The sequence below is a fragment of the Pyramidobacter porci genome (assembly GCF_009695745.1).
Lineage (GTDB): Bacteria > Synergistota > Synergistia > Synergistales > Dethiosulfovibrionaceae > Pyramidobacter > Pyramidobacter porci.
Map to the genome: position 1 here is coordinate 57,672 of NZ_VUNH01000005.1, position 115,343 is coordinate 173,014.

Here is a 115,343-nt window from a genome sequence, read left to right on the forward strand (position 1 = left end):
CCGACGGGCACCGACAGCGGCCCCAGCACGCACATCAGCGTCGTCATCACCGCGATCGCCGTCATGTTTCTGACATGATTCTTCTCCATTGTTATTGTTTTCACTCCGTCTTCGCGAAAATTTGCAGCGCCCCGATCATACGTCCGGCCGGATTAATTGTCAACTATAAATATATAATTAGTGACAATCAGCGAATAAGGCGCGCTCAATCTCTCGACGCGGACAAAACGCCTTGAGCGGAGGCGCAAAACGTGGCATAATTTGTCTCTGGGGAAGAAATCATTTTGATCGAAGAGGGTTTTTCCATGGACGAGATGAACGAACTGTACTACCGGCTCCCCTACGTGAAAGAATTCGACGCCGTCGTCACCGGATGCGAGCCCGGCAAAAACGGCTTCGAAGTGACGCTCTCGCAGACGGCCTTTTACCCCGAAGGCGGCGGTCAGCTCGCCGACAGCGGCGTCATCGGCGAGGCGGTCGTCGGCGACACGCGCCGCCGCGACGACGCCATCGTCCATTACGCCGACAGGCCGCTTCCGGTCGGCAGCGTTCAGCGCTGCGTCATCGACTGGCAGAAACGGTTCGACCACATGCAGGCCCATTCCGGCGAGCATATCGTCTCCGGCCTGGTCCACAGGCGTTTCGGCTACGACAACGTCGGCTTCCATATGGCCGCGGACAAAGTCACGGTTGATTTCAACGGACCGATCGGTGAAGAGCAGCTTGCCGAACTGGAACGCGAAGCCAACGCCTGCGTTTACGCCAACCTGCCTGTGCGCGTCGCGTTTCCTTCGCCGGAAGAGCTGGCGGCGCTCGATTACCGCAGCAAGAAGGAACTGAGCGGCGCCGTGCGCCTCGTCGAGTTTCCCGGCGTCGACCTCTGCGCCTGCTGCGGCACCCACGTGGAACGCACCGGCGAAATTGGCCTGATCAAGTTCGTCGCCATGGCCCGCTACAAGGGCGGCGTCAGGATCGAAATGCTCTGCGGCCGTCTCGCCATGCAGGACTACGCGCGCAAGAACGAGCAAGAGCGCGAGATCGGGCGCATCTTTTCCGCCAAGCCTTACGAGACCGTCGAAGCCGTGCGCCAGTACGTCGCCGCCGCCGAAGCGGCCGAAGCCCGCGCGGGCGATCTGGCACGCCGCTACTTCGAACTGCGCGCCGCGCAGCTCCCCGCCGGCGGCGGCTTGCTGATCGATTTCGAAGAAGGGTTCAAGCCCGCCGAGCTGCGCAAGTTCTGCGACGCCCTCGTCTGTAGCGGCAAGGCGAAGACGGCCGCCGTGCTCAGTCCTGCCGAAAGCGGCGGCAAAAAAGGATGGAACTACGTGATCTGCGCCCGCGATCCCGTGCTGCGCGACGCCGTCAAAACGCTCAATAAGGAACTGAACGGCCGCGGCGGCGGCGACCCGACGCTCGTGCAGGGGACTTTTTTCGCCGGGCGCGAGGCGATCGAGCGCGCGCTCGAAGCGGCTTTTCGATAACGATTTGCAGAAAAAAAATTTCGCGTAGAACGCTCCCGAAAAGGTCGGCGCGCAAAAACAAACAGAGAGCGCCTCCAATCCGAAAAAGATGGAGGCGCTCCCTGTTTTGCCGCGAAAAAGTTTCCGCCGCCCCCTTTTGGGGCAAGCGGCGACTCTTTCTAATGATGTCCGTGATGGCGCCCGTGGCCGTGCTCGTGCCCTTCGGCGCCGTCCGAGCAGCCGTCCTCGGCGTAGTTCTCATGCCCGCAGCCGCACTCGCCGCCTGTTTCCGGTATGTCGTCGTCCGCCCAATCGTACCCCAGCACCTCAGGCGGCAGTTCGAGCCAGTCGATCAGATCGACGTCGTCGGGATAGCGTCCGGCGATGACGATGACGCCGTCCACCAGCACCACGGGCAGACGCTCCGCTCCGAAGACTTTCAAGTACTGCGCGGCGGCGGGGTTCGCCTCGAACGCCTCCGGCTCCTTGCCCAGATCGTGGCGCTCCCATTCGACGCCCTGATGCGTGAGCACGTCCAGAGACTGGGCCAGATCGGCCAGCTCCCGTTCGTCGTCCCACCCGGCCGCGGCCTCGTAAATGGCAAGTCTGCGCATGATCGGTTCCTCCTTAAAAAATGATATTATCGGGAAAAGTTTAACGCCGAACAGCTGTATCTTAGCATAAAGCGGCGTTTCTCACGAACCGCAAGAGATCACTCCGCCGTTTCCCGTTTTAAAATCTCGATCGCCTCGCCGTAGTCGCGGACGCGGTAATCGGCGAGCGCGTCGATGCGGGCGCGGTCGGCGTCGGAGTAGCGGTCGTAGACGGCGGCAGTCTCGATGCCGGCGTTGCGGGCGGATTCCACGCCGATCAGCGAGTCCTCGAAGATCAGGCACTCGGCGGGCGTCGCGCCGAGTGCGCCGAGGATGCGGAAGTGCACTTCCGGGTCGGGCTTCATCGCGCGCACGTCTTCGCGCGCGTAGACGGGGCTGAAATACTCGTCGAGCGGCGCTTTGGCGAGCATGTTGCGGTTGACGGCGCGATAGATGTCGACGGTGCCACGGCGCGTCGTGGTAGCGATGGCGAGGCGGAATCCGCGGGCCTTCAGCGCCCTGACGAACTCGTCGGCGCGCGGCTTGTAGTCGACGACGTTCTCGAGGAAGTCGCGGGCGATGCGGTAGCGCCGGCGGTGGATCTCGTCCGCCGGCAGCGGCGAAGCGTACTTTTCCTTCAAATAGGCGCAGTAGTCGCCGTACGGGTCGGAGCTGGCGGCGCGCTCGCGCAGCAAAGTGTCGCGCCGTCTTTGCAGTTCGTCGCCGTCCCGTTCGCCGCCGCCGATCTGCTTCACCAGTTCCACGTCCACGGCGTTCCACACGCCCACCGAGTCGATCAGCGTGCCGTCCAGATCGAAGATGATCACTTTTTTCCTGTCGAACATTCCTGCCGCCTCCCCGAAGTTCTTCAAAAACCGCTCCGATTGTACCAGAAAAAACGTCCGCGTTTCGGCACGACGGCGTAAAAAACGAAGAGCCGCGGAGCATTTTCGCTCCGCGGCTCTTCGTTTTTTACCCGTTCCCGCCGCGACGCCGCAGCCGCGCGCAGGGGCAGACCATGGACATCAGCTCCTCGATGGCGCGGTGGAGCATCGCGGCCGTGTCGGAAGCGGCGGCTCTGTAATAGACTTCTTTGCCCTCGCGGCGGCTGACGATCAGCCCCGCGGCTTTGAGCAGGCGCAGATGGTGCGACACCGCCGGGCTGGACATCTCCATCAGCGCGGAAATGTTGATCACGCACTCTTCGCCGTGGCACAGCAGCCAAAACACGCGCATGCGCGTGGCGTCGCCGAGCTGTCTGAACACGTCGGCGACAGCCTGAAAATCCCGTACGGACGGCGCTCCGGCGCAGAATTCCTCGACGGGCTGGCCGTGCCGGTGCGGCAGATGGACTGGCGGCATGGAATCGCCTCCTTTTTTCTCATCCTATTTACCACAAAAAACCGCCGCTGAAAAGCTCCCGGCGAAAATTTTCCGCCCGCTCCGCCGCCTTCCGCCTCCCGCGTTTTTTCCGCCGGGATTGACAGGACCGCGCCGAGGCGATAAACTTTCATCAACAAATAAGCATTCGTTTAATCGTCTGCGTCGGATCATTCAAAAAGAAGGAGCTGCTGAGCATGAAAAAAAGCTACAAGATCGAAGTCGATTGCGCCAACTGCGCCAACAAGATGGAGCAGGCCGCCAAAGGCACGCCCGGCGTCAAGGACGCCGGCGTCAACTTCATGCTGCTGAAAATGAACGTGGAATTCGAGGACGGTCAGGATCCCCAGGCCGTCATGCCCGAAGTGCTGAAAAACTGCAAAAAAATCGAGGACGACTGCGAAATTTTCTTCTAGCCGTCCGCCGCCCCCTTCGCGCCGGAAAGCTGTTTTCCGCAAAGGGCGTTTTGGGGCCGCGCCGCGCATCAACGCGCGATATAAATCGAATCAGCTTTCCCGCGCTGTCCCGCGGCGAAAAGTTTTGCGGAGGAATATGCCATGAATGGAAAACAGCTTCGCACGCTGCTGCGCATCCTCGTCGCGGCGGCGATGATGGTCGCCCTGCGCTTCGCGCGCGTCGCCGGCACGACGCGCTTTCTGCTTTACCTCGTTCCCTATCTGACCGTCGGCTCCGACATCCTCGCCAAATCGATCAAAGGCGTCAAAAACCGCCAGATCTTCGACGAGAACTTTCTCATGACCGTGGCCACGCTCGGCGCCATGGCGCTGGCCGTTTACGAGGACGGCGACTACACCGAGGCCATCGCCGTCATGCTCTTTTACCAGACCGGCGAGCTGTTCCAAAGCTACGCCGTCGGCAAAAGCCGCCGCAGCATCGGCACCCTGATGGACATCCGTCCCGACTACGCCAACGTCGAACGGGAAGGCCGACTCGAGCGCGTCGATCCCGACGAGGTCGCCCCCGGCACGGTCATCGTCGTGCAGCCCGGCGAGAAGGTGCCCATCGACGGCGTCGTCGCCGCGGGAAGCTCGACGCTCGACACCGCCGCCCTCACCGGCGAGAGCGCGCCGCGCGAAATCGAACCCGGCGACGAGATCCTTTCCGGCTGCATCAACATGACCGCCCCCCTGAAAGTGAAAACCACGCGCGAGTTCGGCCAATCCACCGCCTCGAAGATCCTCGACCTGGTCGAGAACGCCAGCTCGCGCAAATCCAAATCCGAAGAGTTCATCAGCAAGTTCGCGCGCGTCTACACGCCCGCCGTCTGCGGCGGCGCGCTGGCGCTGGCCGTGCTGCCGCCGCTGGCGCGGATTTTCGCGATGGGGCTCTCCCCCGACTGGGGCGAGTGGCTCTACCGCGCCCTCACATTCCTCGTCATCAGCTGCCCCTGTGCGCTGGTGGTCAGCATCCCGCTGAGCTTCTTCGCCGGGCTGGGAGGCGCCAGCCGCGAAGGCGTGCTCGTCAAAGGCTCCAATTATCTCGAAACGCTGGCGAACACGAAGTGCGTCGTCTTCGACAAGACCGGCACGCTCACGCAAGGCGTCTTCGGAGTCAGCGACGTGCACCACTGCCCCATCGAGCGCAAACGTCTGCTCGAGTTCGCCGCGCTGGCCGAGAGCGCTTCGCCGCATCCGATCAGCAAATCGCTGCGCCTCGCCTATGGCAAACCGATCGACCGCGCCCGCGTCGCCGACGTCCGGGAGATCGGCGGCGAAGGAGTCACCGCCGTCGTGGACGGACTGCCCGTCGCCGCCGGCAACGTCAAGCTCATGGAGCGCCTCGGCATCCCCTGCATCCGCTGCCGCAGCGCCGGCTCGATCGTGCACATGGCCGTCAGCGGCGAGTACGCCGGTCACATCGTCATCTCCGACATGATCAAGCCCAACGCCAAGGAAGCCGTGAGGCGGCTCAAGGCTGTCGGCGTGAAAAAGACCGTCATGCTCACGGGAGACCGCCGCCTCGCCGCCGAACAGACCGCGCGGGAGCTTGGCGTCGACGAGTTCCACGCCGAGCTGCTGCCGGCCGATAAAGTCGCCAAGGTCGAGGAGCTCCTGGCATGCCAGCCCATCGGCGCAAAGCTGGCCTTCGTCGGCGACGGACTCAACGACGCACCCGTGCTCTCGCGCGCCGACATCGGCATCGCCATGGGCGCGATGGGCAGCGACGCCGCCATCGAGGCCGCCGACGTCGTGCTGATGGACGACGATCCCCTCAAGATCGCCAAAGCGATCCAAATCGCGCGCAAATGTTTGGGCATCGTCCGCCAGAACATCTGGTTCGCCATCGGCGTCAAGCTCGCCTGTCTGGCTCTGGGCGCGCTGGGGTTCGCCAACATGTGGCTGGCCGTCTTCGCCGACGTCGGCGTGATGGTGCTGGCCGTGCTCAACGCCATCCGCGCGCTGTTCGTCAAAAGCCTGTGAAGGCGAAACAAAAACGGGCGCGCCTTATAAGGACCTGTTTCACGGCGGAGGTACCAAGACACGGAGAAAAACCAAATTCCTTTCGGAAAGACCTGCCGCGATCCCAACATTTCGCGCCGCGCTTCAGGCCGCGGCGCGAAAACGGTCGGACGGCGTGAAGCGCCCGACAGCCGCCGGGCTGTCGGGCGCTTTTTTGTTCATAGCGAATTTTCGACGCGGAGCCCTCATGTCGGCACGGGGCGATTTCCGCCGTCGGAAGTCGGCAAATCTCATGAAGAATTCTTCGCCTGCGCGTGGAGCCGCTTCGGGAAAATCTTCCGAAGCGCGCTCAAAAATTCGCGGGCGTCGGGGAAATCGTGACACGCTCTTTACTCACCTTGACACAAATCGGCGTTATGATATTATTTTGTCGTAGCACGATGACGGAAACGTCATTTTCGGGTGGCGATTTCTCGCTTTCGGGTCACGGAACCGCCGCAATTCGACAAAATCTTTTTGGTTAAGGAGGAAACATTTCATGTCTCAGCGCAAAACGTTCTCCCTGTTCTCGGCGGCGCTTCTCGTCTCGGCCCTTTCCGGCGCGGCCATGGCCCACGAACTGACGCTGCGCGCCAACGGCGAGGTCACGGAAGGCGCGCCTCTGGCGGTGTCGGTGCATTCGGGACACAAGTTCATCGTCCCCGAAGAAGTGGAAAGTCTCGAACGCGTCAAGGCCGGTCCCTTCGTGGACGGCAAGCTGATGCCCCAGCCCCTGACCGGCAACGAGAAAGGACTGTGCATCGACTTCACGGTGCCGGAAGTCAAGGCCGGCGAGTCTTTGATCGTGGTCGCCGAAAAGGACGGCGGCGTCTGGAGCGTCACCAACGAGGGCGGCAAATCGGGGGCGCGCAAGGATCTCGAGGCTCAGGGGCTGAAGGTCAAGTCGGCGGTCAAGCACGACAAATACGCCAAGCTGATCCTCAACGCCTCCAAGGACGACAAGAACTTCGCCACCGCCGTCGGCCATCCGCTGGAAGTCATTCCCGTGACCAATCCGGCCGACGCCAAGGTGGGCGAGTTCTTCGAGGTGAAGGTCGTGCTCGAAGGTCAGCCTTATACGGGCCCCGTCTGGGCGACTTACGACGGCTTCGTCACCGAGTATGAGAACACCTATGCCTACTACACCGAAGCGGAGAGCGGCACGGCGTTCATCAAGATCACCGCGCCCGGCCTCTGGGGCGTCCGCGCCCGTCAGGACGGCCTGCCCGGCGTCGAAGGGACCTACGACAGCCGCACGGTGCGTTCCTTCCTGCTCTTCGAAGTCAAATAACGATCATGACGGCGCTTTCAATGTTTAAAAGAGCGGTCGCGACACTGCTGATGGGACTCGTGCTGACGGGTCCCATTGGTTGTTTGCGCGCTTCCGCCCATGGCGTGGGATACCGCCAGTCAGATCTGCCTTCGGTGCCGCTGGAATTCTTCTACTCCACCGGCGAAACGATGAGTTATCTTGATACCAAAGTCTTCTCGCCCGCCGACGAAAAGTTCGCCAACCAGTCGGGACGCACCGACGCCGCCGGACGCTTCGCGTTCGTTCCCGACGTGCCCGGCACATGGCGCGTGATCGTCAAGGACGACGAAGGGCATCAGTGCGCGGCGGAAATCGACGTAACGCAGGAATTCCTTGACGGCGGCTCCGAAAAGTCCTCCGCTCTCGCCGTCAAAGAACAGAGCGCAGTGCCTCAGGGCGTGGATCTGGCGATCCGCTGCGTCCTCGGCGTCAGCCTACTCTTCAACGTCGCCGCGTTCGTCCTGCTGGCGCGCCGCGGAAAGGCGGCCTGAGCATGCATATCAGCGAAGGCGTGCTTTCCACGGGCGCGCTGGCGGCCGGCTGGGCCATCACCGCGGCCGGCACGGCCGTGGGCCTGAAAAAGCTCAAGCCCGAGCGCATCGTGCGCGTGGCGCTGCTGTCGTCGGCGTTCTTCCTCGCGTCGCTGGTCAACGTCAAAATCGGCCCCAGCTCGACGCACCTTTCGCTCATCGCACCGATGGGGCTGGTGCTGGGCTGGTCAACCTTTCCCGCAGTGCTGGTGGCGCTGCTCTTGCAGGCGCTGCTGTTCCACTTCGGCGGGCTGGCGGTGCTCGGCCCCAACACGGTGGACGTGGCGCTGCCGGCGCTGTCGGTTTATCTGATTTTCGCACGGCCGATCCGCCGTCAGAGCGGCGCGGCCGCCGCGGTCTGGGCGTTCGCCGCCGGCACGCTGGCCGTGCTGCTGTGCGCCGTCGGCGTGGGACTGTTCCTCGGCGCCACGGATGAAAATTTTCTCGGCGTGGCGAAGGTAGTCTTTCTCGCTCACGTGCCGGTCGCGTTCGTCGAAGGCGCGATCACGGCGTTCATGGTGGCGTGGCTGAAAAAAGTTTCGCCGGAGTTCCTGTCGGGCGTCGACCGCTGACGAAAGGACGGCGGCTATGCGTCTCGATACGGGTGACCTGTTCGCGGAAAACGCGCGCGCTCCGCTTGATGTTTTCGACCCGCGCGCGCGGATCGTCTGCGCCGCTGCTTACGCAGTGACGCTGTCGGCGCTGGACCGGCCGGCGGCGCTGGCGTTCGCGGCGCTGCTGCCGGGCGCGCTGTTTTTCTGCGGCCCGCTTCGCCCCTTGCTGCGCTCGCTGCGCCAGCTCAATCTGGTCAGTCTGGTGATGACGTTTCTGCTGGCGCTGACCTGGCCGGGAGAAACGCTATGGGGGCCGTTCACGCGCGAAGGGATCCGTCAGGGGCTTCTGATCGCCGTCAGGCTGAATCTGATCTCGGTCGTGCTGCTGCGGCTGATCGCGGCCATGGGGCCGGCGCGCAGCGAAACGGCGCTCGCCCGCCTGGGCTGCCCGGAAAAGCTGCGCGTTCTGCTGCTGCTCACGCTGCGCGGCATTTATCTGCTTGCGGAGCGGATGGCCGCGGCCCTGCAGGCTGTCAATCTGCGCAGCGGCGCGCGCGGCGCGGGACGCTCGCCGCATTTGAAAGGGATGCTGCGCTGGCGCGTTTTCGCCTTCATGGCGGCATCGGCGCTGCTGCAGAGTTCCGACCGCTCCGAACGCATGATGCTGGCGCTGAACTGCCGCGGCGGGCTGGCGGGATTCGCCGCGGCGCAGCCGCTCCGCTGGCGAATCCGAGACACGGCGCTGGCCGTTTTCTGCGCGGTCGTGCTCGCAGCGGCGCAGGCGCTCGATTTTTCGGGAGGCTTTCAATGAATCCGGCCTCATCGGAAAAATCCGCCCGCCCGCTGGAAGTGCGCGCGCTTCATTACAGCTATCCCGACGGACACAAGGCGCTGAACGGCGTGTCGTTCAGCCTGCGCGAAAACGAGAAACTCGCGCTCGTCGGCCCCAACGGCTCCGGCAAGTCGACGCTGCTGCTTCATCTGGCCGGGGGCATCGCCGCCCGCCAGGGCGAGATCCGACTGTACGGACGGCCCGCCGGTACGGAAGACTTGCGCCGGGCCGTCGGCCTGATCTTTCAGGAGCCGGACGACCAGCTCTTCATGCCGCAGGTCGCCGACGACGTGGCCTTCGGTCTCGTCGCCCGCGGCGTGCCCGCCGCCGAGGCGCGGCTGAAAGCGCTCGCCATGCTTGAACGACTGGACGCGGCGCACCTGGCCGAACGCCCGCCGCACCGCCTTTCCGGCGGCGAAAAGCGTCTGGCCGCTTTGGCCGGCATTCTGGTCATGGAGCCGCAGGTGATCGTTCTCGACGAACCGACGTCGGCGCTCGACCCGCGCGCGCGGCGGCGCGTCATCGAGACGCTGCGCGCGCTGCGCCGGCCGCTGATCCTCACCACGCACGACCTCGACATGGCGCTCGACGTGTGCAGCCGCGCCGTGCTGCTCCATGACGGGGCCGTCGCCGCGGAAGGATCCCTGCCCGGTCTGTTCCGCGACAAAGAACTGCTGGAACGCAACGGCCTCGAACTGCCGCTGCGGTATTCCGCCACGTGATCTGACGTTCCGAAAGACATCGGGGTGTCCGCACGATGACCGTGCGAACACCCCGATGTCTTTTTGTCCGCGGAATGTTCCACGTGGAACATTCCGCTCGTTCACTCGTTGAACCACTTGTCGCGCAGGGCTTGAAGTTCGCCGTTTTTGTCCATCTCCTCGATGATCCGGCTCACGGCGGCCGTCAGTTCCACGTTTTCCTTGGAGATGGCGATCGCCTTGTCGGCGCCGGTGATCTGCTTGTTGAAGGCGATCGCGATTTTGCCGTCGAAATCCTTGGCCTTGACGTAGGCCTTGGCGGCGGGAATGTCCATGAAAGTCGCGTCGACGCGCCCGAGCGCCACTTCGCGCACGCACTCGTCGAACTTCTGGTATGTCTTGACTTCGACATTGCCAAGGGCGCGCGCAAAGGTCTCCTGCACGGTGCCGATCTGTACGGCGACGGTTTTGCCGGTCAGATCGTCGGTGCTCTTGGGCTGATAGTCGACGCGAGTGATGAAAGCGCTGTAGGAAATCTCGTAAGGCGACGAAAAGCTGACGCGCTTGGCGCGCTCCGGCGTCGCCGAAAGGCCGGCCGAGACCAGGTCGATCTTGTTGGCCATCAGCGACGGAAGCAGCGAATCGAAGATCATATCGAGCCACTGCAATTTTTTGCCCAGTTTTTTGGCGATGGCCTCGGTCATGTCGATATCAAACCCGACCAAGTCGCCGGACTGCCCGTGAAACTCATACGGCGGATAGGCGCCGGACGTGCCGACAATCAGCGTCTCCTTGTCCATTGCCGAAACGGCGAAAGCCGCCGTGGCGGCCAGGACGGACAAAACGGCCGCTACAGAAATACGTTTCCACATGCTGTTACCTCCTAAAAGTCAGTTTATTTTTATAGACGACTATAAACTAGCCTTGAAACGGATAATAATCCATCAAAGTTTATTTGTCAATAGATAATGAATAATTATTCGTTAACACGTCGAATCTCGGAAACTCCAGAGCAAAACCTTGAAAATTGCGACATGAAACGGGGTGTTCGCTCGCTGAAAAGCCGCTATTCTTTTGATATCCCGCTGCTACTGCGCATGAAACGCCGGCTGATAATAAATGCAAGTTCATTTATTTTATAATAAATGAAATTCGATATTGACCAAAAAATAAATTATGGTATAGTAACACACAACAATATCAACTCATGCTTTGAAACGTGCGGGATGCACGCAGCGCCCCATGTTCGGCAAAGAAAGGAGGCAGAACGGAATGACGCGTCTGCCGCGATGCGGGAGACCATCGCCCCGGGGCGATCCGAATGAACGGGGAGAAATCGGCGACTGTTTTCTGTCCAGGACGGCATGTTTGCGCGCCGCCCCAAAAACACACGGATACGGAGGAACAATCCATGAAGAAGGAAAACATCAAAAAAATCGTACTGGCGTACTCGGGCGGCCTCGACACTTCGATCATCATTCCCTGGCTGAAGGAGAACTACAATAATCCCGAGATCATCGCCGTTTCGGGCGACGTCGGGCAGGGCGACGAACTGGAAGGGTTGGAGGAAAAGGCCATCAAAACCGGCGCCGCCAAGTTGATCGTGGCCGACCTCGTCGACGAAATGGTGGACGGGATCATCATCCCGGCGCTGAAGATGGGGGCAAAATACGAAAAGTACCTGCTCGGCACCGCCTTCGCGCGCCCCGTGATCGGCAAGAAGCTCGCCGAAATCGCGCTGGCGGAGGGCGCCGACGCGATCTGCCACGGCGCGACGGGCAAAGGCAACGACCAGGTCCGCTTCGAGCTCGCCATCAAACGCTTCGCGCCGGACATGCCGATCATCGCGCCGTGGCGCGAATGGAACATAAAATCCCGCGACGAGGAGATCGACTACGCCGAGGCGCATCACGTGCCGCTGCGAATCTCGCGCGAGACGAACTACTCGAAGGACAAGAACCTGTGGCATCTGAGCCACGAGGGGCTCGATCTCGAAGATCCCGCCAACGAGCCGCAATACGACAAACCGGGTTTTCTCGAGATGAGCGTCTCGCCGATGCGGGCCCCGGACGCGCCGGAGTACGTCAGCGTCGACTTCGAGGCCGGCGCGCCGACGGCTTTCAACGGCAAAAAGATGAAGGCCTCGGACATCATCAGGAAGCTGAACGAGGCCGGAGGCAAGAACGGCATCGGCATTACCGACATCGTCGAGAACCGCCTGGTCGGCATGAAGGACCGCGGCATTTACGAGACGCCGGGGGGGAGCATTCTTTACTTTGCGCACGAGCAGCTGGAAATGATCACGGTGGACAAGGACACGCTGCACGTCAAGCAGAAGCTGGCCGTCGATTTCGCCGACCTCATTTACAACGGCAAGTGGTACACGCCGCTGCAGGAGGCGCTGACGGCGTTCGCCGACGAAGCGAACAAATACGTGACCGGCACGGTCAAACTCAAGCTGTACAAGGGCAACATCATCCCGGCCGGAACGACCTCGCCGTATTCGCTGTATTCCGAAAAACTGGTCACCTTCGGCGAAAGCGATTACGATCAGGCGCAGGCGGCCGGCTTCATCAACCTCTGGGGACTGCCCGTGAAGGTGCAGGCGCTGCGCGAGCTGGGCCGTCTGTAAGCGCTCCGGCGCCATTGTCCTCGGGCGCGGGGGCACGATCGGAGGAAACGCGGATCGGGCAGAAAAATTTTTCGGCGTCATGTGCCGCGGGCATAGCGAACGATTGAACAAAAGCATTCGACTTCTTCGAGTTGAAGCGTATGATCGACTCACGGGGCGGCAAGGCTCGAATTCAGTCAGCACAGGAGGCTCCAATGAAAAAACAAACCGCCGGGCGCGACGTCCTTGGCGCGATCGCACCCAAATTCGCCGAGCTCAACGACGACGTGCTCTTTGGACAAGTGTGGTCGCGGAGCGACCGGCTCTCGCTGCGCGACCGCTCCATCGTCACGGTCACGGCTCTGATTACGAAGGGAATTTTCGACAATTCGCTCAAATACCACCTCGCCAACGCCCGCAACAACGGCGTCACCGCCGTCGAAATGGCCGAGCTGCTCACGCACCTGGCCTTTTACGCCGGCTGGCCCAACGCCTGGGGCGCTTTCGCTCAGATGAAGGAAGTTTACGCCGGCGGCGAGCCGAACGACGGAAGCGACAAGGCGGCGTTCGACCGCGCCAACATCTTCGGTCAGGGACAGGAAAACACAGCTTACGCGCAGTACTTCGTCGGCACCTCGTGGCTCAATCCGCTCACGCCCAGAGGGACCGTGCCGTTCATGGCCAACGTCACCTTCGAGCCGGGCTGCCGCAACAACTGGCACGTGCACCGCGCGGCCCGGGGCGGCGGCCAGATCCTGCTCTGCGTCGCCGGGCGCGGCTGGTACCAGGAGGAAGGCAAAGACCCCGCCGAACTGACGCCCGGCCAAGTCGTCGTCATCCCCCCAAACGTCAGGCACTGGCACGGCGCGGCGCGGGACAGCTGGTTCTCCCACGTTTCCGTGGAGGTCCCCGGCGAAAAGACATCCAACGAATGGCTCGAACCGGTCGAGTCGGAACTGTATCGCTCACGATAATTTTTTCGCAGTCTGTCTTCGGGCAGGCTGCGTTTTTTTGCAAAAAAATCCGGGGCCGATTTCTCGGCTCCGGATCGGGGTTGTGCAAAACTTATTCGGCGGGGAACAGCGCGGCGGCGGTCATGTCAAGGTAGTTGAGGCCGTCGTACTGCGGAAAAGCCGCGATCGCGCCCTTTTTGAATTCTTCGCCGCTGCCGCTCGACGCGGCCAGCTCTTTGAGTTTTTCCACGTAGCGGATCTTCTCGCTGACGGCGTCCTGACCTTCGGGCGCGCTGTGGGCGGGCAGGATCATGGCGTACTGCGCCTCGCGGTAGCCGCGCAGCGTCTTCAGCATGGCGTCCATGTGGGCCGCGCCGCCGATGATGGAGTGCGTGTGTTTGCCCAGCATATGCGTGGAAACGGCGTTGATGGCGGGAATGACAATGTCGTAGGCATCGCCCTGTGCGACGAGGATGAACTCGACGCCGCCCAGTGTCACCGGCCCGGCGGCAAGGACTTTCGCGATCGAAACGGTGTCGCTGCCGCGAAACTCATCGCCGAACGCCTTGTGCAGCCCCTCGGTGATGGCCGCCGTCGAACCGCCGGCAATGGCGTTTTTCGCCGCCTCAGTGCCGTAAATCGTCATGCCTTCGGCGTAGCTGGCGCCGGCCGGGTGAGCGCTGACGAACAGATCTTTCATCGGTTTGTTCAAACCGCCGATGTAGCTCTTCCACGCCTCGAGGTTCGCGGTGAACGGGGGCAGCTCGATGCCCACGAGCGCGTCCGCTCCTTCCACGATATAAGCCTCGTCGGCCAGAGCGTCGCCCGTGGCGTAGGCGTGCAGCTTGACGTCGCCGTAATCGAACACGGTCATGACGCCGGCGGCAAGCGGCACTTCCTTCACCTTCGGCGCCGTGACGGCGGCCGAAGCGGCGGACGCTGCGCAAACGAACAGGGCGAAAGCGGAAAAAGCGGAACGGACGGATTTTTTCATTTTTCATGCCTCCAATGGATTTGATGATCAATTGCTGACGGTCCGAGTATAGAAACCCCGTTGTTTTCCTGCAAGAAGGCACAATAAAGTGGTCTGGTTACCGCCAGGTAACCGCTCCGGCCAGGCACCGCAAAAAAATTTTCCCGAAAATCTTTCCGATGGGTCGCTGGCCGGCAGTTTCATTATTCATCCCCGCTTTCGTTATGAAGGGCACAGATTCTTCGCCCTTTTTTTCAGAGCGCCGAAACAACGGCACGAAACCGCGTGCCGCGTGCTTTTTGCGGCACGGCCGCGCGCCGGCACGGCATTTTCAATGATGTTTTCTCATTGAAGATCAGTATCAAAAAAATCCGCCGCAGCTTCTTGACTCTACCATGATAAAGTGATAACATGCCATTCGTAAATTTTCTCGGAAAGGCGGAACGTTTTCCCATGACTCACCCCGGCTCAGAACTCATCGACCGACTCTATCGGGCGACTCTCGGCCTGAAAACGCCCGCGGAGTGCGCCGCGTTTTTCGAGGACCTCTGCACGATCACGGAGATCCAGAACATGGCGCAGCGCCTCCGCGGCTCGGGCGGGAAGAGCGGTGAAAGAATGAACATCGACTCGAACTCCCTCAAGTACGACGAGCGCGCCATTTTCGCGCTGCGCTCGCTTTACTCGAGATACGGCTACTCCTGCTACAAAATGAGCAAGTTCGAGGAATACGATCTGTACGTGCGCAACAAGGATTTCCTCGTCAGCGACAGCGTCATCACCTTTACGGACACGAACGGGCGCCTGATGGCCCTCAAGCCCGACGTGACGCTTTCCATCATCCGCCACATCAAAGACGAGCCCGGCGTCGTCCAGAAGCTCTTCTACAACGAGAACGTCTACCGTATCTCGCAGAAGACCCGCACGTTCAAGGAGATCATGCAGGTCGGCCTGGAGTGCGTGGGCGCCATCGACGCGTACTGCATCGGCGAAGTGCTGACGCTCGCCGCCGAAAGTCTGCGCTGCATCTCGCCGCGCTGCGTGCTCGATGTCGCCCATCTCGGCATCATCGCCGCCATCATCGACGACTTCTCCTTTTCCGAAAGCGTCCGCCGCGCCGTTCTCAAGTGCATCAACGAAAAAAACGTACACGAGCTGAGTCTGATCTGCGCTCAGTCCGGCGTCGAGGAGAACAAGTCCGCCGCCCTCCGCCAGCTGGTGTCGCTCTGCGACCGTCCGGCCGCGGCCATGCCGAAGCTTCGCGCCCTGCTGAGCCGTTCCGGCAGCGCGCGTCTTGCCGAGCAGATGGACAAGCTGGAACGCATCGTCGTCCAGTTCAAAGGAACGGATCTCGAGGACATGCTGCGCGTGGACTTTTCCGTCGCCAACGACCTCAATTATTACAACGGCATCGTTTTCCGCGGCTTCGTCGAAGGCGTGCCGACGGGCGTCCTTTCCGGCGGCCAGTACGATCGACTCATGCGCAAGATGAAGCACCAGTCGGGCGCCATCGGTTTCGCCATTTATCTGGATCTGCTCGAACGGCTCGACCACGCCGAACGAACCTACGACGTGGACACGGTCCTTCTCTACGACCGCCGCGACGATCCCCGCGCGCTGCGCGCCGCCGCGGCAAAGCTTATGGCCGGCGGACACAGCGTCATGGCCCAAAAGGAAGTGCCCGAAGGCATCAAGTTCAGGCAGCTGATGAGACTCGACGGAAACGAGGCGAAGTTCATTGAACATGCTTAACGTGGCGCTGCCCAAAGGGCGTCTGGGCGAGCGGGTCTACTCCATGTTCGCGCGGGCCGGGCTGGAATGCGGCGGCGTGCTCGAACCGGGGCGCCGTCTGATTTTCGAAAACCCGCGCAAGGGCGTGCGCTACTTCTGGGTCAAGCCCTCCGACGTCGCCATTTACGTGGAGCGGGGCGCCGCCGACCTCGGCGCAGCAGGCAAAGACATCCTGCTCGAAAACGAACCCGACGTTTACGAGCTGCTCGACCTCCATACCGGCGCCTGCCGCATGGCCGTCGCCGCGCGGGCAGACTTCCGCGACAATCCCGACCGCACGCTGCGCGTCGCCAGCAAGTTCGTGCACATCGCCCAGAACTATTACGCCGCCAAAGGACGCGACATCGACATCATCCGCATCAACGGCTCGGTGGAGCTGGCGCCGATCCTCGGCCTTTCCGACGTGATCGTCGACATCGTCGAAACGGGCACGACGCTGAAGGAAAACAATCTGCGCGTGCTCGACACGGTCGTCTCCATCAGCGCGCGGCTCATCGCCAACAAGGCGAGCTTCAAATTCAAAAACGGACAGATCTTGGAGATCATGCGGGCCATGACCGCCATGACGGAGGCAGAACAATGATCAGAATATTGAAATGCGGCGAGGTCGCCGACGAGGATATCCTCGCGCGCGCCATCCCGACGGCGGACGTCGGGAGCGTCGTGGCGGAAATCATCGCCGACGTGCGGAAAAACGGCGACGCGGCGCTGAAAAAATACGCCGAGAAATTCGACGGCGCCAGACTCGAAACGCTGACAGTGACACCGGCGGAGATCGAGGCCGCCATGGCGCAGGTCACGCCGGAGTTCATCGGCATCCTCGAGAAGGCGGCGGGGAACATCCGCGCCTTTCATTCGCGCCAAGTCAGGAACGGCTTCATCATCAACGACGAGCCAGGCGTCGTCATCGGCCAGAAGATCATCCCCATGGACCGCGCCGGCATTTACGTGCCCGGAGGCACGGCCGCCTACCCTTCGACGGTTTTGATGGACCTCATTCCCGCCAAGATCGCCGGCGTGCGCGAGATCATCATGACGACGCCGCCGCGCCGGGACGGTTCGATCGATCCCGCCATCCTCGCCGCCGCTCGCGTCGCCGGAGCCGACCGGATCTTCAAGAGCGGCGGCGCTCAGGCCATCGCCGCTTTGGCTTACGGAACGGAAAGCGTGCCGCGCGTGGACAAGATCGTCGGTCCCGGCAACGCGTTTGTCGCCGAGGCGAAGAAACAGGTCTTCGGCGCCGTCTCCATCGACATGATCGCCGGCCCCAGCGAGATCCTCGTCATCGCCGACGGCCGGACCAATCCGCGCTGGTGCGCCGCCGATCTGCTCTCGCAGGCCGAGCACGACACAATGGCCAGCGCCGTGCTGATCACGGATTCCATGGCGCTGGCCCAGGCCGTCCAGGCCGAGATCGAGCGCCAGCTCCCCAAACTGGAGCGGAGCGAGATCGCCCGCGCCGCCATCGAGAACAACGGCAAGATCATCGTCGCCGACACGCTGGCGAAAGCCGTCGAGATCGCCAACGCGATCGCGCCGGAACACCTGGAGCTGTGCGTCGACGCTCCGTTCGACTATCTTGACGGCATCCGTCACGCCGGTTCGGTGTTTCTCGGCCGCCACTGTCCCGAGGCGCTGGGCGATTATTTCGCCGGCCCCAACCACACCCTGCCCACCGGCGGCACGGCGCGTTTTTCAAGCCCGCTGTCGGTGGACGACTTCGTGAAGAAATCGCAGTACATCTATTACACGCGCGACGCTCTGCGCAAAGCGGCGCCGGACGTTGCCGGCTTCGCGCGCCAGGAGGGGCTGACGGGGCACGCCCGCAGCGTCCTGAGCCGAACGGAGGAAAAACAATGAGCCGCTTTTTCAGCAGCAAATACGCCGGGCTGGTTCCCTATGTGCCGGGCGAACAGCCGCGCAGCCAGGAGTTCATCAAGCTGAACACGAACGAATCGCCTTTTCCGCCCTCTTCGCAAGCCCTCCGCGCCGCCGCGGAGGCCGCGCGCCGGCTGAACCTCTACTCCGACCCCGAGTGCCGCGCCCTGAACGCGAAACTGGCCGAGGTCTACCATCTCGCGCCCGAAGAGATCCTGTGCACCAACGGTTCCGACGAGATCCTCAACTTTGCCTTCATGGCCTTCTGCGACGCTGACCATCCCGCCGCCTTCCCCAACGTCACCTACGGTTTTTACAAGGTCTTCGCGGCGCTGAACGGCGTGCCGTACGAGGAGATCCCGCTGCGCGAAGACTTTTCCGTGAACGTGAACGATTACGTCGGCCTGAACAAAACCATCTTCATCGCCAATCCCAACGCTCCCACGGGGCTGGCCCTGCCGCTCGCCGACGTCGAGCGCCTCGTCAAGGGCAATCCCGACAGCGTCGTCGTCGTCGACGAGGCCTACGTCGACTTCGGCGGCGAAAGCGCGCTGCCGCTGGTCCACAAGTACGACAATCTGCTCGTGACCATGACGTTTTCCAAGTCGCGCTCCATGGCCGGAGCCCGCCTCGGCTTCGGCGCCGCGTGCAAGGCGCTGATCGCCGACCTGAACGCGATCAAATACGCCACCAACCCCTACAACGTCAACGGCATGACCATGGCCGCCGGCATCGGCGCGCTGGAAGACGAGGAATACACGCGCGCCAACTGCCGCGCCGTCATGGAGACACGCGAAATCGTCACCGCCGCGCTGCGCGAAATGGGTTTTGAACTCGGCGACTCGAAGGCCAATTTCGTGTTTCCCCGCCACCCCAAAATCGACGGTCGCAAGCTCTACGAGGAATTGCGCGCCCGCGGCATCCTCGTGCGCCATTTCGACACGCCGCTGCTGGCCCGGCACAACCGCATCACCATCGGCAGCCGCGAGCAGATGAACCGTCTGCTGGACGCGCTGGAAAACATTTTGGAGGAATGCTGAATGCGTCATGCCGAAATCATCCGCCAGACCGCCGAGACCGACATCGTCCTGAGGCTGGAACTCGACGGCACGGGGCAAAGCGAGATCGACAGCGGCGTGGGTTTTCTGGACCACATGCTGACGCTGCTGGCGCGGCACGGCCGTTTCGATCTGAAGCTGACCTGCCGCGGCGACACGAGCGTGGACGACCATCACAGCGTCGAAGACATCGGCATCTGTCTCGGCCGGGCCTTCGCGCAGGCGCTTGGCGAAAAGCGCGGCATCTCGCGCTACGGGTTCTGTATCCTGCCCATGGACGAAGCTCTGATCCTCGCCGCCGTGGATTTTTCCGGGCGTGCGTGCCTCGGTTACAACCTGCCGATCCGTGCGCAAAAGGTCGGCACCTTCGACACCGAACTGGTACAGGAATTCTGGCAGGCTTTCGCGCGCTGCGCCGGCTGTTCCCTGCATCTGCGCCGGCTGGCCGGCGGCAACTCGCACCACATCATCGAGGGCGCGTTCAAGGCGGCGGCCCGCAGCCTGCGTCAGGCCGTCGCCATCGAAGCCGATTGCGCCGACGAGATCCCGTCCACCAAGGAGGTGCTCTGAAGTGATCGCCATCGTCGATTACGGCGTGGGCAACCTCTTTTCGCTGCGCAGCTCCTTCGCGGCTCTCGGCGCGGCGGTGACCGTCACCTCCGACGCGGCTGAACTGCGCCGCGCGGAGAAGATCATCCTGCCCGGCGTCGGAGCCTTCGGCGACGCGGCCGGCAAATTGCGCGCCTCGGGGCTCGACCGCCCTCTGCGGGACGAGGCCGCGGCCGGCAAGCCGCTTCTGGGCATCTGCCTGGGCATGCAGCTGCTGTTCGACACAGGTTTCGAGTACGGCAAACACGCCGGGCTCGGCCTGATTCCCGGCGAAGTACGCGCCATCGCCGAAGCGGTCCCGCCGGGACTGAAGATCCCCCACATCGGCTGGAACGCGCTGAGGTTCAGAAAACCGACGCCGCTGTTCAAGTACGTCACGGAAGGCGACTGCGTCTACTTCGTGCACTCGTTCGCCGCGCGAGGCTGCGACGATTACGTCACGGCCGAGACCGAATACGGCGCCTGGCTGACGGCGGCGGTCGCGCGGGACAACGTGTTCGGCTGCCAGTTCCACCCCGAAAAGAGCGGCTCCGTCGGCCTCGGCATCCTGCGCGCTTTCTGCGAGCTGGGGGGCTCCTCATGCTGATCTATCCGGCCATCGACCTTTACGCCGGCAAAGCGGTGCGGCTGCAGCGCGGCGATTACGCGCGGATGACCGTCTACAGCGACCGCCCCGAAGCCGTCGCTGCCGACTTCGCCGCCCAGGGGGCGAGACAGATCCATCTGGTCGACCTCGAAGGCGCCCGAAGCGGCGGCACGCCCAACCTCGAGACGATCGTCGCCGTCAAAAACGCTTCCGGCCTCTTCTGTCAGGTGGGCGGCGGCATCCGCAGCATGGACGCGATCGCCGCGTATCTGGACGCCGGCGTCGACCGCGTCATCCTCGGCACGGCCGCGGCGACCCAGGCGCATTTCGCGGCCCGGGCCGTCGCACGATACGGCGAGCGCATCGCCGTGGGCGTGGACATCAAAGACGGCTTCGCAGCCGTCAAAGGCTGGACGGAAAAATCGCCGCTGAAAGCGTTCGAGTTCTGCAGGCGCATGCAGTCCGACGGCGTTTCCACGCTGATCTGCACCGACATCTTCCGCGACGGCATGATGCAGGGGACGAACGTGGCGCTGTACAAAACTCTTTCGACCGAACTGAAAATGCGGATCATCGCCTCCGGCGGCGTCTCGTCGCTGGACGACGTCAAGCGGCTGGCCGCGCTGGGGCTGTACGGCGCGATCATCGGCAAGGCCTGTTACACGAAAGCGATTTCCATCGCGGCAGCGATCGAGGTGGCCAAATGATTACCAAACGGATCATCCCTTGTCTCGACGTCAAGGACGGGCGCGTCGTCAAGGGCGTCAACTTTGCGGGCCTTCACGACGTGTCGTCGCCGCCCGATCTGGCGCAATTCTACAGTTCCTGCGGCGCCGACGAGCTGGTGTTTTACGACATCACCGCGTCGTCGGAGGGGCGCAGGCTTTTCACGGAAATCCTGCGCGAGACGGCGCGCCGCGTTTTCATCCCGCTCACCGTCGGCGGCGGCATCAGTGACGTGGCCGACTTCGAACGCGTGCTCTCCTGCGGCGCCGACAAAGTCAGCGTCAACAGCGGCGCCATCGCGCGCCCGCAACTGATCCGCGAAGCGGCGGCACTGTACGGCGACCAGTGCGTCGTGCTCTCCGTCGACGTCAAACGCGTGGACGGCGCTTTTCACGTGTTCGCCCGCGGCGGGCGCGACGATACCGGCATGGACGCCATCGCATGGATCAAGCGCTGCGTCGGCGACGGCGCCGGCGAAGTGGTGGTCAACTCCATCGACACCGACGGCGTGAAAAAGGGATTCGATCTGGAAATGCTCGCCGCCGTCTGCGAAGCCGCATCGGTGCCCGTGATCGCTTCCGGCGGCGCCGGCAGCATCGGCGACTTCATCACGCTGTTCAAAACGCTGCCCAAGGTCGACGCCGGGCTGGCGGCCTCAATCTTTCATTTCGGCGAAGTGAAGATCGCCGACCTCAAGGCGGAAATGGCCCGAAACCGTATTCCCGTCAGGCTTTGACCGAGAAAAGGACGATTGCATGATTTCCATCGACGAACTGAAATTCGACGAAAAGGGACTGATCCCCGCCATCGTGGTCGATGCGGCCACAAAGCGCGTGCTCACGCTGGCCTACATGAACCGCGAGAGCCTGACGATCAGCATGGCCAAGGAACTGACCTGTTTCTGGAGCCGTTCGCGCCAGTGTCTGTGGCTCAAGGGCGAAAGCAGCGGCAACTACCAGCACATCGTCTCCATCGCGGCCGACTGCGACAAGGACGCGCTGCTCGTCATGGTCGATCCCGACGGGCCGGCGTGCCATCTCGGTACGACGTCGTGTTTCGCCAATCCCCTCTGGCGGAGCGAGAGCCGCGGCGAATTCTCGCTGGAAGAGCTGATGCGGCTCATTGCCTCCCGCAAAACCGAGAAGAAGGAAAATTCCTACACCACGTACCTGTTCGAGAAGGGGCTCGACAAGATCCTCAAGAAAGTCGGCGAGGAATCCACCGAGGTGATCATCGCCGCCAAAGCGGAGGACACGAAAGAGACCGTCTACGAGATCGCCGACCTCGCCTACCATGTGCTGGTGCTGATGATCCAGGCCGGGATTTCGCTCGACGACGTCATGCATGAGCTTGCCTCGCGGCATGTCATCGATCGCAAGGTAAAGCAGGAGAAAATGACCTCATGATCCGCGAGGACTTTCACGTCCATACGACGTTCTGCGACGGCGAAGACCGCGCCGAGGCCGTCGTTCAGGCCGCCATCGCCATGGGCATGACGCGGCTGGGATTCTCCGGCCACGCGCACACGCCCTGCGACGAATCGTACTGCATGTCTGCGGCGGGGACCGCCGCCTACAAGAGCGAGATCGCGGCGCTGCGCGAAAAGTACCGGCAGCGGCTGGTCATCTGCTGCGGCATCGAGCAGGATTATTTCGCCGATCTGCCCGCCGGCGACTACGACTATGTCATCGGCTCGGTGCACTATTTGAAGATCGGCGGCGATTATGTGCCCGTTGACGAGAATCCCGAAATTTTTCAGAAGGCCGCCCAAAAATATTTCGGCGGCGACTTTTACGCGATGGCCGAACTGTACTATCGGCAGGAAGCCGACGTGGTCAGCCGCACTCACGCCGATCTGATCGGCCATTTCGACCTGATCGGCAAGTTCAACGAGGGCGGAAGATTTTTCGACGAAAATCATCCGCGCTATATAAAGGCCGCCTACGCTGCGCTGGACGCTCTGCTGGAAACGGGGCGTCCTTTCGAGGTCAACAGCGGCGCCATCTCCCGCGGCTGGCGTACGACGCCTTATCCGTCGCCGCCGCTGCTGAAACGCATCGCCGCCAAAGGCGGCCGCATCGTTCTGTCCAGCGACAGTCACCGCGCCGCCACGCTGTGCTGCAAGTTCGACGAGTGCGAACGGCTCTGCGAATCCGTGGGACTGAAACCGGAGCGCTTCCGTCTTCGGCGGTGAACGGGAAAAAGTCGGCATCGGCCGGAAACGGCTCCTGGGCGCTCCGTACGCAAACGCCGGCGGTCAGACGACCGCCGGCGTTTTTCGTGGGATACTGTTCCACGTGGAACAATATCGTTCATCGAACGTCCTTTATTTTTTCCGCCGCTTCCTGCCGAAGCGAGGGCACTTTTGTTCCACTCCGCTTCTGGCAGCGCGGACAAAACACGCTGGAGCGGCCGCCGACGACGGCGCGCTGCAACGTCGCGCCGCAGACGGGGCAGGGATCGCCGTCGCGCCCGTAAACTTTCAGCAACGGCGTGTTGCGGTATTCCGTGCCGCGTCCGCGCAGAAACTCTTCCGCCGAAACGGCGATCTGCTCCACGTGAAAACGCATCACCTCTCGGACCGCCCGCGCCAGGCCTTCCCATTCGGGACGGCTCAGCGAGGACGCGGCGCGCGTCGGCCGGATCCGCGCGGCGAAAAGGATTTCGTCGCTGTAAATGTTGCCGATGCCGGCGACGACGCTCTGATCGAGCAGGCAGGTCTTGACGGCGCGGCGAGAGGCACCCAGCCGCTCTTTCAGCCAGACGGGCGTCAGCGCGGCGTCGAAGGGCTCCAGGCCGAGATCGTTCATGCCGGTACAGTCTTTCTCGCCCTTTCGCAGCAGCCAGAAGCGGCCGAAACGGCGCACGTCGGCAAAGCGCAGCTGCAGACGTCCGCTCAGCGAAAAAACGACATGCGTGTGCTTCTCCGCGGGAAATTCCGGCGGCACGGCCAGCAGCCGCCCCGTCATGCGCAGGTGCAACACCATCTCGGCGCCGTCGTCGAGGAAGAAGCGCAGGAATTTGCCGCGCCGTCCCATCCCCGTCACCGCGCGCCCCGTCGCGAGTCTGACGAAATCGTCCGGCGCCGGATGGGCGATCACGTCGCCACGGTTCAGCGCCACTCTTTCGATGCGGCGTCCGCAAATTTGCGGCGCCGTCACGTTCTTTACCGTTTCGACCTCCGGCAGTTCAGGCACGGTCAATCCTCCCGTCCTTCTCGTTCCGGGTTTGCCAAGGCCGCCGCGAGAACGCGCCTGCGCCCTTTCCGTCCCGTTCGAGAAATCGCTGAGATTTTAACACAGATTTGATTTACAATCACTCGTGCAAGTGTTTATAATACAAGTGGGAAATAATATCAATGCCGCACTTCAGGGCTCGGAGGAGGGAACAGACATGAACTTCGAATACAACAAAGCGATATGCCAGAACCTGCGTGAATCGCTGCGCCTGGAGTGGCTGGAAACCAACGGTCTGGGAGATTACGCCTCCAGCTCTATCGTTTCGTGCAACACGCGCCGTTATCACGGACTTTTCGTCGCCAATCTCGACCGTCCGGCAGGGCGTCACGTGCTGCTGTCGGCGCTGGAAGAATCGCTGCTGCTTGGCGGGCACGAGTTCTTCTTCTCCTGCCGCCAGCATCCCGGCAACTTTTTCCCCAAGGGGCACGAATATTTGCGCGAGGCCGAGATCGGCGCCTGGCCGTTGTTCCGCTACCGCATCGGCGATGTCGTGCTGACGCGCGAGATCGTCATGCCGCACGGCGAACACCGCGTGCTGATCCGCTATTCGCTGGAAGGCGGCGCCGCGCAGGCCAAGCTGAGAATCAAGCCGCTGCTCGCCTACCGGAATTTTCACGCGCTCACGCACGCCAACATGAATCTGCACGTGCGTACCTGGCCGGAGACAGCGGGCTTCAAGGTCGAGCCTTATGACGGGATGCCGCCGCTGTTCATGCAGACCGACGGACGTTTCACGTTTTTGCCGTCGCCCGATTGGTACTACAACGCCGAATACCTGATCGAGCGCGAGCGCGGCTTCCCCTACGCGGAAGACCTGTTTCAGCCCGGCCTGTTCGAGATCGAACTCGCGCCGCAGCGTCCCGTGATCCTCAGCGCCGCGCTGCAGCCAACCGGCAAAGCCGCACGGCTGGCGCGACTCTGGAACGACGAAACGCAGCGCCGCCTCCGCCGCAGCGACGACGAAAGCCTGACCGCCCATCTCGAGCGGGAGGGCGAAAAATTCCTCATCGACAGCCCGCGCAACGGAAAAATCGTGATCGCCGGCTATCCGTGGTTTGACGCCTGGGGGCGCGACACTTTCATCGCTCTGCCGGGGCTGACGTTCTGCGCCGGACGCAGCCAGGAGGGGGTGGACATCCTCGCGGGCGCGGGACGCGCCATAAAGAACGGCCTGATCCCCAACTGTTACGGAGCCGACGGCGTCCATCACAGTTACAATTCCGCCGACGCCTCGCTCTGGTACGTCTGGGCCGTTCAGCAGATGACCGAACAGGCCTCCAATGGGCTGCAGCTCGTCAAAAATCTGTGCTGGCAGCCTGTCAAGGAGATCATCGCCGCGTACGCGGACGGACGCGCCCCCCACACGCGCATGGATGAGTCAGGCTTGCTCCACGTCGGCGCTCCCGACACCCAGCTCACGTGGATGGACGCGTCGGTCGGCGGACGGCCGGTAACGCCGCGCTGGGGCTGCCCGGTGGAAATCAACGCGCTGTGGTACAACGCCCTCGTTTTTGCCGGCAAGACCGCCGCTGCCCTGGGCGAAACGCCGCCGTGGGATAAAAAGCGTCTTGCGGCGCTGAAAAAGGAATTCCAGCGCCGCTTCTGGAGCGAAGAGCGCGGTTACCTGGCCGACGTATGGCGCGCGGACGGCGCCGACTGGAGCTTCCGCCCCAACCAGCTTTTCGCAGCCTCACTGCCCGAACCGGTGCTCGACCGGCCGCTGGCGGCGGAGATGCTGGCCCGGGTGCGCACGCTGCTGCTCACGCCGTATGGACTGCGCACGCTGTCGCCCGCCGACGCCAACTACAGATCGCTTTACGAAGGTTCGCCGGAAGAACGGGATTCCGCCTATCACCAAGGCACCGTCTGGCCGTGGCTGCTGGGAGCCTACGGCGATACCCTGCTCTTCGCTTTGTGGGATCGGCCGGCGGCCGCCCGGCATCTGCTGGGGACGATCACGCCGCTGTGCACTGCCCATCTCCGCGAGTACGGCGTCGGTTCAGTGGCCGAAATCTTCGACGCCGCGCCGCCGTACCGCCCCAACGGCGCCGTCGCCCAGGCCTGGAGCGTGGCGGAACTGCTGCGCGTCCTGAAAAAAATGCGGCGCGCCGCCCCCGGCGTGTATCGTCGCTGGGAGGCGCACCTGCGAGAGGAGACGATGTAAATGCGCGTGCTCATGCTTGGCTGGGAGTTTCCGCCCGACAAAAGCGGAGGCCTTGGCACCGCTTGTTACGGCATCACGCAGGCGCTGCTGCGAAAAGGCACCGACGTGCTTTTCATCATGCCGCAGACTCGCTTGACCGAGCACCCCGAGTCGCACGTCAGGCTGCGTTCCGCTTCGGGAACGCTGATCCCCGTCGTCTCGCGGAGCGAACCGGAGGCGGGGCGCGCCATGGCCGCGCCGGACAGCCATTCCCAAAACGGTACAAGGCCGCGGCAAAACTGCAGCATCGCGGAGCTTCAGCAGTTTGCCGCGCGGATGGTCGTGCGCGGCATCAGGTCGAGCCTCCGCCCCTACGACAGCGCGGTACGTTACGAACAACGACTCGGCCAGCGCGGGGCAAACCGCCGAACCAAAAGCGCCGGCGGAAAAGGCGAAATCTTTCGCCGCCTCGGGCTGCCGCAGTTCGACGGGAGCATTCAACCCGCCGACGCCGCTGCGTCGCCCTCACAGCCGCAAGACGCGGCCGTCCGCTGGAAGCCAGTCGAAATCCACGGCGGTTATGGTCAAGATCTGATGTCCGAAGTATACCGCTACAGTCTCGCGGCCGCGCAGATCGCGCGCGAAGAAGATTTTGACGTGATCCACGTGCACGACTGGATGACTTACCCGGCGGGGATCCTCATCAAGCAGATCACCGGCAAGCCGCTGATCACTCACATCCACGCGCTGGAACACGACCGCAGCGGCGAAAACGTCAATCCCGAGATCGCCCACATCGAGTGGGCCGGCATGACCGCCGCCGACCGCGTGGTCGCCGTAAGCTATTACACCAAGAGCAAAGTGATGCGCCTTTACCAGATTCCCGACGAAAAAATCGAAGTCGTCCACAACGCCGTCAACCGCAACGAATCGCAGCTGGGCTGGCGAGGCATCCCGCCGCATCGGGAGAAGCGCGTGCTTTTCATGGGCCGCATTACCTACCAAAAAGGGCCCGACTACTTCGTCGAAGCCGCTCGGCTCGTGCATGAACGCATGCCCGACGTGCACTTCGTCATGGCCGGCAGCGGCGACATGTTCTACCGCATGGTGCGCCGCATCGCCCAGCTGGGCATGGGGACCGCGTTCCACTTTCCCGGCTTCCAGTCCGGCGTGAACGTGGAACGGATGTATGCCAGCTGCGACCTTTACGTCATGCCCAGCGTCTCCGAACCCTTCGGCATCGCCCCGCTGGAAGCCATGATCTGCGACACGCCGGTGATCCTTTCGCGGCAGTCCGGCGTCGCCGAAGTGGTGCGCAACGCGCTGAAGGTGGACTTTTGGGACGTTCAGGAGATGGCCAACAAAATCTGCGCCGTGCTCGCCTACCCGAAACTGGCCGAAGCGATGGTGAAGAACAGTCGCGAGGATCTGCGCCGCATCCGCTGGTCTGAAGCCGCCGATCGCCTGAACGCAATTTACCGTGACTGCATCCGGAGGAGTTGAGCGCTATGCCATCGATCTGTTTCTATTTCCAGGTTCATCAGCCGTATCGGCTGCGACACTACAGCTTCTTCGACATCGGGCAGGATCATTTCTACGAGGACGCCGAAGTCAACCGCACCATCCTCGATAAAGTGGCGCAGAAATGTTATCTGCCCATGAACGAACTGTTGCTGAAAATGATCCGTCGCTGGGAAGGGCGCTTCCGCGTCGCGTTTTCGCTCTCGGGCACAGCCATGGATCAGTTCGAAGAGTACCAGCCGGAAATTCTCGACAGCTTCCGCACGCTTGTCGACACGGGCTGCGTCGAACTGATCTCGGAGACCTACGCCCATTCGCTGGCCGCGTTGTACGATCCCGACGAGTTCCGCGCGCAAGTCGCGCTGCACGACAAGCTGATCAAAAAACACTTCGGCGCGACGCCGCGCGTGTTCCGCAACACCGAGCTGATCTACCGCAACGACATCGCGCGCATGGTCGAGGACATGGGCTACGAGGCGATCCTCACCGAAGGCGCCGACCACATCCTCGGCTGGCGCAGCCCCAACTACATGTACCAGCCGTCAAGCTGCACGAAGCTGAAGCTGCTGCTCAAGAACTACCGGCTGTCCGACGACATCGCCTTTCGCTTTTCCAACCGCGGCTGGGATCAATGGCCGCTCACCGCCGAAAAGTTCGCCGGCTGGGCGCACGCCGTCAACGGAGCCGGCGAACTGATCAACCTCTTCATGGACTACGAGACGTTCGGCGAACACCAATGGGCCGAAACGGGCATCTTCGACTTCATGGAGGCGCTGCCGGCTGCCATTTTCGCCGATCCGAACTTCGATTTCGTCACGCCCTCGCAGGCGGCCGAGCGTTACTCGCCCATCGCCCGCATCGACGTGCCCAACGCCATTTCCTGGGCCGACGTGGAACGTGACCTGACCGCCTGGATCGGCAACGACATGGAATGCGACGCCATCGAGACCGTTTACTCGCTCAAGGAAAAAGTTCTGGCCGACGGCGACGAAGGCATTTTGCGCACCTGGCGGCGGCTGCAGACGTCGGATCATTTCTACTACATGTGCACCAAATGGTTCTCCGACGGCGACGTGCACAAATACTTCAATCCCTACGGCACGCCCTACGACGCCTATATCAATTACATGAACGTGCTGTCCGACTTCAAAATGACGCTGGACGGCTAAAAATCACGAGAGATCCGAGCAAAGGGGTATTTCATGACGCATAAGGATTCGGCCCAGCTTCCCGCCACGCTCTTCGAAGTTTCATGGGAAGTGTGCAACAAAGTCGGCGGCATTTACACCGTGGTCGCCACCAAGGCCCGGCAGGCCGTGGAGCGCTTCGGACAGAACTATTTTCTGCTCGGTCCGGCGCGCGACAAGAACCCTGGATTCATCGAGGCTTCCTCCGAAGGCGAGGAAGGCCGCCTGTGGGAGACGTTCCGACGCGCCGCGGCGCTTCACAATCTGAAATGCCGCTTCGGGCGCTGGGACATCCCCGGTTCGCCCAAAGCGGTCCTGGTGGATTGGAAGGAACGCTACAATCAGAATCAGATCCTTTACGATCTGTGGCGCGACTTCGGCGTCGATTCGCTCACCGGCGCGTGGGACTACGTGGAACCGGTGATGTTCAGCATGGCCTGCGGCGAGGCGATCGCGGCGTTTTCGCAGGTCATCTCCGACGAGAACGAAGGCGAACGCGCCGTCACCGCCCATTTTCACGAGTGGATGTGCGGCGCCGGCCTGCTCTATTTGAAAAAGCACGCGCCTTCCATTTCCACGGTGTTCACCACTCACGCCACCGTACTGGGACGCTCCATGGCCGGGGCGGGACGCGACATCTACGCCGAGATGGATCAGATCAACGCGGCGCGCGAAGCCGACAACTTCAACATCACCGCCAAGTGTTCCATGGAAACGGCCGCCGCGCGCGAAGCCGACTGTTTCACGACGGTCAGCGCCCTCACGGCTCACGAGGCGGCGGCGTTTCTCGGCCGCCGTCCCGACCTGGTGACGCCGAACGGCCTGAGCCTGAGCTCCATTCCCGATTACAGCGGCGACCGTTCCGCGCCCGCCGCCAACAAGAAGAAAATTCTCGCCGCCGTCGGCCGACTGCTGTGCCGTCCGCTGCCGGAAAACAGCCGCCTGTTCCTGATCTCCGGACGTTACGAGTTCCGCAACAAAGGCATCGACCTGTTTCTCGACGCCGCGGCGGCACTGAACCGCTCGCGTTCCGCGGGCGAACCGCCCGTCATCGCCCTGTGCGCCGTCATGAACGGACACAACGGCATTGACGAGCGGGCGCTCTCGGGCGATCCCGTCCAGAAGCCCGACGACGCGCCTTTCTGGATCACCGCCCATCGAGTGTTCGACAAGGTCCACGACCCGATCCTGAACGCCTGCGCCCGCCTCGGCTTGGACAACCGTCCCGAAAACGCCGTGCAGGTGGTCCTCAACCCCGCCTTGCTGGACGGGCAGGACGGCCTCTTCGGCATGACCTACGACGATGTGCTGTCAGCCTGCGACGCGGGGATCTTCCCCTCGTGGTACGAGCCGTGGGGATACACGCCTCAGGAGGCCGCGGCCAATTCCGTGCCGACCGTCACCAGCGATCTGGCGGGCTTCGGCCTGTGGGCGCGCGAACAGGGCGAGAACGAGGGCATCGTCGTCATTGAACGCAGCCATACGCCTTACGAGGCGACGGTGAAAAAACTGGCCTCTTTGATGGGCGAGCTGGCTTCGCTGCCGGAGAAAGCGCTGACGGAACGCCGCGCCGCCGCCCGCGCGCTGGCCGAAAAGACCGATTGGTCCACCTTCTACCGGCACTACGATGACGCCTACGCCCTCGCCGCAAATCAAGCTCGCGAGCGCGTGGCCACGCGGCCGGTTTCGCGCATGGACGACGAGATCCTGACGCGCGTCTTCACCGGCACGCCGTCGGTGACGCCGCTGCTGCACGGTTTCACCAGTTCGGTCAAGCTCCCGGACAAGTTGAGCCGCCTCGACGAACTGGCGCACAATCTCTGGTGGACTTGGCATCCTGAATACGAGCCGCTGTTCCGCCGCGTCGATCCGGCCCTGTGGGACAAAATCGGTCACAACGCTGTCGAGCTGCTGGGGAAAACCGATCATGGCCGATTTGTCGAGCTGGCGCAGAACGAAGGATACGTGCAGCTTTACGGCCGCGCCCTGGAACGATTCGACGCCGACATGAAGGCGCCTTTCGACAAGTCGATTCCCGAATTGACGGCTACAACGCCCGTCGCCTACTTTTCGACCGAGTACGGTATTCACGAAAGTCTGCCCATTTACTCCGGCGGTCTCGGCGTGCTTTCCGGCGACCACCTCAAGTCGGCCAGCGACCTGCGCATCCCGCTGGTCGCCGTGGGGCTGCTCTACAAGTGCGGTTATTTCCAGCAGAAAATCGCTCCCGACGGGCACCAAACGGCGCTTTATCCCGAGAACAATTTCCGGCTGCTGCCCATCAGCCGCGTCAAAAACGAAAAGACCGGCGAACACCTTTACGTGTCGCTCGACCTGCCGGGGCGCACGCTTTTCGCCCGCGTCTGGAAAGTTCAGGTCGGGCGCGTGCCGCTCTATCTGCTCGACACCGACACGCCCAAGAACACCGAGGAAGACCGCCGCATCACCGAACGCCTCTACGTGGCCGACCGCGACACGCGCATCCGCCAGGAAATCCTGCTCGGCATGGGGGGACCGCGCGCGCTGGCGGCGCTGGGCTATCATCCGCGCGCCTACCACATGAACGAAGGGCATTCGGCCTTCATGGTCCTGGAACGCATCCGCCATCTCTGCCTGACCCGCGGCCTCAGCTTCGCCGCCGCCCGCGAAGTAGTGCGCGGCGACAGCGTCTTCACCACGCACACGCCCGTGGACGCCGGCAACGAACGCTTTTCCGCCGAGCTCATGCACCGCTATTTCGACGAGCTGGCGCGGCGCATCGGCGTCAGCCGCGACGAGCTGATGAACCTGGGCACCCGCCCGGGAACTTCCGGCGATTTCGAGATGACGCTGCTGGCGCTGAACCACGCCATGCGCAGCAACGGCGTCAGCCGCCTCCATGGCGGCGTGTCGCGCGCCATGTGGCAGTTCAACTGGAAAGGCGTGCCCACGGAAGAGATTCCCATCGGCTACATCACCAACGGCGTGCACCTGAACAGCTTTGCGGGCTCCCCCGCGGCGGCGCTGCTCGCAACGGCGGTGGGCGCGGACTGGAGCGCGCTGCCGCCGCAGTCGCCGCAATGGCGAAATGTAGAACAGATCGCCGACGCCGAAGTGTGGCAGGCCAAGCAGGAACAGAAAAAAGTCCTGCTGGATCTGCTCAAGAAGACGTCGCCCAAGGCGTTCCAAAAAGCCTCCTCCGAATGGAAACAAGCGCCGCTTGTGATCGGTTTCGCGCGCCGTTTCGCGCCCTACAAGCGCGCCACGCTCGTCCTCGCCGATCTGGCGCGGCTGACGAAGATCCTCTCGGACGCCCGGCGTCCCGTGATCCTCGTCTTTTCCGGCAAAGCCCATCCGGCCGACACGCAGGGCAACGACCTGATCCAGAAAATCGTGCTCGCCAGCCGAAACGAATTCTTCGGCAAATTCTTTTTCATCCCCAACTACAACCTCGACGTCGCCAGAATCATGGTGCAGGGCTGCGACGTGTGGCTGAACACGCCGCGCCGCCCCTACGAAGCCAGCGGCACCAGCGGCCAGAAAGCGGCCCCCAACGGTACGCTCAACCTGAGCGTGTCCGACGGCTGGTGGTGCGAAGGCGACAACGGCCTCAACGGCTGGACCATCGGCCCCCGCGTCACCTCCATTCACGACGCGCCCGCCGAGCAGAGCGATTACGCCGACGCCGAAAGCCTTTATGCGCTGCTGGAAGACGAAGTAGCGCCGCTCTACTTCGAACGCTCCGACGACGGCCTCCCCCACGGCTGGATCGCGCGCATGAAAAACAGTATTGCCACGCTGAGCCCGCAGTACAGCAGCGCACGCATGGTACGCCAGTACTTCGAAGAATGTTACCGCCCGGCTGCGCAGCGCCACGTGAAAATGCGCGCCCAAAACCGCCTGCTGCCCCGCACGCTCGCGGCATGGAAAGCCGACGCTGGAGCGCGCTTCGCCGGCGTACGCATCGACCAGATCCAAGTCCAGGGCCTCGTGCAGAACGCCGTGGCCTGCACCGATCCGCTCAGCGTCACCGCGTATGTCGTGCCCGGCGCCATGAAACCCGAAGAACTGCAGCTCCAGTTCGTGGCCGGACGCAGCGACGAGCGCAACTTCATCGAAAAACCCGACGTGCTCGCGCTCCCCTGCACCGGCAGCGACGATCAGGGACGCCTCGTCTATCAAGGCGCCTACACGCCCACCCACAACGGCCGCTACCTTTACGGCCTGCGCGTCCTCGCCTACAATCCCGACCTTGACAACCTGTTCGACACGGGCCTGATCCAGTGGGGCTAGCAGATCTCTAAAACCACAAAAGGACAACGGCTGTCTTCTCTTCCCATTTTTGGGAAGAGGAGACAGCCGTTGTTGTTGTGACATATCACGTTCTATGGGGTAATATGGCGTGTTTTATACTATTTCTCAATTAGAGCGTGTTCACGCTAAAACGCATCTACAATCATAGCAAAGTAGATGAATCCACAAAACAGCACGTCAAGTTTATCGTAACGGGTAAATATTCTCCGAAATCGCTTAAGACGCAGGAAATATCGCTCGATCTCGTTGCGTTGCTTATATCTCTCTTTATCATACTCCCATGGATCTCTGCGGTTCGATTTGGGAGGAACAACCGGAGAATACCCTTTCTCCATCGCTTTCTTCCGCATACTCTCTCCCTCGTAAGCTCTGTCCATCGGGATGTATTTTTGCTCTGGAACTCTTATGAGCTTGTCAAGCAGAGCCAGGCCTTCCGGCGAGTCATGGGCTTCTCCTCCGGAGAGCGCGAAGCTGACAGCCGATCTGTCAGTTGCGGTGACCATATGAATCTTCGTTGCGAGCCCGCCTCTCGATCTTCCAATGGTCTGTTTTCCTCTTTTTTTAAAGCGCCTGTTCCGTTGGGATGGACCTTTGCCGAAGTGCTGTCCAGGCAGACCGATTCGACTCTTATGCGAATAATGTTCTCCATTTGCAACGCTTCGAACAGGCGCTGTAAAACGTCGTTTTTGCTCCACCTGTTCATGCGTACATAAATCGTATGCCAGTTTCCATAGGATTTCGGCAATGCCCTCCATTTACAGCCGTTTTCGGTGACATACAGTATCGCATTGATCAGTTGGAGATTGCTCATGCTCACATTCCCGCGCTGACGGGGCAAGTGTTTTTCAATTCGCTCATATTGTCCTTGCGTAATTTCCATATGCACGTTATAGATTACTGTTGGGTAATTGTCTATTAGTGTGAACACGCTCTAATTCAACTAATAGAAAGGTAGCGACATTTATCTGCTGGAAAAATAATTTTAGTGAACATAATTGGTTTGTCTTTCTCTAGCCATGTACGGTATAACAGTAACGCTAGTGTTTGGGAAGGTAACTGTAGATATAAGGCTTCATCATCATTTATAGCTATTGGTCGTACTTCAGAGAGCAAGTGTTTCATTTCGTAATGATATCTCTCTTTAATCATCTTATAAATAGGTTGAGTAAAATCATATCCGCTAATACCATTCCAGATTTCCTGAGGCAAGTAAGTTTTTTCTAGTGACCCTGGTTCTTTAGAGTTAGAGAAAAGACGAATTCTATATATTTCAATAACCTTATCATCTGCCTTTAGCTTCAGTCGATTTATTATTGATAATGTTGGACTAATCGCGTTTATGCTAATAATTGAATGCTGTGATCCTAATTTCTCTGGAATCACAAATCTAATCAAATCCCCTACAAGAGCAGGCTGAGCTACGAACGTTCCTATGCCTTGACGTTTGACAATAAGACCTTCTTGAACTAGTCCGTTCAGAGCCTGTCTGATCGTAGCACGAGAAACGCCAAATTGCGAACATAAATCAGGTTCACTAGGAATCCTTGTTTCTGCGGACCACTCCCCACTTTCAATTTTTTCTCGAATGTATTCAATCACTTGATAATATAAAGCAACACCTGTTTTTTTCTGCACTCTTATGCCCTTCTTTAAATATATGAATGTCCGAACATCCAGATTAGGCAAAGAGATTATACCATACATTCGCGTTCAAATTTGAGTTTTTTCTCTCTTCAAAAGGATATAATTAAAACCAATGACAGTTGCACAACCAGTTAACCCTATGGCATCAGAAAGAAGCCCAGGGTACATTAATAAGAGAGAGAAAGCTATGAGAAAAATACTGGAGGTTTTACTCAGTCTCATCAGAGGAATGGCACACTGTTGTTGAAAACCATACGAAAGCGTTGAACATCCTAGCACTGCTGTTAGGGTGGCAAGTATAACTTGTCCAACACTCCCTTGTGCTAGCAGTGAAGGAGCATAACAAAACATATATGGCACAATAAAGGCAGAGACACCAATTTTGCATGAAGTAAAAGCAACTTTCATCGGGCTACTTTTAGAGATACTTGCTGCCGCATAAGCTGCCATCGCAACAGGAGGAGTAATAGCAGAGATGCAAGCAAAATAGAAAATAAACATATGCGTCTGTAAACTCGAGAGGCCAAGCTGAATCAACGCTGGTGCAGCAACAGCAGCACAGATAATATATGAGGCTGTTGTAGGTAACCCCATGCCAAGAATAATGCTTGTGATCATGGTCAAAAAAAGTGCGCATGCAAGAGAGTTACCCGCAATTGAAACAATCACACTGGCTAGTTTGACTCCAGCGCCAGTCATATTCAGAACTCCGATGATAATACCAGCTGTACAACAACTGGAAATCAGGGGACAAGCTGCGATAGCACCAGAACTAAGCGCACCAAAGACAGCCTTTAAGCTAAATTTCCTATTATTAACCACATAAACTACTACGCTTGAAAAGATACCATATAATGCGGCTTTGATGGGACTTGCTTGAATTACAGACAGTACATAAATAAGGACAATCAGTGGTAATAACATATACATATTCCTTAAGATCATAGATTTTTTCGGCAGCTTATCTACGGATAATCCAACAAGATTGTCTTTTATAGCTTCAAGGTCTACCATCACAAAAACAGTAAAAAAATATAATAGGGCAGGAATTAGTGATGCCAGCATAATCGTACGATATGGTACCCCAATCAACTGCGCCATAATAAATGCCGCAGAACCTAATATAGGTGGCATAATTTGACCACCGGTAGAGGCCGTAGCTTCGACAGCGCCAGCAAAATGGTTCCTATACCCAATTGACTTCATCATAGGAATCGTAAAAGCACCGGTAGACACAACATTAGCTACAGAATTGCCGGATACAGTGCCAAATAACGCACTAGAAATCACTGCCACCTTTGCTGGTCCGCCACGACGTGCGCCAGCGAAACTTAATGCCATATCAATAAAGTATGGGCCAGAACCAGACATGCTTAAAAACGCGCCAAACAGAATGAACAGGAAAACCATTGTTGCTGAAGCACTCAACGGCGTACTTAAAATAGCATCATAGCTTAGCATATAGCTCAATGTTTTCTGCCAGCGATATCCCTTATGCCCCAAGGCACCAGGGATATACTTTCCAAAGTATGAATAAAGGAGAAAAAAAACAGCAATAGTAGGAAGAATATTGCCGCTTGTCCTGCGGGTACACTCCAAAGCTAAGATAACGATTATCCCCGTAAATATCAGGTCCGGCACATTCGGGTTGGAGCCAATACGATAAGCCATTGCTTGCGCGTCTATACACATATAGACTGCAGAACTGACTGCTGCAATGATCAGCATAATATCATACCAAGGGACTGATTTTTTTACCGAGCAGTGTCTAGCACAATAAAGTGCAAGCGTCATTACCAAGCCGAACATAATATGAAATGTATAAAGATACCAGCGAGTCATTGGAGCTACAGCTAGGCCATAGATGTGAAAAAGAGACATGATGATACCCAATGTGTACATGACCAGTTTCCATGCCCCCTTCAATTTCCGCTTAGGTACCCCTTCAATAATTTCTTCAGCCTCATCTCGTTTTTTTATAAAAAGCATTTAGTTATCACCTAGATTTATTCTTAGATTTTAATTTCATAGAAGTTCCGATAAAAAATAGGCGAAGACTCCGAGATTCTCACTCCAGTGTTCCTCGCCTTAGATATAATACTATTTCTTAATTAAAGAGCCGAACACAAGGGCGCTGCGGAAGAGATTCACAAAGCGAGCTGCGCAGACCGCGCAGCGGTCGAGTATGTCCGAGCGACTGAACTCCCTCGCAGCGCCCAGAAAACTATGTTAATACTTTCTATCAAGAATTAGTATAACCTGTGAACATTATTATTTCAAGATCAACCATTCAGGAACTTTAACCCCTTTTTCTCTGTAGTACTTAAGCGCGCCGGGATGCAGCGGCATTGTCATTTTATCAATATTCTCAAATAAAATTGACTTAGCGTTTGGATCAATTGATACTAGATCCTCATGTAGATCGTATGTAGCTTTAGTTAAGCTATAAATCACATTTTCAGAAACACTTTTATCAGCAACAAGCATATTCCAGAAAGAAAGCACCGGCCAGTTGTAGTTCTGGTTTTTGTAGGTATTTGCCGGTACTTCAGCACGTCCCCAGAAAGGGTATTTCTCAAAAATTTTAACAAAGTCCTCATTTGTCAGAGAAATAAATTTCAGTTCTTTAGTGGTTTCAAGGTCGAGCAACCATGCTGCAGGAATTCCAGTGATGCCAAAGGCTGCGTCGATTGTACCATCTTTCAGTGCATCACACATGCCATTCGAACTCAAGCCGGCAACGCTCTGTGGTTGAATATTGAGAACACTTAGCAATGCTTTAACCGCATCACCACTTGTAGATCCCGGAGCGCCGCATGCAATTCGCTTGCCCTGCAGATCATAAATCGTATTGATGCTACTGTCTTTAGGAGCAAAAATATAAAGAACACTACAGTAAAGAGGAACTACACCAAGACAATTTTCATATTTAGTTCCGTTTGCCCACCCTATTCCCCGATAACCTTCGCCACCAAGCCATGTGGTAACCAAGCCGAGCTCCATATCTCCATTTTTCATGGACTGCATGTTCGTAATTGGACCAGGCGTTGCTTCGCTTGAGATTTCTACCCCATCGACATTTTTATTCATTAAGTTTGCCCAGCCTGTGCCAAGGATATAGTACGTTCCACCGATCGAAGAAGTGCCGAGGGCCATTCGTGTCGAGGAATGTGCCCCTGCTGTAGTGACAAAAGTAAATGTTAACAATGCCAGAGCGTAGACAGTTGTAAGGACAAAAATACGTTTCATCATTGTTACTCACCCCTTAATAGTAATTTAATAACAGTCACCCCATAATATATCTTTGAATCTCTTTTACCGACTTACCTTCGAACCCTAAATTTAAAAGTTTAGTTCCGTCTTTCCTGAAATCACGCTCTCTGATAATATTCGCAACATCAATAAGCAGGTCCGTTACAGGAGTAGGAACGTTAAACTTCTTGCCAATATCGGAGACCAGCGTCATATTCAGTGGTACATCTTCGTCGATAAAACGATCAGGAACTTGAGCAGCATTAGCTGAAATTCCTTTTTCCTGAGGAAGCGGTACGTAATGAACACCCTTATAAAACATTTTACTTGTTTCATCACCAGAGACAGGATGAAGCCCAAGAACATTCATAACAGACATACGTTCTTTGTCATAAAGTTCTTCGATTTTGATGGTTGATTTCGTACCCCAAGCATGGAAATCCTTGTCATTTTCAGTTGGTGCTTCTACTTTACCGAGATTGAACAGGTAGCTAGGTACGTGTCCCTTTGGATTGACGTTATTCATACCAACGCTGAGAGAATCCCGTTCTTGAATAATTTCTGGAATAACTGGCTTGATGATGTTAAAGAGTTCTTCATTTCTTTTTGCCGGAAGCGCAGCAATGGGAAGAACAGCTTTACGTGCTTTGATTCCAGCATGAGCAGGACCAATAAGCCTCGTCGCATATGGCATACTTCCACTTTCGCCAATGAGTGGAATTTCTTTAACTCCTGCTGCTTCAAGCGCACGGCGAAATAGAATGGAGCTCCCGGAATTACCGGGTATTAAGAGTATCGTATGTTCAGGCTTGATAAAGGGAGCCATCTGCTTTGCGAGTGCAGGATGAAAGTTACTGACAATCGTGACGAGAAAAACATTTCCTGCAGACATGGCTTCTCCAAGAGAATCTGTTGCAAATGCTACAGGCGCAAAGCCTTCAACAATAGGGCCGCTCATTTTAACCCCACCTATTTTTTTAATATCTTTAATAGGAACGGGGTTAATGTCATAAATAGCAGACAGTTTTAAACCACGAAGAATCATGTCACCTGCAAGTGATTGGCCTCCATTGCCTGCCCCAATTATTACATATTTTTTTTCCATCTAAACCCCTCCTAAAATGTTATAGTTCAAGATTCGTTACACTCAATCGTTACTGTTTAGCACGTCTTGTACTTTATCTAAGAGCATTCTGTATCTTTCTTTAACTTCAGTTTGTAATCTGTTATAGGCATCAATATCATTGTCAAGCTTTAAGCTCATTTGCTTTGTAAGCTTTTCCGTTTCTTCTGAACGAGGAGAACCTTCACTGATCCTGTTTTCTACCGAAGAAGTGGCATCCATTACTTTATCTATATGTTTCTTGGTCCATTTAAATGACCGCCCAGCAAAGTTCAAAGCAGCTTCATCAAGCTTTTTGCTGGTAATTCCTTGGCAGTTGAGACCTGCATCAACACATTTCATGACTACTTGTCCCACAATTTCATGGGCAACACGGAAAGAAATATGCTCTTCCCTCACCAGCTCATCTGCCAATTCAGTTGCGGTACAGAAATTCCCATTCACTCGAGCTTTCATATTCTTTTCGTTAACTTTTAGTTTATTCAAGACTTCTTCTGTTAAGACTGTCATAGCCTCTATCTCCATAAAGGCGTCCCACAGATGATGCGTCGTCTCCCCACCCAGATCTCTGCTATGAGCGAAAGGAATTCCTCTCATACAACAAAATGCATCTGCAAAAGCTGCCAATAAATGTGAACATTTTGCCTTTATATATTCAAGTACGGCCGGATTTTTCTTTTGTGGCATAATACTGCTTGTAACGCAGATTGAATCATCAAGTTCAATATATCTAAACTCATCAGCACACCAATAATATAGATCATGAGCCACCCGATTAATCGTGGAGGCAAGTATCGCAAGCGTGGCGATGATTTCTAATACATAATCCCGTGACGCAATTGCATCGAGAGTATTTACAATCGGCCCTTTAAATCCAAGTAGTTCAGCTGTAAAGCGTCTATCAATAGGAAAACTTGTACCAGCAAAGGCTCCTGCACCAAGTGTGGCATAATTAAGATGCTGATATGTAGCATAAATTCTGTCGAAGTCACGTTCTAATGCTTCGGCTACACCAGCAAAATAAAAACCTAGCGTGATCGGCTGTGCAGGTTGCATATGCGTGTAGCCTGTCATAACTACGTTTTTATATTCTTCTGATTTTATAATTAGCGTATTTCGTAAAGCATTAAGCTGGGGGAAAAAATTAAGGAGTCGATCCCTTATATCCATCCGTAATATTGTTGAATGGAGATCATTCCTACTTCTTGCTGTATGTAATTTTCCACCAATATCAATACCTATATCATTAATAATATACATCTCTACATTGTAATAATAATCTTCATATTTTGGATCAAGAGTAAGGACTGTATTACCTTTCTTCTCTAATGCTATGAGTGAACGAAGAATTATTTGCGCATCATGTCGGCTAATAATTCCTTGTCTATAGAGCATCAACGTATGTGCTTGATTTAAACGTGACATGTTATAGAAAGAACGTTCATTAGATGCCTTTAGAAAATTAGCACCTAAATATTTCTCTTGATTGAAACTCGGAGCTGCTTTTAGTCTTTCACGCATATTAGCCTCCTAATCATAGATACGTCATGTCGTCCGGACAACTTGACGTTATATTTAGTATAGGCTATTCGTTTATAAAGTCAATACGTGAATAAATTCCTTCTAAAATGTCAAAATATAAGTGATAATTAGATTAACATCATGTTCTAATCGAGAAACGATAATTCTTTAAAAGTAACAAGAAATAACGCAGAATTACAAACAACTTAAGGACTCCTCTAGTTTGTTCCAGTACAAAAACATTGAATAAGATTCTCCTTCATCTCTTTCATGAGAGAACTGTGACATCGTCACTGAAAGAAATCCGGCGGACGGTTAAAGTGGGACCACAGCGCCCAAACACCCTGCGTCCGAAGAACGCGCCGGCAGCGGCGAAACGGACGCAGGAAAATCCCCGAAGGAGGAACGGAAACATGTCTGAAAAAAAGGAAGCAGTACGCGCGGCAAAACTTTTGATCGTCGGCGGCGGCCCCGGCGGGCGCGTGTCGTACATCACGGCCCGCCGTTTCGGCGTGGAACCGGCGGTCATGGTGATGAACGAGGAACCTACGGTCATCTGCAGCCTGCCCTACGGCGTGGGACGCCGCCTGATCCCCGACGGACCGGAAGCGACGGTCGTCGATCTGTCGCGGGAGAAACGCCTGCCGCCCGACGCCATGAAAGACGTCGTTTTCGGCTCCGTGACGTCGATCGACGCGGCGGCAAAGACCGCGACGGTCGCAGGCCCCGCGGGCGAGACGAAGATCGCCTACGAGAACCTGATCCTCGCCCCCGGCGCCGTTCCCTGGCTGCCGCCGGCGGAAGGAATCTTAAAAGAAAAGGGGGACGCTTCCGGCCCGATGGTCGCCGTCGGCGACCGGCTCGTCGACCGCTCGCGCCTCGCCGACGGCGTTTACGTCCTCAGGGGCGCCGCCGACGCCCGCGCGCTGGACGAACTGGCCGCGCGCGCCCAAAAAGTGGCCGTCGTCGGCACGGGAGCCGTCGGCCTGGAAATCATCGAAGCCCTTTCCGACCGCGGCGTCGCCGTCGTCGCCGTGGAAGCGCTGCCGCACGCCGTCTCGGCGCTGGACGCGGACATGGCCGCGGCGGTGGAGCGCCGCCTGCGCGAACGCGGCGTCGAGCTTCGCCTGAACGACGCCGTCGCAAGCTGGTTCCCCGGCACGCTGACGCTGCGCAGCGGAGAACTCACCGCCGACGCGGTCGTCTTCGCCTCGGGAGTGAGGCCGCGCCTCGATCTGGCGCACGCCATGGGGCTGAAAATCGAACGCGGCATCGTCGTCGACGCCGCGCAGCGCACCTCGCTGCCCTCGGTCTGGGCCGTGGGAGACGCCGCGCAGATCGCCGACGCCGCGTCGGGCAAATCCGTCCTGCCGCTGATCGGCACGCTGGCGATGCGCCAGGCCATGACAGCCGTCATGGATATCGCCGGGCTGCCCGCGCAGCTTCCGCCGGCAACCCTCTGGGGCGTGAGCGAGATCTTCGGCCTGCACTGGGGTTCTGTGGGCTGGAGCGAAGAAGCGGCCCGGCGCGCCGGACTCAACGCGATCTCGCTTTCCTTGCCAGTGCGCAGCCGCGACCCTTTCATGCCCTCGGGCAAGGACGCCGTTTGGAAAGTCGTCCTCTCCGCGGGCGAGGACGAAGGTTTCAAGCCCGGCCAGATCCTCGGCTTCCAGATCGTCTCGGCAGGCGACAATCCCGTCCACCTCGCCGAACGCTTCGTGGATGTCGTCGCGCGGCGCGAGACCGTACAGGACCTCTTCGGACATTATTTCATCCACTCCCCCGCGCACAACGCCGTGGACGATCCTTTCCTCGCCCTCATCGCCCTGGCGCTGGAGAAAATGCCGCGCCGGTGAGGCGGAAATGTCCGTGCCGCTTCAGCGCCTTCGAATGAAAATCGATCGAACAAAAGGCACTTGACGGGGGAAAGAATTCTGTTATATACTTTCGACGTAAGAAAAGTATATGAATCCATAGCATACTAAGTAAAAAGCCAAAGTTTTTTTGCGCCGGTAAAAGTATCTGAGTAAGCAAGTAAAAACAGGCCATGAGGCTTGCTTTCACTTGCTTTTATTTTTTCATCGGATGAGGAGAGTGATGCCATGGTAACATGGGAGAATTTCATGATTCCCGACAACGAGGCCGATCTTTGTCGTTTGGCGATTCTCCTCGCCATGACGCCGAATCAGGACGTCGAAAAGGAAGTCATCGCGCAGTATCAAAAACTTGGCCTGCGCAGCGCCGCGACGATGATTTCGGGGTTCGGCATCGACAGCCAGACGAGCATCGTGCGAAGCGTGGTCAATCTCTGTCTGAACACGAACGTGATCGAACGCAAAAGGTCTCATGTTCATCCGGTCTGCCACTGCGTCCTCGAGACGGCGCAGAGTACCCGCGCTTCCGACGCCATCGGTCAGAACTTCTGCTTCAAGGCGGCCGTCGTGCGCCGCAGGGAAGAGTTCACGCTGTGCTTCTACGGCAACCTGGCCATGCACGAGCTGTCGGGACACAAATCCATCGGCGTCGGCTATCAGATCCTCGGCAATTGATTTTTGTACCGGCAATTAAATACAGTATCCAGTACGGCACCACGATAAACGGTTTCTCAGTAAGAGAGTAAAGCGCTGTTTCCGACGTTTCGGTCGGGGCAGAATGTTTTGCTCTCTTATTTTTTTACGCGCCCCGAGGGGTTCGCTGCATCGTCATGTTCTGAACAAATTCGAGAAGGAGGAACTGCTATGTCACACGAGAACTCTGCCGCCAAATCCGGAACTTTTGTCACCCGCATGGGCAACGTCATGCTGCGCTGGTCGCTGAAATACATGCCGGACGCCAGCATTTTCGCCGTTGTGCTGACTTTCATCGCGTTTATCCTCGGGATCACGCTGACCGATCAGGGACCGATGCAGATGATCCAAAACTGGTACAAGGGATTATGGGAACTGCTCGGCTTCTCCATGCAGATGTCGCTCATCGTCATCACCGGTTCCTGCGTCGCCAACGCCCCTCTCGTCAAGAGATGGATCGACGGGCTGGCGGGAATCCCCAACAGCGGACGTTCCGCCGCTTTTCTGGTCACGTTCGTCAGCGTCGTCGTCTCCTTTGTTCACTGGGGGCTGAGCCTGATCGTCGGCGCCATTCTTGCCAAGGAGTTGGCCCGCAATCTGCGGCTCAAGCGCATCCCCTTCGAGTACGGGCTTCTGGCCGCCGGGGCTTACGTGGGACAGATGACGTGGCAGGGGATGCTCAGTTCATCGGTCGGTCTGTTTATCGCCATGCCGGGACACGTTCTGGAAAAAACGATGGGCATCGTGCCCATGTCGCAGTTCATGCTCAACCCGATGAACATCGCCGTCACCGTCGCGCTGGCGATCTTTCCCGCCGTCTTTGCCGCCATGCTGCAGCCGAAGAATCCCGACGAGTTCATGCCCCTTGACGAAAACGCCGTTCGCGCCATTGAAAAAGAAGACTTGAAGGTCAAACGCCGTCCCGAGAATCCGACCGTCGGCGACGTTCTTAACTACAGCCCGCTGATTTCCCTCGCGCTCTGCGCCATGGGCTTCGTTTACATCTTCTGGGCTTTCAGCCGGAAGGGCTTGGGCGCCCTTGACTTCAACATGCTCAACGCGCTCTTCCTGTTTGTCGGCATTTTGCTCTACGGCAACATCGCCAACTACGTGCAGGCCGTCAAGGACACGACCGCCGGCGTAGCCGGCATCATCTTCCAGTTTCCGCTCTACGCCGGCATCATGGGCATCGTCAAGTACTCGGGGCTCGTGCTGATTCTCGCCAACGGCATCGCCGCTATCAGTACCAAGGGGACCTTCTACCTGTGGACGTTTCTTTCTTCATCGCTGGTCAACATGTTCGTGCCCTCCGGCGGCGGGCAGTGGGCCGTTCAGGGGCCTATCGCCATCGAGTCGGCCAAGCTGATGGGCGCCGATCTGGTCAAAACGAGCCTGATGGTCGGCTACGGCAACACATGGACCAACATGGCCCAACCCTTCTGGGCCATCGCCCTGCTGGGCATCACTGGGCTGGAAGCCAAGCACATCATGGGGTACAGCATGGCGATCATGCTGCTCAGCGGTTTCATCTTCGTGCTTGCCGCCGTTCTGCCCTTCTAAAGAGAGGTCATCCCCGTGACCGGTTTCGACTTCATGGAAGCGACCGTCGCCAAAGTCCACGCCGCCTATTTGGACGGTTCGCTGACCTGCCGCGCGCTGTGCGAATACTATTTGGCACGCATTGACTGTCTGGAATCGCGGATCAATTCCATCATCTGCGTCAATCCCAAGGCGCTGGAAGAAGCCGAGCGCTTCGACGCGTACGTGAAGGAAAGACGTCGGCTTTGCGGAGCGCTTCACGGCATCCCCGTGATGCTGAAAGACAACTTCAACACGACCGACATGCCCACGACGGCGGGAAGCGTCGCGCTGAAGGGCTGGGTGCCGCAAAAAGACGCCTTCGTCACCAAAAGGCTGCGCGAAAGCGGCGCGCTGATCCTCGCCAAGACCAACTTGCACGAGTTCGCCATCTGGGGCGAAACGGTCAGTTCCATCCTCGGGCAGTCGGTCAATCCGTACGATCCGACGCGCACCCCCGGCGGCTCTTCCGGCGGCACCGGCGCGACGATCGCCGCCAACATCGGCATCGTCGGCCTGGGCACCGACACGATCAACTCGGTACGTTCGCCCGCCTCGGCCAACAGCCTTGTCGGCATCCGCCCCACGATCGGCCTGGTCTCGAGGGCCGGCATCGTTCCTTACTCGCTGACGCAGGACACGGCCGGACCGATCTGCCGCACCGTGGAGGACGCGGCGCGGTGCCTCAGCGTCATCGCCGGCTACGATCCCGACGACGCGGAAACGGCGTGGGGCGTCGGGCACGTCGTGGAAGACTACGCAAAGTATCTCGACGAAAACGCGCTGCCGGGCAAACGCATCGGCGTGCTGGAAAGCCTTTTCGGCAAGGAAGACGTCAACCGCTCCACCAACGCCGTCATGAGCGAAGCGATGAAGGTATTCGAGGCCAACGGAGCCACACTGGTTCCCGTCAGGGACGACATTGACCAGTCATGGCTGAGCAGCGAGACGTCCGTTCATCTCGACGATTTCCGCCGCGATCTGGACGGCTATCTCAGGGAACTGCCCGCCGACTGGCCCGTTCACAGCATGAAGGAAATCCTCGACAAAGGGCTGTTCCACCCGTTCTCGGAAAGCAACATGCGCGACGCGATGAAGCTCGGGGTCAGTACTCCGCGTTACCTTGAAAAGATGTACAACAAAATCGAGCTCCGCACTCGCGTGTTGAAAATCATGGCCGATCTGCGGCTCGACGCGATGATCTACCCCCACCAGCAGCAGCTGGTCTGCAAATGCGGCGCCAGCCAGCGGCAGCGCAACGGCGTGCTCTGCTCGTCCACGGGGTTCCCTTCGGTCTGCGTGCCGGCGGGATTCGCTCCCGACGAAAACGCGCCGGTCGGCGTTCCCGTCGGCATGGAGATCATCGGCCGTCCATGGAGCGAAGCGCTCCTCATCTCCATCGCCTACGCCTTCGAGCAGCATTCGCATTTCCGCAAGCCGCCGGTATTGTAAAACAAGTCTAACGCCATAGAATAAAAGAGCTGTCAGATCCAAAAAGGGGATCTGGCAGCTCTTTTATGATCTCTATTTTTTCCTCTCAGAGGGGCATGGAACGCGATAGGCAATCGCAGTCAGGACGGGGATCACGATCAGCGTCAGCACCGTGCTGACCGTCAGTCCCGACATGATGGTCACCGCCATCGGGCCGAAGAGCCGGTCATGGATCAGCGGGATCATGCCGAGCACCGTGGTCAGCGCCGACATGGCGACGGGGCGCACGCGGCTGACGCCGTCCGCGACGATGGCTTCGTAACGGTCGCGCCCGGCGGCGAAATCCGCGCTGACCTGATCGAGCAGCACGATGGAATTTTTCGCCAGCATGCCGACCAAGCTCAGCACGCCGACGATGGCCACAAAGCTCAGATCCATGCCGGCAACGCTGATGCCGCCGGCGATGCCGGTTATGATCAGCGGCAGCGAGAAGAAGATGATCAGCGGCTGGCGGAAACCGTTGAACAGAAAGACCATGATGGTGAACATCACGACCAGCGCGGGGACGAAAGCCGTCGCCATGCCGCCGATGGCGTCGTCGAACATTTCTTTTTCGCCGCCCCATTCCAAGTGATAGCCCACAGGCAGCTCGATCGCTTCGATGGCAGGACGCACGCGCCGCAGCATGGCGTCGGCGTTGTCTCCCAGCTTCACTTCGCTGGCCACGGTGATCACGCGGCTGCGATCGCGGCGCACGACGATATCGTCCTCAAAGGTCACGTCCAGCGACGACACGACGGTCCCCAAAGGCACCGACGCCTGGGCGGCCGGAGCCCACAGGGGCAGCGCGCTGAGCATGTCGACGCGGTGGCGCTCCTCCGGCACGAGCGCGGCCAGAATGGGCAGAGAACGGTCGCCGTCGCGGAAAACGCCCACCGGAGCGCCAGTCGTCGCCACGAGAATGGCCTGATTGATCAGCGGGCGCGTCAAACCGAGATTCTGCATCTGATCCTTCAGCACCCGGGGACGGAACACCTCGACGGAATCGCGCCAATCGTGGCGGACGAAGTTTTGGCTGGGATCGTCCTCCATCACGGCGACGGCCTGCGCAGCCAGACGCCGCAGCACGGCGGGATCGTCGCCGTAGAAGCGGGCCTCGATTTTGGGAGTCATGCCGCTGCCGCGGGCAAAGTTGCGGCACGTCCCGCGGATGGAGGGCATATGATCGGCGATGTACCGTTCGGTTTTCAGCAGCACGGGGCGCGTCTGCTCCTCGTCCCTCACTTCCACGACCAGCTGCGAAAAAGCGTTGTTGGGATCGGGCGGCGAATAGGTGAGCATGAAGCGCAGGCTGCCGCCGCCGATAAAGCTGGAAACGTTTTTCACCTCCGGCTGAGAGCGCAGGTACCGTTCCAGTTCGGCGGTCGCCTGACTTTGAGCTTCCAGCGTCGAGCCCTGGGGGCCCCACAGGTCGGCCATGAAGTAAACCGTGTTGGAGTCGGGAAAGAACGACTGGTCGAGACTGGCAAACTGCGCCAGAGCCGCGGCGAACAGCGCCAGTGTCGCCCCTACGGTGACGGCGCGGTGACGCAGACACCACTCGAGCGCCGCGCGGTACGCCCGGAACAGTCCGCGGTCGTAAGGGTCGTTCTCCTGTTTCTTCGCCTTCAGCATCATCTGCCCGAATACCGGCGTCACCGTCAGCGCCGCCACCCAGCTGAGCATCATGGAGATCCCCACGACGGACAGCAGCGAGCCGCAGAACTCGCCCGTCATGTCGGGAGACAGCCCGATCGGGGCGAACGCCATGACAGCGATGAACGTGCCGCCCAGCATGGCCCATTTGGAGCTTTCGACCGCGTCGGAAGCGGCATCCTCTACCGCCACGCCGCGCTCCACGCCGACCAGCATTCCTTCGGTCACCACGATGGCGTTGTCCACCAGCGAGCCCAGCGCGATGATCAACGCCGCCAGCGAAACGATCTGCAAAAAGATCCCCGCTTGATTCATCACCGCCACGGTTCCCGCGACGGTGAGCAGCAGCACGACGCCGATCAGCAGTCCCGACCGCAGCCCCATGAAGATCAGCAGCACGCCGATGACGATGGCGAGAGACTCGCCAAGATTGACGATGAAGTCGTTGATCGACGCGGTCACCTGATCGGACTGCATATAGATCTCTTCCAGCTCCATACCGACGGGCCGGTGGATTTCCAGATCTTCGAGCCGCCGCGACACGGCGCGTCCCATTCTCACCACATTGCCTCCGGTCACCGTGGCGATGCCGACGCCCAGCGCGGGACGGCCGTTGAAGCGCATCATGAACGTCTGCGGATCGACGAAGTCCCGCCGCACCGAGGCCACTTCCTTGAGACGGATCAGCCGGCCGCCGGCCCCGCCGATGACCAGATCGCCGATGTCTCCCACGGAAAGAATGGCGCTGGTCGGCGAAATGCGCACGTAGCGGTCGCCCGTGATCGTGCTGCCGATGGCGGAAAGGCTGTTCTGCTGATTGAGCACGGCGAAGACCGAAGCCGGCGACAATCCCAGCGAAGCCATGCGGCTGGACGAAAACTCGACGTACACACCTTCCTTCTGTTCGCCGAGGATCTGTACGCTGGCGACCTCGGGCACGAGCACGAGCTGTTTTTTGAGAAAATCGGCGTAATCCCACAGATCCTTCATCGTGTAACCGTCGCCGATCAGCGCGTAAAACTGGCCGTAAACGTCGCCGAAGTCGTTGTTGATCAGGATCGCGCTGCCCGCCGGCATGTTCGGCTGCACGTCGTTCAGCTTCTGGCGCAGGATGTCCCATACCTGGGGCAGTTCCGATGAATCGTATTCGTCCTTGATGTCCACGTAAATGAGCGCCATGCCCGGCATGGAACGGGAGCGGATGTGCTTGACCTCGCCCATGGACTGCACGGCGTCTTCGATGCGGCTGGTCACCTCGCGCTCGGTTTCGTAGGCCGTCGAGCCGGGATAGACGGCCGTGACCACGGCCGTCTTGATCGTGAAAGCCGGATCTTCGAGCTTGCCGATCCGAAAATAAGCGACGATGCCCGCCACGGCGGTGAGAGCGCAGAGAAACAGCACCACCGCGCGGCGTCTGATGCTGGCGCGTGCGATATTCACTTTCCAACCCTCCGCTTTCATGGCCGGACTAGAGCCCCTCGTCCATCAGACGGACTTTCTGCCCGTCGTGAAGAAAATGAACGCCGTAGATCACGATCAGTTCGCCGCCGTGCAGCTGCGCAGAACTCACTTCAAGCGTGCCCTTAGGCCCGGGCTGACCGATCCGTACGGAGATCTTCCCGACCTGCCCGTCCTGGTAGCGCCACAGGAAAGCGCCCTCTTTCCCTTCGCTGACGACCGCCGTGGCGGGGACGCTGAACCAGCCATCCGGTTCAGCGCCGCCCAGATCGGCGGCGACCGTCACGCTCATGCCGGGCAGCGCCCTCACGTCTTCCGGCCGGGGCATCGTGACCGTGACGGCGTAAGTGCCGGTCTGCGGATCGGCCTGCGCGGAGAATTCCTTGAGCTGCACGGGGAAAGATCGACCGGGGACGGCGTCGAAACGGGCGGCCAGCCGAAAATCGCCGCTCAGACGAGCCAATTCCTTCGCATCGGCCGAAACGGGAATGGGAGCGCGCAGCACGTCCTTGTCCGGCACGTCGAAAACGATCTCCAGCGTCGAGAGATCCTGAAAGCTGACGATCGTCTGCTTGGCCGTCACGTCCTGAAAGTTTTCGACGAGACGGTCGGCGACGACTCCGTCGAAAGGAGCGCGCAGCTCCGTGTCTTTCAACGCGTCGCGCGCCGCCTCGGTCTGCGCCGTCGCGGCGTTCAGCGCGGCACGGGCCACGTTCAGCTGCGTCCGGTAGGCGTCGAACTGGGCGGAAGCGATCACTTTCTGCTGATAAAGCGCGCTGTAACGTTTGAAATTGGATTCGGCCTCGCCGTACTGAGCTCTCGCCTGCGCCTGACGGCTTTCGGCCTGCGCCAGCTGCGTTCTGAAATCGCGGGGATCGAGGCGGGCCAGCAGCGCGCCTTTTTCGACCGAGGCGCCTTTTTCAGCCGGCAGTTCCGCCAGCGTGCCGGGAACGCGAAACGACAGGTTGACGCGCTGGGCTCCCTGAATGAAGCCAAAATATTCGCTGCCGCTTCCGCCCTGCGCGCCGCCCAGGCGGACTGTCTTCACCGGACGGACGATTTCGGGCCGCGGCTCGGGATTTTCCCGCCGGCGGAACGTCTCCAGCCCCCAATACGCGCTTGAAAGCGCTGCTATCCCCGCGGCGATTTTCGCCAGCGCCACCAAAGAACTCTTCTTCATAAGATTTCACTCCCCGCTGAATCATAAAAACATCGACAGGAAACATTCTATCAGCAAGAACCGCGACATGTCTGAACAGAACGGAGACATTGCTCATCACGCCCCAACAAGAAAAGCCCCGAAAAAGCGCGCGTCCGCGTTTCTCCGGGGCCTTTCGGCGTGCACGTCGCTTTCGGCTCCCTGTATTCTCGCAAAAACGCCCCGCCGCCCGGACTGTCCGTTACCTGACGGGCAAGTTCAGCCGCGCTTCAATCAGCAGGCGGACCTCGCGAGCGACGAACTCGGGAGAAAAATCAGAGCCATCCGGTTCTTCCAGAATCATCCCGGCGATGCCATACGACAGGAGGCCGACCAGCAGCTCCCGCTGTTCCCGGGGCAGCGCGCCGCTCGTCGCGCAGCGCGACAGCAGCGGACGCAGATTGTCCTGGATGGCGCGGATGACGACGGCGACGGCCTGAGGGCGCATCTTCGTGGCGCTGAAAAGGCTCTTCAGTTCGGCGTAATAGCCCCTCATCGCGCGGATCATCAGCGCGAGAGAAGCCCCGGCGTCCTGCGACTGGGCGCCTCGCACGAGAAGCCTGGAGATTTCGCGGGAAACGGTCCACTCCAGCGCGTCCATGACATCCTGAAAATGGTAATAAAAGCCTCCGCGCGAGATGCCGCACCGCGTCGTCAATTCTCTGACCGTCACCTTGTCCCAGGACTTTTCCCGCACCAGCCCGATCAGCTCGCGGGCGATCCGTTCTTTCAAATCGTCGTCCATGAACGCGTCTCCGCCCTTCTGCAAAATTTTCCCCGCGCGAAACGAAACCCCAGCCCGACGGAAAGGGGCTCGCCGGTCGCTTCCGCCCCGGGAATCTCCCCGCAGTTTTCGGAATCGCCGCGCTGCCCGACACAAAAATTGTACCACTTATTTCATTTGCCGTTCCCAGAATGAGATGGCGTCATTGATCCATCCTTCCGCTATGGTTCCCGTGCCCAGACCGAATCCGTGTCCCAGACCTTCGTAGGCGTGAAATTCGGTGGCGATTCCCAGCGCGTTCAGTGCATCGATTCGCGCTCTCATTGTCCACCCTCTTCTCGACGAAGCGGGAAAAGAAGTCGCGGAGTTTTCGGGGATCATGTCCAACCCGACCTATGCCAAGGTTCAGGAGGGGGCCCGGCTGGCCCGCGAGAAAAAGGTCGATTTCATCCTCGCGGTAGGCGGCGGGCCGGTCAGCGACTGCTGCAAGATCGTTTCAGCTCAGGCCGGGCTGAACGAGGACATCTGGGAGTTCGAATACGCAAAACGCCGGCGGCCCACGGAATTCATCCCCATGGGCGTCGTCGTCACCGTAGGCGGCACGGGATCGGAACAGAACGACGGCGCCGTAATCACCCACGAAGCGAAAAAGATCAAGTCGGCGCTCTGGGGGGCCTCCGCCGATTTCGCCGTGCTCGACCCTGCCTATACGATGTCGGCGCCGCTCACCCAAGCGGTGTCCGGCGCTTTCGATACGCTCTCGCACTGCATGGAGACCTATTTTGGACAGCCGCACGACGATAACCTTTCCGACGATCTCTCCGAAGCGGTGATGCGCAGCGTCATCCGCAACGCGCGACGGCTCGTGCGGGAACCGCGCAATTTGTCGGTCCGCGGCGAGCTGCTCTGGGCCGCCGCCATGGGCGAGAACGGCCTGCTCAAGGCCGGCAAGACCACGGACTTTCAGGCCCATCAGATCGAACATCAGCTGGGCGCTTATACAAACTGCAACCACGGCATGGGACTGGCGGTGATCCATCCGGTGCTGTACCGCCACCTGTACGAAAGCGCGCCGGAGCGCTTCGCCCGTTTTGCCCGCAACGTCTGGAACGTTCCAGCCGGGAAGGACGACGAAGAGACGGCCCGCGCCGGGATTCGGGCGCTGGCGGATTTCATCGCCGAGATCGGCCTGCCCTCGAATTTCCGTCAGATGGGCATTGACGGCACGGACTTTTTCAAAGCCGTCGCCGAATCGACAAACATCTCCCAAGGCTGCTGTAAGCGGCTTACGGCCGGCGAGATCCTTCGGATTCTTCAGGAATGTCACTAGAGACTCGTTGAAACAACAAATCAAACAAGGAGAAAAACACGATGAAAAAACTGTTGATGCCGGTGTGCTGCGCGGCGCTTCTCGCCGCCGCGACGGCGGAGGCCAAAACGCTGGTGGCCTATTTTTCCGTGCCCGAAACGACCGCGGCGCCGGTGAACCGCGAAGAGGAGAACGGCGTCGTCACCGTCGGCGGCCAGGTGCTGGGCAACACCCAGTACGTGGCGCAGCTGATCGCCCGGGAAAGGCGCGGAGATCTGTTCCGCATCGAACCCCGGATCCCCTACACGACCGACCATGCCGAGCTCGTCGCGCAGGCCCGCGCCGAACAGCGCCGCCGCGTCCGTCCCGATCTGAAGCGCCGCGTGGACGACCTGAGTCGGTACGATACGGTTTTCATCGGCTATCCCATCTGGTGGAGCGATCTGCCCATGATCGTTTACAGTTTTCTCGAACAGCACGATCTGAAGGGCAAGACGGTGATCCCCTTCGTCACCCACGGCGGCAGCCATCTGGCCGGAACGCCCGCGACGATCGCAAAGCTTCTGCCCGGTTCTCGCGTCGTCGCCGACGCTCTCTGCCTCGACCGCGACGACGTGGAGCAGACGGCCACAGCCGAAGTCGCCGGCTGGCTGAAAGCTCTGGATTTAAAATAAGCCCGCGGCAAAATCTTATCCATCTCATCACATGAGGACACAGGAGAAAATATCGATGAGAAAAAAACTGTTCGCGCTGTTCGCCTTCGTCGTTTCCGCCGCCCTGTTCGCCGTCGGGGCTTCCGCCGCGCCGGCGGCGAAGGACAAGGACGAGCTCGATCTTTACGCTTATACCGTCGCCGACCTGAACGTCGTCAATCCTGAAACGGGCAGGACACTGCGCGGCCGGCTGTACCGCCCCGTGACCGCCGGGCGGACGCCGCTGGCGATCTGCGCCCACGAGCTGGGCAGCAATTACGCCCGCCGCTGGCCCCAGTACGGCAAAAGCCTGGCCTCTCACGGCGCGGCGGTCTACACGTTCGACTTCGCCGGCGGCGGCCCCAAGGAGCGAGCCGACGGCACGCCCGGCAGCCACAGCGACGGCGAGACGACCGAGATGTCGGTGATGACCGAAGTGAAAGATCTGGAAGCCGTGCTCGCCGCGGCCAAAACGTGGGATTTCGTCGACAGCGGGAGGATCGCGCTGATCGGCGGCTCTCAGGGCGGCGCGGTCTCCGTCGTCGCCGCGGCGCGCCATGCCGGCGACTTCAAAACGCTCGTGCTGCTTTATCCCGCCCTGCTCATCCGCGACGACCTGCACAAAAAGTTCGCTTCCGCCGACGCGTGCCCGCCCGTGTACAAGTACAACGGCTGGCTCGACGTCAGCCCCGTTTACGTGAAGGACATGTGGGATTACGACCTCTACGTCGACATGCCCAAATACGACGGCCCGGTGTTGATCCTCCACGGCGACAGGGACGAGATCGTCCCCATGAGCTATTCCGAACGGGCCGCCGCGGCGCGAAAAAACACAAAAAGCGGAGGCCGCCGCCGTTTCCCGTGTGGGAAGCGGCGAGGCGGCTTTCGCTTTTCTTTTGCGGTCAATCCGCTTCCCGCGCGGGCAGCGGCGAAATTCGCGTGACCAGATGATTTTTGGCGATGAAGCCCGACGGAGCGCGGCCGTCTTCGAAATATGCCCGCACCGCTTCCAGTACGCCGCGGACGATCTCGCGCCCCAGCGGCCCGACGCTGGCGGTCATGCGGCCGTCCGCGACGGCCCGAAGCGCTTCGGGGATCAGATCGACACCGCCAACGGGAAGTTCCAGTCCGCGCGGTGCCAAAACGTCGCAGACGCCGAGCGCCATCAGGTCGTTGGCGCAGAACACGGCGTCCGGCTGCCACGACAGCAGGCGTTCCATCGCGGCGCGCCCGCCAGCGCGGGTAAAATCGCTCTCCTCCACGCGCACCGCTTCAGCGCCGCAGGTCCGCGCTTCGTCCAGAGCCCCGGCAACGCGGCCGGCGCTCTGACGCGCCGCTTTGGGGCCGGACACGCAGGCGACGCGCCGCCATTTTTTTGCGGCGCGCGTCAGTTCGCGAGCGCAGAGCCGCCCCTGCTCTTCGAAGTCACAGACGGCCAGCGGCCGGTAACGGGCGATGCCAGACGCCAGCGCCGGATCGCTCTTCGGCCCGACGTCGAACAGCGGCGTATCGCCGGCTCCCGCCGCGGCGGAAGCCAGCGCCGCACCGTCAAGAGGATTGACGATCAGCGCGTCGAAGCCGCGCCCCATCAAAGTTGCGCACAGACGCGCCTGCGCGTCCGCGTCGCGCGGCGGGTCGGGAAAGAAAATCTGTGCTTCGAAGGGGAATCCGGGCAGAAACGTCCGGTACCAACGAAGCTGTTCCTGCCAGAAGGGGTTATCCTGATCGCCGAAGAGGATGCCGACGCGGCGCGGCACGCTATTTCCAGCCCTCGAAATTATTGATGTTCTCCGACGTGACCAGCGTGATGGGGATGCCGAGGCGCTCCGGCACGGCCAGCCCCTTGCTCAGCTTCAGCGTGTAGATCAGCGCGCCGCGCGTCCAGGCCGCCTGCGAGAACGTCGTCGAACCCGTCAGACGTCCGGCGGCGATCGCCTCTTTCGCCTGCGGGATGAAATCGGTGCCGTAGACCATCACGCCCTTGATTCCGGCCACTTCGAAGGCGTCGACGGCGGCGAGCGCCATCACGTCGTTGGCGCAGTACAGCCCCTTCAGTTCGGGATGCGCCTTGACCATGTTCGTGGCGATGTTGTAGGCCTCGTTGCGGTCCCAGTTGCCGGCCTGCACGGCGACGACTTTCATGCCCGCGGCTTCGAAGGCCGCGACCGCGCCCTCGCGGCGCAGGCGGCTCTGCATCGCGCCGGGCTTGCCCTCGATCATCGCTACGGCAGAACCGGCCGGCAGTTTTTTGCCCATGTCTTCGGCGCAGAGGCGTCCCTGCTCGAGAAAAGCGGCGGAGATCCAGCCGTCCATCTTCGCGCCGGCCTGGGCCAGCCCTTCGGCGCTCACGGCCGGGCCGGAGCAGACCACGGGAACCTTTTTCTCGTTGGCCTTGAGCACGCCCGGCACCAGATTCATGCCGTCCAGCGGCGTGACGATGACAGCGTCGTACTTGCGGGCGATCATCGCCTCGAACAGGTCGAGCTGCGCGCGCGGATCCTTGTCGGTCGCGGGAGCCATCACCTCGACGGCGACGCCCATCTTTTCGGCCCACTCGCCGTAGCGTTCCTTCATCGTCACCCAATAGGGATTGGAAAGAGACGTCATCAGCACGCCGACGCGCTCCTTGCCCGTCAGTTCGGGCAGCGGCGCGAGCTGCTCTTCCAGCTTGGCGATGGAAGACAGCACCATCGGGTTCTCCGCCGCGCTCAGGGGCGCGGCGAAAGCGCACAGACACAGAAGCGGAACGAGAAACTTTTTCATAACGGCACATCCTTCGAAAAAAAATATCACGGCGCCAGACGCCGGTAAAACACCGTTCGAAATCAGCCGCGGCGCGCCTCGGAAAGCACGATCGAGACGAGGATGATCACGCCCACCGCCAGCTCCTGATAATACGAAGAGACGCTCCACATCGTCAGCCCGTTTTTGACGAGCGCCAGCAGCACGCCCGCCAGCGCCGTGCCGAAAAGCGCCGCCCGGCCGCCCCGCGGCGCCGTTCCTCCCAGCACCGACGTGGCGATGGCGTCGAGGTTCATGGCCGCGCCCGCCAGCGGTTCGGCGCAGTTCAGGCGCGCCGTAATCAGAATCGAAGCCACAGCGGCGCAGAGACTGCATGCGCAGAACGTCCCGGTCCGCCAGCGCCGGTCGTTCACGCCGCAGCGCCGCAGCGCCTCGGCGTTGACGCCCAGCGTGCTGACGTACACGCCGCACCGCGTGCCGTAGTAGAGGACGAAGATCAGCGCGAACAGCGCCGCGCTGATCAGAACCGAGACCGGCACGCCGCCGATCCGCCCGCGCCCGATCCACGTGAAATCCGGCGGCAGCCCGTACACCGGCGACGCCTGCGTGATCACCAGCGCCAGACCGGAGAAAATCGACATCGACGTCAGCGTTCCCATAAAGGGATTGACGCCCACGCGCACGATGATCAGCGAATTCCACAGACCGACGCCCAACCCGCACAAAAGCGCCAGAACGCAGCCCGCCCACGCAGGCGCCCCGGCCTTCATCGCCAGCGCCGTCAGCACGCCCGTCAACGCCGCTGCGGAACCGACCGACAGATCGGTGACGCCGGACGTGAGGACCAGCGTCATGCCCAGGCCGGCGACGACGTTGACGGTGCTCTGGTCGAGGATGTTGCGCAGATTGTCGGCGTCCCAGAAATAGGGCGACGTGGCGCAAAACAGCGCGCAGAAAAGCAGGATCACGCCGGCCAGCGCGAACTGCTGCAGATGTTTTTTCACGAAGATCATGACAGCGCCCCCGACATCCAGCCGGCCAGCTTCAGCGGATCCAGCCCGCGCGCCGGCTCTTCGCGGACCGTGACGCCGCGGCGGAGCACCGTGACGCGGTCGGCGACCTGCAAAATCTGCGGCAGATTGTGACTGATGCACAGCAGCGTCAGTCCCCGGTCGCGCAGCTGCGACATGATCTCCAGCAGATGGGACGATTCGCGCAGCCCCATGGCGGCGGTCGGCTCGTCCATGATCAGGATGCGCCCGCCCTGCGCGATGGCCCGCACGGCGGCCACGGCCTGACGCTGACCGCCGGAGAGTGCTCCCACCGGCACGCCGCATGCGGTGAGGCGGATGGAGAGGCGCGCCAGCAGCTTTTCCGCGTCGGCGACCATGCGCGCGCGGTCGAGAAAAACGCCCCATTTCAGGGGTTCCGCGCCCAGCCAGATGTTGGCGGCCACGTCCAGATGGTCGGCCAGCGCCAGATCCTGATAGACCACGGCCACGCCGAGGGCGCGCGCCTGAGGCACCGTCAGCCGCTCATAGCGTTTGCCGCCGGTTTCGATCGCACCGGCGTCGGGCGTCAGCACGCCGGCAAGACATTTGATCAGCGTCGATTTTCCCGCGCCGTTGTCGCCCACCAGCGCCATGATCTCGCCGCGGCGCAGTTTCAGCGAGCCGCCCGCGAGAGCTCGCACGCGCCCGAACGACTTTTCCAGTCCCGCTGCCTGCAGAACGATGTCTTCCACGGCGGCCGCCTCCTTTCTGTCGTTGATCGTTCATAAATTATATGAAAAATTTTGATGATGCGTGTCCGTTGATGCGAATAATTTTTATCACGAAAAGCGCAACCAATGCATCCTTATCGAGCAAGAGTCAGCAAAATGCGGCCGATTTCCGCCGACAGAGGGAAAGCACGTCTCTCGCCACGAAGACGCGGCGAAAAAAAGAAAACGGTGAGCGGCCGGCGATGTTCCACGTGGAACACAGCTTACGAAAAAAGCCTGGCGATCGTTCGACCGTCAGGCTTTCCGCGTTGTTCGGCTTGAAGTTCCGCGCGTTCTTCCAGCTTTTTTCGTCTGCTTCGCGCGGCCTCCCTGATGCGCTCATTTCAGCGTCCAGCAGCCGTTACGGTCCGGCGCGGCCAGTCCGCGGGCGGCCGCGAGGGCCAGTCCGGCGGCCGCGGCGTTTCGCGCGGAGACTCCGGCGCGGGGGTAGCCGAGTTTTTTCGCCGTCTCGCACAGCAGGTCTTCTTCGGGCAGGGCGATCTGTTCGCGCAGCGCTTCGCAAAGGGCATTGGCCGCCTCCTGCGCGGGCACGTCGGCGGCGTCGCGTTTGGCGGCGCCGTCGCCGCTGACGCGGAACCCCTCGTAACCGTCGGGATCCTGACCGTCGTGCCAGTACCAGGTCATATCCTCGCGTTCGGTCGTTTTCAGCGCCATCGACGCCAGCAGCCCGTTGAGATATTTCTGCGCGCGCGGCCCCAGACGGGTCATGCCGAGGCTTTGCAGCAGGCGGCGCGTCAGCAGTTTGGCGGAAATGGGCGCTTCGGTGCGCACGATGAGTTCGACGCGACCGCGCAATAATTTTTCGTTGCGCGGCTCGGCGAATTCGGCCGCCGTGAGTTTTTTCTCGGGCAACAGCGCGGGGCGGTACATCCGGCCGGCCGTTCGGGGCGTAGTCATCGTTTTTTCGGCAGCGACATCTGCCTGCGGCGCAGGATCCGCCCGCTCTGCGCGTTCCGGCTCGCCGCCATCGGCCGCGGCGGCATTGCCGCGTTCTGCGGGGATCGCCGAGTCTCCTCCGTTTTCCGCGGCGGCCGCCGTTTCGTCTTCAGCGACGCGGCGCGCGGCCGCTGCGGCTTCGGCTTTCGCGGCTTCTTCCGCGGCGCGGCGTTCGGCCTCGCGCTCCTCGCGGCGGGCGGCGCGGCGCGCTTCGATGCGGCGCAGCAGGCGGCCGAGCTCGCGTTTCTTGTTGTCCCACCAGTCCATGGTCCAGACGCGTTCGATCGTCCAGCCCAGCCCCTTCAGCACGCCGATCTGGGAGATCTCGCGCTCGCGCACCATGCGGGCGTCGCGGTACGCGCCGCCGTCGAGCAGAACGCCCAGCAGGTATTCGCCGGGCTGATCGGGATCGACGACGCCGATGTCGACGCGGAATTTCGAATGTCCGACCTGGCGCGCCGTCTCGTAGCCGCGTTCAGCCAGCCGCGCGCAGATCTCGGCGGCGACGCCGTCGGGCTCGTGCGGGGCGTCTGTCCCGGCGGCGGACGCTTTCATCGGCAGATAGCCGCTCCGGGCGTACTGCAAAAACGCTTTCAGCGCCGCCACGCCTTCCGAAGCGGTTCGGGTCAGGTCGATCTGTTCGGGTTCCAGCGACGAAAAGACCATCATCTCGGCGCGCGAGCGCGACACGGCGACGTTGAGCCGCCGCCAGCCGCCGGCCTGGTTGACGGGGCCGAAGTTCATGCTCACGCGCCCTTCGCGGTCGGCGCCGAAGCCGATCGAGAACAGGATCACGTCGCGTTCGTCGCCCTGCACGTTCTCGAGGTTTTTAATGAACAGCGGCTCTTCGGATTCCTGGTACCACTTTTCCAGTTCGGGGTCTTGCCCGCGGGCTTCTTCGAACAGGTCGTCGACGAGATTCTGCTGGGAGATGTTGAAGGTCACGACGCCGACGCTCTCGCCGCGCCGCGCCGGATCTTTGGCGCGGCGGATCACTTCGGCCACGACGGCTTCGGCCTCGGCGCGGTTGGTCCTGGCGCCGCCGCGGTCGAACGTGCCGTCGATCTTGACGAAGCTCACCTTCGAAACGCGGTCGTTCGCCGACGGGAACGTGTAGAGCTTGTTCTCGTAAAACTGATTGTTGCTGAAGGCGATCAGGCTTTCATGGCGGCTTCGGTAGTGCCAGAGCAGGTGCGTCTCCGGCATGCCGAGCGCCAGGCAGTCGTCGAGGATGCTGGTGAGGTCGGCCACTTCGGGGTCTTCCTCGCGGTCGTCGAGATTGGTCATGAAAAAGCTCGTCGGCGGCATCTGCTTGGGATCGCCGACGATCACGGCGTTCTTTCCGCGGGCCAGCGCGCCGACGGCCTTGCTGGTGGTGAGCTGCGACGCTTCGTCGAAGACGACGAGGTCGAACATCTCGCGCCGCGGGTCGAGATACTGCGCGGCGGAGATCGGGCTCATGAGCATACAGGGGCAAAGCCGCGGCAGCAGATTGGGCAGCTGTTCGAAGAGGCGGCGGATGCTGAGGTTGCGCCCGCCGGAGCGGATGGCGCGCTGCAAGATGCCCAGTTCGGAGTTCTGCGACGCCTCGCGCGTGAAATCCGGCGCTTTGGCGGCCAGACTGTAAAAAGCCTCGGCGCTGGCCAGACGCGCCAGCTCGTCGATCAGCCCCTTGATCTGGGCGATCTTTTCATCGAAAACCGCGCCGGAGAAGCGGTTCAGCACGGGATCGCCGTCGACGGCGTCCTCGATGAGATTGCGCAGGCAGGCCTTGCGGTACGCCGGCAGCGCCTTGTCATGCTCCAGCCCGTTCCGGCAGGCCGATACGACCGGTCCCAACCCGACGGCTTCCGCTTCCGCGCACAAGCTGTTCCAGAGGATCCAGTCGCGCAACGCTTCGGCGTTGTCGAGCAGCGCGGCGCAGAGATCTTTCTGCGCCGCCGCCCAGTCCTCGCCGGCCGCCGGTTCTTCGGTGCGCAGCAGCGCGTTCAGCTCGCGGCGCGAAGCCCCCAGATCCAGACAGAGCGTCAGCAGCTCCGCGGCCGCCCGCTGCGATTCGGGATCGGCGGCGTGCCACCGCCGAAGCTCCGTTCCGCCGCCCAGTTCGTCAAGACGGGACGCGCTTTGCACGGCACTCCGGACCAGTTCGAGCACACGCCCCCAATCCGTCTCGCGGCCGCGATCGAGCGACTCAAGGCCGGGGCCGTACTCCCGCAAAAGCTGCCGGGCACGCGCCAGCTCGGCGCGATAGGCGTTCAGCCGGTCGAGATCGCCGGGCGCGTCCTCTTTGCCGCGCGGCGCCAGCGCGTAGGACGAAAGTTTTCTCACGAACCCCGACTCGGCCAACAGACGCGGCAGCAGCCACTTTCGCTCGATCCCGTCCCACTCGCCGCGCAGGGCCGCGCCGTCCTGTTCGAGAAACGCCGGGCGGTACGCTTTCAGCAATTCGCCGCCGATTTCCGCGGCGGCACGGTAATGCTCCGCCATTTCCAGCACGCCGCGCAGATACGTTCCGGCGTCGTCTTCCGCCGCCCAGCGGCGCGGCGTTTCCCGCCACCGGACCAGCTCAACGGCGATGTCGCGAAGCTGGTCGTATTCCTTTTTCAAACGCGGCGCGCCCAATCCCAGCCGTGCCGCGAAGGCCCGCGCCGCGCGTTCCGAAGCGTCGAGGCGCGCCCGATAATCTTCGGCCAGCGCCGGCAGTTGGCTGCGCAAGCGCTGCGAGTACTCCGTTTCCGTCACAAGCCGCAGCGGATGGCCGCAGGGGCGCCCAACCGCCCGCGCCGCCGCGGCAAGGCGGCCGAGCAGCGACTCGTTGCGTTCCAAATCGGCCGCCGTCCAGGCGGCGGTGCGCGAATATTCGAGGCGGATGCCGGCGTCGTCGGCTTCGGCCAGCGGTTCGTAAGCGTTGATCATCTCGTAAACGGAAAGGCCCGACGCGCGTTTTTCATGCAGGCGGTGCGGATATTCCGCCAGCTCGGCGCGCAGCCGCGCGGCTTGTTCGGCTTTCTGCGCGTAGATCGGCGTTTTCTGCGCGCGTCCGGCTTCGGCGGCGGCGCGCAGCTGCTCGAGCACGTCTTTTTTGCGGGCTTTGTTGGAATGGAGTTCGAGGCAGAACGGATCGAGCCCCAGCTTGCGCAGGCGTTTCTGCACGACCGACAGCGCCGCCATCTTCTCGGCGACGAAGAGTACGGTCTTGCCCTGCGCCAGCGCGTTGACGATCAGCCCCGTGATGGTCTGCGACTTGCCGGTGCCGGGCGGCCCGTGCAGCACGAAGGTTTCACCCGCCACGGCCGTCTTGACGGCGTAAAGCTGCGACGAGTCCACCGGCAGCGGCAGCAGCAATCCGGTTTCGTCAAGCTCCCGCGGCGGCTCCATGGGTTCGGCTTCCCAGCTCAGCTTGCCGTCCATCAAACTTCGCACGACTTTGTTCTTTTCGAGGTCCGCCATGCGGTTGCGAATGTCGTTCCACATCACGAAGCGCGAGAACGAAAAGATGCCCACGAAGGCCGACTCGATCACGTCCCAGCGTTTCTGCTGCATCACGGCGCGGCGCACGGCGGTGAAGACGCGCACGACGTCGGCGCCGTGTCCGTCGGACGGCAGCGGATCGAGGCCGTCGATGACGATGCCGAAATTCTGCTTGAGCATCTCCAGCAGCGTCACGTTCATGACCGGTTCCTCGTCGCGCAGGCGCAGCCCGTATCCCTTGTTGGCGGCCTTGCGTACCAGCTCCGCCGGCAGCAGGACCAGCGGCGCGTAGCGCGCGCGTTCGCTGCGGTCGCTCTCGTACCAGCGCAGCAGCCCCAGCGACAGATACAGGCTGTTGGCGCCGTTTTCCTCGAGCGAGACTTTGGCGGCGCGATACAGTTCCTTGACGGCGCGCTGCAGCTCGGCTTCGCTCATCAGCGAGCGCAACCGGCCGTTCTGGCACTCCGAGGGCAGCAGCTCTTTGGAAACGGACAGGCCGGACGGCGGCTCCAAACTGCGTGCCGCGCCCTCGGGAAGACGCCATTCCTGCGGCCGCGGGGCAACGGTAAACTGCCGCCCGTCGGCGAGCGCGTCCTCGAGCTGCGGCAGCGACGGAGCCAGCACGGGGATCAGATTCTTCGAAGCGCGCAGGTTGAGCAGCGCGTTGCGCAGCCCCAGGTCGAGCAGCTTGCGCTCCCATTGCAAAATTTTCTTCCCGCGCGCGTCCAGCGGCTTTTGCCCCGTCCTCGCGCCTTCGGAAACGCGCGACGCCATTCCTTCGGGCGCATCCGTGAGTTCTGCCGAAGGACGCGCCTCGGATTCGATGCGCCAGCCGTGGTCGTCCTGCACGCGCAGCGGCAGCGGGCGGACCCCCGCCAGACGGGCGCGGTGCACGTCCACGACGAGACGCACGGGATCTTCGCCGCCCATTTCGGCCGCAGCCGCGGCGCGGGCCTCATCGAACGTCATCCGCCGTCCGGCGGCCATGCCCGTGCACTCCACCGCGGCGATCTCGCCGATACCGTCGGCCATGCGCTTACTCACCAGCGACGGGTCGTCCTTCACCGCGTCCTGGAACGTCATCTCTTCCAGCCAGACGCCGGCGAAAATGTGATCGTTCTTGAGCAGAAGCAGCGGATACAGCCCCGCCGCTTCGAGGCAGGCCGCGTAGAGCAGCGTCAGGTCAAGGCAGGTACCCAGGCGCGCTCCTGTCACCGCGTCGCAGAGGCGCACGCGCTGCCCCGCCGCTTCGAAACTGGCCGGCGGCACGGCGTAGACGACGTCCAGCTCCTGAATCGCCCCGTACAGGGCGGCCGCCTGCTGGAGCACGCGATTGGGGTTCTGCGTCTGATAGGCGTCGAACGAGGGACTGCCCGTCCACTCTTTCAGCAGCTTCGAAGCGCGCTTCATCAGTTTGGCGATCTCGGGATGATTGGGTGTGACGAAAGCCGCCAGCAGCTCGGGATAGTAACCGCTTCCCTGCCACTCGTCGAAGGCCAGGAAGGTCACTTCCTTCACGGCCGAAGCCAGACGGTTCTCTCCCTGCCAGACTTCCGCCGTCACCGTCGCGACGACGCGCTCCGTCAGCTGCGCAAGGCGTTCGGGCCGGAGCGCGAGTTTGAGGTCGCCGATCTCCGCGGTTTCCCCCGCCGGAAGCCGGGAGATGCCGAACTTCGCCGGCTCGACAAAATCTTCCGCCGCGAAAAGGCGCACTTCCAGGTCTTCCAGATCCGCCGCGCCGGAATTGCTCACGGCGACGCGGCGCGCCAGAGGCAGGCCGTTCTGCTGCTGCGCATAGTTGACGACGGGCGTCACCTGCATGTCCAGTGTGATTGCCGCGGTTCGTTCGTCCATGACATTTCCCTCGCTCGTCGATGAGATGAAAAACTTTCTCTCCTCTTATAAACAAAAAGCGCCAAAAAGGCAAGCGCCGCCGAGCGATTCCCCCGCCCGCCGCCGAATTTTTCAGCGATGGCCGCCGGCGTCCATAAAACAAAAGAGACCGGCACGAACCGGTCTCTTTTGTTTTACTTACGCCACTTTTCGTACGCCGCTTCGTGGTAGGGCACGGGCACGCCCGTTTCGCGGCCCAGTTGCACCATGCGGCCGATGATGTGATCCAGTTCGGTGCGGGCGGGATCTTTGCCGGCGCGCAGATCGCGGTACAGCGACGTGACCGTGTCGGCCGGCATTTTTTCAAAGGCGTCGATCAACTTGTCGGACAGCGACGCCGGCAGTTCCACCCCTTGGGCGGCCGCGACCGCCGTCATCTCGTCGATGACGGCGCGGATCACCTTTTTATGACCGGGGTCGGCCAGGACCTTGCCGGCCGGGCCGTCGTACCAGCAGAACACACAGCTGTTGCTGCCCATGGTCACGTACTTGTTCCAGCTGGCGCGCACGATGTGATCGGTCACTTTCGTCTCGATGCCCGCCCGGTTCAGCAGCTCCGCCGCCGCGTCGAGCGCGGCCGGACGCGATCCGTCCCTCATGCCGACGACGACGCTGCACTGCCCCGCCGTCTGAACCACCGCGCCGGGCGCTTCCAAATGGCTGAACACGCGGATCGTGCCGTCGGCCAGCAGGCACGGCGGCAAAAACGGCTCCATCTGCTCGGAAACGACGACGCCGTTGAGCAGAGGGATCACCAGCGTCTGCGCCCCGACCATCGGGCTCATGGCCGCACAGGAAGCTTCCAGGTCGTAGCCCTTGCAGGCGACGATCAGCGCATCCATCACACCCAGCGCCGCCGCGTCGTCCGAAAGGGCGGCCGGACGCGCGGTAAAGCGCCCCAGTTTGACTGAATCCACCCTCAATCCGCCGCGGCGGATCGCTTCGAGATTTTCGCCGCGGGCGCAGAAATACGTTTCTCCGTGGACGCGCGCCAGCGCGCCGCCCACAAAACCGCCGATACCGCCAATTCCGAACACGCCGACTTTCATCTTCCAGCCTCCTTCATTTCGTAAGACGGGGCGCTCAAGCCGTCCCGCCGTTCTCCCCGGAAGAGCGCCGCAAAAAAACGCTGCACCCAGTACGTCTCCGTTCATTATCTCAATTTTTTTCGCTGACTGTCTTGATTTTCTCCCAAACAACCTGTAGAGTATTTAATTGAAATACGCCCGACGAAGAGGCGTCGCTGTTTACCAAATCCGAAGGAGATGAAGCGACAATGATCATTTCAGAACGAATCAGCAGCCTGTCCGCGTCCCCCATCAGAAAACTGAATCCCTACGCTGCCGCGGCAAAGGCCGCAGGCAAGAAAGTCTATCATCTGAACATCGGTCAGCCCGACATCGAAACGCCCGCCGGCTTCCTCGACGCGATCCACCGCTTCGACAAAAAAGTCATCGCCTACGGCGACTCGCACGGCAATCCGCGCCTGCTCGAAGCGATCCGCGCCTATTATCAAAGCTGGAACATGGATTACGGCACCGAACAGATCACCATCACCAACGGCGGCTCGGAAGCGCTGCTGATCGCCATGATGGCGCTCTGCGATCCCGGCGACGAAATCCTCGTTTTCGAACCCTTTTACGCCAATTACAACGCGCTGGCGCGAGCGCTCAACATCACCGTCCGCGCCATTGCGACGCATGCCGAAAACGGCTATGCGCTGCCGGACGAGGCGCACGTGGAGCGCGGCATCACGCCGCGCACCAAAGCCATACTGCTGACCAATCCCGGCAACCCCACGGGGCGCGTCTATACGCCCGCGGAGATGGAACTGATCTCGCGCGTCGTACGCCGTCACAACCTGGCGCTGATCGCCGACGAAGTGTACCGCGAGTTCGTCTACGGAGCTTCGTATCGCAGCTTCGGCGCCATGCCGGAACTGGACGAGCATCTCGTGCTCGTCGATTCGCTCTCCAAGCGCTACAGCGCCTGCGGCGCGCGGATCGGCGCGCTGCTGAGCCGCAACAAAGAGTTCTGCGTCCAGATCATGAAATACTGCCAGGCCCGCCTGTGCTGCCCCGAGCTGGAACAGATCGGCGCCGCCGCGCTTTACGCCACGCCGAAGAGCTATCTCGACGGCGTCAACGCCGAGTACCGCCGGCGGCGCGACACGCTTCAGCGCGAACTCGCCAAAATCCCCGGCGTCGCCTGTTCGTCGCCGCAGGGCGCTTTCTACGTGATGATCAAAATGCCCATCGACGACGCCGAAAAGTTCGCGATCTGGCTGCTGGAACACTTCGACAGCCACGGCGAGACCGTCATGTTCGCGCCCGGCAGCGGCTTTTACGCCACGCCCGGCCTCGGCAGGGACGAAGCGCGCCTGGCCTACGTACTCAACTGCGCCGATCTCACCCGCGCCATCGAGATTCTCGGCGAAGGGTTGAAGGCCTATCCCGGCACGAAACTGCTGGCGTAAAACACCCCCGCGAAAAGCCGCGCCGGAATCCTGTCACACTTCCATAGAGTAACGCTCCTCCCACAACGGACGCCCGAGCGTGATTTGCTGCGCGCGCCCGTCACGGACAAAGCCGTTCTTTTCGTAGAATCGCCTTGCTCGGATGTTGTCGCACAGCACCCATATCGTGAGGCGCGAATAGCCAAGGGACTTCAGCCTCTTGATGCAGAATTCCAGTCCGGCCTGGGTGGCCGGAGTTCCCCAGAAATCGGGATGAAAGTAGATCGAGTATATCTCTCCGACGCAGTCAGGTTCGCCATCCTCGTGACTTCGGTACAGGGAAGCGACACCGGCGGGACGGCCGTCGACCGTGAACAGATAATATTCTTCCCGCCGGGCGGCAATCGCACGGGCAAATCTCTCCGCCTGCTTGTCCGCGGTAAACGCCGCGACGATTTCGTCGGGGACGATTCCTTTGTACGCCGTCCGCCATGAGCGCGAATGGATCTTTCCCATGGTGAAAGCGTCTTCCGTTTTCGCCATGACGGCCCCGAACTTCATGCGCCTCGCCTCCATTTCGTCCTTTCGTTGCGGCCATGCAAGAGGCGGCCCGCCGACGTGTTCCGGCGGGCCGCCTCTTTGACGTTCGGCATCGAACGTTTCACGCGGGACTTCTCGTAAGAAAAACGTCCTGCGAGCTTTCTCTTCGATTCTCTTTCCGCTTTCGCGGCGTCTCTCGCTTTATCTCCTAGCGCGCCGCTTCGGTCAGGAAATCCGCCGCGAACTGGGCCATCACGGCACTGCCGCGCTTGAGGATGCTCTCGTCCACGTCGTACTTCTCCTGATGGTTCGTGTAAACGTAGCCTTTTTCCTCGTTGCGGCTGCCGATGAAGCCGAAGATGTAGCGGCATTTTTCGCCGAACCACGAGAAATCTTCGCTGCCCATGATCGCGGGCATGTGCCCGACGCCTTCCTCGCCGTACAGTTTAACTACGGCGTCATGGGCAATGCGGTTCAGCTGTTCGTCCTCGTTGATCACGGGCAGGGTCAGATACTTGTATTCGAGCGTGCCCGCAGCGCCGAAGGCCGAGGCGGTGTCGGCGATAACGCGGCGCATGGCCTCCTCCACCGAGGTATCGGCTTTGAAGGTGCGCACCGTGCCCTCCATTTCCACCTCGCGGGGCACGCAGTTCCAACGGTCGCCGCCGTGGATCGTGCCGACGGTGAGCACGAGGGGATTGAGCGGGTCGTTCATGCGCGACACGCACTGCTGCAAGTTGTTGACGATCGCCGCCGAAACGGCGATGGCGTCGATGCCCAGATGCGGAGCCGAGCCGTGAGCCGACACGCCCGTGACGGTAATTTTAAACTGATGGCAGCAGGCCATGCGGTTGCCCGGCGTCACGTCGATCAGCCCGCTCTCCAGCACGCCCCAGATGTGAGCGCCGTAAATGGCCTCGACGCCGTCCAGCGCGCCCTCGGCAAGCATGGCTTTGGCGCCGGTAGCCACCTCTTCGGCGGGCTGGATGATGAGGCGCACGTCGCCGTGCAGCTCGTCCTTCACCTCGTTGAGGATACGTGCCGCGCCCAGCAGCATGGCCATATGATTGTCGTGGCCGCACGCATGCATTTTGCCCTCGTTTTTCGAGGCGAACGGCAGACCGGTCTGCTCCTTTACGGGCAACGCATCGATGTCGCTGCGCAGCGCCACCGTTTTGCCGGGATGGCCGCCGTGGATCGTGGCCGTCAGACCGCAACAGTTTTCCAGCTCTCTGATGTCGGTGACGCCCATGGCCTCGAGGTCGCGGCGAAGCTGCGCGCGCGTCTCCTTCTCCTCGCCCGACAGTTCCGGGCAGGAATGGTAATAGCGGCGGCGTTCGATGATATAGGATTCGTACTTGTCGGCAAGAGCTTTGATGTCCATAATGCATTTCTCCTTTCAATCGCTTCCGACGCGGAAAGCTGTCAGGCTATGGCTTTCCGCGCACCTATTGCACTCCGTTTAGAACAGCTTCTCGAAGATTCCAGCCACGAAGACGGACGTAATCGTGACGGTAACGAAGCCGCCGACGATCATGGCCGGCATGAGGATGCCCGACAGGTAATCGTGCTCTTCGTCGTTTTCGGCCAGAGCCCTGCAGATCGACTCGGTGATGACGGCATTGGGCGGAAAGCCGTACAGGGCGGTCAGCGAAACGGAGAACGCCAGCGGAATGGAAAGTTTGACGACCTTCGCCGCGATGAAGGCAAACAGCAGCTGGCCGGAAACGCCGGTAACGATCAGCTGCGCCAGGGGCAGGATGATGGACTTGAGCATCTCGGGGGTGCAGTCTTTCAGCCCGTCGAAAATGTACATCATCAGCGCGAACATGACGATGCCGAAGGAGTTGCATTTCGTCAGCGAATTTTCGTCAAGGAAGCCGATCGACGTGAACAGCACGCCGAGCAGCAGGCACCAGATCGCGCCGCTGATCTTGCCGATGGGACCGAAGGAGACGCCGCCCATGACCGTGGCGAGATAGCCGACGATCCCCAGTTTGAGCAGCACCACCACCGCCGAATCAAATTTCTTCGGCACGGGAGGAAGCAGCTTGCGGCGCACCGCGGCAGCGGCCAGGACGGCCTGCTCTTCCGTGACGCCGTTGGCGTCGGATTTGCCGGCGCGGAAGTTCCTGATCAAGCGGCGCCCTTCGTTCTGGAGGAAGATCGCCGTCAGAGGATAGCCCGCGAAACCCTGTACGCAGTACATGGCGATGGCGAACACGCCGACGGCCGTCATCCCCTTGGCGATGGCCGCCTGCTGCATGATCGAAGCGGCGACGATACCGCCCGTCAGAGGCGGCAGGCCGGCGATGACGAAGCTGCGATCCATGAACAGCGGGCAGACGAAGTAACCGGCAAGGCACATGCCGGCCAGACCGGCCAGCGCCACAACGACGACCTTCCACTGCTCCATCAGCTGTTTGAAACTGATAATCGTGCCCATGTGCACCAGCAACAGGAAAATGCCCGTGCTCGCGCCGAAGGGGATCAGCACCGAATTGCTGACCAGATCGTGAGGCACGCCGTGCCAGTATCCCAGCAGCATCAGGCAGGCCGTGACAAAAACCGAGGGAACCCAGGCTTTCGTGATCGTGGAAACCCATTCGCCGATGACGTACATCAGACCGCAGATGGCAAACGCCGCCATGAAATTGTACTTAAAAAACTCAAGCATAATCTCTTCTCGCTCCTTCTCGACACACAAGATTTTGCCGAAAAAACTTTCCGTCCCCCGGAACAAAAGTTTCTTCGGAACACATCGCAACAGCCGGCCCAAACGGGCCGATTGCCTGCGGATGGAAGTAAGTATACCGTCCGCGAAGAAATTTTGCAAATTTTTTCTGCGCTGTCCGTTTTTTAGCAAAACAAACTTTCTATTCCCCCGCAGAATCATAACCACCGGCAGTGCCGGTGGTTTTCGTTTTACAAAAAAACTCCCGGCAGAAAACCTGCCGGGAGACGTTCGTTACGTCGCCGATTTAAGTGAGGTTCATCCTCGTTTTCGTTAAAACGGGCAAAGAGTCTTCGCCCTCTTCAGAGCGCCAAAGGCGCGTCGAAAACTGCATGAAATCGCGCGCCGCATGCTTTTTGCGGCGCGGCCGCGCGCCGGCGCGGCATTTTCAACGATGCTTTCTCATTAAAAAATCAGTATCAGTTCGCGCCGCCAAGGATCGCTCCGAGCAGCAACATGGCGCCGCCCACAACGAACAGATCGTCGCGGTCACGGTGACGATGGTATCTTGGAGGGGGCGGCGGAGGCGGGCGGTGTCCATACGAAGGCGGCGGAGGCGCGGGATGGAACCCCGGGCCGCCGGGGCCGCCCGGACGAGGCGGAGGCGCGGGGCGGAACCCCGGACCGCCGGGACCGCCCGGACGAGGCGGCGGCACGGGGCGGAACCCCGGACCGCCGGGACCGCCCGGACGAGGCGGAGGCGCGGGGCGGAATCTCGGACCGCTTGGACCGCCCGGTCCAGGGGTGCCGCGCAGAGCGGCAATTTGGTTCACGGTGACTTTCTTTGAAGCGGCGTCCGCTGTTCCCGCCACGTTCAGAACGGCAACAGCCGCAACGACAAGAACGATGCCAGCCAGTTTTTTCTTATGCATGGAAAAACCTTCTTGTCTGCAACAGTTCAGTGTCCGCAGGACACTGAAAAATTAGATTTTGGGAAGTTTCAGTCGCCGCTGTTGGCGGCCGCGCCGACCAGCACTCCGAGAAGGAGCATGGCGCCGCCGATTTTCAGCGCGTCGTGGTCGTCGTGATGACGATCACGACGGGGCGGAGAGGGAGGAGGATTATAACCCCCGGGCGCGGGAGGCTGAGGTGCAGGCCGTCCTGGCATCGAACGGTCCGGGCCGGGGTGGTTCGGAGCGGGAGCAGGACGGTTGGAGTCCGGACGATTCGATTCAGGCCGCGGACGGTCGGGCCCCTGTCGGTCAGGCGCAGGCATCGGACGAGGCGGTGCCGGACGATCAGCGCCGCTCCGCGGCGACATGTTTTCTGCCGCGACATTGCCGCGGACGGCTGCAAAAGTCGCCGCCGGATACGAGAGGACAAAAGATCCCAAAAGCAGCGACGCAAACAGAGCGCGTGTAACTTTCATCAGAACTCATTCCCTTCTTCAGGCGAAGAAAACGGACGGATTCTCCGCCTTTCCGTCATCAAAATCCGGCATCGTGAAAAGTTGCCTACTTGGCCGCCGGAGCTTCGACGGCGGTGGACGTCTCGGGCGCACCCTGCTGGGGAGCTGGAGGCACCATCATGCAGGGGCAGCGGTACATCGGCGCCACGAAATAAGGCATCATCGGCATCATATACGGGCCGTGCGGGCCGAATCCGGGCGCGGCAGGAGCGGGGCGTTCCTCGGGACCGTGCGGACCGGGGCCGCTGCGATGCTGGCGGTCGTCGGGCTTGGGAGCATTGCCCTCAAGAATCTGCTTCACTTCCCACTCACGCACCTTGGCGTGCAGTTCTTCGGACTTCTTCAGCATCTCCAGCGCTTTGGCCGCGTCGGGTTTGTCCTTGCCCAGCTCGAGACGAAGATCCTTTTCCAGGCTTTTCATTTCCGCGAAAGCGTTTTTGATTTCCTCAGGCGCTTTCTCAGAAAGGCGCTTGTCTTCTTCCCAGCGCTGCATCCGCGGAGGCGGTGGGGGCATGCCGGGGCCGCCGTGAATTCCCTGACCGGGACGAGTCGGAACGGCCCATGCCGCTGTGCTGCCGAGAATTGCGATCGCCAAACCGCCAAGGACAAGGCGTGTCTTTTTCATTTTACATGACCTCCATATGATTGTTTTTCATGAAGATTGCGTCGCAGGAGAGCTTCTCTCGCGTTCTCCCTCGAACGTGCTCCAAGTATAATTGAAAAGCCCCCGCCGCACATTGAAGAATTCACCAATCAGCCGTCTGCGGATTTTCACAGGAAAATTTTTACGCCTTGTCCCTGACTGTCCAACCCCGCCATCGCGAAAGATTGTACAGATTTCCATTCCCAATCCGATTTTTCGGCGATACAATAAGCACGGTACCGGATAGCGACTCCATTTATAAAACAGGAGGTTCTTTCATAATGATTTCAATCGTTCTGGCCGATGACCATCCGCTCACCCGCGCCGGACTGGCCGCTCTCATCAACGAAGAAGAAGGACTTAACCTGCTCGGCGAAGCGTCCGACGGCAAACAGGCCTGGGAAATGATCGAAAAGCTCAGGCCCGACGTGGCCCTGCTCGACATCCGCATGCCGGAAATGGACGGCATCACCGTGGCCCGCAAAGTCAAGGACGCCAAGCTGCCGACGAAGGTCATCATGCTCACGGCCTACAACGCCCAGCCGTATATCGTGGCGGCGCTTTCGGCCGGCGCGCGCGGCTTCATCGTCAAGACGTCGGCGGTCATGGAGCTGACGCAGGCCCTGCAATCGGTGATCGGCGGCGGCATCTATCTCGATTCCGCCATCGCCAACTCCGTTGACTCTGCGTCGAACGAATTGGAACAGCTCTCGCCGCGCGAACGCGAAGTGCTGCTGCTTTCGTCCCAGGGTTTTCCCGTCAAAGAAGTGGCGGCGAAGCTGTTCATCACCGAACGCACTGTTCAGGCCCATCTCTCCTCCGTCTACGCCAAGTTCGGCGCCAAGAACAAGACCGAAGCCCTGATCATCGCCCTGAAAAACGGCGTGATCCTCGTCGACGAACTGCTCGAAGGGGAACTTCCCTCATGAGCAGACGCCGCTGGCTGCTCCCCGCCATTCTCATGATGATCCTCGTGCCGACGCTGTCCGCCCTGATTTTTTCGGGCTTTGGCCTCTACCAGCAGCAGCGGGCCATGGCCGGAATGGCGTCGCGCTACGCCCAAAGCCTGGCGCGCAGCATCGTCCGCGAGGAGAGCGGTGCGAGCAACGAATCGCCGCTGCAGCGCCACCGGCGCATGGGGCTGTTCCTGAAAATGCTCACGCTCGGACCGCCCGTGCCCGGCTGGATCGCCACGGTCGGACCGGGCGGCATCAAGCTGCAGGGATCGCCCGGCAGCAAGATCACGCCCGAACTGGGGCTCGCCGTCAACCGCGCCTTCGCCAGCGGCGAGATGCAGCTTCTCTCAGTGCAGATCGATCCGCATCCGCCCTCGGCCGCGGCCGTCTATCCTTATCCCGATGGCGTCCGCGCCGTCGTCGTCGTCATCTCCAAGTTTCTCGTGCCCGGGCCGATGCGCGATCTCGTTTTCCTGCAGCAGTTCATGACTATCGGCGTCAGCGCCATCGCCCTGATCGGCATCTGGCTTTTATGGCGCTGGTGCGTGACGCCGCTGCGCCGTCTCGCCGCGCAGGTGGAGACGCTGCACTGGGGCCGGGACGTGCTGCTCGCCGAAGCCGCGCCGCCGCTGCCCGAGCTGCAGAACATGCAGGAGGCGCTGTCGGAACTCTCGGTCAGCGCCGTCGACCGCGAGACTTTAAAGAAGAACTACGTCGGCGACATCGTGCGCACCCAGGAAGAAGAGCGCACCCGCCTCGCCCGCGAGATCCACGACAGCCCGCTGCAGACTGTGGCGTCCCTGATCCAACGCATTCAGCTGGCACAGCGCGGCCTGGGCAGGCCCGAGATCGACCGCGAACGCGTCGGCGGACACCTTGCCGCCGCGCAGGAAGCCGCCCTCACCGCCGTGCAGGAAATGCGCGACGTCTGCGACCGGCTCTCGCCGCCGTGGCTCAGTCTCGGCGCCGTGCGCGCCCTGGAGGAGATCTCCAACCGTCTCAGCCGCATCCACAACGTCGCCGTCACGGCTGCCGTCGAAGGCTGCGCCGATGCGCTCAGCGAAAAGGATGTGCTGGCGCTGTGCCGCATCGTCCAGGAAGCGGTCGCCAATTCCGCCCGGCACGGCCACGCCGCGGCCGTCGAAGTCAAGCTGGCCTGCGGCGACGGCTACCGCCTTACGATCGCCGACGACGGCTCCGGCATCGACCGCGAATTCGATCCCGAGGTCCTGCGCGTGCAGGGGCACCGCGGCATCGCCAGCATGACCGAACGCGCTACGCTGATCGGCGCATCGTTCTCCATCTGTCGCCGCCCCGAGGGCGGCACGCTGATCGCCGTCGACATCCCCGCCGGGCGATGAGCGCGCCTTCGACAAAAGCCGCCACGGAGAAGCGGCGAAGCGGAGAAAAAAATTCAAAAGAGATATGATATGGAGCGCCCCAGAACCATCCATATGCAGAAAGCCTGCCGATCAAGCGATCGGCAGGCTTTCTGCATTACATTCATCGGAATTTTTCGGTTCCTTCGTGACCGATCTTCGGGTTCTCCGCTTCGCCGCGGTATCCGTTGTTTTCCGCCGCTCACGAGCGTTTCTTTTTCGGTTCGAGCACGTTCAGCGGCACCTGCAAGTTGCCTTCGACCACGTAGTCGGAGCGGAAGATCCGCATCGAGCCTTCGCGCATCTTGCGGCGACGGACTTCGCCGGGAAATTCGCTGCGCGTCCCCGAATCGTCCTGGCTGACCAGTTCCACGATCACCTCGCAACTGCGTTCGCGTGTTTGCAGCTCGTACAGTAGCTGCTCGAACGACGACAAACGGCGATCGGTCACCGCCGGCTCGTTATCCGCATCGTCCGTCGGTGCGGGATTCCCTTGCCGCAGCGCAACCGTGTAGCCGCCCGCCGCATCCTCGGGGACCTTCAGCGTGAAGCTGCGGATCACCGGCTGACGGCGCCACGGACGCAGCGTCGCCGTCACCGTCACCGTGTCGCCCGGAGCTACCTCGCTGCGATCGACGCTGATGCCTTCGACAATCAGCTTGCGAATCTGCGACGACGCCGACAGCTTGATCTTCAGTCCCACGGGACTGACACTCCGATAAGGATTGCCGACCACGTTCGACACCAGCGCCGCGATCGGCGATACGGCGTCGCTCATCACGTCCTCGTCGGCAACCACCACGTCGTTCACGCTCCAGTCGTCGGGCATGCCGTCGCCCGTGACGGTGACGTCATAACGCACCGTGCCCCCCGACTCGCGCGCCAGCTCGCGGTCCGCCAGTCCCGCAAGCAGCTCCGGCAAGAGCGAAACCACGGCATGCTCGTCGTTGATCATCTGAAAACGGCGCACCACCGTACGGCGGCTGTCGAGATCCTCGATCTCCACCCGCACCGAGACCGCCGGCGGGAAGCGTCCCAGCCAGCCGGCGATGCCCTCCGGCCGATCCTGCGTCACCGTGCCGACGAGGCGCTGCGACGCGGTCAGCTTGAACGGCGATTCGTAGCTGCCGATGACGCCGTAGACTTCGCTTTTCGCCAACGGGTAGGCTACGGCGCCCCAGTTCTTGAAGCTGTGGCCGAAGGCGATAAAACGCCCGTCGCGATCCACGGCCGTCAGCGTGCCGCTGACGTCGAGCGCCACGTCGCCCCAGGCCAGCATCGCCGAAACGGCGTCGCCCGGCTTGAGCGGCTTGGCCTTTTCCGACGCCGCCGTATTGTCGCCCGAGCCACCCTCGACCACGCGCATGCCGAGCCGATCGCCGAGCTTCTTCAGCGCGCGGCGGCTGAGCCCATCCGCCGTCACGTACATTTTCGCCGCGGTGTCGGCGACCGCCGGCTCCTTATGGGTCAGTTCTTCGGCTTCCGCGGCGGCGATATCCTGCGGCAGCGAGAACTCGAAATCGGGGATCGACTTTCCCTTCGCCGCCCGACGCTCCGGCGTCGGCGCCAAAACGCCGTCCGCTTTCTTCGCGGCGTTTTGCGCGTACTGGTCGTACAGCTCGCTGAACCGCCGTTCCAGCTCGGTATCTCTCTTTTTCGAGAGCAGCGGCCTCACGCTCGCAAGCTTTTGAGCGCGGCCCGGATAATCGAAAAGCTCCATCATCTGCTCGATCGGCGTCACCAGCCCCATTTTCGGATCGCCGAAATCCCAGCCGAAGGAAAAGGCGCCGATCAGCCGCCCGTTCACGTACACCGGCGAACCGCTCATGCCCGAGGCCATGCCGCCCGCCCTGTCGATGTCCGGACCGGAGGCGCGGATCAGGATCAGCTTCGAGGGACGGTCTTTCTTGCTGACGACGCCCAGCACTTCGACCGGGAACGATTTGACCTTGCTGCCGGAAAAAACCGTTTTCGCGTACCCCTTCATGCCGGCCCGCACCTGCGCCAGCGGCATGATCGGCTCCGTCGGCACAAAAGGCTGCCCCGCAGCCGGAACGCACAGCGCCAGCGCCGCGCACGCAGCCGCCAAAAAACGTTTCATCGTGCCCACCTCAAATACGCTAAGATAAACGGATCCAGCCCGCCGTCAAGCACGCCGCCGACGTTGCCCGTCTCCTCGCCGGTGCGGTGATCTTTGACCAGCGTGTAGGGCTGAAGTACATACGATCGGATCTGGCTGCCCCAGGTGCTTTCCTTCTTTTCGCCGGCAAGCGCGTTCATCTCCGCCTGCCGCTGTTCAAGCTCCCGCTGATAAAGTTTCGACTTCAGCACCGACATGGCCGTGGCTTTGTTCATGTGCTGGCTGCGCTCGTTCTGGCAGCTGACGACGATGCCCGTGGGCAAATGCGTGACGCGCACCGCCGAGTCCGTCATGTTGACGTGCTGGCCGCCTGCGCCGCTGGAACGATAGGTGTCGATGCGCAGATCCTCCGGCGCGATCGCCACGTCCACGTCGTCGGGCAGCTGCGGCGACACGTCCACCGACGCAAAGCTCGTGTGCCGCCGCTTGTTGGTATCGAACGGCGAGATGCGCACGAGGCGGTGCACGCCGATCTCGGAGCGCAGATAACCGTAGGCCGTCTCGCCCTGGATCAGCAGCGTCGCGCTCTTGATGCCGGCTTCTTCGTCGTGCTGGTAATCGAGCAGCTTCGTCTTGAAACGTCGTTCTTCGCACCAGCGCAGGTACATGCGGTACAGCATCTCCGCCCAGTCCTGCGAGTCCAGCCCGCCCGAACCGGCGTGCACGCTCAAAATGGCGCTGCAATGGTCGTACGGCCCCGACAGCAGCAGCGCCATCTGCTCGTCCTCGATCTGGCGGCGGAACGCCGCGCTGCGCTCGCCGAACTCCTGGAGCAGTTCGGCGTCTTCGCCGTCGCCCAGCAGCTCGGCCATCGTCTGCAGATCGGCGAATTCCCGTTCGATTTTTTCCCAGCGGGCCAGATCGGCCTCGTGCCGCGACAGCTGGGCCGAAATTTTCTGCGCGTCGGCCCCCGACCAGAAGCCGGGCGCGGCCGTTTTGGCGCGCAGTTCTTCACAGTCCTTCCTTATCGAAGGCAGGTCAAAGGCTTTCCTGCAGCTCGGCCTTCAGCGCCTGCAGTTCCTCCATAACCGTGGTGATCGGCATCAATGCCATCGGTTTCATTCCTCCCGAAAAACGGATTTGCCATTTATTATAGCATCCTGCGCCTCGATGCAGAACCTGTTACCTCATCTTTTGTCTGCATTCTTTACGTCTCTCCTCGCCGCGGCGCTTGCCCTTTTGCGCCGGCATGGTATAAATAAAACGACGGAGATTCTTTTGCCGCCGCCGGCTCATTTATGCCGCGCCGCCCCGGCGGACGCGCCCCGCTTCGAAACGCGGCACTTTCAATGATCCCATCCAATCGAAAACAAGGATTCCATGGAAAGGAATGAAATCATGGTTCACGACATCGGCAAAACCATCATGATCATCGCTCTCGTGCTGTTCGCCGTCGGCGCCGTCGTCCACTTCGGCGGGCGCTTTCTGCCCTTCGGCCGCCTGCCCGGAGACTTTGTCTGGCAGGGCAAGAACTGGTCGATTCATTTTCCGCTCGCCAGCTCGATCGTCGTCAGCGTCGTCCTCACCGTCCTCGTCAACATCTTCTTTCGCCGCTGAGCCGCCGGGCGACTTTTTGCCGCCGCCGCGGTATAATGGTTATAAAGAAGTTTTACGACAGGAGCGAAACGAAAATGAGCCTTGACCAACGACTGACCCAACTTTCCCACAGCAGCGGCTGAGCCGCCAAAATAGGTCCGGAGGACCTGGCAAAAGTTTTGGCGGATCTCCCCCGGCCCCGCGACGGGCGCATCATCACCGACTGGGAAGGCGGCGAGGACGCCGCGCTGTGGAAGATCACCGAAGAGCGCGTCGGCATCCTCACGCTCGATTTCATCACGCCGGTCGTCGACGATCCTTACGTGTGGGGACAGATCGCCGCGGCCAACTCGATCAGCGACGTCTTCGCCATGGGCGGCTCGCCGCTCGTGGCCCTCAACATCGTCGCCTTCCCGCTCAACTGCCTGCCGCTGGACATGCTCAAGCGCCTCATGGAAGGCGGCGCTTCGAAAGTGTCCGAGAGCGGTGCGTTCCTGATGGGCGGACACAGCGTCGAAGACCAGGAGCCCAAGTACGGGCTCTGCGTCTTCGGCGAGGTGGAGCGCGACGCCATGTGGCGCACCACCGGCGCGCACCCCGGAGATGCGCTCGTCCTCACCAAACCGCTCGGCACGGGCATCATGGCCACCGCCATCAAGGCGGAAATGGCCGACCCCGCTCAGGCGGCGGAAGCCGTGCGCTGGATGACAGCGCTCAACGACCTGCCCCGCCGCATGACGCCGGAGCAGCGCCGCCGCGTCCACGCCGCCACCGACGTCACCGGTTTCGGCCTGGCCGGACACGCGCTCGACATGCTCTCGGACCATCGCGTCGACCTCGAACTGAGCGTCGAGGCTCTGCCGCTGCTCGACGGCGCGGCCGACCTCGCCCAGATGGGACTGTTCCCCGCCGGCGGCTACCGCAACGAAAAGCTCTACGCGCCGCAGATCGACCATCTCGAAAAAGTATCGCGCACGTGCCGCGACTTCCTCTTCGACACGCAAACTTCCGGCGGCCTGATGATGGCCTGCCCGCCGGAAGACGCCGAAGAAATCGTGGCGCTGGCGAAAAGCCGAGGTTTCGACCGCGCCGGCGTGATCGGCCGCTTCAAACCCGGCACGGGGCGCATCGTCTGCGTCTGACCGTGGGACAAAGGCAACCGCGGAGAAGCGGCACAAAAATGGAGAAAAAGAGACATCGAAAACCGCGAGGGCGGACGACCGGATTTGAATCGGTCATCCGCCCTCGCGGTTTTCGATTTTCGCCGCAAAGCGGCGGCTCCATTTTTCTCTTTGCTTTTCCTCGTGTCTCCGCGGCGGCCTTTGCCCCGCCTCTCCGTTCAGCGGCGGCTGAGGCGGGAACCGACGTCGAGGAGGACGCGGTGCATGAAAAACAGGATGTCCTCGTTCTTCGGCGGCGCGATGTAAACGGCCCCGAGGTGAGCGATTAAAGCACGGCGAAGCTGGGGATCGGTATCATGAGCGACGACGACGAGGCGCCCCTCCGCCAACCCGGCGGCCAGGTTTCCGATGTATTTCGGACTGGAGGCCTGGCTGATCTGGCGGATACGCCGCATTTCCTCTTCGGTCGGAACGCTGACGATGCTGCCGAAAGCGGCGAAGAAGGGGCGGTACCGCTCGCTCAGACAGAGCACCTTCGTGCCCGTCATGAGGCGGCGCCCGGTGATCAGCACAGAACGGAGGCGCGCGTTGAACTCGCCGAGGCGGCGCTGGAAGTAGGCGTAGCGCTCGGGGACAAGTTCGCTGAGGGCGTTCGCAACCTGCTGCGCGGTGAACGGCATGTTGGCGGGGTCGCCGTAAAAGGCGTCGACGTCGCCGCGTTTCACGCCGTCGGGGTAAAGATAGTGCAGGTTGGCACGGTTTTGTTCGGCAGCGGTCAGATTCTTGCCGCGGCGGCCGGCCGCCATGAACTCGCGATACTGCGCCGGGTCGAGCGCGTAAAGCGGCAGCGAAGCGTTCGCGCCCCCCATGACGGCGGCACGGCTGATGCGCAGGCGGCCGTTGTCGTCCCAGCTCGCGCCGGATGCGGTGCTCACATAAGGGCCGCCGATAAACTGAAACAGCAGTTCGGTCATCGGATCAAGCGCGAGCACGCGCGTTTTTTCCGCGGCGGCGGCTGACAGCGCGCCCAGCAGCAGCGCCGCGGCGCAGAGGACGATTCGGCAGCGCATGGCTACGCTTTGGCGCAGATCACGGCGATATCCTCGCCGTCCAGCTCTTTCACGCGCACGTCCACGATCTCCTGCGACGAAGTGGGGACAGCTCGGCCGAGATAATCGGGCTGGATCGGCAGCTCGCGGTGGCCGCGGTCGATGAGGACCAGCAGCTGCACGCAGGCGGGACGGCCGATGTCGCCGATGGCTTCCAGCGCGGCACGGATCGTGCGCCCCGTATAAAGCACGTCGTCGACGAGAACGATGCGGCGGCCGTTGACGTCGACGGGAATGGACGTGCTGTGAACAACGGGCTGGTCGCTGAGCAGCGTGATGTCGTCACGGTACAGCGTGATGTCCAGCTCGCCCAGCGGCAGCTTGACGCCTTCGGAGGCGCGCAGAAATTCGCGCAGCCGTCCGGCCAGATAGACGCCGCGGCGCTGGATGCCGATGACGACAAGGTCGCCGGCGCCGCGGTTGCGTTCGACGATCTCGTTGCCCATGCGGCGCAGGGCGCGCTCCATGTCTTCGGCCGTCATCACGACGGCTTTTTCTTTCAGTTTCAACGCCGCGTCGCCTCCAGTCGTAAAAGGATCGTTGTTCTATTTCGCTCCGGGACGGCTGCCGGGCTTGACGGGCGGCGTGCCCAGTTCGCGGCACAGCGGGCAGTCGTCGGCTTCCCAGGTGGGAAAAGAGACTTTGAAGAGCGAAACCAGATCGGGGCCGAGCTGCTGCGCGCCGCCGGAACGGTCGACGATGCAGGCCGAGCCGGCCCAGACGCAGCCGCCCGCGACCATGTGCTCGGCCGTCTCCTTGACGGAACCGCCAGTCGTCACTACGTCTTCGACGGCGACGAATCGTTTGCCGACCGGCATCGGGAAGCGGCGCAGCTTCATCCTGCCGTCCTCGCGCTCACAGAACAAAAAGGGCACGTTCAGCGCGCGCGCCACCTCGTGGCCGATGATCAGGCCGCCCAAAGCCGGCGAGACGATGAAGTCGGGCCTGAGCGCGGCGATCCGTTTGGCGATCTCGCCGCCGGCGAAGGCCGCGTACTTGGGGAAGCGCAGCAGCATGGCGCACTGCATGTAATTGCCGCTGTGCCGCCCCGAGGTGAGCTTGAAATGGCCCTCGAGCCAGGCCCTGCTCTCGACGAGCATTTCTCTGAGCTTTTCCTGGATCTGAGAATCCGACATCACTTCCGGCATGACAATCCCTCCTCGATGGATCGGGCGATCTCCGCGACCGCTTTGCGGACGTCGGGCGCTTTGTAAATCGGGCGCCCCATGACGATGTAGTCGGCGCCGTTGCGGAACGCGTCCGCGGGCGTAGCGACACGGCTCTGGTCGTCGCCGCCGGCGACGAGGCGCACGCCGGGCACGACTTTGAGCAGCGTCGGCGGCGTCACGGCGCGCACCTCGGGCAGATCAAGCGGCGAGCACACCAGCCCGTCCATGCCGCAGTCGCCGCACAGCCAGGCGCGTTTTTTGATGGCAACGTCCATCGGGCAGCCGGGGGCGACTTCGTCCCAGCTTTTTTCGTCGAAGCTGGTCAGCACGGTGATGCCGAGCAGCTTCATGGTCGAGCCGAGACGGTCGCGGGCGGCGACGGACTCCTCCATCATGCGGCGGCCGCCGGCGGTCTGCAGCGTCAGACAGAAAATGCCCAGGTCGGCCAGCGTTTCCACGGCCAAACGCACGGTGTTGGGAATGTCGTGCAGCTTCAGGTCAAGGAAGAGCTTGAAGCCATGGTCGACGATCTCTTTCAGAAACGGCGCGCCGCCCTGAGCGTAGAGGCGCGGCCCAATCTTGATGGCGTCCACCGCTCCCGAAAGGACGTCCATGGTGCGCCTCGCCTCGCGCAGCGTGTCGAGGTCGAGCGCGGCAAACAGCGGCAAAGATGTGTGTTCGGTCATAAAAGCACTCCTCACGTTAATAGGATCGATCCCGTTTTTTTCGACAAAATTTTTGCGTACTCACGCGCGGCGAGCACGGCCGATCAGTTCGGCCAAGGAAGCGACGTTCCAGCGCGCCGCGGCGGCGAGCAGTCCTTCGTGGATATTTTCAAGCACTTTGAAATCGCCGAACAGCGCCGCGCCGACTTCCACGGCGCTGGCTCCGGCCATGATCATGGCCAGCGCCGAATCGGGGCCGTCCACGCCGCCGCAGCCGATCACGGGGATCTTCACCGCGCCGGCCGCGTCCCAAACGACGCGCAGCGCCAGCGGAAAGACGGCCGGGCCGGAAAGTCCCGCCACGCGGCGGCTGAAAACGGGAAGGCCGCGTGCGGTGTCGATCGCCATGCCCAGCCAGGTATTGGCAGCCACGATCGCGCTGGCCCCGGCCGACTCGGCGGCCTTCGCCACCGCGGGGATGTCGGGAGCCTGCGGCGTCAGCTTCACCCAGAGCGGACCGTCCCAGCGCCGGCGCGCCATCTCCGTGGCCTGGGCCGTCAGCGCCGGGGCGACGCCCCAACTCATGCAGCCGTGGTCGGTGTTCGGGCAGGAAACGTTCAGCTCCACGCCGTCGACCATGTCTCCAACTTCGGCAATGCGATCCATCATGTAAGCCAGATCTTCGGCGCTCTGCATGCAGACGTTGAGCACCACCGGCACGCCGCGTTTTTTCAGGTCGGGCAGGCGGCAGTCGATGAAGCGGTCGATACCCTCGTTCTGCAATCCGATGCTGTTGAGAACGCCCGAGGGGGTCTCCCAGATGCGGCAGCCGGGATTGCCGGGGCAGGGATCCTTGGTGATGGCTTTGGAGCAAATCGCGCCGACGTGGCGCGTCAGGTCGTCCATCCACAGTCCGGCTTCGTAAGGCCACGTGCCCGACGCAATCACGACGGGGACTTTCAGTTTCACGCCGCCGACGTCGAACGCGAGCCGATCAGGGATGCAGCTCATCCCACTTCACCTCCCTAGCCTGAAACACGGGGCCGTCGATGCAGACGCGCCGCCGTCCCGTCGTGGTGTCGACCACGCAGCCGAAGCAGCCGCCCATGCCACAGCCCATGCGGCGCTCAAGGCTGACCTGGATGTCGTCGCACTGCGAGCCGTACTGTTCGTACAGCGCTTTCATCATCGGATTTGGACCGCAGCAGGCCAGAGACACGCCGCTCAGATCCTGCCCTTCCAGTCCGGCGATGGAAAATCCCTTGCGTCCGATGGAGCCGTCGTCGCTGTACAAAACCATCTCCGGCGCGCGGGCCCGCACCCAATCGGCAAAGCTGCGCCACAAGGCGTTGCCGACGCCGAGAAACAGACGGTCGAAAGCGTTCAGCCGGCGGCGCAGGAACAGCAGCGGCGCGATGCCCAGCGTGCCGGCCACAGCCCAGACTTTTTCGTGCCTGAACGGGCCGAACTGCCCGCCCACGGGCCCGCGCACAGAAAGCGACGTTTCCGGCGCGGCTTGGGCCAGCAGCGCCGTGCCTTGACCGACGACACGGAAGAGCGTCTCGATCGTCCCCTTTTCGGGATCGGCGTCGAGGATGCCGAGCGGACGGCGCAGCAGCGGCGCCGAACCGGATGCCGTTTTCAGCAGCACGAAATTGCCCGGGCGGGCGTTTTCAGCGATCTCTGGACACGCGAAGGTCAAATGCCAGATGTCCGGCGCGACCTGTTCCTTTGCAAGCAGCCGCGAATCGTAATCGCGAATCAATCGGAATTCCCCCTCGTTCATGCGACCGCCGCGCCTTCGCGCGCGGGCGGCCGTTTTTCCTTCCCCCTGCGGAGCGCGCGGAAACGGCCGCGTTCATCGAACTCATTTTATCGCGGCGTTCCGTTTTATACAACCGATTGCGCGAAATCTCGCCGGTCACAGACGATCCGCCCGCCCAGCACGGTCATCAAGACCGTGCCGCTCAGCGTCCAGCCGTTGAACGGGCAGTTGCGCGCTTTCGACTTGAACTTCGCGGCGTCCACGCGCCAGCGGCGTTCGGGATCGAACAGCATCAGATCGGCCGGCGAACCGGGGCGCAGATGCACGGGCGGCAGCTCGAAGATACGCCGCGGCGCGGCGCTCATGCGCTCCACCAGCGCGGAAAGCGAAAAGCCGCGCTCGCGGCACAGGCCGTCGAGGCACAGCCCCAGCGACGTTTCCAAACCGATGATGCCGTTCGGAGCCTTGGCGATGCCGAGGGCTTTTTCGGCCGGCGTGTGCGGCGCGTGATCGGTGGCGACCACGTCGAGCACGCCGCTTATCAGCGCCTCGCGCACGGCCGCCGCGTCGTCGGCTGTGCGCAGCGGCGGGCTCATTTTGGCGTTGGCGCCGCATTCGAGGACCGTCGTCTCGTCGAGGAACATGTGATGCGGCGTGGCCTCGCCGGTGACGCGCACGCCGCGGGCTTTCGCCGCTGCGATGATCTCGACGCCGCGGCGCGAGCTGACGTGCTGCACATGCACGCGCGCGCCCGTCTTCTCGGCGAAGAACACGTCGCGCATGATCATCAGTTCCTCGGCCAGCGCCGGCGCGCCGACGAGGCCGAGTTTTTTGGAGATCTCGCCGCGGTTCATGGAGCGGTCGCCTTCGAAGCCCGGGGCCTCGCAGTGCACGCTCACGGGCAGGCCGACGGCGGCCGCCTTCTCCATGGCCTCGTAGAACAGCGGCCCGCTGCCGACGGTAAGACCGTCGTCGGTCAAGCAGACCGCGCCGGCTTCCTTCAGCGCCGCAAAGTCGGTCAGCTCTTTGCCGCCCAGCCCCTTGGTGACCGCCCCCGCGGGATAGATGCGGCAGTCCATGGTCCGGTTGCGCTCGATGCAGCGACGGATCAGCTCGGGCGAATCGACGACCGGCTTGGTGTTGGCCATCGTCACCACGGCCGTGAAGCCGCCGTTGGCCGCGGCGGCGCAGCCCGTTTCCAACGTTTCCTTCTCGGTCTGGCCGGGGTCGCGGAAATGTACGTGCAGGTCGACCAGCCCGGGCGCCAGCACCGCGCCGCCGCAGTCGATCTTTTCGGCGTCCGCGGCCGGCGGCAGCTCGGCCCCGACGGCGGAAACGACGCCGTTTTCGACCAGCAGATCGCCCGCCATGTCCATTTTCAGGTCGGGGTCGATCAGGCGCGCTCTTTGAAACAGGATCGGTTTCATGAACAGCCTCCTTATGAAAATATCCGTGGGATTCCGAAGCCTTCGTAAAAAAATTACCGAACGATATCCTTCACCGTCTGGAGCAGCACCTCATAGCCGGAACGCACGCGCCGCCAGTCCACCGCTTCGGCCGGGTTGTGGCTGACGCCGTCCTTGCACGGCACGAAAATCAACGCCGAAGGGATCAGCGTGGCCATGTACATGGCGTCGTGTCCCGCGCCGCTGGGCATGCGCCGGTATTTGACCTTCAAGTCTTTGCAGACGTTTTCGATGCGGCGCGCCAGCAGACCGTCCATGGCGACGGGCTTGTCCGCCGAATAGAGCGTGAAGTTCACCCTCACGCCGCGTTCGGCGCAGACGCTCTCGACGCGCGCCTTAATCTCGTCACAGGCGCGGCGGATGCTTTTTTCGACGATGCCGCGCACGTCCACTTTCAGCACGACCCGTCCGGGCACCACGTTCATGGCGCCGGGGAAACACTCGCACACGCCCACGGTCGCCACCGTGCCGAACTCGCTTTCCGCGCGGCCGGCGCGCTCGACGGCGAGGACGATCTCCGCCGCAGCCGCCATGGCGTCGCGACGCATGTTCATCGGGCAGGCGCCGGAATGGGCTTGTTCTCCGACCACTTCGAGCATGAAACGCGTCGGCGCGGCGATCGCCTCGACGATGCCCACGTCCTCGCCGTTCCAGTCGAGTACAGGCCCCTGCTCGATGTGCAGCTCGAAATAGGAATGATATGACGCCGGCGCCAGACAGTCGCGCGGAATCTGCTCTGGACGCCCGCCGAAATCGCGCAGCGCGTCGAGCAGCGTCACGCCCTGCCTGTCTCTAAAGCGCAGCGTGTCCATCAGCGACAGATTGCCCGTCGCCGCCTTGCTGCCGATCGTCGCCAGCGAGAAGCGGCTCGATTCTTCCGCGGTGAAGACCACCACCGACAGCGAACGCCGCGGGGGCGGATTTTCCGCGAGGATGTCGCGCGTCGCGCCCAGCCCGCAGGCCACGCCGAGCGCTCCGTCGTAGCGTCCTCCCTCGGGCACGGAATCCAGATGTGAACCGATCACCACGCCGGGGCGATCCGAGCTTCCCTCGAAACGCCCCCACAGATTGCAGCAGGCGTCGGTCGTCACCGACATGCCCAGGGCCTTCATTTCCTCGACGACAATATCGCGCGCCTGGCGATCCGCATCGGTCAGGGCGAGGCGGGAAACGCCCCGCTCGCCGCGGCCGGTCTGAGAAATCGTCGCGATCAGCTCTTGAACGCGTTCGAAACCCGACATTCCCTGCGCTCCCTAACGGCCGTACACCAGCGCCGGCAGGAACGTGGACAGCGACGGCACGTAGGAGATGACCAACAGGCCGACGATCGAGACGACGATGAACTTCGTCACCGCGCCGATGATCTTCGACATCGGCAGCCCCGTCACGCCCGCGGCCACGAACAGGTTCAGCCCGAACGGCGGCGTGAAGTTGCCCAGCGCCAGATTGGAGACCATGACGATGCCCAGGTGCAGCGGGTCGATGCCCATCTGCTGCGCGATCGGGAAGAACAGCGGCGCGAGGATGACGATAGCGGCGATGCCTTCCATGAACATGCCCACGACCAGCAGAATGACGTTGACCATGGCGATGAACGCCCAGGGCGTTTTGACGTTTTCGATAATCGCCGCCGTGACCATCTGCGGGATACGCGCCACGGTGAGGAACCAGGCGAAGCTCGTGGCCGCCGCGACGAGGATCATCACCTGCGCGCAGGTCACGGCCGAACGCAGACACACATCGAACAGCTTTGCCCAGGTGATCTCGCGGTAGACCGCCACGCCGACGAACAGCGCGTAAACGGCGGAAATCCCCGCGGCCTCGGTGGGCGTGAACACGCCGCAGTAAATGCCGCCGAGGATGATCACCGGAACCATCAGCGACCAGCCGGCTTCCAGCGTGTTGCGGACGATCTCGCCGCGGCTGGAGGGTGCCGAGACTCTAAGATCGTGATGGCGCGCGAAGTACCAGATGTAGACGACTGTCGCCAGCCCGTAGACGATCCCGGCGCTGACGCCCGACATGAACAGCGAGCCCACCGACACCCCCGTGGCCGCCGCGTACATGATCAGCGTCACGCTGGGGGGGATGATCAGCGCCACGGATCCCGACGACGTGATCAGACCGGCGGAAAAATCCTGCGGATAGCCGCTTTCGATCAGCTCGGGATAGAGCACGCGCCCCATGGCGACCACCGTCGCCGGGCTGGAGCCGCAGAGCGCGCCGAAGATCATGCAGGTGCACTGCGTCGTGTAGGCTAGTCCGCCCTTGCGCGCCCCCACGAGACTGCGCGTCCACTTGAGGATGCGCTTGGAGAGTCCGCCCGTGTCCATCAGATTGGCGGCAAAAATGAAGAACGGCATCGACATCAGCGAGAACTTGTCGAGCCCGCCGAACATACGCTGCGCCAGCACCATCGGATCGAGTCCCGTGAAAAGCAGCATCGAAGCCAGCACGGCCGCCGCCAGAGCGACGAAGATCGGCACGCTGCCGAAAAGCAGCGCCAGCAGCGCGCACATCAGAAAGACCGTCATTCAGGCGTCCTCCTTCCCGCACGCGGCCCGAACGAAGCGCAGCGTCATCAGCGCCGAGCCCAGCGGCATGGCCAGATAGGGAATCCACATGGGAATTCCCATCGCCGGCGAAGTCTGTTCGAGTTCCACGGTGAACCGCACCAGCTGATAGCTGTACCGGAACAGCGCCGCGCAGAATCCCGCCGCGATCAGATAGACCAGCCGCGTCAGCGCGCCGGCGACCTTTTCGGGCAGCATGCCGAGCAGAAAATCCATGCGGATATGAGCGCCCTTCCGAACGCAAACGCTCCCGCCGATAAAAGTGATCCAGATCATCAGATAGCGGATCAGCTCTTCGGCCCAGCTCGTGCTGGCGCTGAAAACATAGCGCAGCACCACGTTGACGAACAGCACAAAAGCCGTTATCAGCAGAGCGGACGCGCAGAAAATCTCCTCAATCTTCCCGAGGAACCTGAGCATTTTTCAATCTCCTCTCGATATTCTCATACTCGCGGCAAACGCAAAAAAACGAAAGGGGCGAACCTCCTGCAGGAGCCGCCCCTTCTTTTCGCCGCCCGGAAAACTCCTTTCGCCCCATCCGTCCCCAAAAAGCTTCAGGCGGGGCGGAGTTTTCCGCCGGCCGCTCAGCGCGCTTCCTTGGCCGCGTAAACCGCCTTCAGCAATTCCGTTTTGGTCGCGGAACCGTCCACGAACTTGTCGTGCAACGGTTTGCTGACTTCGATGAACTTGGCGCGGTTCTCGTCCGTCAGCTCGCCGACGGCGATCTTGGACTGCTTGATCTGCTCGAGGAACTTGGCCTCGCCCTCCGACTGGGCCGCGCGCTCCGCTTCGCGGGCGCCGCGTTCGCACTCGACGATCAGGTTCCGCACGTCCTCGCTCTGCTTTTCGAACCAGCGGCTGTTGACGATGAACAGATAACCGAGGAAGCCGTGATCGGAGATCGTCAGATAATCCTGCACCTCGTACAGCTTGGCCATGGCGATGGTCTGCAGAGGGTTCTCCTGACCGTCGACGATGTTCTGCTGCAGCGCGTTGTACAGCTCGGCGTACTCGATCGGGATCGGGTTGGCCCCCCACGATTTGTACTGCTCCACCAGCTGCGGGCTGGGCATGACGCGGATCTTCATGCCTTTGAGATCCTCGGGCGCGTTCACGGGCCTGCCCCTGGTCGTCATCTGTTTAAAGCCCGAAGCCCACAGCCCCAGCGTCTTGAAGCCTTTCTTCTCGCAGAAGGCGTAGAATTTCCCGCCGACTTCGCCGTCCATGATGCGGTACAGCTCGTCCTTGTCGGTCCACAGAAACGGGAAATCGATGACGCTCAGTTCCTCGACGAAGGGCGTCAGCACGGAAGTGGGCTGCACGGACATCTCCAGCGTGCCCATCTGCACCATCTCGGCCTGCTCGCGCATCGAGCCGAGCTGCATCTGCGGGAACACGTCCACGGTGATCCTGCCGCCGGATTTTTCTTCCATCAACTTCTTGAACGTCTGGGCGCCGACGTCCTCCGGACTGCCGACGGGCTGGTTGTGGCTGAGACGGACGTTCATCGACGGATACTCCGCCGCGGCCGCCAGCGACGCCGAAGCGGCCATCGAAACGGCGAGAAACAGACTTGCGAACTTCTTCACGTGCGATCCACTCCTTCGAAGGATAAAAACTTTTTCGCCGCCAACCGTTTACGACGGCACGGCTCATTATAACAAGGCGGGGAAATCCGTACAATCGGTTTCACACGACGCGACAACGCACAAAATTTACTTTTCATCCCGCCGAGAACAGGCGCTCCCGCGCGCCGCGTTCGTCATCAGCTCGCAAAAGTCCGCAACGGGGATCGCGCCGCGGCACATGCTCCCCCACAGAGATTCGTTCTGAGCGTTGCGCACGGCGAAGACCTTCATGCCGGCGGCGCGGGCGCTTTCGAGGCAGGCCGGCACGTCCTCGAAGACGGCGCAGTCCGCCGGCGTGACACCGAGACGGCGGGCCGCCAGCAGATAGACCGCGGGGTGTTCCTTGCCGCACGGCGTTTCGTCGGCCGACGTGAAAGCGTCGAAGAGGGCGTAGACGCCGTTGTTTTTCAGCGCCGCTTCGGCCAGCGAGTGCGGCAGCCCCGTCACCGTGCCGAGCTTCACGCCGCGTGCCTTAAGCCAGCGCAGATATTCGCCGGCATGAGGGCGCAGGAAAACGCCGCTGCCGTACTCCCGGCGGGCCATTTCCAGCCATTCCGCCGCCAGGGCTTCCGCCGTCTCGTCGAGGCCGAACCGCGCGATCGTGTACACAGCCGCTTCGCTGAACTTCTTCGAGCTGACGGCGCACATGTAATCGTCAGGCACGGCCAGCCCGCGCCGGCGCAGAAATTCCGCGTCGATGCGCGCCCACACGTCCGCCGAATCGATCAGCGTGCCGTCAAGGTCGAACAGCGCTCCCGCAAACTCCATCGCCGCGATTCCTCCCTTTGTCCGCGTTTGTTCTTCATGATACCATGCGCCCGCCGCTCTTGGAAAATTTTTTCCCGCGCGGTACAATCACCTCATGAAACATCATTTTCGAATCTCAAAGGAGGCCGCCGCCATGGCGCACATGCCCGACAACCGACTCGTCGCCGCCGGCGCCGAGTCGCTGACGTTGATTCGCCTGCCGCTGGCTGGACAGGCGGGGTTTGAGGAGTTCCTCGGCTCGTGGCTGCTGCGCTCCCCCGCCGAAACGGCGCTGGTCGACTGCGGCGTGACGGGCTCCTACGCGCATCTGAAAAAAGCGCTCGACGAGCTGGAAGCCGCGCCCGACTGGCTGCTGCTCACCCACATCCACCTCGACCACGCCGGCGCGGCCGGACGTCTGTGCCGCGACTATCCGCGGCTGAAAGTGTTCTGCTGCGAGCGCGCCGCCGCGCACCTGATCGCGCCCGAAAAGCTCTGGCAGGCGACAGCCGCCACGCTGGGCGAGGCGATGGCCGCCGCCTATCAGCCGCCGCTGCCCGTACCCGCTTCCGCTCTCGTCGCGCGCGAACAGCTGCCCCCCGCGTGGCGCGTCATCGACACGCCAGGGCACGCCGCGCACCACGTCTCGTTCCTGCGCCGCTTGGCGGGACGGCGCCTCTGCTTCGGCGGCGAAGCGCTCGGCGTCATCCCCGGCGACGGCGTCGCGAGCTGGTTCGCCGACGGCCGCTGGCAGGGCGGCATCCGTCCCGCCACGCCGCCCCGCTACGTGCCGGAAATCGGCCGCGAGAGCATGAAAAAACTCGCCGCGGCGGATTGGGACCTGTTCTGCGCCGGGCACTTCGGCGCCTCGTCCGACCGCACGCTGCCTGAACGGGCGCTGAAGCAGAACCTTTTCTGGGAAGAAACGATCGCCCAGGCCCTGCAAGACGGCCTGAGCGAAGACGAAACGGTTGAATTGCTGCGGCGCGAAGACCCCGAGCTGGCCAACATCGCCCGCTACGCCGCGGGTGCGCAGAGCCGCGAAGCGTACTTCCTCGGCAACAGCGTGCGCGGCTTCGCGCGCTTTCTGGGGCGGAACGTCTGACGGCCGGTGCATCCGCCGCGCCCGAGGAAACGCGCCTTGCTTCGCCAAACGCAAAAACAGGACGACACGCAAAAAATCCCCGGCGGCCGAAAAAAATGGCCGCCGGGGATTTTTCGTGTGCCGTATGCCCTGCGCAAAACGCAGACGTACGGTTCATGCCGGCGCGGTCTTCTTCGCGTTTTGGCGCCGGGGCGCCCGCCTTTTCGCGGTCACCGCCCGCCGGTCGGCTCCGGGGCTTTGAACGTGCCTTCGGAACGGGAGACAATCAGCGCCGTGGCCGCGTCGCCGACAATGTTCGGAATCACGCGGGCCATGTTGAGGATGCGGTCGATGCCGGCCAGCAGCCCGATCGCTTCCATGGGAAGATGCACCGAAGTCAGCACGATCGTCAGCATCACCAGCCCGGAGCCGGGCACGCCGGCCGTGCCGATGGAAGCCAGCGTGGCGGTGAGCATGATCATGACCTGATCGGCGACGGTCAGCGGCACGCCGAAGATCTGGGCCGTGAAGACCACGGCGATGGCCTCGTAAATGGCGGTGCCGTTCATGTTCATGACGGCGCCGAAAGGGATCACGAAGTTGGCCGTCTCCTCGTCGACGCCGAGTTTTTTCGTGCATTCGAGGTTAAGCGGAATCGTGGCGACGCTGGAGCAGGTGGCGAAGACGAAGGTCATCGCTTCCTTCATCGTTTTCAGGAAACGAAGCGGGCCGACGCGGCCGATCAGCCCCGCCATCACTCCGGCCTGGACGACGACCAGATAGAGGAACGAGGCGATGTACATGGCCGCGATCGCCTTGATGTAAGGGATGAGGATATCCGGGCCGTTGGCTCCCACGACCTGCGCCATCAGGCCGAAAACGCCGTAAGGCGTGAACTCGAGCACGATGGTGGTGATCTTTTTCATCGCTTCCTGACCGGCGCGGAACATGTCCAGCAAGGCTTGCCCCGAGGGGCCGATCTTCATCAGCGCGAAGCCCAGCAGCAGCGCAAAGAAAATGATCTGCAGCAGATTCTGCTTCGACAACGCTTCGAAAGGATTCTTGGGAATGATGCTGATCAGCGTGTCGAGCATGGAGATCTGCTTGGCCGTCGTCTTCGCCGATTCCTTGGCGATCTCGATGCTGACGCCCGTGCCGACCTGCATAAGATTGGCGAAAATCAGTCCGATCACGATGGCACACGCGGTGCTGGCAAGAAAAATGATCACCGTCTTCACGCCCATGCGCCCCAGCTTCTTGCCGTCGCCCACGTCGGCGGCCGCGCAGACCAGCAGGCAGAGCACCAGCGGCGCTACCACCATCGTCAGCAGATTGGTGAGGATCGTTCCCAGCGGTTTCAGCACCGCGGCCTGTTTGCCGAAGACCAGCCCCGCGGCGACACCCAGCGCGAAGCCGATCATGATGCGCGTAAACAGACTCAGCTTGTTCCACGTTTTGAAGATGAATCCCATTTCTCTTCCCCCTTAATGAAAAATCAGACAAAGCGACACACGTGATCGATCGCGACGTCGGAAAAACCGTAAATTTCGGCCTTGGTCATCTTGCCGTTGCAGACGTCTCCGATGACCGCGAGCAGTTCCCTGCCGCTTTCCCGATACGTCGTCGTGCCCTTGACAATGCCGCTCAGATCGACGTCCATGTTGTCGTCCATCATCTGATACGTGCGGGCGTTGGCCGTCACCTTGAGCACGGGCACGATGGCGTTGCCCGTCGGCGTGCCGCGCCCCGTGGTGAAGATCACGGCGTTGCAGCCGCCGGCCACCATGGAAGTGACGGAGGAGATGTCGTAGCCTGCCGTGTCCATGACGATGGCGCCGTGCTTCGTGGGGCGTTCGGCCTGTTCCAGCACTTCGACGATGGGACGCGTGCCGCCCTTGCGGATGCAGCCGAGACTCTTCTCGTCGAGCGTGGAAAGGCCGCCCGCCTTGTTGCCGGGCGTGGGCTGGCCGGCGCGGCAGTCCTGCCCCGCCGCCTTGAGGTGCTCTTCGTAATCCCGGCAGATTTCGATGATTTTGTTGTGAAGCTCCGGCGTCGCCGCGCGCCGGGCGACAACGTGTTCGGCGCCGATCCATTCGATGGACTCGCTCATGATCGTCGAAGCGCCGAGATCCACGAGCAGGTCGCTGAGCTCGCCGACGGCGGGATTGCTGGCGATGCCCGAGGTGGCGTCGGAACCGCCGCACTCGATGCCCAGCAGAAGATTCGACATGTCGCACAGTTCCTTGTGCTGCATGGCGGCTTCGGCGGCCATGTCGCGCGCGGCGCGCACCGCCTTTTCGATGGTTCTGAGCGTGCCGCCTTCCTCCTGAATGCCAAAGGACGCCACCGGCTTGCCGGTCATCTTCCGAATCTTTTCGCGCAGCTGCGCGTGCCCCACCGTCTCGCAGCCGAGACCGACGATGACGACGCCGAAAACGTTGGGATTGCAGGCGAAGCCCGTCAGCACTTTCTGCGACATGGCCGTGTTCGCCGCCACGTCGGAACAGCCGGTGTTGAAGACGATGTTCACGGCGCCGCGCACTTGCGACGCGACGATGCGCGCGCTCTCGCTGCCGCAGGCGCACGTGGGCAGGATCAGCACGTGATTGCGGATGCCCGCGCGCCCCTCTTGGCGCTTGTACCCCCAGAACTGCATTCTCTCTCCTCCTTAAAGCATTTCGCTGGCATAATCCCGCGGCACGCTGAAAATATTCTCGTGCGAGACCCAGTGTCCCTTCGCGATCGGTGCCGAGGTGCGGCCGATCAGCTCGCCGTACTTGATCACTTCGTCCCCCTCGTTCAGCGAGACCAGCGCGACCTTGTGGCAATAGGGAATCGTCTCCTCCGCCGTGAGCGTGCAGAGCTCGCCGCCGCGGCGATAGACGACCGGGGCGCCGGCCGGGATTTCTTCGACGCAAGTGACCACGTTGTCCTTTTCGTCCATGAGCAAGGCGTTGATGTTCACGTTCACTCCCCCCTTGAATGTCGAATATCTTGCTTGACCTCATCATAAAACGGCGATAACATAAATTCAATTTAGAAATTTTTACTCTATCATAAGCGGTGATTATGTTATGCAGCAGGAACTCGAATACATTTACGAAGTCTACAAAAGCGGCAGTCTCTCGAAGGCGGCGGAGAAACTCTACGTCACGCAGCCGGCGCTGAGCATGGCGATCAAAAAGATCGAGTCGTCCATCGGCATGACGCTGTTCGACCGCAGGGTGCGTCCCTTTCAGCTCACCGAAGCCGGCTGGCTTTACATCAACGCGATCACGCGCATCAAAAAAATCGAGGCGGAATTGACGCAGCGGATTGGCGACATCAACGACCTCCACACCGGACGCGTGCGCATCGGCGGTTCCCACTACATCAACGGTTACATCCTGCCGCCGGTGCTGGCGCGCTACAGCCGGCTTTATCCGGGCATCGCCCTGGAGCTGGTCGAGCACAGTTCGGCCGTCCTCGCCAAGATGCTGGAGGAACGCGCCGTAGACCTGACATTCAGCTGCAACGAACTTTTCATGAAGGACTTCGAGCGCTATCCCATGTTCAGCGATCGCATTTTGATGGCCGTGCCCCGCGCTCATCCGTTCAACCGCCGATACCGCGCCTTCGCCCTGCCGCCGCGCGGCGTCATGAACGGCCGTCACCTGCATGGGGATTGCCCCGTGCTGCCCGCCGAGCGCTGCGGAGAGCTTGAGTTCATCTCGCTGATGCCCGGCAACAATCTTCACGACCGTATGCTGCAAATTTTCGCCGCCGCCGACGTCAAACCGCGCCTCAAGATCGAGCTGAGTCAGCTTGCCACGGCCTATCATCTGGCGGCAGGCGGTTTCGCCGCCGCGTTCGTGAGCGACCGCATGGTTACGAACGCGGGCGCGCCGCTGTGTTTCTACAAAATCGATTCGCCGCTGGCGACGCGGCCGTTTTACGCGCTCCTGCCCAACCGCGACTACACGGCCAAAGCAGTGCGGCGCTTTATCCAGCTCGTCGGCGAAGTTCTGCGGCCGAAAGCGCGGGCGTAGGGGCAAAGGCGCGCTCGCTTTCGAACGGCGGAGCACTCTCAGCGGCCTTTTTCCGTGGAGGAATGTTCCACGTGGAACATTTTCCGCCTCTCTCCCGGCGGCGATCGCCCGAAAGCGGAGCGAGCGTCAATTCCGACGGTTCTTATTGACTAACACGCCGCGGTCATGACACAATGGCCGCGGCGTTTTTCCTGCGGGAAAAACGCATCTTCCGTTGTCCCGCCAACGAACATTTCACCTAAAATATGATAGAGTAAAAACGGGAACGGAGAGGGGCTTCGCGCCTCCGCCCCGGATCCGGGGAACAAAAACGAAGGGGGTTGCCAGCCATGCTGGAATTGAAAAATATTTCCTTCAGCGTCGCCGAGGAGGGGGCGCGGAAGGAGATTATCCACGACCTGAGCCTGAAAGTGGACAACAGAAAATTCGTCGTCGTCACGGGACCGAACGGCGGCGGCAAGTCGACGCTGGCGCGCCTCATCGCCGGCATCGAAAAGCCCACGAGCGGCCGCATTCTTCTCGACGGCGAAGACGTCACCGATAAAAGCGTCACCGAGCGCGCCCGCCGGGGCATCGGTTTCGCCTTTCAGCAGCCGGTGCGCTTCAAGGGACTGGAAGTCATCGATCTGCTGCGTCTGGCCGTCGGCAAAGATCTGCTCGTCAGCGAAGCCTGCGAGTATTTGGCCGAGGTGGGGCTGTGCGCGCGCGATTATATCAACCGCGAGGTAAACGCTTCCCTCTCGGGCGGCGAGCTGAAGCGCATCGAGATCGCCACGGTGCTGGCCCGCCGCGCCAAGCTCTCCGTCTTCGACGAGCCGGAAGCCGGCATCGACTTGTGGAGCTTCCAGAATCTGATCCGCATCTTCAAGAAGATGCGCGAGGACATCAAGGACAGCTCGATCGTCATCATCTCGCATCAGGAGCGTATCCTCAGCATCGCCGACGAGATCGTCGTGCTGGCGGAGGGACGCATCGAGAAGCAGGGGCCGCGCGCGGAAATTTTCCCCGCGCTGGTCGGCACAGAGTCGGCCGTCGACGTGTGCCACAAGCTGAAACAGGGGGAGGCTTAACCATGGTGCAGCTGGACGCGATCCAAAAACGCATTCTGGCGGAAGTGGCCGATCTTCACGAGGTCCCGGCGGGGGCGTACAACTTTCGCGCCAACGGCCAGCTGGCCGGGCGCAACAGCACGGCCCACATCGAGATCAGCTCCAAGGCCGACGGCACGGGCATCGACATCCGCATCGCGCCGGGCACCAAAAACGAGAGCGTGCACATTCCCGTCGTCGTCAGCGCCAGCGGCCTGAAGGAAACGGTCTACAACGACTTTTACGTCGGCGACGGCAGCGACGTGCTCATCGTCGCCGGCTGCGGCATCGACAACTGCGGCCGCCAGGACGCCGAACACGACGGCGTGCACCGCTTTTACGTGGGCAAAAACGCCAAAGTCCGCTACGTGGAAAAGCACTACGGTTCCGGCAGTGGCGGCGGCAAGCGCATCCTCAACCCGCAGACGGAAGTGTACATGGAGGACGGCAGCTCCATGGAGATGGAAATGGTGCAGATCAAGGGCGTCGATTCGACGCAGCGCATGACGATCGCCGAGCTGAAAAAGGACGCCCGTCTCGTGGTGCGCGAGCGCCTGATGACGCACGGCGACCAGCAGGCTGTCAGCGGCTACCGCGTCTCGCTGAACGGCGAAGGTTCGAGCGCCGACGTGGTGTCGCGCTCGGTGGCGCGCGACGCGTCGTTTCAGAAGTTCGACGCCTGCATCGTCGGCAACGCGCCGTGCAGCGGCCATACGGAGTGCGACTCGATCATCATGGACCGGGGCAAGATCCTCGCCGTGCCATCGCTGGAAGCTAACAACGTCGACGCGCAGCTGGTCCATGAGGCCGCCATCGGCAAGATCGCCGGCGACCAGATCGTCAAGCTGATGACGCTGGGCCTGAGCGAACAGCAGGCGGAAGAGCAGATCATCAACGGTTTCTTGAAGTAAAACGACTCGTTTGTCTTGACTAACACGAGGCGGCGGTGTCACAATACGTTCCGTGAGGGAGTAGCACGCGCTCGGCACGGAGCGCAGCACGTCAACATGCTGGCCGCAAAGGTCTGGCGTGCTTTAAACTGCGAGACTCATGTATAACTGTCAGGCTATACATGAGGACGATCGAAAAAACGACATCCGGGTATAGCCGAGGCTATGCCCGGATTTTTCGTTTCCGCGGGGGACGGGCGACCATTCGGAATGGGGTGGCTGAAATGGGATTGAGTTTCATGTTTGTGCTGAACTGCGCGCTGCTGGGCGTGGGGCTGTCGATGGATGCCTTTTCGGTGTCGATGGTCAACGGACTGAATGAGCCGCATATGAGCGTCCGCCGCGGCTGCGCGGTCGCCGGCGTATACGCGTTCTTCCAGGCGCTGATGCCGATGGCGGGCTGGGTCTGCGTGCGCACGATCGTCGAGGTTTTCTGTCCCTTCCGGCAGATTGTGCCGTGGATCGCGCTGATCCTGCTGCTTGGCATCGGCAGCAAAATGGTGTTGGAAGGGCTGCGCGGCGGACGTGAGGATTGCGCCGCGCTTCGGCTGACGCCCGGCGTGCTGTTTTTGCAGGGGGTCGCCACGTCCATCGACGCGCTCTCGGTCGGCTTCACGATCTCCGCATACGATTGCGCCGCGGCGCTGGCCGCCTCGCTGATCATCTCCGCCGTCACGTTCGCGGTCTGCGCGGCGGGACTGCTGATCGGCAAAAAGATCGGTGCGGTCCTGTCCGGCCGGGCGACGATCCTCGGCGGCGTGATCCTGATCGGCATCGGCCTCGAGATCTTCGCCGACAGCGTGTTCTAGCGCCGGGATACGGGGATAAAAAATGCCGGAAGCTCAAGCGCGAGCTTCCGGCATTTTTTACGGCTGAATTTTACAGCGCGCGGTACTCCACTGTGCCGTCGATCATGGTCATGACGGGGTGACAGCGGGTGTCGAGCGGGTTGCCGTTCCACAGCACGAGGTCGGCGTCCTTGCCGGCGTCGATGGAGCCGACGCGGTCTTCGATGCCGAGGTGCTCGGCGCTGGACAGCGTGACGCAGCGCAGGGCTTCGGCTTCGGTCAGTCCGGCGCGGGCGGCCAGCGAGGCGGAGACGATCTGTCCGTAAAGCGGGATCACGGGGTGGTCGGTGAGGATGCAGATGTGCACGCCGGCGTCGCGCAGGGCGAGCAGAGTCTCCCAGCCCTGATGGCGCAGCTCGGGCTTGACGGGTACGCCGAAGGTGGGGCCGACGGCGGCCTTGACGCGGTGCGCAGCCAGCCACGGGGCGATGAACTGCCCTTCGGTGCAATGCTCGATGGTGAAATCGAGGCCGAACTCCTCGGCGATGCGCACGGCGGTGCAGATGTCGTCGGCGCGGTGGCTGTGGACGCTGAGCTTGATCTTGCGGTCGAGCACGAGGGCCAACGCTTCCATGTCGAGGCTGGTCTCGAAGGCTTCGCCGTCTTTGCGGCACTTTTTCTTTTCCAGATAGTTGCGGGCGTCCTGCAGGGCCTTGCGCATGATGTAGGCGTTGCCCATGCGGGTCGTGGGCGTGCGGTGGCCGTTGTCCTTGTAGACGCGGATCGGGTTCTCGCCGAGGGCCGCTTTCATGCAGGAAGGCGACTTGACGAGCATTTCCTCGACGACGCTGGCCTGTTTGAGCTTGATGATGGCGCCGGTGCCGCCGATGACGTTGGCGCTGCCGGGCAAAGTCTGCACGCAGGTGACACCGCCTTTTTCGCGCGATTCGGCCACGTTCTTGTCGCGCACGTAGATGGAGTCGAGGATGCTCAGCCCGGGCGTGACGGGATTGGTCATCTCGTTGATGTCGCTCATGCCGTACAGTTCCGTTTCCTCGGACGTGGTGATGTGGGTATGGGCGTCGACCAGGCCGGGCGTCAGCGTCAGGCCGCGGGCATCGATGATCTCCGTGCCCTCGGGGGCACCGAGGTGTTCGCCGACGCCGGCGATCTTCGTTCCGTCCACGAGCACCGCGCCGTTCTCGATCGGCGCGGCGGAAACGGGCAGCACGCGCGCATTGACAATCAGTTTCATACAAGGACCTCCCCTGAAATTTATAATGCGCGTCCCCTAGAGATTCCCCCAGGGAACGTTCGTCACTACGATCTGCGTCTCGTCGTCGCCGGGATGGAACGTGTCCGGCTCTTCGGCGTAGTACTCGAAAATGAATTCGCCCGCGTCCCAGCGAGGGAGCACCGACCATTCTTCGGTGCGGAACGCGATGGTTTCGTCGTCGATGCCGCGCAGCGCCGGCGTCATCTCCGCCAGCAAAAAGGCGAAGCGTTCCTTGAATTGGCTCCATTCGATCGTCTCTGTCTGAAGCATGGCGTCTCATTCCTCCCTGCCGGGTCGATCGTGATCCGTTAAAAGGATAGCAGATTTATACACCTTTGCAAGTGAATAAATTCGGCTATAATAGGCGATGCTGCACAAACATTTTGTGCGCCTCGCGCACAGGAAGCGATTTCAAGGAGGAATTTTTCAGATGAAAAAGTTGTTTGCCGCCGCGGCGGCGCTCTCGGTTCTTCTGGCCGGTTCGGCGCTCGCGGCCGACCAAAACGCCGACAAAAAGGTGCTGGCCACCGTCGGCGGCGAAACGATCACGCAGGCCGACCTCGACCAGGCCATGAGCGGCTTCGACCCGCAGCAGCGCGCGGCCTATGCTTCGCCGCAGGGGCAGGCGCAGTTGTTGGACAACCTGATCGACTTCAAGGTCTTTTCACGCTCGGGGCGCGAGCAGAAGCTGCAGAACACGCCCAAGTACAAGGAGGCTATGGCCAACCTCGAGCAGCGCCTGCTCTTCACGCTGGCCACGGAGAAGATTCTTGACGAAGCCGGCAAGACGCCCGCGACCGACAAGGACGCGCAGAAGTATTACGACGAGCACAAGGAGATCTTTCAGGTTCCCGCGGCGATCCGCGCCTCGCACATTCTGATCCGCGCCGACAGGAACATGCCCGCCAAGGACCAGAAGGCCGCGCAGGAAAAGGCTGCCGATCTGATCCGCGACATCAAGGCCGGCAAGATCACGTTCGAGGACGCCGCCAAGAACAACTCGGCCGACGGTACGCGCAGCCGCGGCGGCGACCTGGGCTATTTCAGCAAGGGACAGATGGTGCCTGAGTTCGAAAAGGCCGCCTTCGCCCTGAAAAAGGGCGAGATGACCGCCAAGCCGGTCAAGACCGATTTCGGCTACCACATCATCAAAGCCACCGACAGCCGCGACGCCTCGATCCGTCCGTTCGCCGAGGTGAAGGAAGACATCAAGGCCGACCTCGTGCGCCAGAAGCAGGTCAAGGCCATCCAGGACGAACGCGACGCCCTGCGCGCCCGTTACGGCGTGAAGATCGCCGCGCCCGAGGCGCCTGCCTCCGCCGACAAAAATCCCGCCAAGTAACCCCGCCGAAAAAAATAAAGAGAGACTCCGCGGAGTCTCTCTTTATTTTTTCGGCGGCACGTTGAGATTTTCGAAGGGGCAGAGTAGAATGGATCAGTTTCCGTATAAAAACACGCTTCGGCCGCTGCGGCCGAAATCGAACGCAGGAAGGGGAGTTTTCTCATGAAGTACGATTTCACGAGCATCATCGACCGCCACGACCGCGACGCCCTCGCCGTGGACAATCTCGGAGCCGGCATGGCCCCCAATCCGCCCAAACCGGGATTCGACTCGATCCCGATGTGGATCGCCGACATGAACTTCGCCACCGTGCCCACCGTGCCCGAAGCGATGATCGAGCGCGCGAAACACCCGCTCTACGGCTATTTCGCGCCCAGAAAGGAATATTATCGGTCCATCATCGACTGGCAGACGAAGCGCAACGGCGTCGCCGGGCTCGAAGCGAAGCACATCGGCTACGAGAACGGCGTGCTCGGCGGCGTGGCCAGCGCGCTGAACGTGATCTGCTCGCGGGGCGGCAACGTGCTGCTCCACTCCCCCACTTACATCGGCTTCACCAACACGCTGAACAACAACGGCTGGCACATCGTCCATTCGCCGCTGTACCGCGACGCGCAGGGCGTGTGGCGCATGGATTACGCCGACATGGAAAAAAAGATCGCGGAGAACAAGATCCATGCCGCCATTTTCTGCTCGCCCCACAATCCCTGCGGCCGCGTCTGGGAGCGCGAAGAGATCGAAAAAGCCATGGAGATCTACCGCAAACACGACGTGTTCGTGATCTCCGACGAGATCTGGTCCGATCTGACGCTCGACGGTTATAAGCACATCCCCACGCAGAGCGTCGGCGACGACGCGCGAAACCGCACCGTGGCGCTCTATGCCCCCAGCAAGACGTTCAACCTTGCCGGGCTGATCGGCAGCTACCACATCATCTACAACGACTGGCTGCGCGAGCGCATCGAAAAGGAATCGTCGCTGTCGCACTACAACAGCATGAACGTGCTTTCCATGCACGCGCTGATCGGCGCCTACAAGCCCGAGGGCTACGAGTGGGTGGACGAACTGCGCCAGGTGCTGACGGGAAACGTGAACTACGCTTACGATTACATCAAAGAGCATTTCGACGGCGTCGATCTGGCCAAACCGCAGGGCACCTACATGCTCTTCATCGACTGCGAGCAGTGGTGCAAAAAGCACGGCAAGACCATCGACGAAGTCCACAGGGCCGGTTCCGACGTGGGCGTGTCCTGGCAGGACGGACGCATGTTCAACGGCCCGTACAGCATCCGCGTCAACCTGGCGCTGCCGCTGTCGCGCGTCAAGGAAGCCATGGCGCGCCTTGACAAGTACGTCTTCAACGCCCGATAAAACTCGAGCCCGCCTCCTTTTTGCGGAAGCGGGCTTTTTCGTCCGCGCCGGCGCAAAAGTTTTCTCTGCGCGCGGTATGACAACATTTCCTCGGGACAGAGCTTTTACGGCGGCCCATTTCATTTGCGGAAGGAGCGACTTCCATGCCGAGAGAATTTCTGGCAATGGGCGCGGCGTTCGCTTTTCTCGTCTTCTTCCCGAAGGGGAAGCTGTGGAACGGCGCCTCGCTGCTGATCACGGGTCTGATCATGGGACTCGGCGCCGGTCAGTCCCCGCGCGGTGTCGCGGAAAACTTTACGAGCATCGTCACCTCGCCGCCGACCATGAAAACCATCGCCGTCATCCTGCAGATCGGCGTTCTCAGCGCGCTGATGAAGCAGTACGACATTCTCGGCCGGCTTGTAGAAGCCTTCAAGGACGTTTTTTCGTCGGCCAAAGCGGTGATCATGATCCTGCCGGCGGCGATCGGCATGGTTTCGGTGCCCGGCGGCGCGGCCATTTCCAGCCCCTCCGTCGACGAATTGGGCGACAGCCTCAGGCTGCCCGTGTTCAAGCGCGCGGCGCTCAACCTGACCTTCCGTCACTGCGCCTTCTTCCTGCTGCCGACGAGCAGCTCGATGATCGTTTTCTCCAACATGGCGCCGCACGTCAGCCTGTACAAGCTGATCGCGCTCAACGTTGCCTTTGTCGCCGGCATGGAGCTCGCGTCTTACCTGCTTTATCTGCGCGGCGCCGAGGCGCCGGTCGCTCCGCGCTCCGGCGGCGGGCACACACTCCGCGGGCTCGTCAGCATTCTCAAATACATGTCGCCGATCTACGTCATCGTGCTGCTCAACGGTCTGTTCAAGGTGCCCATGTACCTGAGCGCCTTCGCTTCGCTGGCGCTGATCCTGGCCGGTTGGGGGCGGCGCGACGTGAAGACGTATGCGCGTGCGTTCCGGCAGGGGCTCAGCGGCCAAACTTTCGTGACGATGCTGGGTATCTATTTCATGCAGAACACCGTGCGCGATTTGACCGGCATCATGGCCGCCTTCCAGACCATGTTCGCGCAGTCGTCGGGGTTCGGCGTGCTGCTGGTGATCGCGGCCGCGGCGCTGCTCTTCGGCCTCGCCACGGGGCTCAGCTACGTGCCGCTGGGCGTTCTGGTGCCGCTGCTGACGAGTCTGCATCTGCCGCCGACGGAAGAACTGCTCTACTGCGTTTTCATCTACACGTGGAGCTTCAACGGCTATTTCTTTTCACCCCTGCACCTGTGCCAGGCGCTCACCCTGCAGCAGATGAACTGTTCCGTCTCCGCGCTGGACAAAGGATACCTGCCGCTGATGATCGAGATGGCCGTGACTCCGTTCGTCATTTTCGGCCTGTACAGAACGATCCTGTTGTGATCGCGATAGCCGCGTTTACGAGAATAAAAGTCTGCCTAACAGAACGCTGGCTCTTTCCCTCTCGGGCGAGAACCAGCGTTCTATTTCTTTCAGCGGCAAATCTCGATTTGGAATTCCCGAAATCATAGGCGTTTGCCGCTGATTATAGGGCTTTAATGAAATCCTCTGAAACCGAGAAAACAAAGGATTTTTCGCCATCTATTCCACCGAGAATCCCTTTATTAAATGTTACACCGTTTCAACGTCGCTCAGGCAACTCACAAGGGCAAAAAAACCATAACAGGATATAACAAGGTGTGGCAATCGGAAACCTGTGACATATATGCGAATACATCAGCGACACCTAAAGTCAGCAAACAATGGCTTTGGCACACGCAATGAACCGCTCGATCACGCTCCATTGATAGGACTGTGCCTGACAGCCAAATTGAATGAGGTACGCAGCTTCCTCCCCAAGCCGAAACATCCATAGGGAGTCCGCCTGCTGCGGCGTCAGAATACTCTGCACGATCTTTTGCGGACAGAAGCACGCTCCGACGCCGCAAAGGCAGAGGCGCAGCAGCAACCCGACATTGTGCGAGGTCGCTGTAATGACGGGATCGTCAATGCCCGCCCGCTTCAAAACGTCGCGGCCGATCCTCCCATCGATATCCTCGATACCGCCCAGCACAAACGGGCATTTTTTTAGCACGCTGTAATCCCCTGCGCGGAACCGTCTCTCGCACTCCTCCGCGTCGATCACAAAGACTTTGGCGAAGAGCCTCTTTTCGATCAGCAGCGCGTTTTCCTCGCGGTAGAACTCTGCCAGCCTGACGCCGGGCAGGGCTTCGGGAAAATCCGCTATAGCAAGGTCAATGGTGCCCTTCAACAGCTTTTGCTGCAACTCGCCGTTGGACGCCTCCGTCAGTTCAACGCCGATGTTTGGGTAGCTTTCCTGAAACAGCGCGACCGTTTCGGGCAGTATCATCTGCCCGCGCGTTGCCGCCGCTCCGACGCGAAGGAGACCCTTCTGCTTCTGCGAGATGTCGCAAAACTCACGCCGCATATCGCTGTGAGTTTTTTGAAAATCAGTCGCATACCGCAGCAACACCTCTCCCGCATAGGTAAGCTCCAACGGGACGCGGCGCACCAGCAGCTGGCTGCCAAGCTCTTTTTCCATCCCGGCGACATGGGAACTGAGCGATTGCTGCGTGATATGGAGACGCTCTGCCGCCCGCGTAAAATTGCGCTCCTGCGCAAGCACCACAAAATACTCCATGGACGAGAAGTTCATGACCGCCCTCCTACAGCTATTTTCTGTAGTATATATCAATAATAACAGTTTTACAATGTGATATTTTCGATTTATGATGGAGGCGCCAAAAAGAAATCCCAGAAAGGAGCGGTACTGTGATACCATCATCCCTCATTCCGTCATTCGTTCTCTATTGCGTCGTTTCGGCGATCACGCCGGGCCCCGCCAATCTCTGTTCACTGGCTTCCGCCGTGAAATACGGCAGGCGGCAGGCGCTGCGCCAGTGGCGAGGCATCTTCATTGGCTTCGCCGTAGTCGCGTTCGCCTCGTCCATAGCGGTCTGGTTCCTTGGCGAAGTGATGAACCGCTATCTCCGCGTAATGGCATGGATTGGGGCAGGATACATTCTCTGGCTTGCGTGGCATATCCTGCACAGTGACAGCGGAGCGGAGGCAGAGGCAGGCACGCACTGCAATTTTCTCACCGGACTTTTGATACAATTGACCAACGCGAAGATCATGATCTTCTGTATGACGGCGCTGGCAACCTATACGCTCCCCTATGCGGACAGTTATTGGGAAGTTCTATCCGTTGCGGTGATTTTGCCGTTTACAGGGCCGGTGGCAAATCTGGTCTGGCTGTTCGCCGGGACCGCTCTGCAGCGTTTTTTCCAAAACCGCCAGAGGGCAGCCAACATCGTGATGGCACTCCTACTTATGTTTTGCGCCATTAGTATTATCCTTTCCTAAAGGGAAGAAAAAAGCACTCCTGGAACTGGAAGGCATTGCTATGAGCCAATTTACAATATCTGCTGCCTTTCATCATTCATCTTCGTGATCGCGGCGATCATGGCCTTCGCCACGGGAACTTCACGGGGGACGTTCGCAGTCTGCATGCCCACTGCGCTGTCCCTGGCCTTTGACCGCACGAACAATCAGGTGACTCCGCTCGTCGTCGCCTGCTTTGCGGCCGTTGCCGGCGGCGTGTTCGGCGATCACTGCTCGCTTCTGTCCGACACAACCGTTCTTTTCTCCGCGGGAGCGGCGGCTGATCACATCGATCACGTCAAGACTCAGCTGCCTTATGCGCTCGTCTGCGCCGCGGCGGCTTCATACTATTTCTTAATAAAAAAGCCGAACGCAAGGACGCTGCGAGGGAGATTCACAAAGCGAGCTGCGCAGACTGCGCAGCATTCGAGGTAGTTCTGAGCGACTGAATTCCCTCGCAGCGCCCGGTAAACTGTGTTAATGCTTTTTATCAAGAAGAAACAGTATCAAAAGATCTCCGTCCATTAAGCATCGAAGAGGACTCGCCACTCGTGCTCCGCGTGAAACATCACAAAAAAACGGGTTGGATCACTTGTCGCAGGGCAAGTGAGCCAATCCGTTTTTTGTTCAGCGGCGAATTTCGATTTTGGGATGCGGCGAGCTGCGCATAACGCGTTTCGTCAATGCGATCAGACTTTTCACGACGGGCGTGAAGACGCGGTTCTTTTTCCAGGCAATGATATCGACGCGACAGTGCAGCGGGTCTTCGATGGTATAGAAGACAGGCCGACTGTCGCTTTCGTTCTGCGCCTGCAGAGCGCCGTTGTAGGTCGTGAAAGCCAGCCCCAGACCGGCCGCGGCCAGCATCGTGATAGTGCGCTGACTGGTGAGCTGAAGCACGGTGTTGACGCGCAGGCCATATTTTTCCAGCAGGTGCTGAGCGACGCGATACATGCCCTGCGCGGGCGTCAGCGTCAGGAATCTTTCGCCGTTCAGCAGCTCCGGCTCGATGTACTGAGGGCGGTAGGGACTGTTGCTGCGCAAGTCGGCACGGGACGCCAACGGATGTTCCGCCGACGAAATCACGTAGACCGGCGCTTTGTTGACCACTTCACAGGCGATGTCGTTGGACAGGATCGGCAGCGTGGAAATGCACAGATCGAGCTGGTTGCTCAGCAGGGCTCGCTCAAAAAAAGCGTTGACCCCCTCTTTCACCTGTACGTCCACGTCGGGAAAGGAAGCGGCAAAGGGCGGCAGAATCTTCGGCAGCCATGTGGTGCCGCGCTCCACGCTCACGCCGATGCGGATGCGTTCTCTGGTGCCGCGGGCGATGTTCCTCATCTCTTCGCGCAGCTCGGCATCGATGTCGAGCAGTTTGCTCACGCTCTCGAAATAACGTTCGCCGGCATAGGTCAGCGTCAGAGGCTGGACACTGCGGTCAAACAGCGTCACCCCCAGCTCCTTTTCCTGGCGGTGAATCGCCTTCGTCAGCGCCGGCTGGGAGATATGCAGCTGTGCCGCGGCCTTGGTAATGTTGCGCACCTTTGCCACCGTCATCAGGTAACGGTAAATATCAACATTCAAGGCGATGCCCCCTTCCTCCCAAAGTTATGATAAGCGGTCAGAAAATTCATGAGACAGACTCAGATGGCTTCATTATAATACATTCAAGGCAATTCGTTTCTTTTTATAATTCCCCATGTCCGAAAAGGGAGGAATTTCTATGAGTCTTGTCGATGTCCGCCGCCATATTGAAGCCCACCGGGACGATGACCTGGAGCTGCTGAAAAAACTTGTCGCCCAGCCCAGCGTCAGCGCCTGCAACATGGGCGTGCGAGAGTGTACGGAGATGCTGCGTTCGCTTTTGACTGAACTGGGCTGCAATACCGTCGCAATTTGCCCGACCGATGGGCAACCGCTTGTTTTCGCCGAACTTAAGTCGAAGAAAGCCGGTGCAAAAACTATTCTGTTCTATGGTCATTACGACACACAGCCTCCCGATCCCGTGGAGGAATGGATCACGCCGCCTTTTGAACCAACGGTGCGCGATGGGCGGCTCTACGGTCTCGGCACAGCCGACAACAAGGGACAGTTTCTCGCGCACCTCCTTGCCGTGCGTTCATGGCTGGCAACTGAGGGCGATGTCCCCGTCAACGTCAAGTTCATTCTCGACGGCGAGGAGGAAAGCGGCTCGCCCAACATGAGAGCTTTCGTCGAAACACACAAAGACATGCTGATGGCCGACCTGGTCTACAACTCCGACGGCCCTATGAACGCCGGGGACTTTCCGGAGATCAAGCTGGGCTTCCGCGGCGACCTGTCAATGGAATTTGAGCTGACCACAGCCACACACCAGAACCATTCAAAGACGGGGCAGCTGATTCCCAATCCCGCCATCGAGTTGTGCCAGCTCATCGCTTCGATGATCGACCGTGACGGCCGCGTGCTGATCGATGGATTTTACGACGACGTGCTGCCGCCGACCGCTTACGAGCGGGAGCTCATGGACCGGTACGCCTTCGAGCCGGAAACGCTGGCGCGCGTGTACGGCGTCAAAAAACTGCTCAAAACGGCGAAGGAAGCATACTACACTCAGCTCATGTTCCGCCCCACGTTCACGATCAACGGTATGAGTTCGGGCTATTGCGGTCCGGGCCATAAGACCTGCGTGCCCCGTTCGGCGCTGATGAAGCTGGATGTGCGTCTCGTCAGAAACATGGATCCCGACAAAGTGTTGGAAAAAATCCGCCGGCACGCAGCCGCCTTCGATCCGGAAATTGTTGTCCGCGCCGGTAAAGCCATGTATCCTTCCAAGAGCGATGCCGAACAGCCGCTCTGTCAAGCCGCTATCGCCGCCGCGCGCTCCGTTTATCCCAACGCCGTCGTTCATCCCAGTTCCGGCGGCAGCAATCCCGATTACGTGTGGACCGGCATCATGAAAATGCCGTCGGTGACAGTGCCTTACGGCAATGCCGACCAGACGAACCACTCGCCCAACGAAAACCTCCGCCTCGACTGTTTCCATAAGGGCATCCACGTCAGCGCCGCCGTGATCGGGCGCATCGGCGAAATTTAATTCTGAGGCGCGAATTTCGTTCAATCGCTTCAACGTCCATCCACTCTGCTTCGTAAGAATGTCGCAATATCCACGCGCGTGCAACAGGTTATGACACCGATAAAAAAGCTTCATTAGATTTTCCCCGCCAACATTGCTATATTTTTTTTAGCAGCTTAAGGCTCTTTCTGTTCACGATCATGATACAAAAACTCGGCTGCGACACAAAAAATCTGAAGGAGGAACATGAGCATGAAAGTAACGCGTTTCGAACTTCTCGCGGCGCTGGTTCTGGGTTTGGCCGTGTCAGCCTGCGCAGCGGAAGTCCCCAAAAGCTCCAAGGATACCCTAATGTACGGCGTGAACGCCGAGGCCGCTTCTCTCGATCCGTCCACCAGCAAAGACACCGTCACTCACATGATGATGCTCCAGATCTACGACACGCTGGTCGCCGTCGAGCCTCAGGACTATACCAAATATGTCCCCGGACTGGCCACGGAATGGAATTTCAGCGACGACAGGACGGAGCTGATCTTCACGATCCGCGACGGCGTCAAGTTCCACAACGGCGACACGATGACCGCCGACGACGTGCTGTTTTCCCTGAACCGTTCCTTCGCATCCAGCTACTCCAGCGGCATCCGCGGCGCCATCAAGGGATTCGAGAAGATCGACGACCGTCATGTCAAGCTGCTCCTCAAGTATCCCTACGCGCCCATTCTCGAAGTCATGAGCAACCTCACCTTCGGTATCGTCAGTCAGCGCGCTGTGAAGGAGGCCGAGGCCAAGGGCGTCAACTTCGCCCGCAATCCCTGCGGCACCGGCGCTTATCGCATGAAGGAATGGAAGAGCGGCGATCAACTTGAGCTGGAACGCTTTGACGGCTACTATCGCGGCCCGGCGCCGATCAAGACCGTCATTTACAAGTTGATTCCCGATGCTGCCAGCGGCGCCATCGGCCTTGAGGACGGCAGTCTTGATTTCTATTATCTCCCGGCTCATACCGACTACGAATATCTCGGCACGCTCGACTCCCTTGCCACCATCACCTGCCCGGGAATCGGCATCCATCACATCACTTTCAACACCACCGACGGGATCTTCAAGGACAAGCGTCTGCGCCAGGCCGTCGCGTATGCGTTGAACCGCGACGACATCGTCATCGGCGGCGCCGAGGGTTACGCCGACCTCTGCAATGTCCTTTGCCCCGTATCCATCTTCGGTTATGACAAAGAAGCCACGTGGTATCCCCAGGATCTTGAAAAAGCCAGAAAACTTATGGCCGAAGCTGGCTATCCCGAAGGTTTCGACGTGGTCTTCAGCATGCAAGGTTCGGCGACTTACATGAATCCCGCCGAAGTCATGCAGGACCAGCTGCGCCAGATCGGCATCAACGTCACGTTCGACAAGATGGAGCGCGCCACTTACCTTGACATCGTCGCTGGCAAGCGTCAGTTCGTCGCCAGCCTGCGCATGATCAACGCTTCGGTTCGTGACGCCGACTATGTGCTCACCCGGCGCGTTCACAGCTCCATGATCGGCGGCGGCAACAACTACTCCGGCTACAGCAATCCCGACGTGGACAAATGGCTCGACGAGGCCCGTCAGGAGCAAGTTCCCGAAAAGCGCATGGAACTCTATCGCAAAATCTATGCCCAGCTGAAGGAAGACGTCCCGCTGATCCCCATCTATACCGACTACCAGAAGTTTTTTTTCAATAAACACCTCAAGGGCATCCATCCTCACCCCGTGTTCCGCTTCCCGGTCCACGAGATGTACTTCGACTAAACCTCGTCCATCGCAAAATCTGCGCTGAACAGAGAGGGCGCTGCGGACAGAATCGCAGCGCCCTCTCTGTAAAAATCACTTAATTTATGGGGGGAAAGTCATGTCGCGTTATATTTTTCGGCGGCTGCTGATGCTTGTTCCCGTTGTGCTTGGCGTGGCACTGTTCATCTTTGCCGTCATGGATTTCACGCCCGGAGACCCGGCCGTGATGATCCTCGGCGAAGGAGCCACCGAGGCGGAATACGCCGCTCTGCACGCTAAGCTGGGATTAAACGATCCGCTGTTGGTCCGTTACGCGCGTTACATCTGGAACGCGCTGCACGGTGATTTTGGCGTCTCTTACCGCACGGGGCTGCCCGTGTTTCAGGAAATCGCCTCGAGGCTGCCCTACACGTTCGTACTGGCCGTCGTGAGCACGATCATCGCCGTCACGATCGGTTTGCCGGTGGGCGTCTTCTCAGCCGTCAAACAGTATTCCCTGGCCGATAACTTCGCGCTTGGCTGCGCATTGCTGCTCACTTCGATGCCAACGTTCTGGCTGGCCATGATGCTCGTGCTCGGATTCTCGCTGAAGATGCGCTGGTTGCCAGCTATGGGCGTTACGGGGTGGAAAAATTTTATCCTGCCGGCTATCGCCACGGCTTCAAGCAGCACGGCTTCGTTGCTGCGCATGACCCGCTCGACTATGCTCGAGGTCATTCGCCAGGACTACATCCGCACGGCCCGCGCCAAGGGCGCCAAAGAAAGTCGCGTCATCTTCGATCACGCACTGCGCAACGCCCTGTTGCCCGTGGTCACGCTGATCGGCGTTAATTTCGGCGTCGCCCTCGGCGGTACGATCGTCATCGAGCAGGTTTTCGCCATTCCCGGGCTTGGACAGCTGATGGTCAATGCCATTCGCACCAAGGACACGCCCATGGTCATCGCCTCGCTGTTGTTTACGGCCGTGATCGCCTCGTTGATCAATCTGTTGGTGGACATTCTCTATGCCTATATCGATCCACGGCTGAGAGCCAAATTCACCGTCGCCAAGAAAAGGAGGGTGAGCGCATGACCGCCGCAAACGCGCAGAAAATTTCCGTCGAGAACCGGCTGCGCCAATACAAGAAAAAGAGCCAGATGCGCACCATCTGGAACCGTCTCAAGAAAAACCGCCTTGCCATCTTCGGTCTGGCGCTCTTTCTAGTGATGCTCGCGGTAGTCAGCACCGCCGACATCTATTACAACTATGAGCAGGACGCCATTGCCCAGCATCTGTCGCTGCGCTTCAAGGGCCCCGGACAAACGGCCGGCCACCCGCTGGGGACCGATCAGTACGGCCGCGATGTGCTGGCACGCGTCATTTACGGCGGCCGCATTTCCATGTTCGTCGGCCTCGCCACGATCTGCGTGTCTCTGTCGCTGGGATCGCTCATCGGCGCGACGGCAGCTTACTACGGCGGCAAGGTAGACAACATCCTCATGCGCATTATGGACGTGTTTCTCGCCATCCCGAACATTCTTATGGCGATTACGCTGGTGGCGGCTTTCGGCACAAGCCTGCTGAACCTGATCCTCGCCATGGGGCTGGCCGGAACGCCGAAGATGTCGCGTATCGTCCGTTCGTCGGTGCTTTCCATCATCGGCACCGATTATATCGAAGCGGCGCGCGCCTGCGGCACTGGCGACATGCGCATCATCTTTCGTCATATTCTGCCCAACGCCATGGGGCCGATCCTCGTTCAGGCTACGCAGACCGTCGCCCGTTCGGTCATCACGGTCTCCTCTCTCAGCTTCATCGGTCTCGGCATCTCCGAACCCACGCCCGAATGGGGCGCCATGCTTTCGGCCGCCAAGAGCCAGCTTCGCTATCATCCCTATCTGGCCGTATCGCCCGGCATTGCCATTGTCATGGTCGTTGTTTCGCTGACGCTTCTCGGCGACGGTCTGCGCGACGCCATGGATCCAAGGCTGAAGAATTAGCGCAGGAGGGCAAAAACAATGGCAGACAAACTTCTTGAAGTCACAGACCTGCACGCGATGTACCGCACCGACGACGACAACGTTTACGCGCTCAACGGCGTCGACATTTCCGTCGAAAAGGGAAAAACTCTGGGGCTTGTGGGAGAAACCGGCGCCGGCAAGACGACACTGGCGCTCTCGATCTTGCGGCTGTTGCCGGACCGCGTCGGCTTCGTCACCCAGGGCGACATCAAAATGAACGGCGTCGAACTGCTCAAGCTGTCGGAGCCAGACATGCGCCTGCTGCGCGGCAACGACATTTCCATGATCTTCCAGGATCCGATGACCAGCCTCAACCCGATCCACACCGTCGGCGACCAGATCGCCGAGGTCATCGCTCTGCACAACGAGCATGCCGACCGCAGTTTCATCGAGAAAAAAACGAACGAGATGATGGAGATGGTCGGCATTCCCGCTATCCGCAAAAGCGAGTATCCGCATCAGTTTTCAGGCGGCATGAAGCAGCGCATCGTTATCGCCATCGCTTTGGCCTGCAACCCCAAGCTGCTGCTGGCCGACGAGCCGACGACGGCGCTCGACGTCACGATTCAGGCTCAGGTGCTGGAGATGATGAATCAGCTCAAGCAAAAACTGGAAACGTCGATGATCTTGATCACCCACGATCTGGGCATCGTCGCGCAGATCTGCGATCAGGTAGGCATCATGTACGCCGGCGAAGTGGTGGAGATCGGTACGGTCGAGGATATTTTCGAGGGCACACAGCACCACCCCTACACAGTCGGGCTTTTCGGCGCCATTCCCAATATGGCCGAGGAGTCGCCGCGGCTGCATCCCATCGACGGGCTGATGCCCGATCCTTCAATCGTGCTGCCCGGCTGTCCGTTTGCCGAGCGCTGTCCGCACCGCTTGGACAAATGCCAAGAAGAACGTCCGCAAGCCGTCCCCGTCAACAGTGGCATGCACCGTATCAAATGCTGGCTGGCCAAGGCCGTTCGGGAGGGATAGAACATGACGACGCCTCTGATCCAGACCAAAGGTCTGAAGAAATATTTCAGCACCCCTCACGGGTTGCTGCATGCCGTGGACGACGTGAACATTTCCATCGAAGCGGGACAAACGCTCGGCGTCGTCGGCGAGTCAGGCTGCGGCAAGTCCACGCTGGGGCGTGTGATCCTGCGGCTCATCGAGGCCACTTCAGGCGAAGTGCTTTTCAATGGTGAGAACATTCTCGCTTACACGCCACATCAGATGAAAGACATGCGCAAACAGATGCAGATCGTTTTTCAGGATCCTTTCGCCTCGTTGAATCCCAGAATGACCGTCTCGGAACTGATCGCCGACCCGATGAAGGTCTGCGGCACCTGCAAGAACAATAACGAGATGATGGAACGCGTCTTCGAGTTAATGGACACTGTGGGATTAGCGGAACGCTTCGTCAATACCTACCCCCACGAGATGGACGGCGGCCGCCGCCAGCGCATCGGCATCGCCCGCGCGCTGGCGCTCGATCCCAAATTCATTGTCTGCGACGAGCCCGTTTCCGCGCTGGACGTCTCGATTCAGGCGCAGATTTTGAATCTGCTCATGGACTTGCAGGACAGCAAGGGGTACACCTACATGTTCATCACCCACGACATGAGCGTGGTCAAACATATCAGCGACCAGATCGCCGTCATGTACCTGGGTCAGTGCGTCGAGCTGGCGCCGACGAAAACGCTGTTCAACAATCCTCTACACCCTTACACGCACGGCCTGCTCAACGCTATCCCGATTCCCAGCCTCAAGCACCGCAAAACATTGCATATCATGAAGGGGGAAGTTGTTAGCCCGATCAACCCCAAGCCGGGCTGCCGCTTTGCTACGCGCTGCCCCGAAGCGACCGAAGAGTGCCGCAGCCCCGACCTGAAATTGCGCGAGGTTGAATCAGGTCATTTTGTGGCCTGTTTCAAGCGTTGAGAAAAAATTTGAAACATGCGTCACCGCTCAAACGCCCAGAAACGCAGGGCAAATTAAAAAGTTCTCTGCCCCGTCGCGCGTTCGCGCCTTGGCAACGAAATTCATTCCCTGAAGAAAAGGAGCTACTCGTCATGAGACGTTTTCCGATCATCAACGTTGAACCCGGCACGCCTTACGAGATGGGTTTTCACTACGGCCGGCAGGCGACCGATCAGATCAGGAACGGACTGGCTGACTATCGTACCATTTTTGCCCAGACCAGCACGATGGCCTGGGAGGAGATCGGCACCTATGCGCTTAGCTACACGCCTGCCGTCAAGGCCGTTGATCCCGATCTAATCGACGAGGTGCGCGGCATCGCCGACGGCGCCGGCGTCAGTTTTGCCGACATCATGATTCTGAACACGCGCTACGAGATCACCAAGTTTCCCAAACCACACGAGTGCACATCCTTCGCGCTGCTGCCAGAGGCCACGAAAGACGGCGTCGCCTATGTGGGGCAGAACTGGGACTATCGCGTCGGTATCCTCGATCACATCGTCATCGTCCACTACGCCATGCCGGACGGCACGCGGATCGTCGGCGCAGCGGAGGCCGGCCAAGTGATCCGCAACGGTTTCAACAGCCACGGGATCGGCCTGTGCGCCAACAATTTACAGTCAAAGGGAGACAACCGCGGCACGGCGCTGCCGGTCACATTCCTGCGCCGCAAGGTACTGCAGAGCCGCAGTTTCGAAGAGGCAAAGAAGCTCCTGCTGGAGACGAAGCGCACCGTGTCGAATAATTTCATGCTCGGCTCCGCCGAAGGTCGTGCGCTGGACTTCGAAAC

At 60.9% G+C, this 115,343-nt stretch carries 102 protein-coding genes and 1 pseudogene (2 of these 103 cut by a window edge); 54 read left to right on the forward strand and 49 right to left on the reverse strand.

Annotation, left to right across the window (positions count from 1 at the left end):
- Positions 1-89, reverse strand: partial view of a biotin transporter BioY gene (locus FYJ74_RS05695; RefSeq protein ID WP_154528622.1) — the start only. 469 nt of this gene lie to the left of the window's left edge; only the first 89 of its 558 coding nucleotides appear in the window; its start codon is at positions 87-89; the stop codon falls past the left edge of the window.
- Between the two features lie 216 nt (positions 90-305).
- Between FYJ74_RS05695 and FYJ74_RS05700 the strand changes: the two genes are divergently transcribed.
- Positions 306-1,481, forward strand: coding sequence for an alanyl-tRNA editing protein (locus FYJ74_RS05700; protein ID WP_195838816.1), 1,176 nt, complete (start codon positions 306-308; stop codon positions 1,479-1,481).
- Between the two features lie 158 nt (positions 1,482-1,639).
- On the opposite strand, the gene FYJ74_RS05705 is transcribed toward FYJ74_RS05700, so the two are convergent.
- The 3 genes from FYJ74_RS05705 to FYJ74_RS05715 form a co-directional block, all read right to left on the reverse strand.
- On the reverse strand, positions 1,640-2,074 hold the full coding sequence (locus FYJ74_RS05705) for an arsenic metallochaperone ArsD family protein (RefSeq protein WP_154528623.1): 435 nt from the start codon (positions 2,072-2,074) through the stop codon (positions 1,640-1,642).
- Positions 2,075-2,172: 98 nt separating this feature from the next.
- Entirely contained in the window at positions 2,173-2,898 is a 726-nt protein-coding gene (locus tag FYJ74_RS05710; RefSeq protein WP_154528624.1) for an HAD family hydrolase, read from the reverse strand.
- A 127-nt stretch (positions 2,899-3,025) separates the two neighbouring features.
- Positions 3,026-3,415, reverse strand: coding sequence for an ArsR/SmtB family transcription factor (locus FYJ74_RS05715; protein WP_154528625.1), 390 nt, complete (start codon positions 3,413-3,415; stop codon positions 3,026-3,028).
- 215 nt (positions 3,416-3,630) lie between these two features.
- Here FYJ74_RS05715 and FYJ74_RS05720 point away from each other — a divergent pair, with 215 nt between their 5' ends.
- The 7 genes from FYJ74_RS05720 (at position 3,631) to FYJ74_RS05750 (ending at position 9,842) form a co-directional block, all read left to right on the forward strand.
- On the forward strand, positions 3,631-3,849 hold the full coding sequence (locus FYJ74_RS05720) for a cation transporter (RefSeq protein WP_154528626.1): 219 nt from the start codon (positions 3,631-3,633) through the stop codon (positions 3,847-3,849).
- A gap of 141 nt (positions 3,850-3,990) precedes the next feature.
- Positions 3,991-5,874: a heavy metal translocating P-type ATPase gene (locus FYJ74_RS05725; protein ID WP_154528627.1), complete on the forward strand. Its 1,884-nt coding sequence runs from the start codon at positions 3,991-3,993 to the stop codon at positions 5,872-5,874.
- Between the two features lie 517 nt (positions 5,875-6,391).
- The gene (locus FYJ74_RS05730) at positions 6,392-7,183 is read left to right on the forward strand and encodes a DUF4198 domain-containing protein (RefSeq protein ID WP_154528628.1); all 792 of its coding nucleotides are present in this window, start codon (positions 6,392-6,394) and stop codon (positions 7,181-7,183) included.
- 20 nt (positions 7,184-7,203) lie between these two features.
- Positions 7,204-7,695 (forward strand): hypothetical protein, encoded by a 492-nt coding sequence (locus tag FYJ74_RS05735; RefSeq protein WP_229769370.1) that lies wholly within the window; start codon positions 7,204-7,206, stop codon positions 7,693-7,695.
- Positions 7,696-7,697: 2 nt separating this feature from the next.
- Positions 7,698-8,306: a cobalt transporter CbiM gene (gene cbiM / locus FYJ74_RS05740; RefSeq protein WP_154528630.1), complete on the forward strand. Its 609-nt coding sequence runs from the start codon at positions 7,698-7,700 to the stop codon at positions 8,304-8,306.
- A 16-nt stretch (positions 8,307-8,322) separates the two neighbouring features.
- Complete coding sequence (locus tag FYJ74_RS05745; protein ID WP_154528631.1) at positions 8,323-9,099, forward strand: energy-coupling factor transporter transmembrane component T family protein; 777 nt, start codon at positions 8,323-8,325, stop codon at positions 9,097-9,099.
- Positions 9,096-9,842: an energy-coupling factor ABC transporter ATP-binding protein gene (locus tag FYJ74_RS05750; protein ID WP_154528632.1), complete on the forward strand. Its 747-nt coding sequence runs from the start codon at positions 9,096-9,098 to the stop codon at positions 9,840-9,842. The genes FYJ74_RS05745 and FYJ74_RS05750 overlap by 4 nt, the downstream gene beginning before the upstream one ends.
- 101 nt (positions 9,843-9,943) lie before the next feature.
- On the opposite strand, the gene FYJ74_RS05755 is transcribed toward FYJ74_RS05750, so the two are convergent.
- Positions 9,944-10,693, reverse strand: a complete 750-nt coding sequence (locus tag FYJ74_RS05755; protein WP_154528633.1) for a transporter substrate-binding domain-containing protein — start codon at positions 10,691-10,693, stop codon at positions 9,944-9,946.
- Between the two features lie 539 nt (positions 10,694-11,232).
- On the opposite strand from FYJ74_RS05755, the gene FYJ74_RS05760 reads away from it, so the two are divergent.
- Both FYJ74_RS05760 and FYJ74_RS05765 read left to right on the forward strand, forming a co-directional pair.
- Positions 11,233-12,453: an argininosuccinate synthase gene (locus FYJ74_RS05760; RefSeq protein WP_154528634.1), complete on the forward strand. Its 1,221-nt coding sequence runs from the start codon at positions 11,233-11,235 to the stop codon at positions 12,451-12,453.
- Between the two features lie 194 nt (positions 12,454-12,647).
- A complete protein-coding gene (locus FYJ74_RS05765) occupies positions 12,648-13,406 on the forward strand; it encodes a carboxymuconolactone decarboxylase family protein (protein WP_154528635.1) in 759 nt (252 codons plus the stop codon).
- 91 nt (positions 13,407-13,497) lie between these two features.
- Here FYJ74_RS05765 and FYJ74_RS05770 read toward each other — a convergent pair whose 3' ends face one another.
- Positions 13,498-14,379, reverse strand: coding sequence for a hypothetical protein (locus FYJ74_RS05770; protein WP_154528636.1), 882 nt, complete (start codon positions 14,377-14,379; stop codon positions 13,498-13,500).
- Positions 14,380-14,467: 88 nt separating this feature from the next.
- On the opposite strand from FYJ74_RS05770, the gene FYJ74_RS05775 reads away from it, so the two are divergent.
- The 11 genes from FYJ74_RS05775 to FYJ74_RS05825 all read left to right on the forward strand — a co-directional run bounded on the left by FYJ74_RS05775 (position 14,468) and on the right by FYJ74_RS05825 (position 23,200).
- Positions 14,468-14,710: a hypothetical protein gene (locus FYJ74_RS05775; RefSeq protein WP_154528637.1), complete on the forward strand. Its 243-nt coding sequence runs from the start codon at positions 14,468-14,470 to the stop codon at positions 14,708-14,710.
- A gap of 101 nt (positions 14,711-14,811) precedes the next feature.
- Positions 14,812-16,110: an ATP phosphoribosyltransferase regulatory subunit gene (locus FYJ74_RS05780; protein WP_195838817.1), complete on the forward strand. Its 1,299-nt coding sequence runs from the start codon at positions 14,812-14,814 to the stop codon at positions 16,108-16,110.
- Positions 16,103-16,732 carry an ATP phosphoribosyltransferase gene (hisG, locus tag FYJ74_RS05785; protein ID WP_154528724.1) on the forward strand — a complete coding sequence of 210 codons (630 nt, stop codon included), beginning with the start codon at positions 16,103-16,105 and terminating at the stop codon, positions 16,730-16,732. Before FYJ74_RS05780 ends, hisG begins: the two co-directional genes overlap by 8 nt.
- Positions 16,729-18,009, forward strand: a complete 1,281-nt coding sequence (gene hisD, locus FYJ74_RS05790) for a histidinol dehydrogenase (RefSeq protein ID WP_154528639.1) — start codon at positions 16,729-16,731, stop codon at positions 18,007-18,009. Before hisG ends, hisD begins: the two co-directional genes overlap by 4 nt.
- The gene (gene hisC / locus FYJ74_RS05795) at positions 18,006-19,067 is read left to right on the forward strand and encodes a histidinol-phosphate transaminase (protein WP_154528640.1); all 1,062 of its coding nucleotides are present in this window, start codon (positions 18,006-18,008) and stop codon (positions 19,065-19,067) included. The genes hisD and hisC overlap by 4 nt, the downstream gene beginning before the upstream one ends.
- Positions 19,068-19,655 (forward strand): imidazoleglycerol-phosphate dehydratase HisB, encoded by a 588-nt coding sequence (gene hisB, locus FYJ74_RS05800; protein WP_154528641.1) that lies wholly within the window; start codon positions 19,068-19,070, stop codon positions 19,653-19,655.
- Between the two features lies 1 nt (position 19,656).
- Positions 19,657-20,280 (forward strand): imidazole glycerol phosphate synthase subunit HisH, encoded by a 624-nt coding sequence (gene hisH, locus FYJ74_RS05805; RefSeq protein ID WP_326830882.1) that lies wholly within the window; start codon positions 19,657-19,659, stop codon positions 20,278-20,280.
- On the forward strand, positions 20,274-20,987 hold the full coding sequence (hisA, locus tag FYJ74_RS05810; protein ID WP_154528642.1) for a 1-(5-phosphoribosyl)-5-[(5-phosphoribosylamino)methylideneamino]imidazole-4-carboxamide isomerase: 714 nt from the start codon (positions 20,274-20,276) through the stop codon (positions 20,985-20,987). Before hisH ends, hisA begins: the two co-directional genes overlap by 7 nt.
- On the forward strand, positions 20,984-21,742 hold the full coding sequence (hisF, locus tag FYJ74_RS05815) for an imidazole glycerol phosphate synthase subunit HisF (RefSeq protein ID WP_154528643.1): 759 nt from the start codon (positions 20,984-20,986) through the stop codon (positions 21,740-21,742). Before hisA ends, hisF begins: the two co-directional genes overlap by 4 nt.
- A gap of 19 nt (positions 21,743-21,761) precedes the next feature.
- Positions 21,762-22,412, forward strand: a complete 651-nt coding sequence (gene hisIE / locus FYJ74_RS05820; RefSeq protein WP_154528644.1) for a bifunctional phosphoribosyl-AMP cyclohydrolase/phosphoribosyl-ATP diphosphatase HisIE — start codon at positions 21,762-21,764, stop codon at positions 22,410-22,412.
- Positions 22,409-23,200: a histidinol-phosphatase gene (locus FYJ74_RS05825; protein ID WP_154528645.1), complete on the forward strand. Its 792-nt coding sequence runs from the start codon at positions 22,409-22,411 to the stop codon at positions 23,198-23,200. Before hisIE ends, FYJ74_RS05825 begins: the two co-directional genes overlap by 4 nt.
- 118 nt (positions 23,201-23,318) lie before the next feature.
- On the opposite strand, the gene mutM is transcribed toward FYJ74_RS05825, so the two are convergent.
- A complete protein-coding gene (gene mutM, locus FYJ74_RS05830; RefSeq protein ID WP_326830883.1) occupies positions 23,319-24,203 on the reverse strand; it encodes a bifunctional DNA-formamidopyrimidine glycosylase/DNA-(apurinic or apyrimidinic site) lyase in 885 nt (294 codons plus the stop codon).
- Positions 24,204-24,399: 196 nt separating this feature from the next.
- Here mutM and FYJ74_RS05835 point away from each other — a divergent pair, with 196 nt between their 5' ends.
- Genes FYJ74_RS05835 through glgP form a run of 4 tightly spaced genes read left to right on the forward strand, consistent with a single transcriptional unit; the run spans position 24,400 to position 33,368 of the window.
- The gene (locus tag FYJ74_RS05835) at positions 24,400-26,409 is read left to right on the forward strand and encodes an amylo-alpha-1,6-glucosidase (protein ID WP_154528647.1); all 2,010 of its coding nucleotides are present in this window, start codon (positions 24,400-24,402) and stop codon (positions 26,407-26,409) included.
- Complete coding sequence (locus FYJ74_RS05840; RefSeq protein WP_154528648.1) at positions 26,410-27,891, forward strand: glycosyltransferase; 1,482 nt, start codon at positions 26,410-26,412, stop codon at positions 27,889-27,891.
- A gap of 5 nt (positions 27,892-27,896) precedes the next feature.
- A complete protein-coding gene (locus FYJ74_RS05845; RefSeq protein WP_154528649.1) occupies positions 27,897-29,078 on the forward strand; it encodes a glycoside hydrolase family 57 protein in 1,182 nt (393 codons plus the stop codon).
- 33 nt (positions 29,079-29,111) lie between these two features.
- On the forward strand, positions 29,112-33,368 hold the full coding sequence (gene glgP / locus FYJ74_RS05850; RefSeq protein ID WP_154528650.1) for an alpha-glucan family phosphorylase: 4,257 nt from the start codon (positions 29,112-29,114) through the stop codon (positions 33,366-33,368).
- A 146-nt stretch (positions 33,369-33,514) separates the two neighbouring features.
- On the opposite strand, the gene FYJ74_RS05855 is transcribed toward glgP, so the two are convergent.
- The 6 genes from FYJ74_RS05855 to argH form a co-directional block, all read right to left on the reverse strand.
- Positions 33,515-34,269, reverse strand: a protein-coding gene (locus FYJ74_RS05855; RefSeq protein ID WP_154528726.1) for an IS5 family transposase whose coding sequence is annotated in 2 segments (ribosomal slippage) — positions 33,515-33,945 and positions 33,945-34,269 — 756 coding nt in all. Because the reading frame shifts where the segments join, the coding sequence is not laid out codon by codon here.
- A 56-nt stretch (positions 34,270-34,325) separates the two neighbouring features.
- Entirely contained in the window at positions 34,326-35,024 is a 699-nt protein-coding gene (locus tag FYJ74_RS05860; RefSeq protein WP_195838818.1) for a GntR family transcriptional regulator, read from the reverse strand.
- A 75-nt stretch (positions 35,025-35,099) separates the two neighbouring features.
- Positions 35,100-37,022 (reverse strand): TRAP transporter permease, encoded by a 1,923-nt coding sequence (locus FYJ74_RS05865; protein WP_154528652.1) that lies wholly within the window; start codon positions 37,020-37,022, stop codon positions 35,100-35,102.
- A gap of 282 nt (positions 37,023-37,304) precedes the next feature.
- Entirely contained in the window at positions 37,305-38,285 is a 981-nt protein-coding gene (locus FYJ74_RS05870) for a TAXI family TRAP transporter solute-binding subunit (RefSeq protein ID WP_154528653.1), read from the reverse strand.
- A 34-nt stretch (positions 38,286-38,319) separates the two neighbouring features.
- Positions 38,320-39,390 (reverse strand): NAD/NADP octopine/nopaline dehydrogenase family protein, encoded by a 1,071-nt coding sequence (locus FYJ74_RS05875; RefSeq protein ID WP_154528654.1) that lies wholly within the window; start codon positions 39,388-39,390, stop codon positions 38,320-38,322.
- A gap of 42 nt (positions 39,391-39,432) precedes the next feature.
- Entirely contained in the window at positions 39,433-40,929 is a 1,497-nt protein-coding gene (gene argH, locus FYJ74_RS05880) for an argininosuccinate lyase (protein WP_154528655.1), read from the reverse strand.
- Positions 40,930-41,342: 413 nt separating this feature from the next.
- Here argH and FYJ74_RS05885 point away from each other — a divergent pair, with 413 nt between their 5' ends.
- The 4 genes from FYJ74_RS05885 (at position 41,343) to FYJ74_RS05900 (ending at position 46,526) form a co-directional block, all read left to right on the forward strand.
- Positions 41,343-42,785 (forward strand): NAD(P)/FAD-dependent oxidoreductase, encoded by a 1,443-nt coding sequence (locus tag FYJ74_RS05885; protein ID WP_154528656.1) that lies wholly within the window; start codon positions 41,343-41,345, stop codon positions 42,783-42,785.
- 246 nt (positions 42,786-43,031) lie between these two features.
- Positions 43,032-43,478: a HutP family protein gene (locus tag FYJ74_RS05890; RefSeq protein WP_154528657.1), complete on the forward strand. Its 447-nt coding sequence runs from the start codon at positions 43,032-43,034 to the stop codon at positions 43,476-43,478.
- A 189-nt stretch (positions 43,479-43,667) separates the two neighbouring features.
- Positions 43,668-45,056 (forward strand): short-chain fatty acid transporter, encoded by a 1,389-nt coding sequence (locus tag FYJ74_RS05895; RefSeq protein WP_154528658.1) that lies wholly within the window; start codon positions 43,668-43,670, stop codon positions 45,054-45,056.
- A 15-nt stretch (positions 45,057-45,071) separates the two neighbouring features.
- Positions 45,072-46,526 carry an amidase family protein gene (locus FYJ74_RS05900; protein ID WP_326830884.1) on the forward strand — a complete coding sequence of 485 codons (1,455 nt, stop codon included), beginning with the start codon at positions 45,072-45,074 and terminating at the stop codon, positions 46,524-46,526.
- 72 nt (positions 46,527-46,598) lie between these two features.
- Here the strand turns inward: FYJ74_RS05900 and FYJ74_RS05905 are convergent, their stop codons facing one another.
- From FYJ74_RS05905 to FYJ74_RS05920, 4 genes are all read right to left on the reverse strand, one after another.
- Positions 46,599-49,640 carry an efflux RND transporter permease subunit gene (locus tag FYJ74_RS05905; protein ID WP_326830885.1) on the reverse strand — a complete coding sequence of 1,014 codons (3,042 nt, stop codon included), beginning with the start codon at positions 49,638-49,640 and terminating at the stop codon, positions 46,599-46,601.
- Between the two features lie 28 nt (positions 49,641-49,668).
- Positions 49,669-50,838: an efflux RND transporter periplasmic adaptor subunit gene (locus FYJ74_RS05910; protein ID WP_154528660.1), complete on the reverse strand. Its 1,170-nt coding sequence runs from the start codon at positions 50,836-50,838 to the stop codon at positions 49,669-49,671.
- Between the two features lie 220 nt (positions 50,839-51,058).
- A complete protein-coding gene (locus tag FYJ74_RS05915; RefSeq protein ID WP_154528661.1) occupies positions 51,059-51,601 on the reverse strand; it encodes a TetR/AcrR family transcriptional regulator in 543 nt (180 codons plus the stop codon).
- Between the two features lie 147 nt (positions 51,602-51,748).
- Entirely contained in the window at positions 51,749-51,904 is a 156-nt protein-coding gene (locus FYJ74_RS05920) for an alpha/beta hydrolase family protein (RefSeq protein ID WP_229769371.1), read from the reverse strand.
- Between FYJ74_RS05920 and FYJ74_RS05925 the strand changes: the two genes are divergently transcribed.
- The 3 genes and pseudogenes from FYJ74_RS05925 to FYJ74_RS05935 all read left to right on the forward strand — a co-directional run bounded on the left by FYJ74_RS05925 (position 51,861) and on the right by FYJ74_RS05935 (position 54,524).
- Positions 51,861-52,910 (forward strand): iron-containing alcohol dehydrogenase, encoded by a 1,050-nt coding sequence (locus tag FYJ74_RS05925; protein ID WP_326830886.1) that lies wholly within the window; start codon positions 51,861-51,863, stop codon positions 52,908-52,910. The genes FYJ74_RS05920 and FYJ74_RS05925 overlap by 44 nt on opposite strands.
- Before the next feature lie 35 nt (positions 52,911-52,945).
- Positions 52,946-53,563: pseudogene (locus tag FYJ74_RS05930) on the forward strand (flavodoxin); the annotation flags it as partial.
- Between the two features lie 55 nt (positions 53,564-53,618).
- Positions 53,619-54,524 (forward strand): alpha/beta hydrolase family protein, encoded by a 906-nt coding sequence (locus tag FYJ74_RS05935; protein WP_195838819.1) that lies wholly within the window; start codon positions 53,619-53,621, stop codon positions 54,522-54,524.
- On the opposite strand, the gene FYJ74_RS05940 is transcribed toward FYJ74_RS05935, so the two are convergent.
- The 6 genes from FYJ74_RS05940 to FYJ74_RS05965 form a co-directional block, all read right to left on the reverse strand.
- The gene (locus FYJ74_RS05940) at positions 54,484-55,338 is read right to left on the reverse strand and encodes a sugar ABC transporter substrate-binding protein (protein WP_326830887.1); all 855 of its coding nucleotides are present in this window, start codon (positions 55,336-55,338) and stop codon (positions 54,484-54,486) included. The genes FYJ74_RS05935 and FYJ74_RS05940 overlap by 41 nt on opposite strands.
- Before the next feature lies 1 nt (position 55,339).
- Complete coding sequence (locus FYJ74_RS05945; protein ID WP_154528664.1) at positions 55,340-56,344, reverse strand: substrate-binding domain-containing protein; 1,005 nt, start codon at positions 56,342-56,344, stop codon at positions 55,340-55,342.
- 62 nt (positions 56,345-56,406) lie between these two features.
- Positions 56,407-57,336: an ABC transporter permease gene (locus tag FYJ74_RS05950; RefSeq protein WP_154528665.1), complete on the reverse strand. Its 930-nt coding sequence runs from the start codon at positions 57,334-57,336 to the stop codon at positions 56,407-56,409.
- Positions 57,333-58,067 (reverse strand): ATP-binding cassette domain-containing protein, encoded by a 735-nt coding sequence (locus FYJ74_RS05955; RefSeq protein ID WP_320634199.1) that lies wholly within the window; start codon positions 58,065-58,067, stop codon positions 57,333-57,335. Before FYJ74_RS05955 ends, FYJ74_RS05950 begins: the two co-directional genes overlap by 4 nt.
- A 357-nt stretch (positions 58,068-58,424) precedes the next feature.
- Entirely contained in the window at positions 58,425-64,367 is a 5,943-nt protein-coding gene (locus tag FYJ74_RS05960) for a DUF3320 domain-containing protein (protein WP_154528666.1), read from the reverse strand.
- Between the two features lie 173 nt (positions 64,368-64,540).
- Positions 64,541-65,455: a ketopantoate reductase family protein gene (locus FYJ74_RS05965; protein WP_195838820.1), complete on the reverse strand. Its 915-nt coding sequence runs from the start codon at positions 65,453-65,455 to the stop codon at positions 64,541-64,543.
- Positions 65,456-65,682: 227 nt separating this feature from the next.
- On the opposite strand from FYJ74_RS05965, the gene FYJ74_RS05970 reads away from it, so the two are divergent.
- The gene (locus FYJ74_RS05970) at positions 65,683-66,882 is read left to right on the forward strand and encodes a pyridoxal phosphate-dependent aminotransferase (protein ID WP_154528668.1); all 1,200 of its coding nucleotides are present in this window, start codon (positions 65,683-65,685) and stop codon (positions 66,880-66,882) included.
- Positions 66,883-66,915: 33 nt separating this feature from the next.
- On the opposite strand, the gene FYJ74_RS05975 is transcribed toward FYJ74_RS05970, so the two are convergent.
- From FYJ74_RS05975 to FYJ74_RS05995, 5 genes are all read right to left on the reverse strand, one after another.
- Entirely contained in the window at positions 66,916-67,422 is a 507-nt protein-coding gene (locus FYJ74_RS05975) for a GNAT family N-acetyltransferase (protein WP_154528669.1), read from the reverse strand.
- A gap of 187 nt (positions 67,423-67,609) precedes the next feature.
- Complete coding sequence (locus FYJ74_RS05980; RefSeq protein ID WP_154528670.1) at positions 67,610-68,785, reverse strand: amidohydrolase; 1,176 nt, start codon at positions 68,783-68,785, stop codon at positions 67,610-67,612.
- 78 nt (positions 68,786-68,863) lie between these two features.
- Positions 68,864-70,078 (reverse strand): hypothetical protein, encoded by a 1,215-nt coding sequence (locus tag FYJ74_RS05985; protein WP_154528671.1) that lies wholly within the window; start codon positions 70,076-70,078, stop codon positions 68,864-68,866.
- A 476-nt stretch (positions 70,079-70,554) separates the two neighbouring features.
- Complete coding sequence (locus FYJ74_RS11625) at positions 70,555-71,007, reverse strand: hypothetical protein (RefSeq protein WP_195838821.1); 453 nt, start codon at positions 71,005-71,007, stop codon at positions 70,555-70,557.
- A 582-nt stretch (positions 71,008-71,589) separates the two neighbouring features.
- A complete protein-coding gene (locus tag FYJ74_RS05995) occupies positions 71,590-72,168 on the reverse strand; it encodes a hypothetical protein (protein WP_154528672.1) in 579 nt (192 codons plus the stop codon).
- 299 nt (positions 72,169-72,467) lie between these two features.
- Here FYJ74_RS05995 and FYJ74_RS06000 point away from each other — a divergent pair, with 299 nt between their 5' ends.
- Both FYJ74_RS06000 and FYJ74_RS06005 read left to right on the forward strand, forming a co-directional pair.
- Positions 72,468-73,115, forward strand: a complete 648-nt coding sequence (locus FYJ74_RS06000) for a response regulator (protein ID WP_154528673.1) — start codon at positions 72,468-72,470, stop codon at positions 73,113-73,115.
- Entirely contained in the window at positions 73,112-74,503 is a 1,392-nt protein-coding gene (locus FYJ74_RS06005) for a sensor histidine kinase (RefSeq protein ID WP_154528674.1), read from the forward strand. The genes FYJ74_RS06000 and FYJ74_RS06005 overlap by 4 nt, the downstream gene beginning before the upstream one ends.
- Positions 74,504-74,723: 220 nt before the next feature.
- On the opposite strand, the gene FYJ74_RS06010 is transcribed toward FYJ74_RS06005, so the two are convergent.
- A complete protein-coding gene (locus FYJ74_RS06010) occupies positions 74,724-76,622 on the reverse strand; it encodes a SpoIVB peptidase S55 domain-containing protein (RefSeq protein WP_154528675.1) in 1,899 nt (632 codons plus the stop codon).
- Positions 76,619-77,714, reverse strand: a protein-coding gene (gene prfB / locus FYJ74_RS06015) for a peptide chain release factor 2 (protein ID WP_195838822.1) whose coding sequence is annotated in 2 segments (ribosomal slippage) — positions 76,619-77,641 and positions 77,643-77,714 — 1,095 coding nt in all. Because the reading frame shifts where the segments join, the coding sequence is not laid out codon by codon here. Before prfB ends, FYJ74_RS06010 begins: the two co-directional genes overlap by 4 nt.
- Positions 77,715-77,999: 285 nt before the next feature.
- Here prfB and FYJ74_RS06020 point away from each other — a divergent pair.
- Together FYJ74_RS06020 and selD are read left to right on the forward strand one after the other, a co-directional pair.
- Positions 78,000-78,218, forward strand: coding sequence for a DUF2905 domain-containing protein (locus tag FYJ74_RS06020; protein ID WP_229769373.1), 219 nt, complete (start codon positions 78,000-78,002; stop codon positions 78,216-78,218).
- A 74-nt stretch (positions 78,219-78,292) separates the two neighbouring features.
- Positions 78,293-79,339: a selenide, water dikinase SelD gene (selD, locus tag FYJ74_RS06025; protein WP_154528678.1), complete on the forward strand. Its 1,047-nt coding sequence runs from the start codon at positions 78,293-78,295 to the stop codon at positions 79,337-79,339.
- Positions 79,340-79,536: 197 nt separating this feature from the next.
- On the opposite strand, the gene FYJ74_RS06030 is transcribed toward selD, so the two are convergent.
- The 12 genes from FYJ74_RS06030 to FYJ74_RS06085 all read right to left on the reverse strand — a co-directional run bounded on the left by FYJ74_RS06030 (position 79,537) and on the right by FYJ74_RS06085 (position 90,461).
- Positions 79,537-80,388, reverse strand: a complete 852-nt coding sequence (locus FYJ74_RS06030) for a metal ABC transporter substrate-binding protein (RefSeq protein WP_154528679.1) — start codon at positions 80,386-80,388, stop codon at positions 79,537-79,539.
- Between the two features lie 2 nt (positions 80,389-80,390).
- On the reverse strand, positions 80,391-80,936 hold the full coding sequence (pyrR, locus tag FYJ74_RS06035; protein WP_326830888.1) for a bifunctional pyr operon transcriptional regulator/uracil phosphoribosyltransferase PyrR: 546 nt from the start codon (positions 80,934-80,936) through the stop codon (positions 80,391-80,393).
- A gap of 36 nt (positions 80,937-80,972) precedes the next feature.
- A complete protein-coding gene (gene pyrE, locus FYJ74_RS06040; protein WP_229769374.1) occupies positions 80,973-81,575 on the reverse strand; it encodes an orotate phosphoribosyltransferase in 603 nt (200 codons plus the stop codon).
- On the reverse strand, positions 81,563-82,282 hold the full coding sequence (pyrF, locus tag FYJ74_RS06045) for an orotidine-5'-phosphate decarboxylase (protein WP_154528680.1): 720 nt from the start codon (positions 82,280-82,282) through the stop codon (positions 81,563-81,565). Before pyrF ends, pyrE begins: the two co-directional genes overlap by 13 nt.
- Positions 82,283-82,342: 60 nt before the next feature.
- The gene (locus tag FYJ74_RS06050) at positions 82,343-83,272 is read right to left on the reverse strand and encodes a dihydroorotate dehydrogenase (protein WP_154528681.1); all 930 of its coding nucleotides are present in this window, start codon (positions 83,270-83,272) and stop codon (positions 82,343-82,345) included.
- Complete coding sequence (locus FYJ74_RS06055) at positions 83,256-84,026, reverse strand: iron-sulfur cluster-binding protein (protein WP_229769375.1); 771 nt, start codon at positions 84,024-84,026, stop codon at positions 83,256-83,258. The genes FYJ74_RS06050 and FYJ74_RS06055 overlap by 17 nt, the downstream gene beginning before the upstream one ends.
- Positions 84,027-84,151: 125 nt before the next feature.
- On the reverse strand, positions 84,152-85,453 hold the full coding sequence (locus FYJ74_RS06060) for a dihydroorotase (RefSeq protein ID WP_154528683.1): 1,302 nt from the start codon (positions 85,451-85,453) through the stop codon (positions 84,152-84,154).
- A 53-nt stretch (positions 85,454-85,506) separates the two neighbouring features.
- A complete protein-coding gene (locus tag FYJ74_RS06065) occupies positions 85,507-86,733 on the reverse strand; it encodes a Zn-dependent hydrolase (protein WP_154528684.1) in 1,227 nt (408 codons plus the stop codon).
- A gap of 12 nt (positions 86,734-86,745) precedes the next feature.
- Positions 86,746-88,026: a TRAP transporter large permease gene (locus FYJ74_RS06070; protein WP_154528685.1), complete on the reverse strand. Its 1,281-nt coding sequence runs from the start codon at positions 88,024-88,026 to the stop codon at positions 86,746-86,748.
- Positions 88,027-88,485, reverse strand: a complete 459-nt coding sequence (locus FYJ74_RS06075) for a TRAP transporter small permease (protein WP_154528686.1) — start codon at positions 88,483-88,485, stop codon at positions 88,027-88,029.
- 164 nt (positions 88,486-88,649) lie between these two features.
- Positions 88,650-89,654, reverse strand: coding sequence for a TRAP transporter substrate-binding protein (locus FYJ74_RS06080; RefSeq protein ID WP_326830889.1), 1,005 nt, complete (start codon positions 89,652-89,654; stop codon positions 88,650-88,652).
- A gap of 126 nt (positions 89,655-89,780) precedes the next feature.
- Positions 89,781-90,461, reverse strand: coding sequence for an HAD family hydrolase (locus tag FYJ74_RS06085; RefSeq protein WP_154528687.1), 681 nt, complete (start codon positions 90,459-90,461; stop codon positions 89,781-89,783).
- A gap of 133 nt (positions 90,462-90,594) precedes the next feature.
- On the opposite strand from FYJ74_RS06085, the gene FYJ74_RS06090 reads away from it, so the two are divergent.
- A complete protein-coding gene (locus tag FYJ74_RS06090; protein WP_195838823.1) occupies positions 90,595-91,545 on the forward strand; it encodes an MBL fold metallo-hydrolase in 951 nt (316 codons plus the stop codon).
- Positions 91,546-91,754: 209 nt separating this feature from the next.
- Here FYJ74_RS06090 and FYJ74_RS06095 read toward each other — a convergent pair whose 3' ends face one another.
- Genes FYJ74_RS06095 through FYJ74_RS06105 form a run of 3 tightly spaced genes read right to left on the reverse strand, consistent with a single transcriptional unit; the run spans position 91,755 to position 94,489 of the window.
- Positions 91,755-92,996, reverse strand: coding sequence for a dicarboxylate/amino acid:cation symporter (locus FYJ74_RS06095; RefSeq protein ID WP_154528689.1), 1,242 nt, complete (start codon positions 92,994-92,996; stop codon positions 91,755-91,757).
- 23 nt (positions 92,997-93,019) lie between these two features.
- On the reverse strand, positions 93,020-94,180 hold the full coding sequence (locus FYJ74_RS06100; protein ID WP_154528690.1) for a UxaA family hydrolase: 1,161 nt from the start codon (positions 94,178-94,180) through the stop codon (positions 93,020-93,022).
- Positions 94,181-94,192: 12 nt separating this feature from the next.
- On the reverse strand, positions 94,193-94,489 hold the full coding sequence (locus FYJ74_RS06105) for a UxaA family hydrolase (protein WP_320633599.1): 297 nt from the start codon (positions 94,487-94,489) through the stop codon (positions 94,193-94,195).
- Positions 94,490-94,598: 109 nt separating this feature from the next.
- Here FYJ74_RS06105 and FYJ74_RS06110 point away from each other — a divergent pair, with 109 nt between their 5' ends.
- The 4 genes from FYJ74_RS06110 to FYJ74_RS06125 all read left to right on the forward strand — a co-directional run bounded on the left by FYJ74_RS06110 (position 94,599) and on the right by FYJ74_RS06125 (position 98,399).
- Entirely contained in the window at positions 94,599-95,552 is a 954-nt protein-coding gene (locus tag FYJ74_RS06110) for a LysR family transcriptional regulator (RefSeq protein WP_154528691.1), read from the forward strand.
- Between the two features lie 329 nt (positions 95,553-95,881).
- Positions 95,882-96,622, forward strand: a complete 741-nt coding sequence (locus FYJ74_RS06115; protein ID WP_154528692.1) for an ABC transporter ATP-binding protein — start codon at positions 95,882-95,884, stop codon at positions 96,620-96,622.
- A gap of 2 nt (positions 96,623-96,624) precedes the next feature.
- A complete protein-coding gene (locus FYJ74_RS06120; RefSeq protein ID WP_154528693.1) occupies positions 96,625-97,551 on the forward strand; it encodes a SufB/SufD family protein in 927 nt (308 codons plus the stop codon).
- 263 nt (positions 97,552-97,814) lie between these two features.
- Complete coding sequence (locus tag FYJ74_RS06125; protein ID WP_154528694.1) at positions 97,815-98,399, forward strand: manganese efflux pump MntP; 585 nt, start codon at positions 97,815-97,817, stop codon at positions 98,397-98,399.
- A 70-nt stretch (positions 98,400-98,469) separates the two neighbouring features.
- On the opposite strand, the gene FYJ74_RS06130 is transcribed toward FYJ74_RS06125, so the two are convergent.
- On the reverse strand, positions 98,470-99,633 hold the full coding sequence (locus tag FYJ74_RS06130; protein WP_154528695.1) for an amidohydrolase: 1,164 nt from the start codon (positions 99,631-99,633) through the stop codon (positions 98,470-98,472).
- Between the two features lie 36 nt (positions 99,634-99,669).
- The gene (locus tag FYJ74_RS06135; protein ID WP_154528696.1) at positions 99,670-99,924 is read right to left on the reverse strand and encodes a hypothetical protein; all 255 of its coding nucleotides are present in this window, start codon (positions 99,922-99,924) and stop codon (positions 99,670-99,672) included.
- 160 nt (positions 99,925-100,084) lie between these two features.
- Here FYJ74_RS06135 and FYJ74_RS11775 point away from each other — a divergent pair, with 160 nt between their 5' ends.
- The 3 genes from FYJ74_RS11775 to FYJ74_RS06150 all read left to right on the forward strand — a co-directional run bounded on the left by FYJ74_RS11775 (position 100,085) and on the right by FYJ74_RS06150 (position 103,752).
- Positions 100,085-100,996: a peptidylprolyl isomerase gene (locus FYJ74_RS11775; RefSeq protein WP_195838824.1), complete on the forward strand. Its 912-nt coding sequence runs from the start codon at positions 100,085-100,087 to the stop codon at positions 100,994-100,996.
- A gap of 162 nt (positions 100,997-101,158) precedes the next feature.
- Positions 101,159-102,367 (forward strand): MalY/PatB family protein, encoded by a 1,209-nt coding sequence (locus FYJ74_RS06145; protein WP_154528698.1) that lies wholly within the window; start codon positions 101,159-101,161, stop codon positions 102,365-102,367.
- Positions 102,368-102,510: 143 nt separating this feature from the next.
- The gene (locus FYJ74_RS06150; RefSeq protein WP_154528699.1) at positions 102,511-103,752 is read left to right on the forward strand and encodes a DUF401 family protein; all 1,242 of its coding nucleotides are present in this window, start codon (positions 102,511-102,513) and stop codon (positions 103,750-103,752) included.
- Between the two features lie 349 nt (positions 103,753-104,101).
- Here FYJ74_RS06150 and FYJ74_RS06155 read toward each other — a convergent pair whose 3' ends face one another.
- The gene (locus FYJ74_RS06155; RefSeq protein ID WP_195838825.1) at positions 104,102-105,025 is read right to left on the reverse strand and encodes a LysR family transcriptional regulator; all 924 of its coding nucleotides are present in this window, start codon (positions 105,023-105,025) and stop codon (positions 104,102-104,104) included.
- Positions 105,026-105,141: 116 nt separating this feature from the next.
- Here FYJ74_RS06155 and FYJ74_RS06160 point away from each other — a divergent pair, with 116 nt between their 5' ends.
- Together FYJ74_RS06160 and FYJ74_RS06165 are read left to right on the forward strand one after the other, a co-directional pair.
- Positions 105,142-105,735 carry a LysE family transporter gene (locus tag FYJ74_RS06160; RefSeq protein WP_154528701.1) on the forward strand — a complete coding sequence of 198 codons (594 nt, stop codon included), beginning with the start codon at positions 105,142-105,144 and terminating at the stop codon, positions 105,733-105,735.
- 84 nt (positions 105,736-105,819) lie between these two features.
- On the forward strand, positions 105,820-106,188 hold the full coding sequence (locus tag FYJ74_RS06165; RefSeq protein ID WP_326830890.1) for a Na+/H+ antiporter NhaC family protein: 369 nt from the start codon (positions 105,820-105,822) through the stop codon (positions 106,186-106,188).
- 192 nt (positions 106,189-106,380) lie between these two features.
- Here the strand turns inward: FYJ74_RS06165 and FYJ74_RS06170 are convergent, their stop codons facing one another.
- Positions 106,381-107,337, reverse strand: a complete 957-nt coding sequence (locus tag FYJ74_RS06170; protein ID WP_154528703.1) for a LysR family transcriptional regulator — start codon at positions 107,335-107,337, stop codon at positions 106,381-106,383.
- Between the two features lie 139 nt (positions 107,338-107,476).
- Here FYJ74_RS06170 and FYJ74_RS06175 point away from each other — a divergent pair, with 139 nt between their 5' ends.
- The 7 genes from FYJ74_RS06175 to FYJ74_RS06205 all read left to right on the forward strand — a co-directional run.
- Positions 107,477-108,829, forward strand: a complete 1,353-nt coding sequence (locus FYJ74_RS06175) for a M20/M25/M40 family metallo-hydrolase (RefSeq protein ID WP_195838826.1) — start codon at positions 107,477-107,479, stop codon at positions 108,827-108,829.
- A 231-nt stretch (positions 108,830-109,060) separates the two neighbouring features.
- Positions 109,061-110,596: an ABC transporter substrate-binding protein gene (locus FYJ74_RS06180; protein ID WP_195838827.1), complete on the forward strand. Its 1,536-nt coding sequence runs from the start codon at positions 109,061-109,063 to the stop codon at positions 110,594-110,596.
- 100 nt (positions 110,597-110,696) lie between these two features.
- On the forward strand, positions 110,697-111,650 hold the full coding sequence (locus tag FYJ74_RS06185) for an ABC transporter permease (RefSeq protein WP_154528706.1): 954 nt from the start codon (positions 110,697-110,699) through the stop codon (positions 111,648-111,650).
- Complete coding sequence (locus FYJ74_RS06190) at positions 111,647-112,558, forward strand: ABC transporter permease (protein ID WP_154528707.1); 912 nt, start codon at positions 111,647-111,649, stop codon at positions 112,556-112,558. The genes FYJ74_RS06185 and FYJ74_RS06190 overlap by 4 nt, the downstream gene beginning before the upstream one ends.
- 18 nt (positions 112,559-112,576) lie before the next feature.
- Entirely contained in the window at positions 112,577-113,563 is a 987-nt protein-coding gene (locus tag FYJ74_RS06195; RefSeq protein ID WP_154528708.1) for an ABC transporter ATP-binding protein, read from the forward strand.
- A 3-nt stretch (positions 113,564-113,566) separates the two neighbouring features.
- Entirely contained in the window at positions 113,567-114,514 is a 948-nt protein-coding gene (locus tag FYJ74_RS06200) for an ABC transporter ATP-binding protein (protein ID WP_154528709.1), read from the forward strand.
- A 131-nt stretch (positions 114,515-114,645) separates the two neighbouring features.
- Positions 114,646-115,343, forward strand: partial view of a C45 family autoproteolytic acyltransferase/hydolase gene (locus FYJ74_RS06205; RefSeq protein WP_154528710.1) — the 5' portion only. 352 nt of this gene lie beyond the right edge of the window; the window shows 698 of its 1,050 coding nt (coding positions 1-698); its start codon is at positions 114,646-114,648; its stop codon lies beyond the right edge, outside the window.

Excerpts from the sequence above, each read along its gene's own strand:
- FYJ74_RS05700 (WP_195838816.1), top strand. The coding sequence starts at position 306 with ATGGACGAGATGAACGAACTGTACTACCGGCTCCCCTACGTGAAAGAA.
- FYJ74_RS05705 (WP_154528623.1), bottom strand. The coding sequence starts at position 2,074 with ATGCGCAGACTTGCCATTTACGAGGCCGCGGCCGGGTGGGACGACGAA.
- FYJ74_RS05710 (WP_154528624.1), bottom strand. The coding sequence starts at position 2,898 with ATGTTCGACAGGAAAAAAGTGATCATCTTCGATCTGGACGGCACGCTG.
- FYJ74_RS05715 (WP_154528625.1), bottom strand. The coding sequence starts at position 3,415 with ATGCCGCCAGTCCATCTGCCGCACCGGCACGGCCAGCCCGTCGAGGAA.
- FYJ74_RS05720 (WP_154528626.1), top strand. The coding sequence starts at position 3,631 with ATGAAAAAAAGCTACAAGATCGAAGTCGATTGCGCCAACTGCGCCAAC.
- FYJ74_RS05725 (WP_154528627.1), top strand. The coding sequence starts at position 3,991 with ATGAATGGAAAACAGCTTCGCACGCTGCTGCGCATCCTCGTCGCGGCG.
- FYJ74_RS05730 (WP_154528628.1), top strand. The coding sequence starts at position 6,392 with ATGTCTCAGCGCAAAACGTTCTCCCTGTTCTCGGCGGCGCTTCTCGTC.
- FYJ74_RS05735 (WP_229769370.1), top strand. The coding sequence starts at position 7,204 with ATGTTTAAAAGAGCGGTCGCGACACTGCTGATGGGACTCGTGCTGACG.
- cbiM (WP_154528630.1), top strand. The coding sequence starts at position 7,698 with ATGCATATCAGCGAAGGCGTGCTTTCCACGGGCGCGCTGGCGGCCGGC.
- FYJ74_RS05745 (WP_154528631.1), top strand. The coding sequence starts at position 8,323 with ATGCGTCTCGATACGGGTGACCTGTTCGCGGAAAACGCGCGCGCTCCG.
- FYJ74_RS05750 (WP_154528632.1), top strand. The coding sequence starts at position 9,096 with ATGAATCCGGCCTCATCGGAAAAATCCGCCCGCCCGCTGGAAGTGCGC.
- FYJ74_RS05755 (WP_154528633.1), bottom strand. The coding sequence starts at position 10,693 with ATGTGGAAACGTATTTCTGTAGCGGCCGTTTTGTCCGTCCTGGCCGCC.
- FYJ74_RS05760 (WP_154528634.1), top strand. The coding sequence starts at position 11,233 with ATGAAGAAGGAAAACATCAAAAAAATCGTACTGGCGTACTCGGGCGGC.
- FYJ74_RS05765 (WP_154528635.1), top strand. The coding sequence starts at position 12,648 with ATGAAAAAACAAACCGCCGGGCGCGACGTCCTTGGCGCGATCGCACCC.
- FYJ74_RS05770 (WP_154528636.1), bottom strand. The coding sequence starts at position 14,379 with ATGAAAAAATCCGTCCGTTCCGCTTTTTCCGCTTTCGCCCTGTTCGTT.
- FYJ74_RS05780 (WP_195838817.1), top strand. The coding sequence starts at position 14,812 with ATGACTCACCCCGGCTCAGAACTCATCGACCGACTCTATCGGGCGACT.
- hisG (WP_154528724.1), top strand. The coding sequence starts at position 16,103 with ATGCTTAACGTGGCGCTGCCCAAAGGGCGTCTGGGCGAGCGGGTCTAC.
- hisD (WP_154528639.1), top strand. The coding sequence starts at position 16,729 with ATGATCAGAATATTGAAATGCGGCGAGGTCGCCGACGAGGATATCCTC.
- hisC (WP_154528640.1), top strand. The coding sequence starts at position 18,006 with ATGAGCCGCTTTTTCAGCAGCAAATACGCCGGGCTGGTTCCCTATGTG.
- hisB (WP_154528641.1), top strand. The coding sequence starts at position 19,068 with ATGCGTCATGCCGAAATCATCCGCCAGACCGCCGAGACCGACATCGTC.
- hisA (WP_154528642.1), top strand. The coding sequence starts at position 20,274 with ATGCTGATCTATCCGGCCATCGACCTTTACGCCGGCAAAGCGGTGCGG.
- hisF (WP_154528643.1), top strand. The coding sequence starts at position 20,984 with ATGATTACCAAACGGATCATCCCTTGTCTCGACGTCAAGGACGGGCGC.
- hisIE (WP_154528644.1), top strand. The coding sequence starts at position 21,762 with ATGATTTCCATCGACGAACTGAAATTCGACGAAAAGGGACTGATCCCC.
- FYJ74_RS05825 (WP_154528645.1), top strand. The coding sequence starts at position 22,409 with ATGATCCGCGAGGACTTTCACGTCCATACGACGTTCTGCGACGGCGAA.
- FYJ74_RS05835 (WP_154528647.1), top strand. The coding sequence starts at position 24,400 with ATGAACTTCGAATACAACAAAGCGATATGCCAGAACCTGCGTGAATCG.
- FYJ74_RS05840 (WP_154528648.1), top strand. The coding sequence starts at position 26,410 with ATGCGCGTGCTCATGCTTGGCTGGGAGTTTCCGCCCGACAAAAGCGGA.
- FYJ74_RS05845 (WP_154528649.1), top strand. The coding sequence starts at position 27,897 with ATGCCATCGATCTGTTTCTATTTCCAGGTTCATCAGCCGTATCGGCTG.
- glgP (WP_154528650.1), top strand. The coding sequence starts at position 29,112 with ATGACGCATAAGGATTCGGCCCAGCTTCCCGCCACGCTCTTCGAAGTT.
- FYJ74_RS05865 (WP_154528652.1), bottom strand. The coding sequence starts at position 37,022 with ATGCTTTTTATAAAAAAACGAGATGAGGCTGAAGAAATTATTGAAGGG.
- FYJ74_RS05870 (WP_154528653.1), bottom strand. The coding sequence starts at position 38,285 with ATGATGAAACGTATTTTTGTCCTTACAACTGTCTACGCTCTGGCATTG.
- FYJ74_RS05875 (WP_154528654.1), bottom strand. The coding sequence starts at position 39,390 with ATGGAAAAAAAATATGTAATAATTGGGGCAGGCAATGGAGGCCAATCA.
- argH (WP_154528655.1), bottom strand. The coding sequence starts at position 40,929 with ATGCGTGAAAGACTAAAAGCAGCTCCGAGTTTCAATCAAGAGAAATAT.
- FYJ74_RS05885 (WP_154528656.1), top strand. The coding sequence starts at position 41,343 with ATGTCTGAAAAAAAGGAAGCAGTACGCGCGGCAAAACTTTTGATCGTC.
- FYJ74_RS05890 (WP_154528657.1), top strand. The coding sequence starts at position 43,032 with ATGGTAACATGGGAGAATTTCATGATTCCCGACAACGAGGCCGATCTT.
- FYJ74_RS05895 (WP_154528658.1), top strand. The coding sequence starts at position 43,668 with ATGTCACACGAGAACTCTGCCGCCAAATCCGGAACTTTTGTCACCCGC.
- FYJ74_RS05910 (WP_154528660.1), bottom strand. The coding sequence starts at position 50,838 with ATGAAGAAGAGTTCTTTGGTGGCGCTGGCGAAAATCGCCGCGGGGATA.
- FYJ74_RS05915 (WP_154528661.1), bottom strand. The coding sequence starts at position 51,601 with ATGGACGACGATTTGAAAGAACGGATCGCCCGCGAGCTGATCGGGCTG.
- FYJ74_RS05920 (WP_229769371.1), bottom strand. The coding sequence starts at position 51,904 with ATGAGAGCGCGAATCGATGCACTGAACGCGCTGGGAATCGCCACCGAA.
- FYJ74_RS05935 (WP_195838819.1), top strand. The coding sequence starts at position 53,619 with ATGAGAAAAAAACTGTTCGCGCTGTTCGCCTTCGTCGTTTCCGCCGCC.
- FYJ74_RS05945 (WP_154528664.1), bottom strand. The coding sequence starts at position 56,344 with ATGAAAAAGTTTCTCGTTCCGCTTCTGTGTCTGTGCGCTTTCGCCGCG.
- FYJ74_RS05950 (WP_154528665.1), bottom strand. The coding sequence starts at position 57,336 with ATGATCTTCGTGAAAAAACATCTGCAGCAGTTCGCGCTGGCCGGCGTG.
- FYJ74_RS05960 (WP_154528666.1), bottom strand. The coding sequence starts at position 64,367 with ATGGACGAACGAACCGCGGCAATCACACTGGACATGCAGGTGACGCCC.
- FYJ74_RS05965 (WP_195838820.1), bottom strand. The coding sequence starts at position 65,455 with ATGAAAGTCGGCGTGTTCGGAATTGGCGGTATCGGCGGTTTTGTGGGC.
- FYJ74_RS05970 (WP_154528668.1), top strand. The coding sequence starts at position 65,683 with ATGATCATTTCAGAACGAATCAGCAGCCTGTCCGCGTCCCCCATCAGA.
- FYJ74_RS05975 (WP_154528669.1), bottom strand. The coding sequence starts at position 67,422 with ATGAAGTTCGGGGCCGTCATGGCGAAAACGGAAGACGCTTTCACCATG.
- FYJ74_RS05980 (WP_154528670.1), bottom strand. The coding sequence starts at position 68,785 with ATGGACATCAAAGCTCTTGCCGACAAGTACGAATCCTATATCATCGAA.
- FYJ74_RS05985 (WP_154528671.1), bottom strand. The coding sequence starts at position 70,078 with ATGCTTGAGTTTTTTAAGTACAATTTCATGGCGGCGTTTGCCATCTGC.
- FYJ74_RS11625 (WP_195838821.1), bottom strand. The coding sequence starts at position 71,007 with ATGCATAAGAAAAAACTGGCTGGCATCGTTCTTGTCGTTGCGGCTGTT.
- FYJ74_RS05995 (WP_154528672.1), bottom strand. The coding sequence starts at position 72,168 with ATGAAAAAGACACGCCTTGTCCTTGGCGGTTTGGCGATCGCAATTCTC.
- FYJ74_RS06000 (WP_154528673.1), top strand. The coding sequence starts at position 72,468 with ATGATTTCAATCGTTCTGGCCGATGACCATCCGCTCACCCGCGCCGGA.
- FYJ74_RS06005 (WP_154528674.1), top strand. The coding sequence starts at position 73,112 with ATGAGCAGACGCCGCTGGCTGCTCCCCGCCATTCTCATGATGATCCTC.
- FYJ74_RS06010 (WP_154528675.1), bottom strand. The coding sequence starts at position 76,622 with ATGAAACGTTTTTTGGCGGCTGCGTGCGCGGCGCTGGCGCTGTGCGTT.
- FYJ74_RS06020 (WP_229769373.1), top strand. The coding sequence starts at position 78,000 with ATGGTTCACGACATCGGCAAAACCATCATGATCATCGCTCTCGTGCTG.
- FYJ74_RS06030 (WP_154528679.1), bottom strand. The coding sequence starts at position 80,388 with ATGCGCTGCCGAATCGTCCTCTGCGCCGCGGCGCTGCTGCTGGGCGCG.
- pyrE (WP_229769374.1), bottom strand. The coding sequence starts at position 81,575 with ATGCCGGAAGTGATGTCGGATTCTCAGATCCAGGAAAAGCTCAGAGAA.
- pyrF (WP_154528680.1), bottom strand. The coding sequence starts at position 82,282 with ATGACCGAACACACATCTTTGCCGCTGTTTGCCGCGCTCGACCTCGAC.
- FYJ74_RS06050 (WP_154528681.1), bottom strand. The coding sequence starts at position 83,272 with ATGAGCTGCATCCCTGATCGGCTCGCGTTCGACGTCGGCGGCGTGAAA.
- FYJ74_RS06060 (WP_154528683.1), bottom strand. The coding sequence starts at position 85,453 with ATGAAACCGATCCTGTTTCAAAGAGCGCGCCTGATCGACCCCGACCTG.
- FYJ74_RS06065 (WP_154528684.1), bottom strand. The coding sequence starts at position 86,733 with ATGTCGGGTTTCGAACGCGTTCAAGAGCTGATCGCGACGATTTCTCAG.
- FYJ74_RS06070 (WP_154528685.1), bottom strand. The coding sequence starts at position 88,026 with ATGACGGTCTTTCTGATGTGCGCGCTGCTGGCGCTGCTTTTCGGCAGC.
- FYJ74_RS06075 (WP_154528686.1), bottom strand. The coding sequence starts at position 88,485 with ATGCTCAGGTTCCTCGGGAAGATTGAGGAGATTTTCTGCGCGTCCGCT.
- FYJ74_RS06085 (WP_154528687.1), bottom strand. The coding sequence starts at position 90,461 with ATGGAGTTTGCGGGAGCGCTGTTCGACCTTGACGGCACGCTGATCGAT.
- FYJ74_RS06090 (WP_195838823.1), top strand. The coding sequence starts at position 90,595 with ATGGCGCACATGCCCGACAACCGACTCGTCGCCGCCGGCGCCGAGTCG.
- FYJ74_RS06095 (WP_154528689.1), bottom strand. The coding sequence starts at position 92,996 with ATGGGATTCATCTTCAAAACGTGGAACAAGCTGAGTCTGTTTACGCGC.
- FYJ74_RS06100 (WP_154528690.1), bottom strand. The coding sequence starts at position 94,180 with ATGCAGTTCTGGGGGTACAAGCGCCAAGAGGGGCGCGCGGGCATCCGC.
- FYJ74_RS06110 (WP_154528691.1), top strand. The coding sequence starts at position 94,599 with ATGCAGCAGGAACTCGAATACATTTACGAAGTCTACAAAAGCGGCAGT.
- FYJ74_RS06115 (WP_154528692.1), top strand. The coding sequence starts at position 95,882 with ATGCTGGAATTGAAAAATATTTCCTTCAGCGTCGCCGAGGAGGGGGCG.
- FYJ74_RS06120 (WP_154528693.1), top strand. The coding sequence starts at position 96,625 with ATGGTGCAGCTGGACGCGATCCAAAAACGCATTCTGGCGGAAGTGGCC.
- FYJ74_RS06125 (WP_154528694.1), top strand. The coding sequence starts at position 97,815 with ATGGGATTGAGTTTCATGTTTGTGCTGAACTGCGCGCTGCTGGGCGTG.
- FYJ74_RS06130 (WP_154528695.1), bottom strand. The coding sequence starts at position 99,633 with ATGAAACTGATTGTCAATGCGCGCGTGCTGCCCGTTTCCGCCGCGCCG.
- FYJ74_RS06135 (WP_154528696.1), bottom strand. The coding sequence starts at position 99,924 with ATGCTTCAGACAGAGACGATCGAATGGAGCCAATTCAAGGAACGCTTC.
- FYJ74_RS11775 (WP_195838824.1), top strand. The coding sequence starts at position 100,085 with ATGAAAAAGTTGTTTGCCGCCGCGGCGGCGCTCTCGGTTCTTCTGGCC.
- FYJ74_RS06145 (WP_154528698.1), top strand. The coding sequence starts at position 101,159 with ATGAAGTACGATTTCACGAGCATCATCGACCGCCACGACCGCGACGCC.
- FYJ74_RS06150 (WP_154528699.1), top strand. The coding sequence starts at position 102,511 with ATGCCGAGAGAATTTCTGGCAATGGGCGCGGCGTTCGCTTTTCTCGTC.
- FYJ74_RS06155 (WP_195838825.1), bottom strand. The coding sequence starts at position 105,025 with ATGAACTTCTCGTCCATGGAGTATTTTGTGGTGCTTGCGCAGGAGCGC.
- FYJ74_RS06175 (WP_195838826.1), top strand. The coding sequence starts at position 107,477 with ATGAGTCTTGTCGATGTCCGCCGCCATATTGAAGCCCACCGGGACGAT.
- FYJ74_RS06180 (WP_195838827.1), top strand. The coding sequence starts at position 109,061 with ATGAAAGTAACGCGTTTCGAACTTCTCGCGGCGCTGGTTCTGGGTTTG.
- FYJ74_RS06185 (WP_154528706.1), top strand. The coding sequence starts at position 110,697 with ATGTCGCGTTATATTTTTCGGCGGCTGCTGATGCTTGTTCCCGTTGTG.
- FYJ74_RS06190 (WP_154528707.1), top strand. The coding sequence starts at position 111,647 with ATGACCGCCGCAAACGCGCAGAAAATTTCCGTCGAGAACCGGCTGCGC.
- FYJ74_RS06195 (WP_154528708.1), top strand. The coding sequence starts at position 112,577 with ATGGCAGACAAACTTCTTGAAGTCACAGACCTGCACGCGATGTACCGC.
- FYJ74_RS06200 (WP_154528709.1), top strand. The coding sequence starts at position 113,567 with ATGACGACGCCTCTGATCCAGACCAAAGGTCTGAAGAAATATTTCAGC.